Here is a 114,117-nt window from a genome sequence, read left to right on the forward strand (position 1 = left end):
AATGAGCCTTCTAAGCTGTGGGTCGCAGGTTCGATTCCTGCCGGGCGCGCCAGTTATCAATGGCTTATAGCTTAAGACTGCAGTGAAGAATTGCAATGTAGAGCTGATGTAGAACGCGGCTTGCGTAGCTATTTCTCTCGTCGATCTGACAGCTTGCCCCAGTTCTGTGCAGCAATGCCAAACAAACGGAACCCATTTCACGAGGCGGGAGCTCGTATATGTGAAGTGTGGGCCATGAAGTTGGAAGATTTGGATCTTCACCGGGTGGTGTGTGGCGGTTTGCCGGAAACGAAGCCCGAGCGGTCCGACTACACCCCGCTACCAAGAGGGCTGCGCCACCGCTGGTCCCCCCGGCGTGCCGGGTGTCGGTAAGGCAGCTTCGCCCTCACGCACGAGGCGCTTGGCCAGCCGTCGACGAATGGCGATGCCATTCATGACGGGATTGGCGGAGCCGCACGTCGGCAGAACTGACGCATTCCCCGCAAACAGATTGGTGACAGAGTGGAACTGACTGTCACTTGTCACGACTGCGCGGCTCGGGTCATCACCCATGCGCAACTTCCCGGATTCATGAAACATCGTCCCCAACCATCCGCGGCAAAGCCGCCTGCGAGAGGGGAGGTCCCGAAAATCTTCGTCGGCACTTCATCAATGGCCGTATCCATTGCCTGCATAAGCAGCAGATCGGTTGGGCTACGCTGGACCGCGACATGGGCGCGCGGCAATGCGCCGACGTCCCATTGATCGTCGTGTAACAGCGGACCAGCAGCGCGAAGGGTTGTTGATCCGTCATTGTCAGTCCGCTGGGAAGGGGGACTTGAAAGGGCACGTTCTTCCGCAGATGCACCATGAGATTTGCGCCGATCACGCCGGTGTTCGGAATGCCAGTGTTGCTGTTGAGGGCCAAGCGCGCACTTTCAATGGCTCTCAATGCACGATCACAGCCGGCCGGCGATCGGCGTTTTCAGCGATCGGTTGACTGAGGTCGATCGGCCCATCACCCGTTTCGATGCTTGTGACTTCTTGAATAATGTCGCCGGTGGCCAGGGTATAGCTATAGAAGTCATGGAGTGAGCCATTGATGAAAGCATTCGAGCTGGAGACGCCGCATTGCTCGGCGGCTTCCACAAGGTAGCGTGCTTTCAGATCATCGACCACTGTCCGGGGCCACAAGGTGTCGAGGCTTATGGAGTCGACGGGCGTGGTATGCATTTCTGAATCAAAATATTGTGGCGACCAGCCACCCAATAGAGCGAGCGGCCGCCGAGAGTATAGGCCAACCCTCCGAAGGCGAGCTCGTGCGCCATGGGAGTCCCCAGGTCTCATACAGCGCCTCACAATCGAGGCCTTGTTGGCTCAAGAGGTCGAGCGTACTCGGGAGGGGCCGCCTAGCGTCGGGATCGGGCCAGGGCCATCGCCGGTGAGTCCGCCTGGGCTGCTAATTCCGCGCGCGGCTCTAAAGCTCTAAGGGCATTCGGCCTTAGTGAGACGATGAGGAGGAAAGGAGAAGACGGACCATTATGGTTGTGACCATGCAATCGGGTTTGCTTTTCGTGCTGGCTGGACTATGCGAAATAGGAGGTGGGTATCTAGTATGGCAGTGGTGGCGGCACGGCAGTCATTGGACATCGGGGCTGTTGGGCGGGCTGATCCTGTTTGTATTTTGTATATGGCATCGTCCCGACCTATCAGCCCGGCCACTTCGGTCGAGTATACGCGGCATACGGCGGTTGCTTTATTGTCCTCTCGATGATGTGGGGCTGGGGTGTCGACCGTATCTCGCCGGACCGCTACGACCTGCTCGGTGCCGTGATGTGCCTTGTTGGAGTCGGCATCATTATGTACTCGCCCCGATAAACGCTTTGCTCGGGGGAAGGGCGCTGTGTTAGCCTTATGTGTCATATGAAATGTTTGATGCTGACGTGGTTAATACTTTGGATGGTGGCGTTGCCACTCGTCCATGTGCATCTCTTACCCCATAGTGGGGGCGACGACACCGTTGGAGCCACTGCCTTGGCGCACACCGTCTTTTCCAGCGATGTGCCAGGCGAGTATCAAAGCACTCAGTGGAGATATGGACTTATAGCGTCGATTGAAAAGCAGGAACACACAACCCGTTGGTCGGAGGCCGGTGTACCTCAGACCGAATTCGGCTTTTTGACCCTGTCTGGTACTCGCAAGCTCCTTATCGGGGTCACCGTCAATGCCATCCCCAGCCTCACGTCGCCCACGGTGCCTCACGGGGTCATGGCTTGTGCCCTCGTGCCTTCGCGTGCCTCGCCGCATGTGCCCTTTGCGACCCACGTACCTTCCCGGGCTCCGCCCTGCTCTCTTCTCTAAATTTTCTCCACACTCGCGTTTATTGTTACCCGTGATCGTTCTAGGGATTCGCTGACACGCGTCTGCAGCTGATCAGCGTGATCCTCTAACGGATTGCCACTGTTGGGAAGGGGTTGAAGACAGGTTGGAGAAGTCTCCATGTCGCCGGATATGGTATCGGCAAGCCGTGGCAACTTTCCTGGAGGTCCTCAATCACAGCCGGGTTACAGCAGGTACATCCGATATGCGTCGTCCATCGAGAAGTTCCGGCGTATTGAGTCGATGAGAACGGGCGCGGAGAGTTTTGTTGCCATGGCGAGGAGAGCGAGGAGCGTGGTGACAGGGAGAGGGTTCGCGTCGATCTCTGCCGGCCTGAGCCTTGTCCTGCTCGTCGCGTGCCAGGAACAGTCTCCGGCGTCATCGGGGGCACCGGCGGTGCTGGAGCCGAGCAAGGCCGGCCCTGATCTGTCCCGTCTCATTCAGCCGCCGGCGAGCGCACGGGATCGTGTGAGTACTGAGGTGGCGATCATACGGCCGTTGGAGCAGGTCGTGACGGTACCCGGCGAAGTCATGCCCGACCTTCGGCGTATGGCCAAGGTGACGTCTCGAATCGAAGGCGCGGTCGCGCGCCTCCATGTGAAGCTGGGGGACCGTGTTCGGACCGGTCAGCCGCTCGTGGCCATTGAAAGCCTGCGGCTTGATGAATTGGTCCAAGAGTATCTGGTCACCAAGGCTCAACGGGACGTGGCCGAGAATAGTTTGCATCGCACCGAAAAGCTGCGGGCGGAGGAGATCGTCCCTGACCGTCGCCTCATTGAAGAGCGGGGCCGCTATTTAGAGAGCAAGGCACGCTTTCAACACGTCCGTGAAAAGCTCCTCCATATGGGCCTCACCGAAGGGGAGTTGCGAGCGCTCGAGCACGGCAGTCACTTGGACGGTCACCTCGCGACCCTGCGTGCGCCACTGGACGGGATCATCGTCGCGCAGCACATTGTGCTCGGCCAAGGCGTGGCCGCGGGAGAAACCTTGCTGGAAATCATGGACACCAGCCGTCTGTGGATCATGGCCAACGTGCCGATTGAGGCGGCGCGAGCCTTTCCGGAGCGCCTGATCGGCAGGATCGTGCCCAAGAGTGGCCGGGCCGTGGAAGCCCCGCTCACCTATCTTGCTCCTGACGCCGACGAGAAAACCCGCACCGTGCGGGTCCGGTTTGAAGCAGAGAATCTTACCGGGGAACTCAAGCCCCATGAGTATGTGGATGTGCAGGTGCGTCTGCCGGACAAGCCGGCACTCGCGATCCCGAGTTCCGCCATCACGTTTGTCGAGCAGCAGCGCGGTGTCTTTGTCGAGCAGGAGCACGGGTACGGGTTTGTGCCGGTGCAGATCGGCCGCGAGGCGAACGGCTGGAGCGAGATCGTGCACGGTCTCGCACCCGGCGACCGAGTGGTCACGCACGGCGTTTTCGATTTGAAGAACGTGCTGCTCAGGGACGCGGTGACGGGGCAGGGCGAGGGCTAAGATGAGCACGCTGCTCGCTGTGGCGCTTCGCTATCGGGCGCTGACCCTAGCTGCGCTGCTCGTGATCGTCGTGGGGGGCCTCTTGTCCTGGCAACGCTTGCCGATGGATGCGACCCCGGACCTCACGCCGGTGCAAGTGCAGGTGCTGACCCGGTCGCCCGCGTTGGGGCCGCTCGAGGTGGAGCAATTCATCACCTTTCCGATTGAGGCCTCCCTGGCTGGGCTTCCGGGTCTCACGGAACTCCGGTCCGTCTCTCGCTATGGGTTGTCGGTGGTCACCGCCATCTTTCGTGACGACGTCGATGTGTATCGGGCGCGACAGCTTGTGAACGAGCGCCTCACGCAGGTGGCGGAAGGGATTCCCGCGAAGTATGGCCATCCGGCCATGGGACCGCTGACCACGGGGCTGGGAGAGGTCTATCAGTTTACCGTCACCGGTGAGGGCTACAGTCCAATGGCCGTCCGCACCTTATTGCAATGGGACATTGCCAGGCGACTGCGCGCCGTGCCGGGCGTGGTGGAGGTGAATATCTGGGGCGGCGATGTGCAACAGTACCAAGTGATCGTCGATCCCGCGAAATTGCTCGCCTACCACGTGACGTTGCGCCAGGTCTTCGAGGCGCTGGAACAAAACAACGCCCTCATGGGAGGCGGTTATATCGAACATGAGCGTGAGCAGATGTTGCTGCGGGGCGAAGCCCTGGCGACCACCGAGGCGGACCTGCGGCACATTGTCATTGATCATGGGCCTGGCGGGGTGCCGATCCTCGTGGGAGATGTCGGGGAGGTGAAGGTCCGCCCCGGGCTGCGGCTCAGCGCGGCCACGGCGAACGGGACAGGGGAAACCGTCATAGGCATGGTGCAGATGCTCGCCGGCGCCAATGCCGACGAGGTGGTCGCCAAGGTGAAAGCCCGGATGCAAGAGATTCAACGCACGCTGCCATCCGGGGTGCACATTGAGCCCTACTACGATCGAAGTCTATTTGTGTCGAGAGTGCTCGACACGGTGAGACGCAATCTACTCGAAGGGGCGCTGCTCGTGATTGCCGTCCTCTTTGTGTTTCTCGGCGACGTACGCATGGGGTTGATCGTCGCGGCAGCGATCCCCCTCTCCATGCTGATGGCCGTGACCGGCATGCTCTACGCAGGACTTTCAGGGAACTTGATGAGTTTGGGCGCCATCGATTTTGGGTTGTTGGTGGACGGCTCTGTGGTGGTGCTCGACAACATCCTTCGGCGGGTGGCGCGGCAGCCGGTTGACGATCCGGATGAGCGCCTCCGCCTCGTCCAGCAGGCGACGCAGGCTGTTCTGCGACCGGTCCTCTTTGCCGTCGGCATCATTATCGTCGTCTACCTTCCGATCCTGATGCTGACGGGCCTCGAGGGGAAGTTGTTTCGGCCCATGGCACTCACCGTGATCCTGACCCTCGCGGGCTCGCTCGTCGTGGCCATCGCCATCACGCCGGTTCTCGCCTTTTGGTTTGCCGATGCGCGTCGTGAGACGGACGGCACCTGGCTCACCCGACACGTGCAGCAATGGTATGCCGCCTGCTTGGCAGGCGTGATGCGGCAACCACGGATCATCGTCGCGGCGGCGACGGGTCTGTTTCTGGTGAGTCTTGGCCTCGGAGCGCGGCTGGGCGTGGAATTCGTTCCGCGCCTGGATGAAGGTGACCTGGCCGTTAACGTGTGGCGCCTCCCGAGTGCGTCCCTGAGTGAATCCGTCGCCACCTCGCTTGATATTGAACGAGTGCTCCGGCGCTTCCCCGAAGTGGTTCAGGTCGTCACGCGGACCGGCAGTCCCGATGTGGCGACGGACGTCATGGGCGTCGACATGTCCGATGTCTTTGTCATCCTCAAGCCCCGTGCGCAATGGACGACGGCCCGATCGCGCGAGGAGTTAATCGGCGCGATGAAGCAGGCGGTCCTCGACGCCGTCCCTGGCGTGACGCTGGGCTTCACGCAGCCCATCGAGATGCGCTTCAATGAATTGATCGGCGGCACGCGCTCGGACCTCGCCATCAAGGTGTTTGGTGAGGACTTGGAGGTGTTGCGGCGGACGGCTGACACGATCGGGCGGATACTGGAGCGCGTGCCGGGAGCCGCCGACGTCAAAGTCGAGCAAGTGGCGGGCTTGCCCCTGATTCGTGTGATCGTAGAGCGCGCTCAAATTGCCCGGTATGGGTTGACGGCGGATGATGTCCTGACGCTAATCGAGACGACGCGCGTGGGCCATCTCGTGGGGACGATTATTCATCAGAGCCGGCGCTTCGATCTCATGGTGCGCCTCAACGACCAGGCGTCCACGGATCCCACACAGCTAGGCGCCCTGCTGCTCCCCGCGCCGCATGGCGAATTGGTCCCGCTGTCTCGTGTCGCGACCATACAGCGTGACAGCGGGCCCGCGCAAATCAGCCGTCAGGATGTGCAGCGTCGCATCGTGGTGGAGGCGAACATCCGCGGACGAGATCTGGGCGGCTTTATCACCGAGGCGCGCCAGGCTATTGCGCAGCATGTGGCGCTTCCGTCCGGATATTCGATTCACTGGGGAGGACAATACGAGCATCTCCATGAGGCGTCCGTCCGTCTGGCCATCGTCGTGCCGGTCACGCTGGTCTTGGTCTTCAGCATGCTCACGGTGACTTTTGGCTCCATGCGCCCGGCGCTCCTGATCTTTCTGAACGTCCCGTTGGCCCTCTCTGGCGGCATCCTGGCGCTCTGGGTGCGGGGGTTACCATTGAGTGTGTCCGCCGTCATCGGATTCATCGCGCTCTTCGGGATCGCCGTCCTGAACGGAGTTGTGTTGGTCAGCCACATCCGCGATCTCGAAGGGCACGGGATGGAGACCGAGACCGCGGTGCGGCAAGGCGCCCTGGATCGGCTCCGGCCCGTGCTCATGACCGCGCTTGTCGCCAGCCTGGGCTTTGTCCCCATGGCGGTCGCGACCAGTATGGGGGCCGAGGTGCAACGCCCGCTTGCGACTGTCGTGATCGGCGGACTGATCACATCGACTTCATTGACGCTGCTCGTCATTCCGGCCGTCTACGGATGGATGTGCCGCCATATGGCATCGTCCCTCCTCGCACCGCAACTCGGTGCTCCGTTGGACGGGGCATCAGTTGAAGGTCGAAGTCACAGGTGATTCGCTGTTTCCTGGCGTCGTGTAGAATTAGGTCTTGGATTCTTCTAAGCCTGTGCGTTGCAGGTTCGATTCCTGCCCGGCCCGCCAAGTGTCGATCCCGGTCATGGTTCCCTGCTAATGAAGAGTGGATTCCAAAGTATTTCCCCGGTCGCAGTCTGCGTCCACCGTTCATGCCGAACTGATTGATTTTTCGCTCGGGGTTAATTTCTCCTGGATTCCCCCGCCCCCTTCCGAGGATGGAGGCGAGGGTCGCCATGATCGTGTACAGTTGTTCCAACAGAAGCGATCATGGACGCGAAGGAGAAGCAACAAGACCATCCGGACCAGGCACCACAACAGGATTCGTTCAGCATCCAGGAATTGCTGGATGCCAGTCCCGCGAAAATCTCGTTGATCGATACTCAGAAGTGGGAAGTCCGGTTTCAAAACTCGTCCAGCCGCGAGATGTGTGGCAACATCGTCGGGAAGACATGTTATGAGACCATTGCACAAAGCCCGGTGCGGTGCACATTTTGTCGGGCGCCGGAAGCCCTTGAAACCGGCAAGACGACGAGCAGCGAAGTCGAGCATCCGGACGGCCCGTGGTTTTTGATCCAGTGGGCGCCAATTCGGAGCGGTCAAAAGGTGCTGGCCGTCGAGACGATTACGGACATTACCGAGAGCAAGCGCCGAGAGGAAGAGTCTCGTCGTCTCAAAGAGCTGTTCGAGCAACAGGCGACGATCGATCCGCTCACACAGCTCTTGAACCGACGGGGTTGGACGGAGTTGGCGGAACGCGTCTGGTGGCGTGCCGTTCAAAACCATGAGGTCGTCGAGGTGCTGCTGCTGGACTTGGACCATTTCAAGGACGTGAATGATCGATGGGGGCACGCGGTTGGCGATCAGGTGCTGCGCCATGTCGCGGGCGTCTTGAGGCAGCAGACTCGCCCAGGCGATCTCTTGGGGCGCTGGGGAGGTGAAGAATTCATCCTGCTCCTGCATCCGCCGCTCAAAGACATCCTCTCGATCGCAGAGCGTATCCGCGAGGCGGTGGAGTCATCCCCGATTGCCATCAACGGCCTCCGTACATCGATTCGTGTGACGACGAGTATCGGGGGAACGACGTTTGATCCGGCTCAGGATCCGGGTGGGCTCGATATCGCGATGGCCGGCGCCGACCGCAATCTCTACACAGCCAAGAAGGCCGGCCGTAACCGAGTCTGCATCGCGGGTTGAAACCCGACTCCGCTCTCTCTGCTCATTAACGGCCCGCCGTCAATCTCGTCATCAACATTTCCGTCGACTGTTCCGACGCCTGCCGCTTCAGTTGGTCGAAGGTGCACTGCCGCGGCGGCTTATCGGGTCGCCATCGAAGAAACTTCATGCCATGGCGAAACCGGCCTTGGGAGAAGTAGTCGTATTCGACTTCGCATACGAGCACGGGGTCGAGCCGCTCCCATTCCCGGCTTTCACCCACCGTCCACCGGCTTGGGCCACCGGGCGCGCGACCGGTGAATCCGCTTCCGCCACGCAATGGCTCGATGACCTTATTGAGAGCTGCCCGAGCGTCGCGAGTGAACGATGAGGTAAAGCCGACGAAATGAAGCAGCCCGTCTTCATCATACAATCCGAGGAGCAAGGATCCGATCGAACGGGCGGCCGTCCGTCTGTTCTTCTCCCTTTGCGCATCCTTGGCCGCATAGCGGAATCCACCGACGACACAATCGGCCGTCCGTAGATGTTTGACCTTGACCATCGCATCTCTCGTGCCCGACCGGTACGGCGTCTGGCGATTCTTTGCCATGATGCCGTCCAGGCCGAGCGGCCCGAACTCTTGAAACCAACGCTCTGCTAACGCGCGTTCATTCGTGTATGGCGACAAAGACATTCTCGGTGTCCGGGGCAGGGAGGCGAAGAACTGTTCGAGTTGCGACCGACGTTCCTCGAGCGGGCAATTCAGCAGGGACCCGGCTGTCGTAGAGTAGAGAAGATCGAATGCCATGAATGTAGCCGGTGTTTCGTGCGCGAGTTTCGCGACACGGGACGCGGCCGGATGGATCCGGAGCAGCAGGTCATCGAAGGACGCGACCCCATTTCGAAAGACCACGATCTCGCCGTCCAACACGAAGGAGTGCTCAGGCAACGACATGAAGGCGTCGACCAGCTCCGGGAAGTAGCGCGACAACGGCTGGCCCGCCTTCGATTGCAGCACGATCTCCTTTTCAGAACGAAACACGAGGCAGCGGAAGCCGTCCCATTTCGGCTCGAATTGCCACCCTTCTCCCAGCGGGAGGCGGTCCGCGCGCGTCGCTTCCATCGGCGGCAACGGCATGGGGATAGGAAGCGGCAGACGGCGAAGGGGCGCTTCGTCCAGCCGGCCCGCTGTGTTCGCCGTCTTGGTCTCTGACGCGCGTTTCATACCCGGTTCACCAGGCTGAACAAATCGAAGCGCTTCTTGCCCAGCAAGGGCTTCCAACGATCGCCGAACTGATCGAGCAGACGCGGCACATTATCCAGCCGGTAGTCACTGATGCGGAGACCCTTCTCGACTTCATTCCACTCGACGGGCATCGAGACGGTCGCGAGCGGTTTTGGTCGGACGGAATAGACGCACGCCAGCGTGCGACCCCACGCGTTCTGGTTGTAATCGACGAGGACGCGGCCGTATGGTCGGTTCGCAATCCGATATTCTGCCGTGATCAATTTTGGATGTCGCCGCTCCATGTCGAACGCGATTGTCTTCGCCACCGTCCACACTTCCTTCTGCATCGGCCCGCGCACGATTGGGACGTAGACGTGGAGTCCCTTGGATCCGGTGGTCTTGGGATACGACGTGATGCCGAGTCCCTCCAGTACGTCGCGCAAGCGCAGCGCGACGTCACAGACCCGTTGAAAATCAGCACCAGGCCCGGGATCGAGATCGAAATGGAGAAAGTCCGGGCGGTCGTAATCGTCGCAGCGCCCGTACCAGGGATTGAGGTCAATGCAGCCCAGATTAATGATCCACAGCAAGCTCGGCAGATCCTGGACGAGGACGAAGTCGATGACGTTCCCGCGTCGATGCGGAATCGAACAGATGCGCACCCAATCGGGGCGTGGGGTGGGCGCACGCTTCATGAAGAAGAAGTCGCCGTCGGCGCCGTTGGGATAGCGCTTCATCACCATCGGGCGATCGACGATATGCGGCAGCAGGAACGTCGAGACGTCCGCGTAGTACTGAAGGAGATCGGCTTTGGTGATCCTATGCTGCGTCCAAAATGTCTTCCGCAGATTGGTGAGGTGAATCTCTCTTGCCGACCGTGAAGGTCGCTCGCTCGGCATCATGGGGAATGACGAATCTCGCAGGCATCGCTTTTCGATCCTAGCGGTCGGGCTTCGTCCACGCCATCGGAGAACGGATTGCTTTTCGATTCCCTCCTACCTACAATTCCGACCGTCGTCATGCCTCGTTCAATGCGCCGGACTCCACCATCACGGGCCAAACGTACCGTTAAGCGGGCGGGTCAAAAGGCATCGATCGTGGATGCCGGCCTCAAGCGGCGCTTCCAACATCGGCTACTGAAGTGGTATCGGGAGCATGGTCGTGATCTACCCTGGCGGAAGACCACCGACCCATATAGGATTCTGGTCTCGGAGGTGATGCTCCAACAGACACAGGTGGAGCGGGTCATTCCCAAGTACCACGAGTTCCTGGAACGCTATCCGAGTTTTCAGCACCTGGCGCAGGCGCCGGCCGAGGAGGTCAAGCGCACCTGGTACCCGCTGGGGTACAACATTCGGCCGCTCCGGCTGCACAGCATTGCGTGTGAAACCGTCGCGCGCTACGGGGGAACGCTTCCGCGAGATGCGGATGAGTTGCTCTCGTTCAAAGGTATCGGCCGCTACACCGCCGGCGCCATCCGGTCGTTTGCGTTCAATCAAGACGCGCCGATCCTCGATACGAACGTGATGCGGGTCCTTCACCGGGTCTTCATCGGCTCCGGGGATGCAAAGGCGCACAAGACGAAATTATGGCGACTGTCGGAAGCCTTGATTCCCAAAGGCAAGTGCTACGATTTCAATCAGGCGCTCATGGACTTTGGCGCCATGGTCTGTAACGCGCGCGATCCGTACTGCCTGCTGTGCCCGATGAAGTCACTGTGCAAGACCTATCCGTTCGACGGCAAGCGCACCAACGGTTCGTGAGTGTCGCGAAATCCGAAGTGATCCAGGTGGCGGCCGGCATCATTGAGCGCAATGGCCGATATCTCATCACGCGGCGCAAGTCCGGTGTGCATCTCGCAGGTCTGTGGGAGTTTCCCGGCGGGAAACGCGAGGCCGGCGAGTCGTTGGAATGCTGTCTTCGTCGCGAGCTGCGAGAGGAATTGGGAATCGAGATCGAACACGTGACACGATTGTCCTCGGTCGAACACGAGTATCCGGAGAAGCGGGTCGAATTGCACTTTTTCACGTGTTCGATCCGAAGCGGCGAGCCACGAGCGCTGGGCTGTGACGACTATCGGTGGGTTGCACCTTACGAATTCGATCAGTATGAGTTTCCGCCGGCCGATCGGCCGATCCTGGATTTGCTCAAGAGATCGCCCGAGTGAACCCGCATGCTGCGCTTCCCCATCGACGCGAGATTGAAAGACGGATCCGCCGTGCAATTAGTGCTGGCGGGCCGGCAGGATGTCGAGGGGCTGCGGGCGCTGTATCGGATCATCGTCGAGGAAGGTACGTCCTATCCTCACGACCGCTTTCCGACCGACGATGAGTTCGAGGAGTATTGGTTCCGTGGAAAGACGACGGTCGCGGCGTACGGCGGGACGACCCCTGACCGCCGCATGATCGGCGCATTTTATCTCAAGGCCAATTGGCCGGGACGCGCGCGGCATGTCGCCAATGCCGGCTTCATCGTCGCGCCCGACTCGCGCAATAAAGGACTGGGGTGGCTGCTCGGCGCGACGATGTTGGAATACGCCAAGCAACTCGGCTATCGCAGCGTGCTGTTCAATCTCGTCTTCTCGGAGAATCGCGCCGCCAGGCATCTTTGGAACGCACTCGGCTTTCAGGAATTGGCGGCGATTCCCGGTGCCGTTCGAAAGAATGACGGCTCCTATCAGGATGCCATCATCATGTGGCGGTTGCTGATGGAGAAGTGATAGAGGGTTAAAGTGGTAAAGCGGTAAAGTTAAGTTAAGATCGGAGCACGGCTCTACCACTCTACGGTACTATGAAAGTCGTTCTCGACATTGAAACCGTCCAAGCGCCCCGTGAAGAATGGGCGCGGATCGCGGGCTGTCTCCCGCTCGTCGATCCGAGCTGTTTTGAAAATGCCGAAGATCTTTTTACGGTCTCCGAGGCCGAGCAGCGTCGAAAGACGGAAGATGAGTTGTACGAGAAATCCTCGTTCGATGGGACATTCAGCCGGATCATCTGTATCGGCGTGATCATCTTTAGCGATACGATGGAGCCGCAAGGGGCGGTGTCGTGGTACGGCGCGAACGAGAAGGAGTTGTTACGCCAGTTTTGGACGCGGATGGCGCAGCTACGCCCCACGCTCCTCATCACGCACAATGGGTTGGGGTTCGATCTGCCGTTCATCAAGAAGCGCTCGGTCGTCCATCAGGTCAAACCCACGATCGATATTCCGCTGGCGAAATTCAGGACCGAGCCGGTCTACGATACGATGGCGATCTGGAGCAACTGGGAAACGCGGGGCTGGGTCAAGCTTGATGTGCTGGCGCGGGCGCTGAATGTCGAGACGAAGTCAGGAAGCGGAAAGCAGGTCGCCGAGATGTGGGCCAAGGGACAGGGGAAGGACATCGCCGAATACTGCCTGCAAGACACGTATGTCACTTATGCATGCTACTGCCGCATGACGTTTCGTGAGCCGCTCTCCAGCCATATCGTCTTGCTCAACCGAGAGCTGATCGAGACTCCCTAGTCTTCCTCGACGAACTTACCCCTATACCCCATACCCCGTCTTTCACCACGCGCCTCACGGTCCGAAGTCCGGCGACTTGTTGGTGGGCTTGATTTTCTTCCGTAGCGAGTCGATTTGCACGTCCCGCTCGTCGAGTTGCCGCTTCAGCGCGCGCAGTTCTTTCTTCAGCGCTTCCACTTCCATGTCCTTCTTCACGATCAGGTCCTTGAGCGCCTGAACGTCTTCGGCGGCCGGAGCGGCGGCTTTTCTCCCGTTGTTTGATTCTCGTGGGATCAAGGGGGGAGCCGGCGAAGCCCGCTCGTCGCCGTTGGTCTTGCTCGATAGTGTGGCGGTTGGTGACGGCATCGGCATGGGAACCGCGCTGGAAGCCGGCGGGCTCGGCGCGGAGGCGGCAGGGGCTTCCGCCATCGCCGCCGCGGTCGTTTTGCCAGCCTGGATATAATCCACAACGACAGTATGCTCGGCCGAATCCCACGGCTGCTTGAAGTTCGCGGACCGCATCGCCGATGCCGGCACGAAGCGCAGCTCTCGCTGATCACGGTCCGTCTGCTCTGGATAGAATCGGTTTGGCCCGCCGATCGTATCGGGGCGCACGTCCCGGTGCCGATATTCACTGACGGTGATGTGCAGCGAGAGACCGTGCGCATATAAAGTTCCCGTCGTCGTCTCGCGCTGTGGGCCAGTCTTGGTCGGTGCGGATGATCCGACGGCCGCGCCGCCGCCCTCGGGCCGCCATAACGGCGAGACGAGGTGGATCACCTTGAAGCGAACCTGTTGGTCAGGACGTGCACGCGACAGAGCATCGGTGATGAGCGGGGTCAGAAACGCGATGTCTTCGTCGGAAAAGACAGGATCCCCCTTTTCAGGTGTCGTGAAGAGCGTCTGCATCACCGTCGGCGATTCCATCATCTGTAATCCGGCCAGGACTCGTGTGATCGCGGTCCGCTCGATTGTCACAGGGTGCGTGGCTTGGAACTCGCGGTTGCTCACACGCTCCAGATACACGCCGCCGTTTGGGCCTTCGTGAACGATCACGTCAGGCCGTGGCGTCGAGACGCATCCGGCGACGAGCAGAGCCAGCAGGACCGGGAAACATCGATCGATCATGGTTGATCCCATAAAAAGAATGGCGCGCAGTGTAACACAATAGAGCAGACGCCGGGAGGAAAAACGCGCGGTTGACAGCGTTCCCGACTCTCTGTTAGACAGTGAAGGTAATGAAGCCGCGGAACGAGGATGTTCTGCGGGTTCGAGTTTCCAGGACAATGACGTCCTTTTGGTGGGGTTTCAACCAGGAGGGCGTTTTTTTATGCCTGGAACAGGGCGACTATCCTTCTATCTCCTCATTGCTCCAGCCTTCGCGTTGGTTTCAGCGTGTACGGACGGACCACGTTCAATCGCCCAGGACGATTCAGCGTTGACCGCTGCGATCGCAGAGCGCGATGCCGCTGCGACGAGCGCTGTCGCCGCCATTGAACGGTATTGCACGTTGCGGGAGCCGACCGATCGCGTCGCTGTATGCATGGCGGCCAAACGGCGGGAGCTGAAGATCGACGAACGGCTCGCCCAGTCTAAGGGCGATGAGGCGCGGACGATGGGCCAGCCATGGAACAAGACGAGCTGGCTGGATTGCGACATCAGCCCGCGGGGCGCGAACTGCCGGCGCAGCGATGTCGCACTCGCTCAGCTCTGGGAGATGGAGTTGCGCACGGACGGCGGCACGGCTCGACGTCAGTAAATCTGACCGTGCGGAAGCTGGCGCCGGTAGTCGCGGGCACGCTGATCAGCCGTGTCGGCCGCGCTCAGCGCCTCTTGCGCCAATTCGCGTTTGCGCTTCGCCTGCTCTTGGTCCTGCTGCTGCGCATAGAACGCTGACTCGACTTCGAGCTGCCTCGCCAGCTCGCGCAAGTCGGCCGCCTGTTGCCGATATTGAAAGACCAGATCGCTGGTCTTGTACATCCCGGGCCCAGGCACGGTTGCCGTAGCGGCGGCATCCGTCATGACTGGATTGTCCTCTCTGGTGAGCGCGCACCCGGCCAGCGTAATCAGTGAGAAGCAGACACCGACGGCGAGCAACCCCACCGATTTCGTATTCATCGTCGACCTCCTTGTCTGGATCGCTCTTTCCGCTTTCATCTTATCACCGCCCGGTTCTCAAGGGGAGGCATCATCCGGGACGCCGAATGCGAGTGCAGGAAGCGCGGCTCGGCCCTTGACATTTCTCCTCGTAACCGACTACAAGCGAGCGACCTGCGCAATGGAAAAGAGTAGGACAAGGGCGTCCGGCTCTTTACGCGTGGGGCTGACAAAGAAGAGAGGACAAAGACGTCCTTTTGGTTCACGGTGAACCGGAAGGGCGTTTTTTTTTGGTTGCGCAGCCCTCGGTTCATTGGCGTTTGCAATGAGTTCAGGCACACAGGAGGACGCTGAATGATCCGTCACAGGAGGAAGGAACGACGGCACACCTTGTTCTTAGTCACGCTTGTCACGTTCATGGGTATGGCGCTTTCTTTGTCGTCCGTGTTTGCTCAAGAGCCGGTCGGTGAACCGGCGGGTGAAGCGGCAGGAGCGGGTCGCCTCACACGCGAACAAGAGAAACCGGTGGCGCATCTCTGCGCCGGCTGTCTCGCTCCGATTTTTACGGATGGGAGTAAGGGCAGCATCACACCCTACGGGCGAATCGAACTCGATGCGATCTATAGCAATCGCATGACGAACCCGCTTGATCCCGGTCAGTTCAACGGGTACGCCACGGCTGCCGGGAGCTCGAACAACAGCTCGACGACGTTCAACCCACGATACAGCGTGTTCGGTCTGCGTGCTGAGCGCACCGACGGCTATCACACGCTGACGGGCGTCGTCGAAATCGACTTTTACGGACAGACGGACAACGCCGGCAACCTGCCGCCGCGTCTGCGTCTTGCCAATGTCCGGTATGCGTGGGGGAAGAGCAGTCTCACGGTCGGTCAGGACTGGACGCCGGTCATGGCGCTCCACCCCGACCTGATCGACTTCTCGATCATGGGCTACAACGGCAATCTCTGGCAACGTCTTCCGCAGATTACGTTGCGCCATGACTTTACCGACAACTTGCAAGGCTTGGTGACCGTGATGCGGTTCGAGCGTGCGCTCACGCAATGCTGCGGGCAAACGCAGGTGAGACCCGTCGTACCAGCCGGGGCCAACGTCATTGGCGGCAATCAGGCGACCATTAATGCCTTCAACGATCCGGACCAGCATCCATACTATGGCACGCGGTTGGCGTGGTCGGGTTCGGGTAGAGCTCAAGGGATGCTCGTGGCAGTCAACGCCGCCTATCGGTACTACCGATCCGCTCCGGCGCCCGGAAATCCGCTTTTCCAATCCGGGAAAGATATCAATTCCTATGTGGTCGGTGGCGAGTTAGTCGTGCCGATTACCAGGAATCTTAAATTCTCCGGCGAGATTGCCTATGGGCAAGCGCTCGGCGTGGAATGGTTCCGGTTCAATCAGGAGTTGAACCTGGTCAATGGCAACCCCATTCGAACCTTCGTCGGTTGGGCGCAGTTGAGTTGGGCCGCTTCGAAAGACTTCACGTTCTTGGGCGGGTACGGCTGGGACAATCCAATCAATTCAGATCTCAGCAACAGCCAAGCCATCAATGTTCCTGGATCGAACATCCAATATCTCTTGAATCATCGAACCTACGCCACGGTGATCCATCCCATCTGGGCCGATTTCTACACCGGGTTCGAATGGAATCACTTGATGACCGAATGGGCGTCGGGCGTACATAACCAAGGGGACAACTTTATGTTGTCGTACTGGTACAACTTCTAGGCATGAATGCTGAAAATGGCTTTTAGCTTCGTTCTCGGTTCGAAAAAATCCTCAACGTACCCCAGAGGGTACGCCTCCGGTTTTTTCTCGCCTGCGGCCTCGCTAAAAGACCATTTTGAGCATCATGCCCAATCTCCTTTCTAGAAAGGGCACGGACGATGAGCATTCCTGAAAGAAATGAGACGAAACCAGAAGAGAACAACGGCCAGTCCCGTCGCGAATTTTTGGCGAGCAGCGGGAAGGTGGCGTACGGCGTCGGTGTCGCGGCGCTGTTGGGCAATCTTGGCAATTGGGCGCTTTCGTACGCCGCGGACAAGGAGCCGATCAAGATCGGCGTGCTACATTCATTGAGCGGCACGATGGCGATCAGCGAGGTCTCGCTCCGCGATGTGGTGCTGATGGCGGTGGAGGAGATCAATGCGAAGGGCGGTGTGATGGGGCGGAAGATCCAGCCGGTCGTCGTCGATCCGGCCAGCAACTGGGACCTCTTCGCCGAAAAGGCCAAGCAGTTGCTGCTACAGGACAAGGTGGCGGTCGTGTTCGGGTGTTGGACCTCGGTCAGCCGGAAGTCGGTGCTGCCGGTGTTCGAGAAGAACAATGGGCTCCTCTTCTACCCGGTGCAATACGAGGGCGAGGAGTGCTCGCACAACGTCTTCTACACCGGCGCGGCGGTCAATCAGCAGGCGGTGCCGGCCGTGGAATATCTCATGAGCAAGGAAGGCGGCGGGTACAAGAAGTTCTATCTCTTAGGCACCGACTATGTGTACCCACGGACGACGAACAAGATTCTGCGCGCCATGTTGCTGGCCAAAAAGGTGCCGGAGGCCAACATCATGGAAGAGTACACGCCGTTCCACCATCAGGATTACCAAACGATCGTCGGCAAGATTAAAAAATTCTCTGCCGGCGGCGGCGCGTGCGTAATCAGCACGATCAACGGCGACAGCAATGTGCCGTTCTACAAGGAATTCGCGAATCAGGGTCTGCGGGCCGAAGACGCGCCGATCATGGCGTTCAGCGTGGCGGAAGATGAACTGCGTGGCATGGATACCGGTCCGCTGGTCGGACATTTGGCGGCATGGAACTATTATCAAAGCATCGACACGCCGGAGAACAAGAAGTTCGTGGCCGACTTCAAGGCGTACTGCAAGAAGAACAACTTGCCGGACGGAGAGAAGCGCGTCACCGACGATCCGATCGAGGCCGCTTATTACGGCGTCTATGTCTGGAAACAGGCGGTCGAGAAGGCGGGGAAAACCGATGTCGACGCGGTCCGCAAGGCGGTGTACGGGATGGAGTTCAACGCGCCCGGCGGCAAAAAGAAGATGGACGAAGCGAACCATCACACGTACAAGCCGGTGTTGATCGGCGAGATCCAAAAGGATGGGCAGTTCAAGATCGTCTGGAAGTCGAAAGGGCTGGTGAAACCGGAGCCCTGGAGCGAGTACACGAACCCGGACAAAGGATGTGATTGGGTGAAGCATCAGGGGACCTATCAGAAGAAGTAAGGAGTGCAGGCGGCCGACACTCTTCCGCGAACGCTGCTTTTGCGGCACCCCTCCACGGCAGTCCGGAACGGAAGCCTTCCGGTATTTCCGTCGCCGCGGTCTCTGACCGCGGTACGGTGGTCAGTACCGGCTTTCCTTTTCCGGCTGCCGGGCGGGGCCCCGCCGCATCCGCCTGATGTTCACTCCAGAGTGCCGGCCACCTGCAATCAATCTTGAATGAAATTGGTCATTGGTCTTTGCCTTTTCATTGTTGCTTCACTTGGTGAAGGAGAAGGGTGGGCGGCGGAGGCGCAGGTCGCGCCTCCGCCGCCGACTATCGAGCAGGCGCTCAAGGATCTGACGAGCGAGGATGCGGCAGTCCAAGAAGCGGCTGTCAACGTGTTGATCGCGGGCGGCGACGCCGGGCTTCTCCCGAAGTTAGAGGAGGTCCGTGAGAACGCTGATCGCAGCGTGCGGATGCTGATCAAGCCGGTCATCGATCTGCTCAAGAACAAGGTCAGGCTTTCCAGTGAAGTAGCGGATCAGCGCCGGTCGGCCGCGACTGATTTGGGGATGCTCGGCAAGCCGACGGCGATTCCCTGGCTCGAGGATCGGCTCAAGATCGAGCCGGATCGGTGGGTCCGCTACACGATCGAAGAGTCGATCGCATTGATCAACCTCGCGTCAGTCGATCCGGCGGTCCAGGTCAAGGCTGCGCTGAAACTCGGGGAGCTGAAGAGCGCGAACGCCGTGCCGATGTTGAAAGACTTGGCAGCCGGCCAAAGTCCCGACGTGGCTGCGGCCGCCGCCCAGGCGATCGAGCGTATCGAGACCTGGGGCAGTTGGGCGAGTGCGATTGAAACAATCTTCCGCGGGATCAGCTTGAGCTCGATCTTGCTGATCATGTCGCTCGGCTTGGCCATTGTGTTCGGCCTGATGGGCGTGATCAACATGGCACACGGCGAGCTGATGATGATCGGCGCCTACACGACGTTCGTCACGCAGCAGGCGTTCAAGGCGTCATTCTCGCCCGAGGTCTTCGATTATTATTTCTTGGCTTCCATGCCGTTGTCGTTCATCGTGGCGGCGGCCGTTGGCCTCCTGCTCGAAGCGACGGTGATTCGCTTCTTGTATGGGCGGCCGCTCGAGACGATGCTCGCCACGTGGGGCGTCAGCTTGATCTTCATTCAGGCGGCGCGCGTGTACTTTGGCGATCTCACCTCTGTCGCCGCTCCGAGCTGGCTTACCGGCGGGATGCAGGTAATGGTCGGCGTCTATTTTCCGTACAACCGGCTGTTCATCATCGCCCTGTCGATCCTCTGTGTCGTCGGCATTTATCTCTTGCTCTTCCGCTCCGGCCTGGGCTTGCGTGTACGCGCCGTCACACAGAATCGAAACATGAGCGCGTGCCTCGGCATCCCGACGCGAAAGGTCGATGCTTATACGTTCGCCTTCGGCTCGGGCCTTGCCGGTTTGGCCGGGTGCGCGCTGACGTTGATCGGGAACGTCGAACCGGGGCTGGGGCAGAATTACATCGTCGATTCCTTTATGGTGGTCGTGACGGGCGGCGTGGGGAAGCTCGCCGGGACCATCGTGGCCGCGCTCGGTATCGGCAGTCTCAATAAATTACTCGAGCCGAGCTTCGGCGCCGTGTATGGGAAAGTCCTGATTCTGGTCCTGGTGATTCTGTTCCTGCAACGCCGGCCGTCGGGGTTGTTTGCCGTGAAGGGCCGCTACGCGGACGCGTAGCGAGATGCTGAAACAGGTTCCCAACCGCGTTCTCGGGTCGAAAAAATCCTCAACGTACCCCAGAGGGTACGCCTCCGGTTTTTTCTTTCCTGCGGCCTTGTTGGATAACCTGTTTGAGCATCTCGCAGCATTACAGGTCCCACACTTCCTCGAAAGAATAAGACAATGATCGAATCAAGAGCAGAGACGAGTAGGCGGGTTGGCGAAAGCGTCGCCTTCTGGGCCGTCGGTATTCTACTGCTGATCGTGCTCCCGCTCTTGAACGTGTTGCCGCCGGAAGATTCCTGGCTGCACGTCTCGGATTTCAGCCTGAATCGGTTCGGGAAGTTCCTGGCGTTTGCGATCCTGGCGCTCGGCCTTGATTTGATTTGGGGCTATACCGGCATTTTGAGCTTGGGGCAGGGCGTGTTTTTCGGGCTGGGCGCCTATTGCATGGGCATGCATCTGATGCTTGCGATCGGGAGCGAGAGCGTGTATGGCAGCGACCTGCCCGATTTTATGGTGTGGAATCAGGTCAAGGAACTGCCGTGGTTTTGGAAGCCGTTTTACAGCTTTCCGGTAGCGCTGATCGGCGCCATCGCCGTGCCGGTCGCCTTCGCGCTCGTCTTCGGGTTCCTCGCCTTTCGCAGCCGCATCCGCGGCGTCTACTTCGCGATCATCACGCAAGCACTGGCGCTGTCCGCCTGGCTGGTCTTCAACCGAAACGAAACGAACCTCGGCGGCACGAATGGGCTCACTGATTTCAAAAAACTGCTTGGGTTTCGCCTGACCGACCCCTCAGCCCAGCGCGCGCTTTACATCGTGACCGTACTTTGTCTAGGCGGTGCTTACCTCCTGTGTCGCTGGATCATTCGATCGCGGGCTGGGCGCGTGCTCGTCGCCATTCGCGATAGCGAACAGCGCGTCTTGTTCTCGGGCTACTCGCCGGCGAACTATAAATTATTCGTGTTCGTGGTCTCCGCCGGCCTGGCCGGCCTCGCTGGGCTCTTGTACGTGCCGCAGGTCGGCATCATCACGCCGGCCCAGATCGGCGTCCTGCCGTCGCTCGAAATGGTGATCTGGGTGGCCGTAGGCGGTCGCGGCACGCTCGCGGGTGCGGTGATCGGCGCCATCGGCGTGAATTTGGGCCGCAGCATTTTGACGAATCACTTTCCCGAACTCTGGCCGTTCTTCCTCGGCGGACTCTTTGTCGCGGTCGTACTGCTCTTCCCCGACGGGATCGTCGGTCTCGGCCAGAAGCTGCGCCAAGGGTGGCGTGTGTTCGATAAGCCGGTGATTGCTCCCCAGCCGGCGGGCAAAACGTAAATGCTGCACCGTGAAAGATGAAAGCTGCTTACTGGCAACGCGCGTTTCTCATTGTTCCCTTACTCTGGTCTGGCTGCATCCCATATGCTACGGGACCTCAGTTCACGCCGGTTGAGGTCGCTGGAACAGAAATGACCGTCGTCTACCTGTACATGTCTGAGGCAGATAGTATCGGCTATCGCATCTGTGCTGACAATATGCTAGTCACTAGATTGATGTCTGGCGGTTATTATCCCTACGTGACTAAGCCCGGCACAATACGGTTCAGTATCGGAGGGACGGATGCAATCGGCATGTGGGCGATCATGACTCCAGAACCCGGACAGAGTAGATATCTTCAATTAAAAATCGTAGATGTCCCCAATCCCATTCACCGGACGACACGTCCCAATCTTCGCATTGTCAGCGAAGAGCAGGCACTTAAGGTCCTGCCAGCCCTTAGGCTAGTGCCAGGTGTCCCGACAGGGACCAAATGCAAGGAAGAATAAGGTGCTGTAACAGAGGATAAGACCAAGGAATTACAGGTGGCCAGGACCTTTGCGCATATTAATTTGATCACGATCTGACCGTTAAGTATTGAGAATCCACATTGAGGATTTGTGAATGACGGACCGGGGTTCCATCATTTATCTCGAAGGCGTGACCGTCGACTACGACGGCTTCAAGGCGCTGAACTGCCTCAATTTCATCGTGAACTACAATGAGCTTCGCGTCGTCATCGGCCCGAACGGGGCGGGGAAGACGACCCTGCTCGACGTGATCTCCGGCAAAACGAAGCCGGTGAGCGGGCGCGTGATCTTCGGGAAGGATACGGACCTGATCGGCTTACGGGAACATGAGATCGCCCAACTTGGCATCGGACGAAAATTTCAGGCCCCGTCCATCTACGGCAACCTGACGGTTTGGGAAAATCTCGATCTCTCGCTGCACCGGCCGAGCAAGGGCGTGTTTGCCACGCTGCTCGGGACCTCGACCGCCGAGGAACGGGAGCGCATCGGGGCGACGCTCGAAACAATCGGTCTCAAAGACAAGGCCCATGTCCGGGCGGGCTCGCTGTCGCATGGCGAGAAGCAGTGGCTGGAGATCGGGATGGTGATTCTACAAGATCCCCAACTGCTCCTCGTGGATGAGCCGGTGGCCGGCATGACGGACCGCGAGACCGAGCAGACGGGTCTCTTGTTGCAATCGCTGGCGGCGAAGCACGCAATTATCGTCATCGAGCACGACATGGAATTCGTCCGGCAGATCGCGCGAACCGTCACGGTGCTGCACGAAGGCACGGTGATCTGCGAAGGGCCGGTGGAGAAGATCCAGTCGGATCCCCGCGTCGTAGAAATTTATCTGGGCCATCACAAAGTCGCCGATGTTGCGTCTCGATAACATCAATACCTATTACGGCGAGAGCCACATCCTGCGGAACGTGTCGCTCGAACTGGAGCCGGGCCAGGTCTTGTGTCTGATGGGGCGAAACGGCGTCGGCAAGACGACGACGTTGAAGTCGATCATGGGTCTGCTGCGGCCAAAAAGCGGGCGAGTATTCCTCGACGGCACGGATATCACGCATGAGAGCCCCGATCGGCGCGTCAAGCGAGGGTTGGCCTATGTGCCGCAAGGCCGGGAGATTCTCCCGCATTTAACCGTGCGCGAGAATCTTCGGCTAGGCTTGTGGGCACGTGCGAAACGGCAAAGTCCGGCCGCCGAACAAGCAGCCTATGACGAGGTGTTCAAATTATTCCCGAAGCTCACCATGCTCTTGGATCGGGCCGGAGGCGTCTTGAGCGGCGGGGAGCAGCAGCAGTTGGCGATCGGGCGGGCGATTTTGTCGAGCCCGAAAGTCTTGTTGTTGGATGAGCCGACCGAGGGCATTCAGCCGTCGGTCATCGATCAGATCGAAGAGGTGATCCTCGGCTTCAAGGCGCAGCGGCGGTTCGCGATTCTGCTCGTCGAGCAAGGCATCCAGTTCGCGGCGCGGCTCGCGGACAGTTACGTGATCATGGCAAAAGGGGCGGTGGTGGCGACGGGCAAGACATCGGAATTGAGTACAGAGCAGGTGAAGCAGCATTTGGTGGTGTGAGGTGGCGCAGGGGTGGCAGGGAAGGCTCTGTGCTCGCAGAACGCGCACGATAAGAATGTGCTCGTTCGATGCGCGCAATGGAGCCTTCCCTCCCACCTCTGCGCGATTGTTCTCTTTGCCCGTCGGTGGAGGGGAGGAGAGGAAGAAAAAGAGAAGATGGCGGTGGTGGCGACGGGCAAGACGAGCGAGTTGAGCGGCGAACAAATTAAGCAGCATTTGGTGGTGTAGAAGAGGGCGGGGTGGCCGGGGGAGGCTCTGTGTTCGCGCAACGCGCGGCCTCGGAAGGCCCTCGAACGGGAAGGGGCCGGCTCCGGTGCTCGCAGAACGCGCACGCTAAGAAGGTGCTCGTTCGATGCGCGCAGTTGAGCCGGACCCGGCCATCCCATTGGCAGTTGCTTGACCGTCGTTGAGAGGAAAAGAGGGAAGAAAGAGGAGAGTGAGGGCGACGGGCATGACATCAGAATTGAGAGCCGAGCAGGTGAGGCAGCATTTGGTTGTGTGACTGGTGGTCCACATAGCGGCAATCTGATGTGCGGCTGGCGAGCTTCAATGCTTCTGTTCTCTCGGTCGTCATTGTCTCGATTGTCCTCTCTCTGATCGATCACGCCTTTCCGCAAAGCCCTCCTTCTTCGCTTGCTTTTGAGGAAGCGGAAGTCGCTCTTCGGCGTGCGCGTCTGTTCGAAACACGCGTGAGGCCGCTCATACTCGAGCCTCTCCGCTTGCAGATCTCTGGTTATCTCGACGCGTCGTATACGCAGAACTTCAACAACCCGTCCAACCGCATCAATCAACTCCGCATTTTCGACGTCAATTCGAATCAGGTTCGGCCCAATCTCGCGCAATTCGTCCTCGAACGGACCGCCGAGGCCGATGGTTGGAGAGATCGATTCGGCTTTCGCGTCAAGTTCAATGCCGGACGGGATTCGGACTTTATCGGCGGAGTCAACCTCAGCCCGTGGGCGGACTTCCAGGAATTCTACCTTCAATACCTGGCTCCCGTTGGGCACGGTCTCGATCTCAAACTCGGGCAGATCAACAGCGTCATTGGTTACGAGGTTCTCGAGAGCCCGCACAACGCGAATTACTCGAGGTCCTGGTTGTTCGGCTTGGGGCAACCCTTTACGACCCGTGGCGTACGGGGGTCGTATCACTTCGGAGACCACGTGTTGTTCTCTCTCGGCGTCATCTCCTACATTAACTCGGCGCGAGTCGACACGCGGAACGACCCTCTCGTGGAGTCGGCCGTTGCGGTCGATCCTTTTCGCTGGCTCACCGTGACCCTTTATGGACTCGGCGGACCAAGGCCTGGGTCGGTAGGCACGGAAGGAGGCAATCTTCTGTTGCTCGGCGGGATAATGAGCGTTCATCCGACGGATACCACCTCGGTCATCCTTGAAGCGTATTACGCCAATCAGGCGAACAGCAGCGCAATCAGCAGGGCCCACAATGCGCGGTGGAACGGCGTCGCCGGGTACTTCATCTATGATTTGACTCCGCAGTGGGGCATTCATCTGCGCGCCGAGCTGTACGAGGACGCGGGAGGCTTCACGACCTGCGACGGCACGACGGCCTACCAGCCTCGGGCCAATGTCTGCTTCGGCGCGACGTCTCAGTCTTCAGCTTCACCTGTGCCCCTGACACTGTGGGAATTTACGCCGACGCTTCAGTTCAAACCGACCGCCTCTTGGACGGCCCGATTGGAATATCGATACGACAAGGCAAACAAGGATGTGTTCCAAGTCGGCGGCCGCTCCATCAGTTACCAACCCACGGTATCTCTGGAGCTGCTCTATGTGTTTTGACCGACGCGATACCGGGCGAGGTTGGCCTCCGGCGTCACCGCGTCGGCTGGGGGAACGGGAACGACGGCTTTGAGATGGTATTGGCCGATTAGCGTGAGCCAGGTGATGATCACGAACGGCGCGGTAAAGACCGGCAGACCGCTGGGCTCGAAGTACGTCGCGATGCCGGCCCACGCCCAGGTCGTCACGACGATTCGGAACAGGGTGTAGAAAAATCCGGCGCGGGTCAGTACGAGAAAGAATCCGCCCAACGCCATCGCCGTCAGCGCGGCATTGTAGCCGAACAGGCCGTCCCTGATGGCCTCATCATGAGCACCGTACAGCGCGGCGATCGCCACGGCGAGCGTCGATCCCAACAGCGCCATGGCGGCGCTGATCCGAGAGTTGATCGCAATGCCGAGTAGGATGACAATTCCGGACATCAGGTTGTCCTGAAAAAATATCTCCGCGAGGCCGTTGATGGAGCCGTGATAAAACGTGCCGACAGTATAGGCAGGCCGGGGACCGGTAAAGTCGGACGGCGAAGTCGGTTTGATCGCCGGCCCGACCTCGAGCATGCTGAAGTGGAGCGCGCCGGCCAAGAACATCCACCCGACCAGAATGAACGGCATGGTGAGCCCCGTGACCTTGTGCGGGCCGAGCAGGGTCATGAAGACCGAGACCACTACCGACGTCAACGCGGCGACAACGACGAGGTAGAGCCACAGCAGGGCGGTCGGCGGCGTTCCGTGGACGAAGTCCGTGCTCGAGAAGGCGACCAATCCGATGGCGACGAGCGCGCCGTTGAACCCGAAGAGGCCGTTCTTGATCAACTCACGATCGGCCCTGAGCAAGAGTGCCGTGAGCGTGCCGACCGCGGTCCCAACGAGGCATACCGTCCCGTAAATCCAAGAATTGTAATAGAGGCCGCCGAGAATGACGGCGCCGGAGACCGGATTATTTTGAAAGACGACTTGGCCGACGCCCCGCAGGGTCCAGCCGATGAACGCCGGCACGCCATCCGAGTCTCCGCGATATTCGACGTCATCTGCCATCACGTCTAGGCCTCCCCATGTTTCGCACGACGTTGACTCTTGAACGCAGTCGATAAAGCTGACATGATACGCCCATGCCGGGTTCAATGGAACTTCGTAGATCAATTCGATAGGGACGGACCACAAGCGACGCGGTCCCGCGCCGTGCGATCGAAAGTTAACGATGCATTTAACGCCGAGGGAACAGGAAAAGCTTTTGATCTATGTCGCCGGTCAGCTCGCCCGGGACAGGAAGGCGCGTGGTTTGAAGCTCAATCATCCCGAAGCCGTCGCCTACCTCACGGCCGCGATCCTGGAAGGCATCCGCGACGGCCGGTCAGTCTCGGACCTCATGACCTATGGCACGACGCTGCTGCGGCGCGACGACGTGATGCCCGGCGTGCCGGAAATGATCGCTGAATTCCAGGTGGAAGGCACATTCCCGGACGGGACGAAACTCGTCACCGTCCATCAGCCGATTCGGTAGAGGTATGAAGTCTTGCTAAATGGAAATCGACGCCATCCGGCAGAAAGTGAAAGAAGGTCAATATGAGATTTCATTTACTCATACTGAAAAGCTGAGACGCCGGAAGATCGAAATCGAAGCGATAGAACAGGCGATTGAGAATGGTGAGGTTATTGAATCCTATCCGGATGATCCGAGAGGACCTTCTTGCCTTATACTAGGTTTTGTCGGGGGAAGGCGTCCGATACACATTGTTTGCGGGAATGTCGACGAGCCATTGATGTTGATAATTACCGCCTATGAACCTGATCCATCGGAGTGGGAAAGCAACTGGCGCACCCGGAAGGAGAGGCGATGAGTCGCACTTGCTATTTTTGTAAGGGAAACGTGGTCGATAAGGTCACGAGCGTGGACTTCTGGTGGGGAGAGGATCTGAAAATCATTGAAAACGTTCCGGCCGGTATATGTCAGCAGTGTGGCGAAAAGTACTTTAAGGGTGAAGTGTATCGGGAAATGGAAAGACTGGTTAAAGGTGCCGGGAATGCTGTACGACGGCTCACGGTCGACGTTTTACGATTTTCGGTTGCTTAGTTCCACAGATATTCTTATCGATCTGTGAACAGTGACAGCTATCATGTTCGGGCCTGCCCACAATGTCATTCCTACCTATACTGGAAGCCATATTCAGGCTATTGTGAGCGTTGTCGATACTCGTTATCCGAAAATCCGTTACCAGTTCCATCAACTCCGAGGTGGCTAAGGAAGACAATTGGTGTAATTGTCGGATTTGGGGTTTATTTCGTTGCAGCAATAACCTCTGTTCATCTTCTCAAAGACGTATTGGGTCATTCTTTCTTGCGAAATTGGCCGAGTAGTTTTCTGATTCTTGGCAATGGTCTCGGCATATTGATTCTCTTGATCGTAGCAACTCATCCGCTGCTGAGACGTCTATCAAGTTGGGTCGACGCACCGTGATTAAAAAAGCCAAGGGAAAGCGTGGCAAACCTGTCACGAGGGAAAAGAGAGACGAGCCTATTAAAGCCAAGGCGGTTATCCCCGGGGAGATCATTCTCGGTCGGGACGACATCGTGGCCTTGGAGGGCCGGCCTACCCTCGAACTCATTGTGGCAAATACCGCCGATCGGCCCATCCAGGTCGGGTCGCATTGTCATTTTTTTGAGGCGAACCACGCGCTCAAGTTCGATCGTGAGAGAGCCTTCGGCTTTCGTTTGGAGATTCCGGCGGGCACCGCTGTGCGCTTCGAGCCGGGAGAGGAGAAGCGGGTGAAGCTGGTTGCCATCGGCGGCAATCGTGTGGCGTATGGCGTCAACGGTCTGACCAACGGGAGGCTGGACGATCCGACGGTCAAGGCAGAAGCGTTACGCCGCGCCAAAGAGCTCGGATTCACCGCCAATCCGTAGCAGGATTTAATGAATTGCGAAGATGAAGATTCCGCGCCGCCAATACGCTGATCTCTACGGCCCGACTGCCGGCGATCGGGTTCGGCTGGCGGACACCGACCTGATCATCGAGATCGAGCGGGATTTGACGACTCCCGGCGAAGAGGCGAAGTTCGGCGGCGGGAAGGTGATTCGCGATGGGATGGGCCAATCTCCAGCGGCGACACACGCGCGCGGCGCCCTGGACCTTGTCATCACCAACGCCATCATCCTCGATCACTGGGGCATCGTGAAGGCGGACATTGGGATCCGCGACGGCCGGATCGTGGGTATCGGGAAGGCGGGGAATCCGGACATGATGGCGGGGGTGACGAACGGGATGGAAGTGGGGCCTGGGACGGAAGTCCTCTCCGCCGAAGGCAAGATCGTGACGGCGGGCGGGATCGACACCCACATCCATTTCATCTGCCCGCAGATCATCACCGAGGCGCTGTCGGCTGGACTCACGACGCTGATAGGCGGCGGCACCGGGCCCGCGACCGGCACGAATGCGACGACGTGCACCCCCGGTCCATGGAACATCCACCGGATGCTCGAAGCGGCCGATGGCTTTCCCATCAACCTTGGCTTTCTCGGAAAGGGCAATGCGTCGTTGCCGGAGGGACTGGCGGAGCAAATCGCGGCGGGTGCTATCGGATTGAAGTTGCATGAGGATTGGGGGACGACGCCGGCCGCAATTTCGACGTGCCTGGATGTCGCCGAACGGTACGACGTGCAAGTCGCGATTCATACCGACACCCTGAACGAGGCGGGGTTCGTCGAGGATACGATCAAGGCGTTCAAGGGGCGCACGATCCATTCCTTTCATACCGAAGGCGCGGGTGGCGGCCATGCGCCGGATATCATCAAGGTCTGCGGCGAAGCGAACGTGCTGCCGTCCTCAACCAACCCGACCATGCCGTTCACCGTGAACACGATGGATGAGCACTTGGACATGCTGATGGTGTGCCACCATTTGAATCCTCGCGTGCCGGAAGACATCGCGTTCGCCGAATCCCGCATTCGCCGCGAAACGATTGCCGCCGAGGACATCCTGCACGACTTGGGCGCGATCAGCACCATGTCGTCGGATTCTCAGGCCATGGGCCGCGTGGGGGAAGTCATCATTCGCACGTGGCAGACCGCTCACAAGATGAAGGTGCAGCGGGGCGTGCTCAGCGACGGCAGGCCGAAGACGGGACACGACACCGATAACTTCCGCGCCAGACGCTATGTGTCGAAGTACACGATCAATCCGGCCATTACCCACGGCATCGCGCATGAGGTGGGCTCAGTCGAAGTCGGGAAGCTGGCTGATTTGGTCGTTTGGAAGCCGGCATTCTTCGGCGTCAAGCCGGAGATCGTCATCAAGGGCGGCTTTCCCATGGCGGCCGCGATGGGTGATCCGAATGCCTCCATTCCCACGCCGCAGCCCGTCTATACACGGCCGATGTTTGGCAGCTTCGGCCGCGCGCCGTTCAGTACGAGCCTGACGTTCGTTTCCCAGACGGCATTGGAGCGTGACGTTCCGCAATCGTTGCATTTACAGAAGCGCACAACTGCGGTGAAAGGGTGCCGGGGCATTGGGAAGCGGGACTTGAAGCTCAACGACGCGCTACCGCGTATCGACGTCGATGCCGAGACGTACGAGGTCCGTGCCGACGGTCAGTTGCTCAAATGCGACCCCATGGCCGTGCTACCGATGGCGCAACGCTACTTCTTGTTCTGATCGCTCTCGCGACTGCTATGGATCCCTCTACCCTGCTGGTCGGCATTCGCTTCATCGATAGCTTCTTTCCCTCGGGCGGCTACGCCTTTTCATCGGGGCTCGAAGCGGCTGTTCACGACGGCGCAGTTCGAAACCAAGAAGACCTCGCCCTCTATGTTGAAGATATCCTGCGGCACGGCATTGGTCGTTGTGAAGCGGTGGCGGCTGCGGCAGGATGCCGGGCGGCTCTGAAAGACTGTCATGCGATCGCGGCGGAGGCGGATCGAAGCGTGGAAGCGATGAAATTTAGCCGGGAAGCTCGCGCGGCCAGTCGACAGATGGGACGGCAGGTTCTGCGGGTTGCGGTCGATGATCGGGATGCCAATCGGCTGCTCATCGGCTATTTGGTGGAGGTCGAAGCGGGTGCGTTGCCTGGTCACCATGCTGTCGCTACAGGTCTCGTGTTAGGGACGGTTGGCTGGACGGCGGAGTCTGCGGCTGCGGCTTTCCTTTATCAAACGGCGGTCGGCTATGTTTCCGCCGCTTTGAAATTGCTGCCCATCGGCCAGCGGGCAGGGCAGCGGCTTCTTGCGCGATGGGCGCCGCTCATCGGCGAGGTCACTCGCGAGGCTGTATTGCGGCAACAATTATCCTGTTGGACGCCGGTGCACGACATCTATTCCATGCGGCACGCGCGGCTTCCCGTTCGGTTGTTCCGGTCATGAGCGGCGATCATCATATGCACAGTGACCGGCCCACCGTCGCCCGGCATCGTGGGATCCCGGTGATCGGCATCGGGGGCCCCGTTGGATCGGGTAAAACGGCGCTCGTCGAATCGCTTTGCCGGCGGCTCCGCGACCGATACAGTATCGCGGTGGTGACGAACGACATCTTTACAAAGGAGGACGCGGAGTTTTTGACGCGGCGCGGCGCCCTGCCCACCGACCGGATCATCGGGGTCGAAACGGGTGGGTGTCCGCACACGGCGATCCGCGAGGACGCTTCGCACAATCAGGAGGCGTTGGACGAGCTGGTGAAGCGGGTTCCCGATGTGGAGTTGTTGTTCGTGGAAAGCGGCGGAGATAATCTGGCTGCCACCTTCTCGCCCGAACTGGTCGATGCCGTCATTTATGTCATCGATGTCGCTGCCGGAGACAAGATTCCGCGCAAAGGCGGTCCGGGAATTACTCGCTCAGACCTTCTCGTCATCAATAAGATCGATCTTGCTCCCCACGTCGGCGCCGATCTCGACGTGATGGAGCGTGATGCTCGACGCATGAGAGGGGATCGGCATTTTGTCTTTACGAATCTTCTCACGGGGCAGGGCCTCAGCGGGGTTACAGAATGGATCGATCGGTTCGTCGCGTCGCTCGGCGATCGCCGGCAGGCACGAGTCCATGATGCACCGGTCGGCCACTCATGACGCTGATGTCGCTGCCGTTGGTCGTCACGGTACACTCGAACTGACGTTCGCGAGCCGCGACGGACGGACCTATCTCTCGCATCACGCCGCCTTCAGTCCCTGGCATTTCTTACCCGCGACGTCACTTGATGGAGACGTTGCCTACATTAATCTCGTAAACCCTTCCGGTGGATTGGTCGGTGGTGATCGTGTGACTGTTGAAGTGATCACCGGTCCAGAAACCCGGGTCCTTTGTTCCACGCCATCGGCAAATCGGGTGTATCGATCGCTCTCGGAGCGAGCAGAGCAGATCATCCGGGTTCATGTCGGCCGAGACGCCGTTCTGGAATGGGTTCCGGAGTTGACGATTCCCTATGCAGGCGCCCGGTTCTCGCAACGGGTCCACGTCACGCTAGAACAATTAGCCGGTCTCGTCTTGTGGGATGCCATAGCCGCGGGCCGTGTGGCGAGGGGTGAGCGATGGGCGTTTACGGAATTCGAAAATGAGATTCTCGTCCAGACGGTAGCTGGATCGCTTTGCGAGCGGTACATCATCAAGTCACGACCAGAGCCGCACCGCGGGATAGGGATCATCGGAGACTGGAACTATGTTGGAACCTTGTATCTCGTGAGCGACGGGATCGGTGAGGAGACGTGGAAACGGCTGGAAGAGTCGATTGGGGAAGTGCTGGAAAATCGGCAGGGCCGGGTCTTAGGAGGGGTGTCGGAGCCAGCCGTGCGAGGCCTGATCGTCAAATTGTTGGCGAAATCAGCCCCGGATTTGAACAGTGTGTTCGAAACGGTTTGGGCGGCTGCTCGGGCACAACTATGGGGTCTCCCGTTCCCGGCCCTGCGACGCTATTAGGTCCCTACCAAATCCCGAGTCCCATCATCACCATCCCGACAACCAACCATCCGAACACGCCGGCGGCGATCAGCGTTTCAAGGGACATGATGTACTCCGTGGTACGGGGATTTGAGAAGTAATTCGCTAGAGCGTCGCTGCAAAGGGAGTGCCGTAATTTCAGCCGAACCACGAAAGTAAAGAACGATCAATACTGGAGCGGGGACGATAAAATCCTCGATTTGACTAAGGAAAGACGAAGTGCGTACAAAACTGAACAGTCGGTGACAAATTTTCGTCATAGTTGGATGGCAGAGAAGAGGCTACATCAACAATCCCACCTGTTAGGAGCCTTACCCTCCTCATTGCCGACCTAGCGATCCAGGCGGGGCAAAAGTTTCGTTAGTTCGTCTGCCTGGCACTTTCTGAGCAGCATTGTCCATGCTTGTAGTGCTGCAACATGAACGGTTTTTCATCTCGGATTCATCCCGAGTTCATCCCGCCGCGATATTGTGAGGTCGAAAGGAGGACGGCCATGGGGAAGGATATCAGCTCACTGGTCGATGCCATGCTCGCGCTTCTCGGTGCGGTCGGCATCGTCATGTTCGGAATCGTAAGCGTGCTCAATTCGCCGCCGCGGCGCCCTGTGAATGAAAGCCGCACTGCAGGTCGAAGCGCGGGAGACTCTTTCGCACGGGCCGCCTAGCACCAGACAGGACAAGGGATGAACGAAAGAGAGGGAAGAGTCAGAAATGCCCGTTCGCAAGGCGTTGCTTGTGCTGCTGGTCACCGTCATTGCGCTGTTCGTGATGATTGTGTGGGGCCTCTCCGCGTTATTACGCCACGCAGACGGCCTAAGCCTTCGGTGAGCCGAGCACCAGGAACCACTGGAGATGAGGAACGACAGAGCACCGGAAGAGAAAGGAGGAATACATGTATCCAACTATCGCTTTACTGTCACTGATGCTGTTCATGTGGGGCGCCGCAATCTGGGCGACCTATCGAGACGACCACACGCCCGCGGCCAATGACACCTGGGACCGGTATTCTAAAGCCGCGTAGGTCTTCAAGGCACGTCGCCCCGCGGGGGCTGGAATAGGCAGAGCGGATACAGGAAAATAAAGCCCGGTGGCCCGGTGCGGGGCTGGTTTCCTCGAGCTACGGGCGGAGAAAAGACTCATCACTGATGCGGATCTTACTAGTAGAAGACGACGCTGACCTGGCCCAGTTCATGCGCAAGGGGCTCAAGGAGGAGCGGTACGCGGTCGATGTGGCCTTGGACGGAGAAGCCGGGCTCGAGCTGGCGCATCAAAACCCGTACGATCTGTTCATCCTTGATATCATGCTGCCCAAACTGGACGGGCTGACCCTGTGCCGGCGGCTCCGTGCCTCCGGCATCAGGGCGTCCGTCCTCCTCTTGACGGCGCGCGATACGGTCCAAGACAAAGTCTCGGGTCTCGATACGGGCGCGGACGATTATCTGACGAAGCCCTTCGCCTTCGCAGAGCTGTTGGCCCGTGTGCGGGCGCTCTTGCGTCGAGGCGGCCCGCAGCATTTGACGAAGCTCACAGCGGCCGATCTTGAGCTCGACCCCGCCTCCCGGCGTGTCTGGCGGGCCGGAAAAGAGATTGGACTCACGAACAAAGAGTACCTATTGCTCGAATTCCTCCTCCGCAATAAGAATCGTGTCCTCACGCGAACCGCAATTATCGATCACGTGTGGGACATCAGTTACGATCCCATGACCAACATCGTGGATGCCCACATCCGCGCCCTTCGGGCCAAGATCGACCGTGAATTTTCTCCCGCGCTGATCACGACCGTCCGGGGGGCCGGCTACATGCTGGAGGACCCCGCCGTTACCGCATGAAATCGCTCCACACGCTGATCCGCGTGTCGGCCCTGACGTTGATGGCGGGCCTCGTAGCTACCTTCTCCGTGCTTGTCTACATCGGCGGCGACAGCTTACTGCGACAATACGTGGACGGCCGACTGCTGGGCTTGGCCGAAACGCTCGCGCAGCTGATCGAACGACGCCCCGATCTCATTGAATCGGGCGCTGAGGAACTTGTGCCGGCGCAGGAGCCCGGCCAGACACCCGAGGAGCGCCACGAGCTCCGGGAAGTTGCGCACTCGGTGCTGATCTTTGCTACGGATGGCCATCTCGTGTGGAAAGGCTCCGATGTTGGTCCTCGCGGAAGGTTGCCGGAGACGTTCGTCGATCAGGTGCAACGCAAGCCGGCCGTGTTTGAAACCGTCCGGCATCCCGACGGAGCCTCCGTGCGCCGGGTCTCGATTCAAATTCCTCGGCATGGTGAAATGCGCTATATCCTTCAAGCCGAAGCCTCGCTCCTGTTTTCTCAGAAGACGCTCCAGGGCCTGATCGTGCTGCTGACCGTTGGATCGATCGCAATCCTGCTCATGGCCTGGCTGAGCAGCCGATGGTTAGCGGGGAAGATTCTGACGCCGCTTCGCCTGCTCGGCGCCAGCGCCGAGACGATTTCTGAAGCCGATCTGAGCGCTCGGTTGACGCTCGACTCACCGTTTGTGGAGTTCCAACGCCTGACGACGGCGTTTAACGCCGTCATGGATCGCTTCCAACGCGCGTGCAACAGTCAGCGTCAGTTCGTGGACTACGCCGCGCATGAGATGCAGACGCCGCTCACCGTGCTGCAAGGGAATTTGGAAGTGACGTTGCAGAAAGCGCGGACGCCGGAAGAATACCGAGAAGCGTTGCTGAGCAACTTAGAACAGGTCGAACGGCTGATCACGCTCACCCGGTCGCTGCTGGTGCTGACGAAGTTTGCGGGAGAGCGCCCCCCGGTCAGGCTTGCGCCGGTGGCCTTGGGGCCGTTGGTGCAGAACTTGGTAAGCGAGCTTAGGGTCCTCGCCGACGATCGCGGCATTGCACTGAGATTTGAAGGACAGCTTGTCCCGGAGATACGCGGAGACCCCCAATGGCTGCAACAAGCCCTCGTCAACCTGCTCGATAACGCGCTTCGATACACGGCATCCGGCGGGACCGTCACCGTGCGTCTCGAGCGCGTGGCGAACCAGGTCGCGATCCGGGTCGAGGATACGGGTCAAGGCATTGAGGCCGAACATCTGCCGCATCTCTTTGAGCGGTTCTATCGCACCGATTGGGCACGCGCGAGGGACTCCGGGGGGACGGGGCTCGGTCTGCCGATCGTCAAAGAAATTGTCGAGGCCCACCATGGTTCCGTGACTGTTCAGAGCCATGTGGGCAGCGGGTCGATCTTCACGCTCTGGTTACCAATTCCCGCCGGTCCTTTGGCCTAGGGACAATTCTTTCTCTCCAACTTCTCGGACCATCCCCCGGAAGCAGGGGCCTGTTCTACAAGCTGCGATCTCCGTCTCTACCGGCGCGGTTTCGAACCGGCATAGGGATGATCCTTCTGCCACTTTTCACGGTCGGTTCATCCGCTCTTCATCCTCGCGGACTATCATCTGAGTCAGGAACAGAGAGACACAAGAACGATGATGACGATGTTTCCAACGCTCATGGGAGGGGATGATGACAGATACCTTAGCCTATATTTTTCTCACCTTGGTGCTGCTGGGTTTCATTGTCTTAGTGGTCTGGGGCGTCTCGATCATGGATGTGACGAGCTAATGTTCCGGCCTCAGGAGACAGAGGGAAAGGGAATGACATGGCACATTCGACGCTGATCCGGACCAGACGGCCACGCAAGCAGTGGCGTCACGAGTACGCTGAGACACGGGAGGAGCAACTCCGAGAGGCGCTCAACCTGCTGCACGTTCAGAAACGGACCAACTACTGGTTGTACCGCTGTGCCGCTGAGCATTCCGCCAATGACCGATTACGCGCTCAATATGCCGCGTTTCGAGACGAGATCGAGCGCCAACTCGCCATCCTGGACGCCATGCAGCTCGAGCTGGGCTATGATCCGACAGGGACAAGCTTGCGAGCCATCCGCGAACAAGTTCCTGGTCAGCGTCTGCTCGAAACGCTCTTTGACAGTGACAGCTTGGACGCCAAGAGCAAGGAGTACGCATGCCTCGCGGCAGTCCTGCTCGCCGAGATCAAAGACCAAGAGAATTGGCAGGCCTTGAAACGGGTCGCCGCGCAACTGCCAGTCGGCGAGACCAAGCGGCTCCTTTCGACGATGCTTGAATCGATCGATCTCTACAACGAGGCACAATTGCGATGGGCCGATGCGACCTGGCAGCGAGCGATTATCAGAGGGCTGTAAGCCCGTTCTTCTTTCACTGTCGCTCTTCATGAGTCGTCCGGGACGATCTGGGTCAGATGGCTGAGACGCCGCCTATGCGTTGGATGCTCCAAACTGGCTCGCAGTGGACGGGCGTTCTTTTGCGGCTGACGATGGCGGGGATGGTGGTGTTGAAGACCGTCGACTATCTCCATGCGTCGATGCTGGCGAGTCGCATGGACCTGTCCGGGCCAAGTACGCTGAGTGAGCTGATGTGGATGGTCGAGAGCGCCACGGTCGTCGCCCTCTTCATTGGCGCGCTCCTGCTCACGCTCGGGATCGCGACGAGATGCGCCGCCGGCGTGCTCACAGTGATGCTGCTGAACGGAGTGGGTCTTCCCTACGGCTCAGCGCTGCAGTCCGAGATGCCGACTGAGCCGGCCTCGGTCCTCATTGTGCTCGAATTTCTCCTTGTCGTCATGGGCATCGCCTTGGTGTTGGATGGAGGAGGAAAGTGGTCGCTGGATCGGTGGGTTGTCCGCCGTTGGCGTGATCCCTCAGAGAGGATGTGGCCGCGACGAATCGTGCTGACGAAGATCGGATGAGCCGCGGCCGTAGAGGCATTTCATCATTTCTTCATCATGTCTTCATGTGCGCTCGGTATGGTGGCCGCGACGATAGGTGCCGGACGGAAGGTCTCTTCTCCGCAAGGGCGCGGAGAAGCGGATAGGTGTGGTCCTTCCCTCCTGATGGACGACACTGATAGGTGGAGCTGGTGACGCTTCACACCAGCTCCACCGCTCCGCCGTCGCCTCGGACGCCAGGAAGGCCTCTGGATGTCGCGTCGACTCTGATCTCTCAGTCCAGCGAGGAGAGGGAGGCCCGTTCGTGCTGCAATCGCAGCCGCTCTTCCCGTCGGGCAAGTTCTTCGTTTCCTAACGCACGGACGTGTCGGGCACGTTGGAGGTAATGGCTGGGGGTGCGGCGGTAGCATTCGTCCCACAGCCGGTCCGCGAAGTCCGCGTCCACTCCGCCGACCCGGTTTTCCAGCATGGCCATGACGGCGTTGATTGCATGCGCGGTTCCGACATGGTCGCCGCGGCGGTACGCGTCTCGGACCTTGATGAACTGATCGAGGTAGAGATCGAAATCGCCTGCCGCACGACCCTCGCGTGCCAAGAGGCGAAACTCGGCGGCCTGCGCGAGAAGCTGTTCCGGCCAGAGCGCGTGGCTATTGATCGGGTGGTCGCGAGGGAACAGGGGCGACACGCGCTCCGCGGATTGCGTACACGAGACAAGCAGGATTGCTGCGCAGACGGCACCGGCAGCGCGGATTGAGAAGGGCACCATCGCCATACACCTCCCTTTCGTAAAAGGACGGTGACGCTTCGAGCAACAGGCATGCCGCGCTGCTTTCAGGAGAGGGGACCGAATGTCATGAGCTTCCGCAAATCTCTGTCGATCGACGTTCGGTCGGTGAGCCGTTCACCGTGGCATGTCACGGTGAACCGTTTGGTATCACGATCGAGAATGACAGAGGTCAACCTCTGGCCGGGTGCGCGGAGCCGCACTGACCATCGTGGGTCGCCACGCTTCACCGTGATTCGTCACGGTACTCTCGACGACACGGCGCCGGAAGCGCTCGATCCCGTTGATACTCGATGCGTCAAATTGCACTCCTCTGCGGTATGGAGATTGCTGTGCACGTGTCACGCATGCAGCACGTCTCACAACCAAAAGGAGGAAGTATGACTCGCACCTTTCGTACACTCGGTCAGGCGGCTCTCTTCAGCGCCATGCTTGTCGCGTTCCACGGCCACGATTATGATGCGAATGCGACGAGCGGCAATGAGTACGGCATCGACGGGCGCGCCGTGATCGGACAGACGGCGTGGACCGATCAGTTGCTGGGAGAGGTCGTGAAGTACAAGAGCCTGGCCGAGTACGGAGCGATTTCAGGGAACTTCGAGCCGTACATCGATCAGTTGCTGAAAGTCCGGAGCAGCCACCAACAGGGACAGCATCGCCAAACGTTCGACACGCTCAACACGTTCATGGTGATGCTCGAGTCGCGTGTCGGGCAAATCGATCCGTACGCCGCAGACGCACTGTGGGACCTGTGCTATCGGATTACGCCGGATCAATTTCACGCCCGTGATCGGCACGTGCGCGCCAAGGGACACGAGGAGCTTCAGAAGTGGGAAGAGTTCCTGCGGACCATGGACGAGAAGGCGTCTCTGTCTTTTTAGTCCACGGTAAGGGGAGAGGCGGCTTCAGTGATGAGAGAGACGGTCAATTAAGGCGATGCACCGCCAGCAGCTCAATTATCAGGTGCTTCTCGAAGTCACGAATGCGCTTAACTCCGAGCGTGACTTCGAGGGGCTCTGGCGCGTCATCGCGCGCCGTCTGCACGACGTGGTGCCGTGGGCGCGGGCCGGCCTGACGTTGCACGACCCGGAGACCAACACGTTTCGGTTTTATGCGCTCGTGACGAACCTCGACACGCCGCTGCTCGGCATGGACGCCGTCATTCCGGCCGAGGGGAGCGCGGTCGGCTGGGTGCGCACGCACAAGCAGATACACGTCCGTCCCAACCTTCAACGCGAACGGGTGTTTCTGGAGGATGAATACTATGCGCAGGAGGGCTTGGGCCGCATGATCAATCTGCCCTTGCTCGTGAAGGGCCGTTGTCTGGGCACGCTGAATCTCGGCAGCTTGGAAACCGGACAGCCGGATGACGAAGACCTTCGATTCCTGCAGCAAGTTGCCACGCAGATCGCCTACGCCATCGACCACGTCCGGGCGTACGAGCAGATCACGCGCCTCACGGAGCAGCTCCGATTGGAAAACGAATACCTGACCGAGGAGGTGAAGACCAGCCGCCATGTCGGAGATCTGATCGGAGAGTCGCCGGCTTTTCGCGACGTCCTCGCGTTGGTGCGCGCCGTCGCGCCGACCCAGACGAGCGTGCTGCTGCTGGGCGAAACCGGCACGGGCAAGGAACTGTTGGCCCGCGAGATTCATGAGGTCAGTCCTCGTCACGCCGAGCCGTTCATCCGAGTCAATTGCGCCGCCCTGCCGCCGGGGCTCATCGAAAGCGAATTGTTTGGGCACGAGCGGGGGGCGTTTACGGGTGCGGACCGGCGGCGCGCCGGCCGGTTCGAGCTCGCGCACACCGGGTCCATCTTTCTCGACGAGATCGGCGAGATGCCGCTGGAGGCCCAAGCGAAACTGCTCCGCGTGCTGCAGGACGGCGTGGTCGATCGGGTGGGGGGCAGCCAGTCGGTCCCCGTCGATGTGCGGATCATCGCGGCGACGAATGCGGACCTCAACAGTGCCATGACTCGTGGCACGTTTCGGCCGGACCTGTACTATCGGCTGAACGTCTTTCCGATCGAGGTGCCGCCGCTCCGGTCGCGGCGTCAGGACATCCCGATCTTGGCCGAGCACTTCCTCCGCGAAATCGGGTCGACCCTGAAGCGGCCGGGCCTTCGCCTCGACGCGGCGTCCGTGCAGCGATTGATGGACTATCGCTGGCCGGGAAACGTGCGCGAATTACGGAACGTGATCGAACGGGCCGTGATCCTCTCGCACTCCTCCCAGGTTCACATCGCGGAGCACCTGTTACCCCACGAGCAGAGCGCGGCGCCGCAACCGTTGGAGCTGCAGAGTCTCGAACGCAACCATATTGTGGACGTACTCAAGCAGACCGGCTGGCGGATTTATGGCAAACACGGCGCGGCCGAACTGTTGGGCCTCAATCCGGAGACCCTGCGGAGCCGTCTACGCAAGCTCGGCATCCACAAATCCAAGGTCCACTACGATGGAGGTCTGTAGCCGGCCCTGACCTCTCCTTCATCCGGAAAGGCCGGTTGACGGCAGCCTGCGGAGCAGTAGCTTGACAGTCGGGCCACCGGCCATGGCGGCACCTCACAGGGCGGCTATCGGTGCTCCGCGCTTCCCTCTCGATGTTCTCTTCCTACGAAGAGGCTGGACCCGCCTGTCTCGCCTCCGCCGGACAGCCAGTTCCAGCACAGACCCCCGGAGCAGGCCGACCCACTGGCCTGCTCACTCCCTTCGACCCTTCCTGAGGGAAGTCTCAATACCCTCCCGACCAAGCGGAGGTGGCGTCGCTGTCCATGCTCCAGGGTCATGTCCCTGCCATCGGGCGGTCTGCCCACCGCTGCTGTGGCGTAACGGCGTAGCAGACGTGGACCGACGAGAGCTCAGAGCTCAATGCCACTCGTGTTGGTTCACGGTACGTTTCGTTGTCCTTCACGGTCGGACGAGCCATCTTCCCCTCGCTGCTGATGAGTGCCCTGCCAGCGCCGCGACTTACGCGCGTCCTGAATACGCGAGCCATGGTACGCGCCTTGTAACGGGTGTGCATGAAGACCATCACGAATGAAGATCGAGGAGGCACTATGACCACGCTGACCACGCTGCTTGTCGCCATCGGCACGTTGGGTTCCATCCTGCTGGCCATCGGCAATATCTGGTTGCTTCGCCCGCCGATCGCCTATCACACACGTCCCTACGGGCGTGAAGGAGGGAAGCGATGAGACTGTCTCATCCCAATCGAGCGCTCGTGATCGTCCTGTTGGGGCTGTGTCTGCTACTGCCGCTGAGTGGAGCGAGTGGCTCGGCGCAGGAGACGGCGTCGGGAACGAAGGCAGGCGCTGGTGCCGGTAGTTCTGACGGTCACGTGGAGTACTCGCGTGACGTCTATTATAAGGTGGAGGGCCCGGTCTCAGGGCCCCCGGCTCCGACCACCGCGGACACGACCGAGCACTATCCCCGGTACAATTTCGAAAGTCGTGTGCTGATCTGGTTCGCGAACCAACAACATCTGTATTACGGCAGCTTCGTCCTCGCCGTCCCGATCTTCTGCATGATCATCGAATTCATCGGGATGGTCGCGAAAGACCGAGCGTTGGGCAAGAAATACGATCAGCTTGCGCACGACTTCATCAAGATCAGTCTCACCGCCTATTCCTTGACGGCGATCCTCGGCGGCATTCTCCTCTTCACCTTCCTGACGCTGTATCCGACCTTCTTCGGGTATCTCTCCAGTATTTTCCGACCCGTCATGCACATCTACGCGCTCCTCTTCGTCGCCGAGAGCGGCACCCTGTACATCTACTACTATGGTTGGGACAAGATGAAGGAGGGGCTGCTCAAATGGATCCATCTGAGCATGTCGGTGATCCTCAATGTCATCGGCACGGCCTTGATGTTTCTGGCCAACTCCTGGATCGCCTTCATGATGTCGCCGGCGGGCGTCGATGATCAGGGGCAGTATCTGGGGAACATCTGGCACGCGATCCATACGGCGCTGTGGAACCCGCTCAACGTGCATCGGATCCTCGGCAACATGGCCTTCGGCGGCAGCGCGGTCGCCGCATACGCCGCCTATCGGTTCCTCTCGGCCAAAACCGATGAAGAGCGGGCCCATTACGATTGGATGGGCTACGTCGCCATGTTCATCGCGGTCCTGTTCTTGATCCCGCTCCCATTTGCGGGGTACTGGCTGATGCGCGAGGTCTATGCCTATCGGCAACAAATGGGGATCACGCTGATGGGCGGCCTGCTCGCCTGGCTCTTCATCATTCAGGCGACAATGATCGGCGCACTCTTCCTGACGACGAGCTACTACCTATGGCAGTGCATGGAGCGCATGCGGGGCGCCGAACGCTACCTACGCTACGTGAAGTATCTGGTGTTCGTCATGATCTGCAGTTTCCTGATTTTCATTACCCCGCACACCATGGTCATGACGCCGGCGGAGCTCAAGGCGATGGGCGGCCAGCAGCACCCCGTGTTGGGGAACTACGGGGTCATGTCGGCCAAGAACGGCGGCATCAACGTCATGATCGTGACGACGATCCTGAGTTTCATCTGGTATCAGCGCGGCAATAAGATCCCGACCGTCTCGTGGGCCAAGTTCGGCAACATCTTCATGGGGTGTTTCTTCGCGGTCGCCTATCTCAACATTATTTGGCTTGCGATCTACGGCTACTACATTCCCGCGAATGTGCGCGTGGGGCTCTCGGTCCCGCAGGTCGCCACGACCCTGTCCTGTCTCTTCTTCATGACGGCGCTGAACCTGGTCATGTTGAAAGGGGCCAAGCAGGGCGGGCCGGTCGAATGGGGCCGGATGACGGCGCGGTCGCAATATGCCCTCATCATGCTCGCCACCGAATTCACCTGGATGATGGCGCTCATGGGGTATATTCGCTCCTCGGTCCGACTGTTCTGGCATGTCAGCGAAATCATGCGCGACAACTCGCCGTGGGCCTACACGCACACGGTCGGATTCGCGGCTAACATGATCTCGTTCAACGTGCTGTTCTTCTGGATCAGTATCTTGTTCGTCTTCTGGCTCGCCTCGTTGGGGACCAAGCCGGTGAAAGTCCCGGCCGCGGTCGTGAGCCCGGTCCCGGAGCGGCATCCGGCCTTTCAATAAGGGAGAACCGCCATGGAGAAGCACATGAGCAAGGTTTCATGTTCGATTCACAGACAGTTCATCGAGAGGCGATACAGTGAGAACGAGCGGGCAGGGAGCGAGGACGGCCGCTCCCGAAACGCGAACAAGGTATATGGTACGTGGGCGCTCGGCCGATGAGGATTCCCAATTCGTTGTGCGGTTGCTCCGTGCTGCTTCTTGCGACGAGGAAGATAAGTTGCTGTCACCATTGTTATGACACTCTCGAGCTTACTACTCAAAGAGTTGAGCGATGGCCAGACGGAGGCCGGTCTGGCGAGTGCGATCGGCATTGCTGAAGCGCAAGTCAAAGCGATTCTCGACGGGATGGTGCCGACCGATCTTTCAACCTGGAAGCGATTCGCCGCCTATTTCCGCATGGATGTCGACATGCTTCGATTCGGTGATCTGCACGCCACAAGTGCTTCAGACCTGCTCCGCGCCGATCCTCCTGTTGACCTGGGGCAGTATCGCACGGTGCCACTGCTCTCGTGGTCGGATCTCGCGGATCAGCTCGGCGATCGAGCCGTCGCCATGTCGACCCGCACGATCGAAACCGACGTGGCAGGAGAGCGGGTCTTCGCCGTACGGCTCGAAGATGATTCGATGCAGCCGCTTTTCCGGAGCGGCGAAATCATCTTCGTGAATCCGGACATGGCCTGGCAGGCCGATGACTATGTCGTGGTCAGGACGGCGGAAGAGGTACGCCGTCCGATCCTCCGCCAAGTCAAGAAAGTCGGGCGGCAATACGTGCTCCATGCCTTCAATCGTCGCTATCCGGATGCCCCGCTGATGGAACAGGATGTCATCGTGGGAAGGGTGGTGCGCCTTCGCCTGAATTTGTGATGGCTCTATGGGTGCGTTCCGAGTCGAGGGGCACCTTTCGGGGCCGGGCAGCACCGATGAGACGAGAGATAAGGGCGTTATCAATGTCCGTCTACTCAAGGAAGGAGTAATCATGGCACGATGGATGAAATGGCGACCTACGATGGTTCTCATGGCCTTGCTCATCTCGGCAACGGGCGCGGATGCCGCTTCGCTAGCGTCGGGAGGTGAGCCGCAGCTCCTGCCGGGCGATCGAGTGCTGCTCGGGACGGTCGAGGCGGTTGCAAGCGATCAGGCCAGAATCGATACCGGCGAAATGCAGCCGCGCTTCATTCCGATGAACGTGCGAAAAGAAAAGGGCCTTCCCGACCTCAAGAAAGGCGATCGGGTGGAGATTACCGTCAACGATCAAAATCTACTCGTCGATGTGCACCTGATAGGCGAGGCAGGGCAGCATCGGGTCGTGCAAGGGCAACTCGCGCAATCCCTCGTGACCGGGCACGACCGGGCCGTGATTCGCACGACGGGAGGCCAGGAGGAATCTCACGGAGTGCGGCCGGTCGCGCGGAGTAAGGTGGCCTCCATTCCGGTCGGCGTCGATGCCGTGTTCCTGATCGACGAACTGAACCGCATCGTCGATGTCACCTTCGGGAGTAGAGAAGCGGTTGAGCGCGCCGGGGAACTTTGGAAAAAGAAAACGCCGCTGAAGGGAAACTTCACACGAGTGGTGGGCATCGTCCGGGAGCCGTTCAAAGAGAACAGAATTGCGATCCAAACCGAGGAGGGGGCTGAACAGGCGTATGACGTCCGTCCCGTCATGCATACGGCCGTCTCCACGTTGTCTGCCAACGACCCCGTGGTGCTTCTGATCGATGAAGAGAACAAGGTCATCGACGTGGCGATCCCGCCACATGTCGAGCGGAAGCCATAATATGACTGGATGGCGATTGGTAGACCGGTGACCTAAGAAAGGGTGATGAGTTGGTATGACGACGAATGGAGATACTGCTCTCAGCTCGTACCGGACATGGCTGCGCCCGTTCAAGTTGCCGCGGGAACCGACGGACGGCGATCTCGCGGCCGGACAGGAAGCAAACGAGGCCCTGCCTCCTCTTCATGACGGGAGCCTCGTCTCAATCATCTCGGGCGAAGGTCAGCCACCAACAGGTGGATCCCCGCACCGGCGAGCGCTTTCTCCGTGCCAACACCCCATCGCATGATGGAAGCGGCGTTCTCATTAAGAGGCCGCGATGTCGCCTTTCTTCACTATATGATGAATTGATCACCGGGTGTTGATCTCTGTGGCGGCCTTCCGCCGGCACCGCGGCTCGGGATAGTCATCTTGAGGACGGCGTGGCACGGAGAGGCGACACGGCGTATATCATCCTGGGGTTTCTAGAGCTTTCAGGAACACAGCTCCCTTTGTAACGATCTGTTCTCCGTCCGCCAGGCCTTCCAAGACAAGAGCCAAGCCGTCAACAGCAGGGGCGGCAACTTGTACGGCACGTCTCGCATACCGACCTTCCCCGTCCATCACATACACATACTCGTTCCCCTCGATGACGAGGATCGCCTCTCTTGGGACGGTGAGAAAGGACTCCTGAGTGAGATCGACCTGGACTCGGGCGAACATGCCCGGCTTCAACTTACGGTCATGATTCTGTACCGAGACTCGAATTTTGATCGTCCTCGTGGTGGGGTCCACGACATGGCCCATGCCCGTGATGACGGCCGGGAACGTGACCTCTGGATAGGCTTCGGCGACGACGGCAGCCTCTTGTCCGTGCTGCAGCATCGCGATATCTCGTTCATACACATCAGCGATGACCTGCAGTGTGTCAAGATCCGCGACCGTGAACAACGGCTCGTTCGGCGGCCGCCCCACGGATTGACCTGGCACGGCGGTTCGAGCCACAACGGTTCCGGACAGTGGGCTTCTCAGTTCAAAACGAGCCGTAATTTTGTCGTCAGATACGAGTGTCTCGACCTCGAGTGAGGAAACGCCGAGTGCCAGGAGGCGCTCTTTTGCACGGTGGAATTCCGCCTCCGCTTTCACGAGGTCGCGTTCTGCGTGTTTGAGATCCTTTAACGAAAGGGCGTTGACGGCATACAAGTCACGAGCAAGCTGATAGAACACCTTGGCATGCCTCCGTTCGGCCTGCTCGCGGATGAAATCCGCATAGGCCTGTGCGATCTCGGCACTGTCCATCACCAGCAACACATCGCCTGCTCGAACTCGATCGCCCACCCGCGCGAGGACCTCCACAATCCGTCCTTCTAACGGTGTCGAAACCCTGGCATAGCCGTCCTCCCCGTAGGCAACTTTTCCGGTTAACGTCAGAATCCTCTTCGCCGGTCCGCGAGTGACGACACTCGTCTCAATATGCCGCTGGGCCGGGAGAGTAAGCCGTTCAGGCATAGTCAATGAGGCCGCGGTCGAGACCACGCCCTTGTCCTCGCTGCAGGCGGCAGCCACGAGCAGCAGGATCATTAGCAACGCGTGCATCAAACGTCGAGGGGTGTGGCAGCGAGCCGTAGCTGCGCCAAGGCCGGAAAAACATCCCTCGTACAAGTGTGTTGCGTGCAGCAATGGCCTTTCTTTTTCTCTCAGCATGACTAGTGCAAGGACGTGAAACAGCGGGCTGTGCACCCACTGACGACAAGCCGCATGACTTCATCCTGAGATCGTGACATGGGGAAATCATGAACGGTGGATGAAGATTTGATGAAGAACCGGCCTGAACGCTTCTTCATCATTCGTTCATCCCCAGTTCATCCCGTCCTGTTAGGGTGAGATCACCTAGCGGGCCGAACATTGACAACGAGAGAAGGCCGACGAGGATGATGATCCAGATCCACGACGAAGCGCGAAAGGGATTATGGGCACGGCTCATCGCCGGGATCATGACGGTCGCGGTGATGATGCTTGCTGTGGTGATCGCCATCTGGCTGATGGTCGTCGTGGGCCTCTCCGTCATGGATGTATCCACGCCGGGCTTTTGCCCACCGGTATAACGACGAGTAGCGGATTTGCGAGTAGCGGATTTGATCGATCTGTAACCTGGGAGGTGTGTGATGAAACCAGTCGCGAGAAGGAGCGTTTGGCCGGTCGTTGTGTCATGCATGGTCTTGACCCTTGTGCCGGTCTTCTCGCAGGTGGAGGGGGCCGAATGGCTGCCTGGCGTCGATGCACGTGGGGCCGCGTGGGTCAAGGAACTCGAGGAGAAGCTTAACGAGAATGCGTACCGAGACGTGTTCGCCAGTGGTCCACGTACACCGCAGGAATCCGTCATCAGATTGCTGAATCAAGCCGCCGTCGCATCTGCGCAAAACAACCGGCCGTTGGCCGACAGCTTCGTGCAGCGTGCCATTGCCGTGTTGGAAGACGGCGTCCGCAAACACTATTACACCAAGTCGGACATCGAGCCGATTCTGACGTTCATTCAAGAGCGCGCTGGAATGGCAGATACGACGGCTCTGAACGACGCTTCTTAGCACATCAGGAGGGCGGGACAGCGCTCCTGCCCTCCGCCTGTGCAGTCCGCGGAGGTGACCTGATGCACGTGAGAGTCTACGAGCGTTTTTGGGGGAACCGTATCGGTGCCACGGGGTATGACTTCGGCGCGGCCCCGATCGGAAACCTGCCACCGCCAGGGATTGTGTTGCCGAAACCGCTCCGCTGGTGGTCCTGGGATCACTCACAGCGCCTTCGGACGATCATGGCTGCGCGCGATGCCCGGCTGAGCGAGATTGTGACCTTAGGGGACATTGTATCCGGAACCCGGCCGCTGACCCAGCATGAGGTGGTGGCGCAGCAGCCGTTGGACGAGCGATCGCAGCGGTGGGCTGCTCCAATGGCATGGACGGAATCTGCCCGTCCCGACGGGCCTGAGGTTCTGGCTGCAGCCTGAACCCGATCGGGTCTGCCGGACCGGCGGAGACCCGTATGAGGCGACAAGAGTTTTATCTTCAACAACAGGAGAGACAGTCATGAGACGCGCCGTGAACAATCATCCGTGGTCCGAACCACCATCCGAACGCATGGGTCGTGGTGAGGCAGGCAAAGTCGACGAACGGTTCACCGATGTTTGTGCCCGTTGTGCCGGGTTCCTCGTCGTGGAATGGTGTCAGGATGTCTTGGCGAATACCAGCGAGCTCTTCATCCCCATGCTCCGCTGTGTCCAATGTGGACACCGTACCGATGCAGTCAGCGCGCGAAATCGAATGGGACCGCTCCGCACTCGTCGTCGGACGCGCCGTCGGTGGGCGAGAACGGCGCCCACGGCGGTCTGTCTGCAGAAAGCGCGTGCGTAGCGGCTGCGACACAGCGTTCCGGGACAGTATTGAGACGTGAGGAAAGGAGAGCATCGGATGCAGGATCGAGAAGGAGCGACGGGTCTCTGGGGCATCATCCTCGCCGGCGGCGAGGGCCGCCGGATGCAACGTTTTATTCGTGAGCAACTTGGGCAGGAGGTCCCCAAACAGTACTGCACGTTTGTCGGCAGCCGCTCGATGTTGCAGCACACCATTGATCGGATGGCGCGGCTCATCCCACTCGACCGTCTCGTCGTGGTGGCGTCGCAGCAGCATCAGGCGCTCCTGTGGAATCAGCTGGAGGGCCGAACACCGGGCACGATCTTGTTGCAGCCGAGCAACGCCGATACCGGCGCCGGCATTTTCTTGCCGCTCACGTATGTGCTTGCGCGTGATCCGGCCGCGACGGTGGTCCTCGTGCCGACGGATCATTTTGTGTATCCCGAAGAGGCGTTGATCGAGACGATTCGGCACGCGGTCTTTGCCAGTCAGTGTACGGTCAACCAGCCGATCTTGGTCGGCGTTCGCCCAGATGCCCCGGAAGTCGACTATGGGTGGATTCGGCCGGGACGCTTCCTCAGCTGGACGGGCAAGTACCCCCTGTGTGCTGTGGATTGCTTTGTGGAGAAGCCGAGCCAAGCGGAGGCGCACCGGCTCCAGCACAGTGGGGCGCTGTGGAACACGATGATCACGATCGCCAAGGGTCGACGGCTCTGGCAACTCGGGTGGGCCGTGTTGCCGGAGCTCATGGCGCTGTTCAACCGCCTGCAGGTCGCGATTGATACGAGGGAGGAGCGGCAAGTCCTCGAGCGAATCTACGCGGCGATGCCGACACGGAACTTCTCGTCCCACCTGCTCCAGGTCGCGCCACGCGAACTGGCGGTCATTGAGGCGCGCGACATGTCCTGGAGCGATTGGGGGCATTCGGATCGCATCAAGCGGAGTTTGGACGCGATTGGCAGGCACCCCGCCTGGGCGGAGGACGGCCTGGTCGCAACATAACCGCTGAGGATGGATCGACCGGGCCGCGTTATGCGTGGGTCGACGGGAGTCATTATGAAGAACTGTGGAGAGGAGGCAAACGCGGGGCCGCACTCGGCACCGACGATTACTCGGTGATCTCCCGGATTACCCGGCACGGGTTGCCCGCGGCGAACACGCTATCCGGCACATCGCGGGTGACGACGCTCCCGGCGCCGATCACCGCGCGCGCCCCAACCCTCACGCCGGGCAGGATCGGGTCGTACAGCTCTCCCGCGAGCATCTTCTGACGTTCGGTCTTCATTGGGTACTCCCCGGTTAAGGGTGCCTCTGGAGCCGGCAACTTCGACGGAGAGGGGCGACCACGCCAAGAACCTACAAAAGCGGCTACCGCGGAAGAGAGTGCTTTACTCGCAGAGTCAGGCCAGGGAGAAGATGATGCCTCGCAAATATGGATCAGTATTTTTAGACCTGTATTTGTCGCTCCTCCTGCTCGGGATGGGTGTGCTGTTTCTTCTCGCGGCAATCCAGGTGCTGTCACTCGGACCGACCTGATCAAGGCGACGCTGCATTGCGCCCGTTCATCCAGGCCGGTACAGCATGCATGAGAAAGGCGTTCAGCAAAATCGTCAACAGCGACGCCGCCAACGTAGCACCATACACGTCGGCTCCCACGAGCCCCGCATCCCGAGCGACTTTGACGAGCACATAGGAAAATTCGCCGATCTGCGTCAATCCGACGCCAACGAGCACGGCGGTGGCGAGCGAATAGCGAAACAGGCGGACCACTGCCGTCCAGACGAGAAATTTGCCGAGCACGACCAATCCCACGATGGTCCCGAGCAACGACAAGTTGGACACCAACGCGCGTGGATTGATCAGTGCGCCGATCGTGACGAAGAATAGAGCGGCGAAGGCGTCTCGAAACGGCAGGACATAGGTCAAGGTCTCATGCCCGTGCTCGGAGTCACTCACGATGAGCCCCGCGAGGAATGCACCCAACGCGAGCGATAATCCGAGCGATTGCGTGATGGCGGCCGTGGCGAATCCCAGCGCGAGGGCGACCAGCACATGCAATTCTTGGCTCCGCGTTTTGGCGACCCGGGCCATCAGCGGCGGCACGAGCTTCGCGGCAATCACGATCACTGGAACGAGGATGAGCAGCGCTTTGCCGAATGCCGCCACAATGCTGAAGATTCGACTCTGGCTCAAGTCGGCAAGCGTGGGGAGCAGCACCACCATGATGACGAAGACCAGATCGTCGACCAGCGTGATGCCGATCATCGCGCGTCCGTGGGGGGAATGAAGCTCGTCGCGGCGCAGCAGCAGATGGGACAGCACCATCGTACTGGCGAGCGACACCACCGCCCCGATGCTGATGCTTTGGGCGGCAGGCCATCCCATCAGTAGGCCGGTGACCACGGCCAATCCGATGATGATGAAAATTCCGAGCGGCCCGCCGAGCAGCGAGACCCACTTCACTCCAGAAGATCCTTGATCGAAAACTCCATGCCGATTGAGTACATCAGGAGGATGACGCCGATTTCGGCGAACAATTCCAGGCCATGAACTTCTGACAGCGTTGGGCCCGGTGTAAACGGACCAATGACGATGCCGCCCAGCACGTAGCCGAGAATCAGCGGCTGGCGAAATCTCCAGGCCACCACGCCGCCGAACAATGCGGCGGTAAAGACATAGGCCAAATCACGAAACAGGATTGAATCTGCCATTGCCTCTCCGGTCTCGAACTTTGAATGAAGGCGCTCGGCTCGATCTTCGTTCTCGACTTCGCGCTGTCCACGTACGGCGGCTTTCCGTGCGACGCATGATGCTTCATCAAGGCGTGCACTCCTCCGCCGTGACGCTTCTGAAACTTGCTACTTATAGCACACCATGTTCGCGCGCAAGCGCCGGTTCCGTCTCTCACACTGATCAGTTGTGCAAGGCGTACAGAAACTCTATAAAAGGTGAGCGATCGGAGCCTTGGGGGGATCATGCAGATTCTTGCCGCCACTGACTTCTCGACGCGATCACAGCGAGCCGTCCGACGCGCAGGCCTCCTCGCGCGAGAGCTGACTTGTACACTCACGCTTCTCCATGTCGTGGATGACGATCAGCCGAGAGAACTGGTCGAACTCGAAAGACGTGAAGCCGAACGATTGCTGAGCGAGCAGATCGCGACTATGGCGGAATTGAGTGGTGTCCGCGCGCGTCCAGTCGTTCTGGCTGCCGACCCATTCGAAGGCATACTCCAGGCGGCGGCGACAAGCAGCGCAGATCTCATCGTCATGGGTTCCCCGCGCAGGCAGCTCTTGCGGGACGTGTTCATCGGAACGACGGTGGAGCGCGTGATTCGCCTCGGGGTCTCATCCGTCCTCATGGTGAACACGCCCGCCGACCAGCGGTACCAGACCGTCGCCGTTGCCGTCGATGTGTCCGAGCCGACCATCAACGCCCTCAGGACAGCCGAAACGTTCCGGTTCGTCGATGAAGCGCGCTGTATGCTCATCCACGCCTTCATCGCGTTGGGCAAAGCACAAATGATGTCGGTTGGCGTCGCGGACGACCAGATAGAACAGTACATTGCCAGTCAGCAGGCGCGTGCAAGGGACGAACTCTTAGCCTTCTTGGCCGACAATGGGTTTCACAATGGCCAGTGGTCGGTGCGCGTCGACGAGGGCAAACCCTTTGATGTGATCTCCCGTGCGGTGCGCGAGCTCCGCGCCGATCTATTGCTTATTGGAACTCGCGGCCGGTCTGGAATCAGCCGTGTCCTTTTAGGGAGTGTGACAGAAGAGGCGTTGCGATGCCTCGACATTGATGTGCTGGCTGTTCCTCCGAGCCGGTAATACCGCGACGGTCATCTCCGGCTCGGCTTCCCTCCTGCATCGTGTCCATCAACACTTGTGGGAAAGCCCGGCACCTGACGCAGATCTAATGAACACGTCATGCCGTCGCCGGACTCAACCGACGCGAATTGAGCCATATCCAGATTGTTTCAGGCGGATGAAGGACTCTTCATCGTTCCTTCGTGTTCCGATCATGGCTCACCGTTAAGATGAGGGTTGAACCAAATCAATGAGGTCGGGAACTGAGCCGTAGCAGGGGAAAGGAGGCAGGAACGATGACCACGATGGGTGAAAAGGTTCACATCCGCATCACGCTGAAGGATCGCAATCAGGGGCGGGCGTGGGTTCCCTATGAGACGCTGATCGGTCACACCATTCGCAACCGACCGATCATCGGACGCCTCTGGCAACACGTGGCCTGCACCGAAGAATTCGCAAGCAAGGGAGAGGCCATTGCCGAGGCGACGCGACGAGCCCGGATGAGAATCTTGGAGCTGTTCGGCCATGTCGAGGAATCGGACATGGAATGGGAAGTGATTCACGATCGGCGGTTATGCCCTGAGACGTGGTCACAGAACGACCGCTCAAACACGAGAGTGACAGAGCCAATTCCGTCCGGCACGGCGAGGTCAGACGATTAACCACGGGGTCCATAGAAACAGCCGACTACCGGTCGTCGGTACGCTGGAGTATGGAAGAACACCGCAAGCCCGCATGTCGATGTCTGCTGGCGTATGAATCCGTGTTGCGATCCTAAGGAGGTCTCATGAGCAGGCAGTTGATGAGCCATATTGTCTTCGCGACGGACTTCTCGGACGCCGCACGGCACGCACAGGAGTCTGCCGTCATGTTGGCGAAGGCGTATGAGGCCACCCTTCATGTCGTGCATGTGCCGGAAAGCCCGTTGTGGCTCGGCTCGAATGCGGCGACGATCGTGTATCTCGAGCAGGCCCAAAAAGACGGCGAGCGACAACTGGCGGACCTCGAGCAGCAATTGGCGCGGCGCGGTCTGACCCGCGTCGACGTTCGCCAGCCGATCGGCATGCCGAGTGAGCAGATCACCAAAGCGGCCCAAGAAATTGGCGCGGAGCTGGTCGTCGTGGGGACACGCGGGCGAACCGACTTGGAAACGATCCTGCTCGGCAGTACCGCAGAACGAGTGATCAAGGCAGCTCCGTGCCCGGTGTTAGCGGTTCCCGCAATCGCTGATCGTACTCAGGATGAGACCGGGGACCGAGCCATCCGGCATATTCTGGCCCCGTTGGATTTTTCGAGCCCCTCGCTGGATGCCGCGGAGTATGCGTTGCAACTGGCCAACGATTTCGGCGCCAAGACCACGCTGCTTCATGTCCTGGAGCCTCTGTACTACGGCGCCGAACTCGGGCTGGTCGAAGCCAAGTGGGAGACGTGGGTGCACTGGCGGACACAACTCGAGGAACTGGCCTCACTCGTCAAATCTTTTGGCTTGTCGGCTACGACGCTGCTTCGTGGGGGCGTTCCGGCTGATTCGATCGTGGCGTCAGCCACGGAGCAGCGCTGCGATCTCATCGTGATGGGCACGCACGGGCGGCGAGGCTGGTCGCGTCTGCGCGTCGGGAGTGTCGCCGAAGCCGTGCTTCGACAGGCGCCCTGTCCCGTGCTCACGGTGAAGAGTCCGAAGTTTGAGCCCGGCCATCGGCGCCTGTTACCGCTGGCTGTGGAATCAAGGGAAACCGAACAGAGCCTTCAACAGAAAGGACACCCATGAACCGGCGCGTGACTTCGATGATCACGAAATGGAACCGGCACTATCTGGTTGCCGTGCTTGTTGCGGTGGCGCTGGTCACGCAGGTCGAGGCGCAGACCGAGCAACGGGTCGACGTGACGATTCGCAACTTTACCTTCATTGCGACCCAGGCTCCGTTGCTCCTGAACATGCCGGCCGTGATAGCCATCCGGAATGAAGACGGCGAACGGCACAATTTCGACTCGGCGGTCTTTCAAGGGATCTTGACGGAGGTCGAAACCGGCGGAGTGACGACCTACGGCCGCGGGATCGGCGGGCTCTTCATCGACCCGCAGGGCCAGGCGGTGATGCGGTTCACGGTGAAGCGCCCGGGTCGCTACGAATTTCGGTGCACGATTCATCCGAACATGTCCGGTGAGTTGCTGCTGCTGAATATCCAAGCGGTCTAACGCCGGCTCGTCGCCCGCTTTCGGGTCTTTCAAGGATAGTGGCATGGCTCAGAGAGGCGCGGCTGTATCCAGCGTTCCCTTCATATCGCCTGCTGACGACAAAACTCAGTAAGAACCAACGAATCGACATCAGGCGAAAGTTGGGGAGGACGCTGGGAAACTTTGGACCGTCCATCCTTACATCCGATTCCGTCGGCGTCGGCTGTTATCATGTCGACCTTCATCGGCGGGCGGGGTACCTGGACCTGGGCTGCTGGCCGTTTCAAATCCCGCTCGGAGCGTTGATACGATTCGCGTTGACAATCTCTTGCCGGCAAGAACCTTCGCGTGGCGCACACCACGAACGACGCGTTTAGCTGCATCCGGTCGAATGGAATGTGGGCGAGGCGGCGGGCGGCTTGTCGGTGTGTTGTCTCGATCGGGACGTGCTTCCGTGGACCGTACGAACTTGCCTCACACTACTCAGCGAGTTTCAAACGCGGCTCTGAGGACACGGAGTGATCGGGGCTGCCCCTCGCTGACTCCTCTGTAAGAGAAGGAGACCCAGATCGGGCTGCACTCATGCGTGACGATTCCGACTGTTAGGGCTGGTTTCCGCGGCGGTATAGCGGAACGGCCTCATGAAGGAAGTTTCATCATTTATTCACGGCCCATTCATGTGACACGGCTACCCTCAGTGTGAGGCCAACAACGCGATACGGAGGAGCCGTGATGGATGGTCTAGTGGGTCTGATCTTGTGGATTACTTATGTTCTGATGACCGTGTTCATGATGTACCGTGATGGCAGATCTTCTGTCATCCCGCCTTTGCGGGACTCCATGAGGAACGCTTCATGATTCCTGTGCCGCTGCTTCATCCTGCGGTTCGCGCGGCACCAGACTGTATATGGACGTCGCGTATGCGAGCCTGGAGGAAGCGGTCAACGCCGCCACGGACCGGGCACGTGCGATCATCACTGCGCATGGGATGAAGGGCGGACCTCGTGCCGATCGAGTGATCGTGGATCCGCAAGTCGCGATGATCGAGGCATCGCTGGTCAACTAACGCCGCGGTCGGGGGACGATGGGCTCGCGATTAGGAAAGGAGGCGCATCGTGTACGTGATGCTAGGCTTAGCAGGGTTGACGGCGGTTCTCTGGGCGTTCGTGTTGTGGATCGCCTTTAGCGACGATGGGCTCGCACCGTGAGGGGTCGGCGCACGGACGACACCCCAAACCGTCCGAAGCATGACCAGGAATGAATGGAGAGGGAGGACGTCTGAAATGAATTGGGTGGTCGCAATTCTGGTATCGGCCATCGTCACAGCGGTTCCGGCGGCGGCGTCTGTGGCGCCGTTCGCCATTATCTTGGACAGTTGGTCTCCCTATTATCAGCCCGCGATTGCCATTGTCGCAGCCGGGACACCGATTGAGTGGATGAATCCAACTGCATCACCGCACACGATTCGGCATGATGGCGCGTGACCGGTGAAGAGTGCGCGTTCGACTCAGGGCCGGTGGCGCCGGACCAGGTCTATCGGCTGCCGGATGTTCCACCCGGGCGGTATGCCTATCACTGCGAGCTGCACCCGCTCATGCGCGGGGTGCTGTTGATTATCGAGTGAGAGAGAGCTGAAGGCGCAGAGGACAAGGAATGAAAACTCGAACGATCATCAGTAAACCGGCAGGTGGACGCTCCGAGGCGCGGGTTGCCGCATCGGCCTTCTCCCACCGGCGCTCGCATGTCAGTGCGATGCCCCGCGAGGTCGCTGCATCGCACGTGCCCGCATGTGACGACGAGTTCACAATCGTACGGCCGAGGGAGCCGATTCCGATCGAACGCACGCTCAATGGCCGTCATCTCATGCTGCATGTCGGCAGAACGGCGGTCGTGCTCATACCTTCGCAAGCCCGCCGGCTGGCGTACTCGCTTTTGCTTGAGGCTGAAACGGACCGCCACCGGGTCTCACGGTAGGCCTAAGACTGCCTAGCGTCATAGCGTGAGACAGGAGGCAGCGCCGGTGTGCCCGTAGGTGAGGACTTCCGCCGCGCTGCCCAGGACGCCATACAAACAAGTGACGGGATGCCGCGCCTTCTTGCGAGAGTCAAGAGGCAGCCGAGTTGCGTTGTACAGGCAAGCTGCTCGCTCACAGCCGGCTTATCGATCGGGCAACTGAAAAACACGGAGGATACCAATGACTCTACTAAACAGAACAGCCAGCCTCTGGCCGCTTGGCCTCGTCGCGCTCAGCCTGATGTTCGTCCATCCGGCATTGTCCGACCAAGGACATTCGAAAGCGGGCACGCACATGAAGGTGAGCGGCGTCGTGTCTCAAATCAGGTCCGACTTGATGATCATTAAGACGCCGTGGGGCCAGATCACGGTCAAATCCGCCGACGGCCTGAAAGACGTGCAGGTGGGCGAAGAAGTCGAAATGTGGGTCAATGAGAATAACAGCGTGATCGACGTGCATCGAAAGGGCGACCCGCACGCGATCCATCGCTACATCACCGGCACGCTGACGTATAGCTCGAAAGATCGGAGTAGCATTCGGCTGCACACGCCGGACGGTGAGCGAGATTTCCCGGTCGAACGCGGGAAGTCACGCCTGTCCACCATCGAGGAAGGGACGCCGATCACCGTAGAAGTCAATGAGGCGGGAAAGGTCATCGACATTCACCGCATGACCGTGGAGTTCGTACTGGATCACGCGCCGACGACCAAACCCGGGTACCACATCACGATGAACGGGGTGGTGACGGACATTCAATCGGGCGTCGTCTTCGTCAAGACACCGGCTGCCCGGTACACGATCAGCCAGAAGAGCGTCCCATCCGATCTCAAAATCGGTGACGAACTTACGCTTTGGGTGAATCCGAACAACATCGTGGTCGATCATCATCGAAAGGGCCATGAGGTCGCCCACCGGCTCATCACCGGGAAGCTGATCTACACCGGCAAGACGAAGAACGAGATCAAACTGTGGACGCCGGAGGGCGAGCAGACCTTTCCGTTGGAGCGGCTGGAGATCAAGACCAAACCGATCGAGGAGGGCGCGACGGTGACGGTCGAGCTGAATGAAGAGGGTGCGGTGATCGCCTTGCGGAAGGCCGAAGGGTAACCTGCGGAGGCAGAGGGCTGTCCCTCTGCCTCCCATTATCGTCGTGTGGCGAGTTGGAACGCCGACGGTTAGTCTCGGGCTCCGAGGTAACCGGTCGACGAACAGGTGGAGAAGGTATGGAACTGCGTGACATTTATATTACCGACTATGATCTGGCGCGCTTGAAGGAGTTGGTCCAAGTGCGGATGGACGCGAGCGAACGGGACCGTGAGTCGCTCGACCTGCTCCAGCACGAATTGGACCGGGCGCATATTGTCGAGCCGACCGCGGTTCCGTGTGATGTGGTGACGATGAACTCGCACGTTCGACTCACGGATATCGAGACGAGCGAAACGCTCGAGTACAGCGTCGTCTTTCCGTCCGATGCGAACGTGCAGCAACGAAAAATTTCCGTCTTGGCGCCGATCGGGACGGCGTTGCTCGGCTACCGCGTCGGCGATACGGTCGAATGGCCGGTGCCGGGAGGCACGAGACGGCTCCGAATCGAGGAGGTTCTGTACCAACCCGAAGCGGCCGGCGATTACTGGCGGTAAGGACGATTGTCCAGGTGCAAGGGACGCCTAGGATCCCGGCGGGGAATCGACAGGTCCTCTCCGCGACGACTGAAGTGTGCCCTTCAGCTTATCGAACAGGAGATGTCGCTTTTTGCGACAGGCGTCGATTCGTCGGACAGAGCTGACCAGGACCTTCAAGTCTATAGAGCAATCATGCCGACGCTTCATCCTCTCGATACGAGTACTATCGGAACCGGGCTAGCGCGGCGCTCCAGAAAATAGGACTGCCTTAGATGGCACGGCAGCCGAATTTCCCGCGTGAACGGGGTATGATGAAACATGACTGACATCTGGCAGGGTCTGAGCGACGGGATCGCGATTGCGATGCTTCTTATCGTTGTGGCGGTCTTCGTACGAATGTTCATCGACGGGCGTGTCAGGCCACGATAATCCCTCTCCGGGCCGGTTGGCTTCATCCATTTTGTAAATCCAGGCCCGTTCATTGAAGTAAACGGGGACGATTCGTCCGTATAGCAGAATCCAGTGAATCGTCGCACCCGCTATTCGATCGCGGTGTTCCTGAAGTGGACCGCGTATCGCGCTGAACGCAGACGAAATAACCGTTCACCTGGCTGTTGTAGCGATGCCGATGTACCGGAGCATGCGTCCCACTTGCCGGTGTCGTTCCATCCGACGCCACGGTGAATGCGGAAGGACCGCCCCGTCCCATTTTCGGATGCAGTCTCTGAAGGGGGAGTGTGGTTACCGGTTTGGAGGAAGGAGGGCGCGACGCCCTTCGCGATACCCCTTGCGGATTAATTGAACAAGGACCGTCGCCTCATTTTTGGCCACATACGCCCAGGCGCCCGCCTCGGCCATCGCTCGAGCGATATGCGCCTCTTCATGCATCGACAACCCGATGACGACGGTGTCGGGATACTCTACGCGAATGGCTCGCGTCGCCTCCACACCGTTAAGTTTTGGCATATTGACATCCATGATGACGACATCGGGACGGGCCAGACGGGTGGCTTGGACCGCCGCTTCGCCATCTGCGGCCTCGGCCACAACCATCATGTCGTCGTGCTCTTCAATGATCCGACGGAGCCCTTCGCGCAAGATGGCATGATCGTCGGCGAGTAAAATACGAATGGTGTAGGAGGACGGCTCTTCTCGCCTCGTGAGGGCTTGTGCCGACATTGTGGCGGCTGACGGCAGCGTGGTTAGCGGGAAACCGTGGAGGGGGATGGTCACCTTGGCCAGAGTGCCTTCACCAACGACGGAGGTCAGTTCGAGTCGGCCGCCGAGGAGGGTCAGGCGTTCACGGATACTGAACAGGCCGAAGCCACCTTGTTCAGAAGGAGGGCGGACGGTCGAGACGTCGAACTCACGGCCAAAATCTTGGACGCACACCTCAAGAAAGCCGTTGGTCCGGCGGAGCGACACGGCGGCATCTACAGACCGGCTGTGTTTGAGCACGTTGACGAGGAGTTCTTGGACCGTTTGGTAGAGCACGCGCAGTCGCTCCTCTTCGAGCGGCTTGGGCCGCCCATCATCCTGAATCTGAACCTTAAGGCCCAGCCGTTCCATCTTTTTAGCCACCCACTCGATCGCCACGAGCAGATCATCCTCACCGCCCAGGAGCGGGGGGCGCAAATCTGTGACGAACGTCCGCGTGAAGCGGAGTGCTTCATCGATCAACTCTTTCACTTGCGCTAACCCAGGCGCCCAGGCACCGGGGAGCATGGAGAATTTCAGATTGGCCAGCGCGAGGATCTGTCCCAGCCCATCATGGAGTTCAGTCGCCAGGCGTTGTCGCTCGCGGCTCTCGGTCCGGCTAAGCTCGGCGGTGAGCGCTTGTAATTGTTCTCGAGAGGCAGCGAGCATATGCGCCCGTTGCTCCAGCTCGTAATGGGCCGTGCGAAGCGCCCGTTGGCTGCGGCGAAGATGTGTGGTGGTCCACGCGAGAAGCCCCAGGAGGGGCAGCATGATCCCAACGCCGGCGAAGCCGACGAGCCGGGTGACTCGGGTAATGGGAGCCAGTACCGCGTCGCGGGGGGAACTGACGAGGATGGTCCAATCAAGACCACGAAATCCCTGATAGCCATGGGTGTGGGCATAGCCGGTAATGACCGATCCTCTGGGTGCCGCTGAATGCTCTTCCACATAACCCGGGTTCCAGGACGAGTGAAGTGCCTGAATGGAGGGGCGATCGGTCAACCTCACCAGGCTCGGTTGCCCTAACAAGGAATCCATGAGCACATCCCCGTGTTCGTTCACGACCGTGTACTGCAGGTCGCCACTCAGGGCCGGCTGCAAGTGCTGACTCGCCCCTTCGATGAGAGCTTGAATATCTTCCCGTCCGACCAGGGCGACCACCACCCCGCGGAATCGGCCGTCGGCATCATGAATCGGGGAGGCAAACGTGATCGCCGCCCCGCCATTGAGTTCGTCATGCGGCCGCATGTCCTCTACGGTGAGCCGCCGTCTCTGCGCGGCGTGAAACCAGCTTTCATTGGAGCGGTCTTGGTGTAAGGTGGCCGGATCAGTGGACGCAATCACCCGTCCACGTTCGTCTGCGACTCCGATCCAGAGATAGGCGGGATGACTTTGCTGGATGGACGTGACGTAGGCAGAGAAAAAGGGACGCTGCTCCCATTGATGGCGGATGACCCGCGTGATGAGCCGGAGGTCGGCATACCGCTCGAAGAGCAAGCGATCGAGTTTGTCCGCGGTATGGCTGGCTTCGAGAGCCAGGCTTTGCCCGGAGCGTTCAATGAGATCATGTTTGAGATACTCGAGGACGACGAGACCGGTGAGAGCCGCGATGGTGACGAGGGCCGTGAGCAGCAGCAGAAGGCGGCGATGAGGGTCGCTGAACAATCCCATAATCGAGCCTTTCACCTTAGCATCTGGGGAAGAAAAAAGACCAGGGGCGCTGCATTGCGTAAGCGGGCAGAGAAGAGAAGGGGAAGGTGTTGAACTTATCCGCCGGATGCTAAAAAAAGGGAACTAGCGACTGGGGGGCGCGGGAGGAATTTTCTGGCCGACGCGCCTCACATACGTCGACATGAAATGCTCCGGCAAGTCCTGGATGCTCACGTTTTTCAAGTTATTCCAGAACGACAGGACCGAGAGCCGTTGGGCCTGATGCGCGGCGTAATAATGGTAGTTGGGACCCTCCTCAAGCACAACCTCCGGCCCGATGTGCACATACGGACCTTCATCCAGCACGGCAAAGACCTCTAATGGAGGCAGCAACGGGACTAGATCCTTGTCGTTAATGAATCGCAGCAACGGAAGGCTCTGATATTTTCGAGCGCCATCACGGTTCGTGACTTTCGGTTGTCCAAAGGTCATCGCCGGCCCGAGCTTGAAACCATCCTCCTTCAGCAACATCAGAACGATGACGGCTGCACCACCGCCAAGGCTGTGTCCGGAAATTCGCGTTTCGTAATCAGTTTTCAATAAGGGCTTGGCAAACTGGTACACCTCCAAGGCCGAATCTGCGAAACCCTTGTGGAGGGGAATCTGCAGGCGACTCTCCACAACCTTGTTGTAATCGACATCCAACCGCATATTCACGAGGTTCGACGTGCCGCGCACCACAATCCATTGCACTTTCCTGGTCTCATCCTGCTCCACGTATGCCTTGATGCCGGAAGAAAGAGGAGGGCTGACACTGACGCGGACACTAGTCCCGCTCTGCTGACCGATGATGGAATCCGGCTCGTACGCCAGATTGGCTCGTTGCGCGTACTGCAGTGCCTGGGCAAAGTCGACTGGCGTTGAAGGGACTGAGGGGATCGGTGTCTTCCCGCAAGAGGAAAGGCCGATGATCAGTGCGAATACACCGAACACGACCGCAGAGTCAATTGTCGGCACATGATTGCTCGACCTCAACGGATTCGCTCCTTGAGCAAAGATGATATAGACCGTAACGCTCTTCTATCTTGGTGCACCAGACAAGTCAATTCCTATGTGAGGCGCCGGTGTGCGGGACGGGATGCCGCGTTCCTCTTGCCCCATCGACGTCTACGTCCCGGCATGTCGCTCTTGGACTGCGACTCGATCCGATCGCGGGGATGGATACCGATTCGGGGTTCGTTATCTCTGTGCAAAATTTCAAAACCTACTCGATCCATGAGGATCCGCCTGATAGTCCCTCGCCCCCTCTTAATTGGTTGCTTCCCGGCTAAGCGACCGTGCCCTAGTATGTCTCCGTAGGATTGGCCTGGCTTGCGCGGCTGCACATGAGGGAGTACAGGACCACAATCATCACCGCTAAAGGTTTGAAAATGCCAAGCGGGTTCAGAAGGCGAGGGCCGTCTCATCGCATGAGAAAGGTGGTTGATGGCCTGTTCTTTTAGAGTTAAGCCGAAAACACGGCGAGGGTACGAATGTGGTCGCACGTCTAGACCGAAAGGGGGTTGGAGGTGAAGAAGAACTTCAGCGATGTATGCGTTTCTGGGGCAATTGGTTTGATCGTCTGTGTCAGTATCAGCCTCGCGTCCGTCTCCTTTGCTGAAGCGAAGAAGGCCGCGCCAGTGGATAAAACCGGCTTGGACGTTCTCTGCAAAGCCGACGGCGGAGTGTATTTTCCGCCCAGTAAGAGCGGCATTTCGGTGTGCGCGTTTAAAGATGGACAGGTGCTGGTATGCGACAGCAAAAAGGATAAATGCTCTGCCTCTATCAAAAAAGCGGATTCAAAAGATGATGAAAAGGTCACGATCGCTGAAGGGGCCATGACGTTGAGAATGCTCAAGACCCTGGATGATAAGGTCAACACGCTCACCGCACAGATTCAGTTTCTCACGGAGACATTGAAGGCTCAAGAGCGAGAGGGCAGGAAAGAGCCGTTCTCTTCCCCTTAGTTGGTTGGGTAAGCTGCCGCGCCGACCATCGATAGCCCCGAACACGTACAAATCCAATGGTATCAATCCCGTCGTAGTTTCATCATGGAACGGTGCACACTGGTGGTATCAGTCGCTTCTTCCATTGCAGAAGGAGATCGTCTATGCCACCCATCATTTCACGACGATGGCAGTCGGCGGTACTGCTCTTTGGAGGCATCGTGCTCCTATGCGCTTGCACCAATCGGGAGTTCACGCGGACTCCGCGTACGGGCACGGAGCAACTCCTGTTGAGCCACGCCATTCGGCAGAGCGTCGTACGTCTGGAGCCGCCTTCGACGCTCCCACTGCGAGTGGCCGTTGATGTGGTGGGCTACATCGGAGAGCGGCAATGGCTCCAGCCGGCATTCTTCAACGATCCCATGATCGAGACCAATACGACGACCAGCGGGCCGCCGGCAGGGACCGGCTCGAATGTATCGGCCATTCGACCGGCCGGGGCGGATCTCGCGATGCTGCGCGCTTTTGTAGAAGGGCGGTTAGGCGAGTTGGGCTATACGGTCGTGGAGCGGCGGGAAGATGCCGATCTGTGGATTCGTGTGATCGCACTGGCGCTGGGCACCGATCAAGGTCAGAACTTCTTTGGCCTCCCGGCGATTCAAAGTAGCGTCATTCCGTTTGCTACTCCAGCCTTAGTCCTCTACGAGGCGCAACGCCAAATTGCCTCGGTGCGGTACTTGCTGCACGTGTATGAGGCGCGGACTGGAAAATGGGTCAAGGCGAGCGGCTGGTATGAGGGCTCGGCCTATTACAATCAATACACCCTGTTCTTCTTCATCAACTTTCATGGCACGGATATAGCGGACCTGCCGAAACTTCGATAAGGGGATCGAAAGACAGTCCGCCCGCCGGTACCCCAGCCTTCCAGATCACGATTAGGAGGGGAATAAACGATCGGCTCAGCGAGGCCTGCCAGGGGCTCTGATGACCACGATTCCGTGGTGGCAAAGGCATTATTTACGAGTTCTATCCTTCCCGACCTCTCTTGCACCCGTAGTAATACGGTAACGTCCACGATATCTCCCGTGATGGCGCTCCGTCTGTCGTGCTTTTTATGATAGTGCACGGACGTGCGCGCGTGCTCATCTTTAGCCATTGGCCGCAAAGAACATCGCACCCTCCGTGCAACTCTCGGACGGCATCCGGCTTGCTGAGAGATAGCAGGTGATACGGACAATAGGACGGTGATTTCTTGAGACGCCAGGAGGTCGTGCGCGCGTGAGCTTGAGCCCAGGGGGGCGAAGCACTATGCAACTACTCCTGATCATATGCCGCAATTCGCTTGAGAATAAGGTGCTCGAGTTACTCAAGGGAGTAGGCGTGGGGTGCCAGCACTATACGATTATCGAAAAAGTGCACGGGGCGGGACACAGCGGCGTCGTGCCCTGCGAATGGATAGGACCGAATACGGTGATCCTCGTGGCTCTGTGCGACCGGGACGCCCGGGCGGTGGCAGAGGTGATCAAGGATTTTGCCAGTATGTACACGATGAGGCTAGGCGGAGAAGACATTCCGCTCAAACTGTTCTCATGGCGCTGTGACGTTCTCATTTAAGGTGCTGCTCCCATTCTCATAGGCTCTCGAAATGCCACCATCTCGCCTTGCGTCGCGATCGAATTCGAGCACGAGGGAGTATTGCGATCGGTTGACGTACCACGATCTCCGGGACGAGGACGAAACGAATTACGTGTGACCGTAGCGGCAAGGTTGGTCAGCAGGTCTTGGAACTCGAGCACCATGAGAGCCACATTGGATTCTCCGGTCTCTGCCGCCCCTATCGATTCTCCTCGCACTCAGCGGGGCAGCGGGGTGATTCGTCGGAGGCTGAGAGCGTCATCGCCATTTGATAGAATTTGAACGTGTTGGCTTCGTGATTGTTAGTTGCGGCGACCAATCGGTACCTGTCTAACACACCATTGATAAAGCTGTCCCGTTGGTCTTCTGGCAGCTCGTGCGTCCAGGCGTCAAGCGGCGCACGACAAAAGGCGATAAACGCTTCGCGGGTCTTAAAGTCCCACGCCTGATCTTCTACTTCCAGGCGACGCACTTCGAACCCACAAGACTCGGCCAGGGTCCGGTAGTGCTCGGGAGTAACGTGCCAGTACGGCGGCGCGTGAGCCGGAAAGTAGCGCGCCCATGGCGGGGACTGGCAGGTCTCCTCAATGACCTCTTCGAGGCTTTTCCGCGGCCCCTTCGAAACGAGGCGAAGGATCGCTTTGCCGTCCCGCTTGAGCGCGGAGTGGATGGAGCGAAGCGCGAGCGTCTGCTCAGACATCCAATGCAGCGCATTGAAAGAGACGATGAGATCGAACGCCTGTCGGTACGGCAGGCTCCTGGCATCCCCAACCGCGAAGCGAAGGTTTGCCACGCTGGAAGGAGAAAAGTGCCTCGCAGCGAATGCGACCATCTTGCGAGAAGCATCTACCCCAACGGCCAATCCATTCGGCAAGCGGGCCGCCAAGGCTGCCGTAATTTTTCCGTCGCCACATCCCACGTCGAGCACTTTCTCCGTCCCTCGGAGATCAAGGAGCGCGACGTTCTCCTCGGCCATGGCCTCCTGGAGGCTTGAATGCCGGGCATATTCCACTGCGTCCCAGTCCGTGATCATCGCGTTGCTCGTTGCGTCTACGACTGACGACGATCCTTTGATGCGGCTATGTCGTCCCGCCCACGGTGGGTCAGCCTGCTGCACGGTTGCGATGACGTTAGGTGCATCCCACGCGCCGGCCCGACCGGATCGTCCCATCTGGGTCAGCGAGAAAGATCAGCTGACAGGTTTGCGACTGTGTGAGCGGCAATAAGTTGTACTCGTCGGCCTGTCCCGGCATCCGATCGACAGTCATGTCCCAAATCAGTTGATGGTCCTTGCTGGGGACCATCTCCCCCGAATGGACGTTGGGCGGCCCCAGCTCATAGAACAGGTCCTTCTCAGATTTCCCGATCCACCGATGAATGACCTCGTCCCAACTGCGGTAGGGACCGCCGACGCCGGGGTCCGGCCATGGCGTACAGCCGATCACGGCTACAACCACGGCTAACAGCACGACCTGTGTTACCTTCATCATGGCTTTCTGACCCCCACGTGGCGCTCCAGTTGCCCGCCCGTTACCGGCCCGTGGACACCCGCCTTGCCCTCTCAAGCCCGGGCGGTTATGACATCAGTGCGAACCACAGTCAGGGGGCGTCGGGGGTGTCGCCGTGTCACGCTTCATGTCGTGAAGCTTGGCATCCGTGTCCTCCAATCGCCGTTTCAGGTCTTCTCGCGCACGGACGAGAAAAATCAAATGCTCCTGCTCGTCAGGCACGATCCTCGTCGGGGTCGCGTCTCCCGTCCCCCTAAGCAGTGACAACTCCCTTTCAAGTTCTTCGCGCTGATGTTCCAGTCCGTGCACCTGAATGGCCTTCGCGATCATCGCGGTGAATTGATCTCGCTCGATCGGTTTATCGAAAAACGCGAACGCTCCTTCTTCTCTCGCTGCTCGCAACAGGATATTGTCGCCGTATCCCGTGATGACGACGACCGGAGTATGCGGCCATCGACGACGCACCGTCCGAAGCAGCGCGAGGCCGTCACCGGGCATTCGCACATCGGTGATCACGACATCGTACTCGGAAGCTTCGAGGTAGGAGACTGCCGCCTCAGCAGACGGGCATGTCTCAACGAGAATGCCGGGCAAGTGGCGTTGAAGAGTGTCTGGGAGTGCTTGTCGGAGCGCGGGATCATCATCGGCGATCAACACGAGGGGAGTGTGCATGTCGTTCTCCTGAACGATCGGGTTGGTGTGCCGGAGGAGAATATTCGGCTTGGATGTCGTTCGAGGAAAGCCACCTTACGGCCAGGTCTGAGCCAAGGGTATCGTCGAGCTTGTGAATCTCGTGTAGATGAAACAACGGTAGGCCCGATGTGCTGCCAAAACATGACACAGAATCGGGCACAGCGCGTACAGTGTCACGCGCAGTTGCGAACAGACCTTGCCTCCCACCCTCGATGTTGGTGGCGAAGGGAGGGAACGGACCTCAATCGCTGGTCGCGGTTTGCAAGCCGACATCACGATTCGTGAGCAGCGGAGGACCAATGAGCATTCGGGCCGCCAACGCCTTCTCCCATTGCACCTGTATCTCTTCCTCCAAGCCATGGCGTGTCTCTTCGTCGTAGCGGGCGTTCAGAGCGGTGGCCTTGTGCTGAGCGAAGGTAAATGTTTCTGCCAAGTCGGCCCCGGCTGCAAGCGCGTCGTTCGCTTCGTCGGCGATCAGACAACTGATCGTCCAATGGAGTTGTTCATGACGGAGCAGTTGATCGGCGTCCTGCGCGAACGTTGGCCGTTGAAGCAGCCCGGGCCGGATCCATGATAAGGATGGCTCGAAGAGGGCGATGAGATGGGGGTGGGGACTCTGGACAATGGCGAAGCGGATGGCTGTTTCTGCGGCCCATGGTGCAGCTCGGTCAACACCTTGAAAATCGTTCCACGTTAACGGACGATGAGGCTCACAGGAGAAGGTGTGCGGACGATGAGACGTGCCAGGGCCTAAGGCATGACAGGCAGCCAAACAGCAGACGAGCCCGCATGTCAGGAGCGCCTTCAACGGTGTCACTGGGCCGACTCTCATTGGTACGCGCTGTTATTGTGGCATGAGACGGAGGGAAGAATTGCTAGATCACGCTGAGCGTGCATGTCAGAAAAAATCGGGATGCGCGGCGTGTGCGCGGATGCTCATCAATCGGCGGAGAAGCGTGGCGTGGCAGCCGGAGAGGAATGCCGTTTGACTCTACCCTTGATCATGATCGTCGGCGTCCTCTTCTTTCAAGGGTGCGCTTCTTTACTGGACCAGCAAGCGAGATATTTGCGCACGGCACAGGGTTCGGCGCATGAGGAGGAAGTCCGCTCGCAGCTGGGAAAGCCCGTGTCGGTGACGCGGACGAATACGGGTGACACGGTGTGGGTGTATCAGTTCTGGGACACTGAAAAGGGCGGCAACAATATCTGGACCATCACGGGATATTGGTGTGATGAATACGTGCTCACGTTCGATAAGCAGAAGATTCTCCGTGCGTGGACACACAAATCAGAGAAGCACAGAGACGAGCGCTCCATGGATTACTGCGTCAAGGGCGGCGTGGGCGGCTGAGTCTCGCGATGATCGGCCGGGGATGGTGCGAGATACAGTAAGATCGTTTCCTAGACACCTTGGCGCAGTGCAGGTGTCAACAAGACAACCGTCTAGGCGAGAGAAATTTTGCGCGCGCTGCTTGAACGACTGCACGGTCATGACTACGATGTCGGCATCGCTCTTGACCTCTCTCAGTTCTCCGTAAACTTCGGGCCGGCTGCATAGTTTCAGTGAGGCCGGCAAGGACGGTATGGCGAACAGCGGACGATTCGGCACTGACACAGAAGGCTCTCGTCGTTCCTTTGCTGTGATCACCGGGGCGTCGCGCGGGATCGGGGAGCAGTATGCCTACGCACTGGCTGACCTCAATCACGACGTCCTTCTTGTCGCGCGTGACAAAGTCAATTTGGAACGCGTGGCCAGAGAGATCACCCGCCTCAAGCCTGTCGACGTTATGCTCGAGGTGCTTGATCTCGCCGAGCCCGATGCGGCGGTTCGTCTCTTTGCGGCCGCACGGCGCTATCGCGGTCGGATCGATCTTCTCGTTCACAATGCAGGCATTGGCTATTACGGCTCCTTTGCCGACATGCCGATGGCCGAGGTCCAGCGGATGCTCCGTCTCCATATCAATACAATCGCCGAGAGTACCCGGCTCTTCCTGCCGGACATGGTGGCACGCGGCTCGGGCACCATCATTACTGTTGCGTCGGTGTCGGGACTGTCGGCCAACACTTGGGCAGCGGAATACAGTGCGACGAAGGCGTTTCTGATCGCATTCTTCGAGGCCCTCGCGATGGAAGTCCGAAGCCAGGGCGTCTATGTTCAAGTCTGTTGTCCGGGTCCAACGGATACCGATCACCATGGACCAGCTGACAATCCCGTACGCCGACGTGGGCAAAGCCCCAAACAGGTCGTCCAGAAATCGCTGGCCGCGCTCGCGGATCGTCGAATTCTCATGGCAACGGACTGGAAAAGTTCTCTTCAGCTCATCATCTTCCGCACCATCCCGCAGCGGCTCTGGCAAGTCGTTCAAGCCCTCTATCATGTGTTGAAAAGGGCGTTCTAACCAGAAAAAGGGTCTGGGTGCGCGTGCCACATCGACACGGCCGACAGCAAGCCGGGGCGTCAGGCTGGCCCAAGTCCCGAGTTGCCGCCCAGGTGAAGTACGGTGCTGCGCACGGTCGATGTCACTACCTTCCATTCGCCTGCGGCCTGTTCCCTCTTGCCTCTTCACCGAAGCGACGAATTGGCAATAGAGTCACCAAGCTCATGCCGGTCGATTGCGCCGATAAGGTGTCAGTGCGGTTCGGATAGCACCTGTCCCGCGGCCTGGCTTACAGTGTGACAAAGATCTCCTTACCCCTCGATGTTCGTCCGAACGGTGGTCCTGCCTGAGAAGACTACCGGATATGGAAGCGTGCACGGCCGTGCATTCAATGGCCTACCACATTGAGAAGGATAGAAAGGGGCAGGCCGGTCCAGAGCATGCCGGTTAAGCAAATGAAAGCGACACCGAGCCACGAAGGTCATCATTACGCTTGCTATTCGCAAACAGTCGACTCGTGTTCGTGCTGAACCTGAAAGAACTTCCAGTCATGGAGGAGACTATGCACCGCTATGTTGTTCTCGTCAGCTTGGTTACAGTGCTCGGTGTCGCACCCGGTGTGACGGCCCTCGGGCAGGGTCTAGTGTCCTCTCCCTCGCAGACCGTGCGCGGTGAAGTGCTTCGCTTGGATGGCTCATACGTATATCTGAAAGACTCAACGGGCAAGGAAGTGAAACTCCATATGGACAGGAACACGATGATGACGGACGGGACTGCGTTACAAGCAGGCGATCAGGTGACGGCCGATGTGACGGCAAATGGCCACGCGACGTTCATCATCAAGCAAAGCGGTCCAGCGGGCAATCCCCCGGGGCAGGAGCCATCACGTTGATCGCATACGGATTTCGCGGTGACGCTCCGAGCGTTGTTATGCGTCGCCACGATGGATCATTCGTGCTCAAATGTCAGCCTTTGCCCGTAAGCTGCGGCCGTAAACGTTTCGATGCCCTCACGCAGGCTCAAGGCGGGAAATTCCATTCGCTCGAAATTGTCTTCACCGATCCCGAGGCGGGCCGCTTCCCAGAGATGCCGAACGGCCTGCGGCATGAAGCCGAGGATCCTTGCGCCTACGATATCGGCGGCAAGGGCATCCGTACTGACGATGACGAGACCCGTCTCCACGGTATGGCCTCCCAACGGCCCCGTTCCAATCATGGCGGGATGGCCGACCGTCACGGTCAGATGAATGGGAAAGCGTTTGGCCATCGCGGCGATGAAGGAATGCATGTCCTCGAAGAAGTGATGGCTATGGCGCTGCCGGCTGCGAGGGTGGCCGTAATAATCGGCCGCCGGAAACGACATGGCAATGTTCTTGAGGCCCAACGTGACGGTGGCGGTCTCGTGCAATTTGAGTTGGTTGACCGCAATCAAGGTTTGATAGTCGAGCACTCGCGGATTCACCATGACGGAGGCTTGCCGACCTTGCACCTCCGGATCGCGGGCATACTCCAATTCCACTGAAGTGAACGGAGGTCGATTGTGATCGAAGAAGCGCGCCCCTTCCTGCTGCACGATGTCCATCAGCCCCGCGTACCGGAAAACATCTTCTGTCTCCGCCGCACCTGATCCGCCGGTCACAATGAGTTCGCGCGGGGCGTAGCGCTTGACGCTCCGTAAGACGCCTCGCAGGGTATCGGGCTGTGTGACACCGCTCGTGTCGGTCGGCGACGCCCAGGTCTCATTGGGTTTCACCGCGACGGTCTTGCCCCGAATGAGGGCGTCGAGTTCGAAGTGCCCGAGCGCTTCCTGCACCGCGATCTCGATGGTGTCGTTGTGCGTAATCGCCACGCGTGCAGTTGTCGTCATCAGGATCTCCTCCGTGTATCGAGCATGGCTGCTCGGGTGGAGCTTGTCTGAGCCTCTTAACAATCCAGTTGGGTAGCCGCTATAGGACCGACACCGCTCTTCTCTGTCCCGTTTCGTCTCCAAAGACGGTCAGCGTCGCCGCACGGCCGAACAACCCCGTGATTCTTCGCGGCTGTCTTCAGGGCTCCATAGAGGCGTCGCGGCGGTCAGGCCCGTAGATGAAAACCCTTTTCGTGGACGAATCCTTCCGCTAACATGGATCGCGACAAGGGTGAAGGAGTCGTGGAGAACGGTGTGATTCGACGTGACGAGACGAGCGGAGGAAGGAGAACCAATCACGGCGCGTTCGGGTTCAATGTAGATGTCGTCGGCGTCGTGCCGGCAGCGGGACGCGCTCGACGCATCGCACCGTTGCCGTGCAGCAAGGAACTCTACCCCGTCGGATTTCATGCTGATGGGAGCAACAAGCCGAGGCCGAAAGTGGTGAGCCAGTACCTCCTCGAGAAGTACCGGCTCGCGGGCGTACGACACACGTACATTGTGCTGCGGGAAGGGAAGTGGGATATCGCCCAATACTTTGGTGTCGGCGACTCCGTCGGCCAACATCTCGCCTATCTCGTCATCACGGGATCCGGCGGCCCGCCGGAGACAATCGACCACGCGTACCCATTTCTTGAAAACAAGATCGTCGTGTTTGGATTTCCCGACATGCTCTTCACTCCCGACGACGTCTTCGCCGTGCTACTCGAGCGGTTGGCTGCCCGCTCCACGGACGCGGTCCTGGGCCTCTTTCGGGCACAGAATCCGAGAGCGATGGATATGGTTGATCTAGACCGGGAAGGTCGGGTGCGTTCGCTCGTACTGAAGCCGCTCCGGACGAAGCTCGCCTACGCCTGGGTGTGTGCCGTCTGGACGCCGAGATTCACCGGCTTTCTGCACCGGTTCATTTCTTCTTGGAAAGCAGCAGGTGGAGCCGTGCGCGGCAATAGGAGGATCGATGCCCAGGGAGATGTGCGGATGGGCGCGGTCTTCCAGGCTGCGGTTCGGGAGGGGCTTCGGATCGACGGGGTGCGTTTTCCCTCAGGCCGGTACATCGATATCGGCACACCGAAGGATCTCGCGAAAGCGGTGCGGCTGTATCACGCCGAGCCGCAGTAGCACGGCTTCGCACTCTTCCGATCAACAACAACGAGATCAGGTTCGGGCGCTCGCCAGCCGGGATTGCCGGCTATACGAAATGATCAGGGCTGCGGTGAGCACCAAGATCATACCGAGAGCCACGAGGCTGGTGCTTGGCCCGGCCGTTTCCGTCATCCACCCGAAACTCGCCATACCGGCCATTGCGGAGGCCATCGCACCGGTGCTGAACGTCGTCAGCACCCGACCGATCAGGGGGGCGGGGGTCAATTCTTGGAGCAGCGCCGAGGCAATCGGATTGAAGACCGCGGTGCTCGAGCCGATTACGATCACCAGTGTCACGGCAATGAGGGTCATCTGCAGGACGGTCAGTGTGCAGATGGCAATTCCGCCGATTGCCATGGCATTGCCGATCGTCTTGAGCCGGTCATCGATACCGCGAGGCGGCGTCGCAGCCAGCCACACGGAGGTCAGCAGCATGCCGATCCCGAGCGCCGACCACAGCCATCCGAGTTGGACGGGACCGACCTGCAAGTGCTCTTTGGTGTAGACCGGCAGCAGGAAAATAAAAGCACTGACGCCCAAGTGATAGAGCGCCGAAATGACGACCAGGACGAGCAACGTCCGGTGCTCCAAGAAAATGAACCGAAACCCTGCCATGATATCTTCGACCAGATTCGTCTGAGCGACCGACCCGGCCTCGCTCTGTGTGCAACGCGCCTTGATTCCCATCAGGCACACCGCGGAGACAAAGAAGGTCGCCGCGTCGACGTACAGCACATTTTGGGCGCCGATGAGCGCAATGCCAAGACCGCCGAGGGCCGGTCCGACAATGAAGCCGATATTATTTGTGGCTTGCAGCAGCGCATTGGCGGGTAGCAAGTGCTCGCGGTTCACCAGCATGGGTGTCGTGGCGATCAGCGCCGGGCCGAAGATCGTGGAGACGACGGAAATGACGAAGACCAACACATAGAGTCGTTCGAGCGTGAGCGCGTCAGACGCAAACAGGATCGGAATCAGAGCCACCAGGAAGGTCCGCGCGAGATCGATGGCGATCATCAGCGTCTTCTTGGGGAGCCGGTCGAGGTAGACGCCGAAGACCGGACCGAGCACCAGCGGCGGAATGGTCTGCAGAAGGCCGATGAGCGTCATCTTGACCGGCGAGCCGGTCAGTTCATACACGAACCACAGAAGTGCGACCTTGTTCAGGGCGTCGCCCATCTGGGAGGTGACCTGTCCCCACCATAGGAGACCGAAATCTCGCCGTCTTAGCAGGTGCAGCAGTTGTAATCCCCGGAGCGTCGTGCCCGCGTCCACGTGTTCGGCCACTTCATCCTCCTGTTACTGGCGCCCTTCATCCATACAAGTTCCAGGCCTCTTAGCACGCGGTGCGTATGACATTCGATGCATTGAATATCAGGCACTTCCCGACAGACATCCGGCAGGTGGATGGACGGCATGTCCTCTCTGCGCGCGCCGTCATTCACCGCGGCGTCAGGTTTTTTCAATTACACCCCAAAACGCCAGTTAATTGACGCACTTTCCATTGGAGACCTCTTGTCCTCGGTGTGGAGCAAAATGTCGGACGGGGACCGATGTTCGGCGCGATACTTCCCCGGCCCGCAGGGGAGAACGAACGCGGACGGCTCAAGATCCGGCCGTCCCGTTGCCGATATGAGTCTGTCCGCTTTGTCTTCATCACGCTCTTGGAGGACCATGGACCAGACGGAACTGATACAAGACCTCGATCGGTTGGTTCGAAACATGCAGCAAGCGCTCCACACACTGAATGAAGCGAAAGAGCCGCTGAACGCGACCGCAGCCCAAGTGTCGTTGACGAAGGAGCACTTGAACGACCTGCGCCGCATGACGGAGGACGGCACGAATTCGGTCTTGACCACGGTGGAATCGCTTCAAGCAACCGAGCAAGCGATCCAGAAGCAGATCAGGAGTTGGTCAGGCGCGCCGGAGCAACAGGCGGAGATTCAACGCTTGTTTGCCGAGAACGACCAACGCTTTTTGGAGGCGTTCACGGCCCTGTCATTCCAGGATCTCGTGGCGCAGCGGCTGCTCAAGGTCCTATCGGTGCTCAACGACTTTGAGCAAAAACTCCTTCAACTCATCGGTCTGTTTGGACTGGACCGGCAAGAAGGGTTGAGTGCCGCGCTGGACAACAGTACGGCAGGCCGTCTGCTGAAGCAGATGGATGCGAGCAAGAAGACGGCCTTGGAGCAAGCCGCCGTCAACGACATGCTCGCCGAGTATCGGTTTTCAAGTGAGACCGGCCTGTAAGGACGATGAGCGGTGATCGGCTCAGGTCGGTGTCCCGATAAGCGTCGTGGCCGTCGCGTCCGTGATGCGAATCGGGATCAGATCGCCGGGTCGTACCGCTCGCGCCTCTTTTTGCCACACGACCGTAATGCCGCCGTCGGTGCGCCCCATCCATTGAGACGCGGATTTCTTCGCGTCGCCTTCGACGAGCACGGGGAAGGTCCGACCGACCACGTCCCGGTTCTTCTGAAGCGAGATCCGCTTTTGTAGCTCGACCAGACGGCTCACCCGTTCTGACTTGACCGTCTCGGGCACGTCGTCAGGATACTTCCTCGCGGCGATCGTGTGCTTGCGCTCCGAATATTTGAAGATGAACGCCGAGTGATAACTCACTTCTTCCACGAGCCGGTACGTATCGAGGAACTCCTCTTCGGTTTCGCTCGAGAACCCGCAAATGATATCGGTCGACAGGACGATCTCCGATGAGCGCCGTCGGATCGCCTCGACGAGGTCCAGGTATTCTTTGCGCGTGTACGTCCGGTTCATCAACTCCAAAATGCGGTCATTGCCAGACTGCGCGGGGAGGTGGATCTGTTTGCAAATTTTCGGGTGGCCGGCAATGGCGTCCAGCAGGGCAGGTGGAAAATCTTTGGGATGCGGGGAGGTGAACCGCACGCGCTCGATGCCAGGGACGTCGGCGACGGCGAGCATCAGTTTCGCAAAATCCCAGCCGTCGTATCGATAGGAATTGACGTTCTGGCCCAAGAGCGTCACCTGTTTGTACCCCAGGCCGACGAGCTGTTCGGCCTCTCTGAGAATGCCCCGTGGATCGCGCGCGCGCTCCCGACCTCGCGTGTACGGCACGACGCAGAACGTGCAGAAGTTGTCACACCCGCGCATCACGGCGATCCAGGCGTTCACGCCTTCGCTACGCTCCGGCAAAATGTCCTCGTACGTCTCGTACTCCGAGAGGTCCACTGCGACGCCCGTCCGCGTCCGTCCACGTTCCTGGTCTTCGATCGCGCGTGAAAGCAGCTCAGGAAGCTGACGGTAGCCGTCGGGACCGACCAGAACGTCGACGACGGAGCGGCTCTCCAAAAGCTCCTCCTTCAGGTTCTGCGCCATGCATCCGAGGATCCCGACGACCAGGCTCCGCTGCTTCTTCATCGACGTCAACTCGGCAAGATGCCCATACACCTTGTTGTGCGCGTTCTCGCGAATGGCGCATGTGTTCATCAGGACGACATCGGCGCGCTCTTTGTCCTCGGTGAAAGAAAAACCCTTCGTCGTTAGCAGCGTGCGCACCAGCTCGGTGTCATATTCATTCATCTGACAGCCAAACGTTTCGATGTGCACGCGATAGCCGTCCTGTCGACGCTCCTCGTCTTGCCTCTTGGGGGATGTCGGCCGGGCCGTTCGCCGCGGCTTCTCGATGGAAATCAGCTCCATGTCGCTCATGAGACCAATTGCCCGATGGCTAGGCCGTCCATCACACCCGTAATCAAGACGCGGCGCGTGTGATTCGCGAGCCGCGTATCCGATCGGACCGCGACGCGCACATAATTTCCGGTCCAGCCCGTCCACAGTCCCGATGGATCCTGCTCCTCGAACAGCACCGTGACGATCTGCCCGACGCCACGCTGGTAGAACGCGAGGCGCTTCGCGCGCGATCGTGCTGCCAACAGGCGGCTGCGCTGAGCGATCGTCGACGAAGGAACGCGGTCGTGCAGCCGTGTGGCCGCCGTGCCGGGACGCGGGGAGAAACTGAAGACGTGAAAGTAGGCAAACGGCAACTCGGTGGCCAATGCCAGCGTGTTGGCAAATTCTTCATCGCCTTCGCCGGGGAATCCCACCATCAGGTCGGTTCCGAGCCCGATGTCCGGGATGCCACGGACGATGCGCTCGATCAGGACGCGATATTCTTGTGTGTCGTACCGGCGGTTCATCGCCGCCAGAATACGGTTGTCGCCGCTCTGCAATGGAATGTGAAGGTAGCGGCAGAGCTTTGGTGAGACCGCCATATACGCCAGCAGGTCGTCGTCGATTGTGGTGGGCTCGATCGAGGAGATGCGAATTCGTTCGATCCCGGCAATCGCCTCGAGACGGCGAATCAGCTGCGTCAGGCGCACACCGTGCGACTCATAGCGTCCGATGTTCACGCCGGTCAGGATCAATTCTCGATGGCCGTGTGCCGCGAGCGCCTCGGCCTCGCGCATGACATCTTGCAGCGCCCGGCTCCGCTCGTGTCCGCGGGCAAACGGAATGATGCAGAACGAGCACATGACGTTGCAGCCGTCCTGAATCTTCACGTTGGCCCGCGTCGAGGCATAGCGACCCACGCCGTCGATCGCAAACTCCTCACGCTCGATGCTTCGCGTATGAAGCAACTCAGGGCTGGACCGCTTCTTGAGCAGTTCGGGAATAGGAAGGTAATCGGGCAGCGACGCCTTGTATTGCGTGCCGACAATCAAATCGATGCCCGGGATATTGGAGAGGCTGCGCCCACCGGTTTGCGCATAGCAGCCGGCCACGGCGACGAACGCGTTCGGCGAGTGGCGGAGCGCGCGCCGCACCTCGTAGCGGCACTCACGCTCGGCGTTCTCCGTCACCGAACACGTATTGAGGACGAACAGGTCCGTCGGCTGACCGTGCTCGACGAGTTCATAGCCTTGCCGCTGAAGCTGATCCGCGAGATGCGCGGTTTCGGCCTGATTCAATCGGCAACCGATGGTATGCAGCGAGGCGCGCATGGCGGCCATTATAGGAAACCGTGCGCTGGGCTCGCAACACAGCGAGTCGCCGGGACCCGATTGACAGGATAAAAGGCTGTCGATATGATCCAATTTAACCAACCGTTTCCCGGGGTGCGGAATGACACGATTCTCGTTCCTGCTCTTGGTGATAGCCCTCGGCCTCGTCGCTCCCGATGTCAGCGTGTCCCGCGAATCCCTGCCGCTTGAACCTGATGAAAACAGCCGTGTCGATGAGCAATACGATCACGAGGCCCGGATGTTTTTCATGCTGTATTCGCTCAAAGGCGACGGGGTGGTGGATTACGTCACGGCCCGCATGGTGCAAGATTATTCGCGCAGCGTCTACGGCAACCCCGTCTACTACACCGAGCGCTATCCATTGTTCTACTGGTGGAACCATACCATGTGGAACGATCCCGAGATGGACGGCGTGAACGGCAACGAGTTGGTGTATCAAGAAGACATCGAGTTCGACGTGACGCGATTCAAGCCGTGCATCTTTAACGGTCAACACTGTTGATCGTCCCACGTCCCCCCGCCGGTCGCGCTCCATTCCATCTCATCACGTTCGTGTCTTTACGAGCCGGACCTTCCCTCGCCGGCTGCCTAGCCCCTGAGGGCCGGTGCCCCTGACGGAATCGCTCAGAGCCCTCGGCAACCGCCGAATCGCGGTGATGCTCCCGCTCGGTTTCGCCTCCGGTCTCCCGCTCGCGCTCACCGCCGGGACGCTCCAAGCCTGGCTCACGGTCGCTGAAGTGGATTTGAAGACCATCGGCCTCTTTACCCTCGTCGGCCTGCCGTACACACTCAAGTTTCTCTGGGCGCCGTTGATGGATCGGTTCGTCCCACCCTGGTTGGGACGTCGCCGCGGCTGGATGCTCGCCACGCAGGTCGCTCTTTTCCTCGGGATTGCGGCGATGGCGTCGCTCGATCCCCGTCAGGCGCCGATGGTGCTGGCCGCCTTGGCGATCATCGTGGCCGCGATGTCGGCCTCACAGGACATCGTGTTCGATGCGTACCGCACGGACGTGCTCAAGCCCGCCGAGCGGGGGTTCGGCGCGGGTGTCTCGGTGACCGGCTACCGGATCGCCATGCTGGTCTCCGGCGCGGGCGCCTTGATCGTGTCGACGTATCTCGGTTGGCAGCAGACGTACTGGCTCGTCGGATCATTGATGCTGATCGGTGTAGGCGCCACGCTGCTGAGCCCCGAGCCGGATGCCCCGCTGAACGCCCCGCGCACGCTTTCTGACGCACTGTGGGGACCGATCCGGGAATTTTTCTCCCGCTCGCCGGCCGTCGTGCTTTTGCTGCTCATCGTGCTCTACAAGCTCGGCGATGCCTTCGCCGGGTCGCTCACGACGGCGTTCTTGATTCGGGCGATGGGGTTCGATGCCGCGGAGGTCGGGCTGGTCAATAAAGGCATGGGCATGGGCGCCACGATCGTCGGCGCGTTGATCGGAGGCGCGCTGATGGCGCAACTCGGCCTGTTTCGGTCGCTGTTGATGTTCGGAGTGCTGCAGGCCTTCTCGAACTTGTCCTTCATGGTCTTGGCCTGGTTCGGCAAGAGCTATCCGCTCATGATCGGCGCCGTGGCGTTTGAAAACCTCTCCGGCGGGATGGGCACCGCCGCGTTCGTCGCGCTGATGATGTCGCTGTGCGATCACCGGTACACGGCCACGCAGTACGCGCTGCTGTCCGCGATGGCGTCGATCGGCCGCGTCTTCGTCGGGCCGCCGTCCGGGTACGTGGTTGAGGCAGTGGGCTGGGTGGCGTTCTTCTTCATCACGTTCCTGGCCGCGCTGCCGGGGTTGGGTCTGCTGTGGTTCCTCCGCGATCAGGTGGACAGTCCGAGAACGAACGAAACGACCGAGCGAGGTCGACTCCAAGGAGAGCCCGCGTAGCGGCAGGATGTTCAAACAGCGTGTCTTTTACACCCGCCTGCCTCAAGCACGCCAAGGCGCGCTTCTTCCCTGCAAGGGCGCAGCGAGGCGCACGGCGTCACGGATAAGTGGCGCCACGTTTGTGCGCGCCGGCGAGATGGTGAGCCGGCCGTGTCTTGAGCCGAGGCGTACTGGTGCGTACGTTGAGGCATTGAGCGATGCGAGGTGCGCGAGGCGACGAATAAGTCGCCTCAAGCCTGCGCGCGGGCGCGAGATGGTGAGCGCCCCGTGTCTCGGAAGCTGGCGGGCTTGTTCCACATCCTGCTACTTCAGCCGCCGTTGCATCGCCAGCACGAACGCCATGAGCGTCGGGAGCGGGGCGAACAGGAACGGGACGATCCAGAGGGCGAGATTTTTCCCGCGGACCCGCGCTTGATCGAACATCCATACCGCGATCCAGATCATCAGTCCGACGTAATTGAGGAGAATCCAGCGCGTGGTGTGTATTTTCAATCCGCTGGCCTCGGTCGTGGGCGCAGCCAAGAAGAAGCTGCCGAGCAAGACGGTAAAGCCGACCAGCAATCCGATCACCAGCTTTTTACTCCAGACGTACATAACACCTCCTTTGATTTTGATATGGAATAAAATCTGAGCGACGCGGAAGATAGGCTGGCGGTTTGGCGCTTGTCAACGAAAGAGACGAAGCGACGATGAGCACGCGCGCGCTCCTCATTCTCGTGCTGATCCTCATGGTGCTGGTCGCGCTTGCCGCCACGAATCCCAGCACCGCCTCGTATAGCGCCTTCCTCGAAATCGCCTTCGAACGGGCGCTCGAACGGATGCACGAACCGGAGGCACGAGACCGAAAAATCATGCAGGAGCTGCTCGCGTCGCAAGGCAAGAAAATCCTCCCGACGCTGATCAGGTCGCACACCGTGCGGCACAATTATGGCCTCTTCAGCTTGTTCGAAACACGGGTCTTGCAAGTCGATGTGACGGTCGTCGGTGTCGCCGGTCAGTTCATCCCCCTCGACGATGAAGCAGAGCTGAGAAAGAAGCTCGGCCAGCTTGCGCTCTAGACCGGAAAATGTGCCAACTCCCTAAGGTGAACCTGTTGATAACTTCGCTGAAACTACGCCACTCGCCGCCTCAGATGCGGTGATTTCACTATCCACAGCCTTTCCCTCGTTATCCCCAGCAAACCACAAGATTTTGTGTTGACAAGGAGTCATCTTCTCCATATATTGCGCTTCACCTGGTCGCATCCACGGTTTCAACCTCTGGGTTCGACGGCGTACAGGTGCTGACACGTTCCTTATCTCCTTACAACCGTTTGCATATACAGCACAGCGTGTTTTCTCGACTCGGGCAGTTGACGCGCCGGAGGCGGCACGGTTTCCGGCGTGCAAGGTGGCATGTCATCTCATTCACTTACTTGAGGGAGGAATGTCGTGAGGATTGAACGCCGGTTCACGCGGAAAGGTCAGAGTCCTTATGAAGGGATCACGTTCGTGAAGCGGTCCTCGGAGATTAAAAATCCGGACGGCTCGACCGTCTTCAAGCTCGACAACATTGATGTGCCGGAACAGTGGTCCCAGCTTGCCATCGACATTCTGGCCCAAAAATATTTTCGAAAAGCCGGCATCCCTCAGACCGGGCCCGACGGGACACCACTCACGACCGCTGACGGCAAGCCCGTGCTCGGCGGCGAGCGCGATGCGCGTCAAGTCTTCCATCGCTTGGCGGGGTGCTGGACCCACTGGGGGAGGACGCACGGGTACTTCAATACCGAGGAGGACGCCCAGGCGTTTTACGACGAGCTGTGCCACATGCTCGCCCGCCAGATGGCGGCGCCGAACTCACCGCAGTGGTTCAATACGGGCCTGCACTTCGCCTACCACCTCTCGGGCCCGGCGCAAGGCCACTACTACGTCGATCCGAATACGCACGAGATGGTGAAAGCGACGAACGCCTTCGAGCACCCGCAACCCCACGCGTGTTTCATTCAGGCCGTCGACGACGACCTCGTGAACGAGGGCGGCATCATGGATCTGTGGACCCGGGAGGCGCGTTTGTTCAAGTACGGCTCCGGCACCGGCACGAATTTCTCGAAGCTGCGCGGCGAGCATGAGCCGCTCTCGGGCGGCGGGAAGTCATCGGGCTTGATGTCATTCTTGCGGATCGGGGATCGCGCGGCCGGCGCCATCAAATCGGGTGGGACGACGCGGCGCGCGGCGAAAATGGTCTGTCTCGATCTCGATCATCCCGACATCGAAGAGTTCATCGAGTGGAAGGTGATCGAGGAGCAGAAGGTGGCCGCGATGGTCACCGGCTCGAAGATGTGCGGGCAGCGGCTCAACGCGATTCTGAAGGCGTGCCACGTGCCGGACGGGAACGGGAACACCAAGCTCGACCTCGATCCGCAGAGCAATCCGGCGCTCAAGAAAGCGATCCGGGAGGCGAGGCAGTCGGCCGTGCCCGAAGCGTACATCCAACGCATGTTTTCGTATGCGCGCGAAGGCTTCACCCATTTCGTCTTCCATGAATACGACACGAATTGGGACGGCAAGGCGTATCAGACCGTGTCGGGCCAAAACTCTAACAACAGCGTGCGGATTCCCAACGCGTTCTTTGAGGCATTGGAGAAGGACGGCGACTGGCCGTTGACGCGCCGCGTGGACGGCAAGGTCGTCAAAACGGTCAAGGCGCGCGAGCTGTGGGACAAGATCGCCTGGGCGGCGTGGATTTGCGCCGATCCGGGCACGCAGTATGACACGACGATCAATGAGTGGCACACGTGTCCGGAGGACGGCCGCATCAACGCGTCGAATCCCTGCGTCACGGGCGAGACGCTGATCGCGACGGCACACGGCTGGCAGCGCATCGACGAGTTGGTCGGCAAAACGGCTCGCGTGATCGGCGCCGACGGCCAGCCGCATCTCGTCACGAAGATATTTCCGACCGGCCGCAAACAGGTGTTCGTGCTCACCACGCAAGCCGGGTACCGGCTTCGTCTGACCGCCGATCACAAGGTGCTGACGGTGGACCGCGGTGACGTGCCGGCCGAGCAGCTCACGACTGAGGATCACGTCTATCTGGAAGGCGCACGCTTCGGCCGTGCTGCAATTCCGGCGCAGGCCGCGCTCGCCATCGGCATCGCGATGGGTGACCGCTGCTTTACGCGCACGATCCATCGAGAAGGTCAGGACGACATCGTGATGCTCGTCATGCCGGTGAAGGAAGCGAACGTGCTGTCGTTGGTGGCCGAAGCGGTGAACGCCGAGCGCGGCGCCTTGATGGCGGTGGGCGCGGGCGGCTCCGTCGCAGTGAGCGAGGGCCATCGCGTGACGCGCGGCGTAACGACGGCGCGCTTGTCGATCGAGGCGCGGCCGGTCATCGACCTGTTCCATCGGCTGATGGTGTTCGACGAAGGGTTGGAGCACAAGCGCTTCGCATCGATCGTCTATGAACTCGACCGACCGACCATGGCCGCGCTGCTGCGCGGGCTTTTCACCGCCGACGGCAAGGTCGTCAATGACGAGATCGTGCTCACCTCCTGCTCGCGCGAGCTGCTGCACCAGGTGCAGCTCCTGCTTCTCTCGTTCGGGATCAAGAGCAGCCTGATCAAGGATCGGCACGGTGAAGGCTCGATCCTCATCGAAGAAGGCGTCGCGCAGGCCGTCTCAACAGATGACATCTATACGTTGCGGATCGGCCGCACCTCCCGCGTCCGCTTCGAACGCGAAATCGGCTTCCATGCGGACAGCCACCAGGCGGCCGACCTCGCGCAGCTTAATGCGGAGATCGGCTGTCAGCAGGACGACCTCACGGATACAGTCGCCTCGATCGAAGCCGACGGCGAAGAGGCCGTGTACGACCTGACGGAGCATGTGACGCATCACTTCGTCGCCGGCGGCCTCGTCGTCCACAACTGCTCGGAATACATGTTTCTGGATGATACCGCGTGCAACCTCGCCTCGCTCAATCTCGGGCAGTTCTATACGCCGGACGGGCAATTTGCACTGGAAGACTTCCGGCATGCGGTTCGGCTGTGGACGATCGTGCTCGAGATCAGCGTGCTCATGGCTTCGTTCCCCAGCCGCGCGATCGCGCAGAAGAGCTTTATCTTCCGCACGCTCGGCCTTGGTTATGCGAATCTCGGCACGATCTTGATGCGCCTCGGCATTCCATACGATTCACCGAAGGCGTTAGCGATCTGTGGCGCGCTGACGGCGATCATGACCGGGGAGTCGTACGCGACGTCAGCCGAAATGTCGGCCGAGCTCGGACCGTTCGAAGGGTATCTCCGGAATCGCGATCACATGCTGCGAGTCATCCGCAATCACCGACGAGCAGCCTACAACTCTGCGGCGAATGAATATGAAGGCCTTACGATCAAGCCCAAAGGCATTCAAGCCGAGCATTGCCCGCCTGACCTGCTGCTGGCGGCCCGGCGCGCGTGGGACCGCGCGCTCGAACTGGGGATGGCCTACGGCTACCGGAACGCGCAGGTGACGGTCATCGCGCCGACCGGCACGATCGGGCTCGTGATGGATTGCGACACCACCGGCATCGAGCCGGACTTCGCGCTGGTGAAGTTTAAGAAGCTCGCCGGCGGCGGCTACTTCAAGATCATCAATCAAAGCCTGCCGCCGGCGCTCCGGACCTTGGGCTATACCGAGAGCCAGATTCACGACATCGTGCTCTACTGCACGGGGCGCCGGACGCTGAAAGGCGCGCCGTTCATTAATCACGAAAGTTTGCAGGCGAAAGGGTTTGATGCGGCGGCGTTGGAGCGGCTGGAAGCGGCGCTCGGGCAGGCGTTCGAGGTGCCGTTCGCGTTCAACAAGTGGACGCTCGGGGAGGAGTTCTGCCGCGAGAAGCTCGGGTTTACCGACGTGCAGTTAAATGATCCGACGTTCAGTGTGCTGAAGGCCCTCGGGTTCACGCAAGAAGAAATCGTTGCCGCCAACGATTACTGCTGCGGGACCATGACGGTGGAAGGCGCGCCGCATCTGAAGGCCGAGCATCTGCCCGTGTTCGATTGCGCGAACCGCTGCGGCCGGACGGGTAAACGGTTCATCCCGGTCGACGCGCACATCCATATGATGGCGGCGGCCCAGCCGTTCATCAGCGGCGCGATCAGTAAGACCATCAACATGCCGGCCGATGCAACCGTGGAAGACGTGAAGGCCGCCTATCTCTTGTCGTGGCACAGCATGGTGAAGGCGGTCGCGCTGTATCGTGACGGCTCGAAGCTCAGCCAACCGCTCAATGCGGCCAGCGACACCGGCGAGCTGGTGGAGGCGATTGAAAATCATGACGTCGCGCAGGCGGCCGAGAAGATCACCGAGCGGATCATGGTGCGCTACCTCGGCAAGCGGCGATCGCTTCCCACGCGGCGGGCCGGGTACACGCAGAAGGCGATTATCGGGGGACACAAGATTTACATCCGCACCGGGGAATATTCCGACGGCACGCTCGGCGAAATCTTCCTCGACATGCACAAGGAGGGTGCGGCGTTCCGGAGCTTGATGAACTGCTTCGCGATCGCCATCTCCCTCGGCTTGCAGCACGGGGTGCCGTTGGAAGAATTCGTCGATGCCTTCGTGTTTACGCGCTTCGAGCCGAACGGGCCTGTAAAGATGAATGATCGGATCAAGATGTCCACGTCGATCATCGACTACATCTTTCGGGAATTGGCGATCACCTATCTCGGCCGGCACGACCTGGCGCAGGTACAGGAAGAAGACCTGCGGATGGATTCGGTCAAGAAGGACGATCAGGACCCCGAGTGCATCGACAGCGAGCCGGCCGATCCGCAAGCCCTCGCCACGCAGTCGATCAGCACCGAGCTGTTTCCCGCCCGCCGGTCCCACGGCCTGAAGAACGGCAACGGCAGCGTCCACAAGGTCGAGGTCAAGCGCGAGACGCTGACGTATACGGCGACGGCGATCCAGGCCGCGCGGCTCAAAGGGTACGAAGGCGATCCCTGCACCGAGTGCAAGCAGTTCACCCTCGTCAGAAACGGCACGTGCCTGAAATGCGAGACGTGTGGCGCAACGAGCGGGTGCTCGTAAACAGTACGACGGCAACGAGACGTAGAAAGCCGGCGAGAACTTTCATACAGAGAGACGCCATGCTGAAGACCGCTACGGTGATTCTCGACCACGTCCAGACGATGCGGCAGATCGGGAAGCAACCGATTCACGATCTCGTCGTGCGGTCGGTCCCGCGTCTCTGGCAGCCTCATCTCAAGTGCAGCATCGCGATCAATCCAGGTTCGGAGCAGAACATGTGGGCCGGCAGGCCGGACGTCTATCCCGATGTCATCGGATGGATATGGCGAAACGGCCGAAGGGAATTGCTCTGGATCGCGGCCGTCGAAACGGAAGACACGATCACGCTCGCCAAGGCACGATCACAATGGAAACGGTACGCCGCCCTCGGCGTACCGTTCTACCTCATCGTCCCTCTCGGCTTCCGCGACCTCACCGCGATGGTAGCGGCGCGAGAGGGGGTGAAGGTGAATCGGATATACAAATATTCGCTCTGTGAAGGAAGAATATTGTTAGTTTGATGTGGACGACTCTCTCATCATCATCATGTTAAATAGGATAATTATGTTTATTCTCCTCACAATGAATCGTCACCACCATTCCAGGTTCGGACGAGTTTGTTTCACTTTCTAATTATCTGACTTTACAGGCCTTCAATAGGACAGGTTTAGCCGTACTCCGCCGAGCTTGAAAAATGTACAGGGTAATGTCTTTTCTTGAATCTCAAATGCTGTGGGGGTTCATAAGCTTGGTACTGGCTCCCATTGCATTTAGCGATAATTTAATTGCTTCGTGGATATGTCTAGTGTTGGCCTGGGGAGTTGGCGTTGTTGGTGTTTATCGGGTAACTCTTCACCGCCCTCACCGGTTGATTTATACGGCAGTTGGTGCAGTTGTAATCGGCGCGGCATTGCACTTTGTGGCTGGATGGTTTGATGTCCCAAAAGCTACGACACAAACATCAGCGGCAAATCAACGTCCCGATGTTCTTCTCTTAGCAATCGATGATCAGTTACGCCTCCACAATAGAGGAATTTCTGATTTGTATTTGTGGGGAAATAAGGTTGACGGCAGCGTTTCGATAGAATCAGTGGCTCGCGGAATTCCGGTGGGCGCGTACTATTACTTTTTAACGGACAGACTGAAAGCGTTCATGCTTAAGGAGCTCGGAAACGATGGGGAAAAACTGATTCCGTTTTCAATCTACTTAGCGGACGCGCAAGGAAAACGATACACAGCTGAGTTCTTTCTTCTCGTAAAGATGCAGCGAGGACAAATGGAGATCCACACACAACAATTGGGAGTGAAGAATGAGGGATGGGTCGGGGACGTTGTCCTCCGTGCCTCGAGATAAGCGCGATGCGGCGGGTCGCTCGATCCTCCTTTTATACGACAGAAGATTCCCGGAATATAGACCATTTCTCAGCCGAGATATTGCTCGTCGCTGACCTTTTCTATCCACTCTACCACCTTGCCGTGGACCTGTTCCTGAATAGCGATGTGAGTCATACTCCTCGGTGTCGTGGCGCCGTACCAGTGCTTCTCACGTGGCGGACACCAGAGGACATCATCCAGCCGAATTTCATGTGTGAGGCTGCCCTCGCTTTGTACCCACCCACAGCCTGCCGTGGTGATTAACCGAGTAGCGAGTGAGGGGCTGTCTCGGTTAACCCATCTGACCTGTTTCCGTTGTGTAACGTAAGTAGAGCGCTCAGGGCCGACGACTACATGCGGCGGTCGCGCCGCTGATAGCACTTCTCCGCAATCTCGATTATCAGCAACACGCATACGATCGAACCGGAATTCGGTTTACTTCACCAAAGACCAATGTGCGAGCAGAAAGGCTGGCTGCTGAAGGCCCACCGTAGTCTCTCCGTCGTGGCGGCTCTCGTCGTCCTCTTTGTATGCGGTGAACGAGGCGACGCTCAAGACGACACATTTCAGGCCGGATTGTCCCTCTTCGAGCAGCACTATCGGTCTCTTCTTCAATCTGGGACGCTGAAGGAAGGAAACGAACCGCGGCTGCTCCATCACGACCGGCGAACCAAGGACGTCGTTGTCCTGATCCATGGGATTGCTGATTCTCCGCACTACATGCTCGCCGTCGGCCAGTATTTCCACCGGGCCGGCGCCACAGTGGTCTTACCGCTGTTGCCGGGCCACGGGCTGAAAGAACCAGGCAACGCCTTTCAAAATCAACAGTTGGCCGATGCCTGGGCCCGAGAGGTCGATAAGGCGGTGGAGGTGGCCGCCTTGCTCGGTGACCGTGTGTCGATCGGCGGTCTCTCAACCGGCGCCACGCTCAGTCTCTATACTATAAGGCCATGAAGGATCCTGGCAGCATTCGCGGCGCCTTGTTTCTGTTTTCCGCCTCCTTGGCGCTCGAGCCAAAGGCAGAGGCGCTGGTCCGAACACGACTCGTGGGCAATAAGATCACCTCATGGCTGGACGAAGCTGAACTGGCCAGGCTCGGCTGCCGCGAGTATCCGGGAATCGGCCCCGATCCGTACAGCTATCCGATCTTTCCCAAATCGGGGGCGGCGCAACTCGGGACAATTTTAAATGAGCTCGATCGACTCCCGAAGGAAGGTCTCGAGATCCCGATGTGGGTCGCGCATGCGCAGCATGATGACGTGGTGAAGTTGGAGGGCGTGCTGCGGTTGTTTCAGCAAGGACGAGGGAATCGAGAGCTGCTCGTGGTGGCGAGTCCAGAAGTGGGACATTTCAATCTCGTGTTCGAGGACGACGTTCGTCCGGATCCCGACGCCCCGATTCCCGCATGCGTCAGCGGTGCGGAGTCCGCCATGCTTGTCCGAAATCCGATGTTTGCCGGCATGATGACGAGCGCGCTCCACTTCTTTCTGACCACGCTTCCTTAGCGGGGCCGCTCGTGGACAGTCGGGTGTAGGTCTACTTCTACGAAAGGCACGATGATGATCCATCTACGTCGACTTGTGGTGGGGATTGTGTCGCTAATGTGTCTGTGCATGACCGTCGTGTTCGCGGCCGATCATAACGATCCGAACGCAGTGAACTCCATATTTAGTGACATCGAAGTCAGTGCGGCGGATTTGTATGACATGTTTGGCTGGCCCGGCGATGACACCGTGGGAGGGGAGCGGGTCGTCATCGCCCTGACCTTTGCCTCTGTGCCCCGGACCGGCGTCTTTGATTCCGATGTGCTGTACCGGATCAATGTTCGTCCGGCGCCACGGCCGGGACCCAGTCATGAAGGGGAAGGCTCCTTACAGACGATCCTCGATTACGCGGACGGGATTAAAGAGAAATATTTCAAGCACGGCGCGTCCGAAGTGAAGGTGGCCTTCAATAAGCAGAATGAGGCGCGACTCGAGTTCAGCGGGTTTGCCGGGTCCGACTTTGCAGAAGTCGTCAAGACGAACACCGTGGCGACCATCCGCTCGCCGCAGGGACACGCGATCAAGGTATTTATCGGGGGACGGGACGACGCCTTCTTTAACGACTTGCCGGGCTTCTTTCGCTCAATCAATTACGCACCGCAGTTTTATCATGTGCCCCATACGATGACCGATACGCGGGAATTGCCGATTCCAAAGACGCTCTTGGAGTTGGAAGGCAACACGCTGTTTAATTTTAATCCGCAAAATCCCAAGCACGGCTATGGCGTGAAGATGGATCTGCCTGCCGGCCCGTTAGGCTGGCAAGGGAATCGGTTTCTGCGGGATGCGGACGGGAATTTTCGGTTCGTCTATAGCGGCCGTGACGCGCAGGCCGGCAAGAACGTCAACGCGATTGTGTTGGAAGTCCCCATGGAGTTTCTGACGAAGGTTCCCACCAAGGACAGGATTATCAACGTGTGGGGGGAGAGTTGGGTCTTAAAGGCCGCTAGAAAGGTAGAAACGATACCCGACCGTCGGTTCCGCTCGTTCATCGGTACGGTCGTGGAGCATGTGGGCCTCGTTCTCTCTTCCGTGCTTCCGGTGGGATGTGCGCCTCAGAAAGGCGCGGCGGGGGATTCGAAGTCCGGCTTTGCCATGAACCTCGACGACTATAAACATGTCGACACGTCCGGTGTGCCGTTTCTGGACGCCGCGTTAAGCGAACGCGAGGATGCTCGACAAGTCTCCAACAATCTCAAGCTGGTTCCGCACTTTGTCGCACGGTTCGGTCACCTCGGCTGGGGCTTCGGACCATCGATTACGGCGCTCGGGCTCGAAACCTGCTTCGATCACGATCATTCGCCGGTCTCCGTCCACAAGACGTATACGCTCGCCGCGGAAGCGTTCCCACGGGTGAAGAAGTGTCTGTTCCAGCGTGTCCATATGCCGGACGAGAGCTGGAAAAAGAATCGATCCGACCTCAAGGAGAAAAAGACGTTCGAAATTTTCATCCCCAACGTCAATGCGATCGACATGGACACCACGGGGACGTGGCCGTTCGGGCGGCGATTGGAAGATCAGGTGGCGACACGGTTCCTGTCGATCTTCCTTGATATGGAAGAGGGCTGCGGGGGCAAGCGGTGCCACGCCGAAACTCTTCAGGACCAATCCCTCTGGGACCATGCCCCGATCACACCGAAGACCCCGCCGAATCCGATTAAGAACGATAAACCGTTTCTGGACGAATTCCCGTACCTGGCCGAACCGTGGCCGTTGTAGACGGTAAGAGCCATGCGGCGAGCGGGAGCGGCACTTTTCGTTGTGGGCCAAACACTCGGCGCGACACAAGCAGACAGTCGACTGAGAGTACGGGCCTCACTGATGACGGTCGCCGTGCTCGGCTTCCTTGTACTCGCTGCCATCACGGGAGTGGGTCTGCGTGGTGCGTTTGAGGTAAAACCGAGCGACTATGACGCTGAGCGGCAGCAGGTTCAGGCAAAACTTACGAGGTTAGAACAAGCGGGCGAAGGGGCACGTTTTCGGGATCTCCGCTCCGCCATCGAATACCTCGCGCTCCGTGAGCGGCACGCGATGCTCACCGGCACCGATGACGACGTGACGCGGCTGCAAGAAGCAATCGCACGCGCGTTGGCTGAATTTGGACCAGCGGACGGCCTTCTACTGTTCCGCGCGTCGCTCGAATGCAAGCTGCATCGGGTCGACGCCGCGCGGGACAGCCTTGAGTCTATCACCGAACCGGGATACCGAGATGCGGTTCACACATTAGCAGCGGACATTGCGGTTCAGGAGGGCCGTTACGATGACGCGGCGCGGGCCTATCAATCGCTCCTCGCCTCGACGCCGACGTGGGATCGAGAAGCGCGCCTCGCGCATCTGCGCCTTCTCGCGGGCGACGTGAACGCCGCAGAACGCTTGTATCACTCGGCACAAGAGAAGCTGACGGCGAAAGAGATGCGGCAGTATGCGTGGCTGGAGCTGCAGCTTGGGCTTCTGCACCTCAATCATGGACGCCTTCAAGAGGCCCAGCAGCATTATGAGAAGGCCGACCGAGCCTATTCGGGCTTCTGGCTGATTCATGAACATATGGCGGAACTGCTCGGCGTCCAGGGTCGGTTTGATGACGCGAGCGCGCTCTTCCGGCGCGTGGTCGATCGAGTGCCGAAGCCGGAGTTGTATCACGAGCTCGGCGATCTCTATCTATTTCGCGGCAAGGTATCGGAGGCGTCCTTCTGGCATGCCAAGGCGCTGGCCGGCTATGTGGATGCTGTGCGGCGAGGGCAGGTGCATTACTATCACCATCTGGCGACCTTCTACGCCGATGTGCGGCAGGACGGCCGGGAAGCGCTGAAATGGGCGCAAAAAGATATGGCGCTTCGGCCCAATGTCAGCGCCCGTGATGCCCTCGCCTGGGCCTTGTATCGCGACGGGCAATTCGATCGGGCGGTGAAGGAAATGGAAGCGGCGCTCGGCACGGGAATACAGGACGCGCATCTCTTCTTTCACGCCGGCATGATCTACTTGGCGGCTCAGCATCCCGAGAAGGGGAAGCACTGGTTGAAGCGTGCGGCCGAACTCAACCCGTATGTTGGCTCGTTTCATGTCCATCGCAGCTGAATATCCCAAGGGTAGGGTCTCCTCCGGCTCGACTGTATCCCGGGTCTATGGGGGAACGTGTCGTTCTTTGTGGCTGTTCGTCCTGCTCGCGGCGTGCTTGTCCGGCCCGCTCTCGACCTCTGATCTGTACGCTCATCCGGTCGCACAAGGTCGATTGGAAATCGTGATGGCGCATGATCGCATCATCCTGCATGCCACCGTGACGCATGAGGAACTCCTCGTCACTGCAGCCACACTTCCCGCTCTCAGCTCGCCTGACGTGCGACTGAAAAGGCACGGGGAGTATTTACTCGAACACATTCGGCTCATCGGGAATGGACAGCGTCTGGAGGGAAAGATCATCCAGACCCCGGCCGCGTACTCGCCCTGGCTGCCATATACGTTCGAATACCGAGTCTCACCAGATCGAGTCGCCTCGCTGAAGATCGAAGAAGACGTCCTGCGTGAGTTCGAGTTTGCCCCCGGAAATCCATGGGAAGCCTCCTATATCGTTCGGATCACCCAGGACGGCCGGGAACCAGTCGACGGCGTCCTGCTGTCGTTCCGCGAGCCTGTTGAAGTCACAGGCATCGCCAGTGGCGCCCGGTCCTTTCGTGATACAGCGACTGAGGGAAAGGCGTTTCTGCAGCATGGCATCATGCACATCCTATCCGGCTATGATCATCTCTTGTTCGTGGGTGCCCTCTTGCTTGGAGCCCGCACGCTGATGAGTGTGGTGACAATCATCACGATCTTCACGGTAGCCCACACGCTGACGCTGATTGTAGCGACCTTCAATATCTTCTCTCTGCCTCCGCGAATTGTAGAACCGGTGATCGCAGGCAGCATCATCGTCATGGCGATCAAGAATCTCTTTGATCCCGCGGCGGAGGACAACTGGCTTCATTGGCTCATCACGTTTGTCTTCGGACTCTTTCACGGGTTGGGGTTTGCCGGAGGGCTCGTGGAGGCGATGGCCAGTCTGCCGACATCGCACACGCTTCTCGCGCTCGCCGCGTTCAGCGTCGGCGTCGAGCTCGCGCATCAAATGGTGATCCTGCCTTCCTATTCGGCGCTCACGCTGACCCGGTATGTGTTGCCCCGCCGTCAGCAGGACCAGCCGATTGTCCGGAGCTGTGCCTCCATCGTGATTGCGGTCCTCGGGGCTTTCTATCTCGTGAGTGCGGTGAGGCAGGGATAAATTCAGAATCGTGCATCATGCGTGATCGCCGATTCTGGCACGTGGCTTCATAGAGGCACGCAGGACGGCGCGGCCGAAGGCCATTGTGCAAGTCCGCGAAGCCCACAGGAGTTCCTCATCTCATTTTTAGAAATGCCTCCTGATCTTGAACAGTAGGTCGCCATAAGACACGGTTTGGTGACCACGTCGGCCGCACCCACCTTCATGACGGCCTGTAACTTTTCTTTCTCCATACTTGCCGTGACGACGATGACCGGGATATTGGCGTGCCGCTGCCGCATGTGCGTCAATACCGCCACGCCGTCCATACCAGGCATCCGAATATCGAGCAACACACCGTCGATCGAACCTCTGTCAATGTGCTGAAGGGCTTCGGCCCCGCTTCTCGCCGTCAGCACGCGGTAGTGTGCATCTGCCAGCCTGTCCGCTAATACTTCCCGGATGTCCGGATCGTCATCGACCAAGAGGATCACCTTCTGTTCCATGGCGAAGCCCGCACCTGCCGCTCAGGCATCGTTAGCTCAGCGCGCTTCTCACAGACTCCCTCAACTGCTCCGGAACGAACGGCTTCTTCAAACACGCCACCGCACCGAAATCGATCGCCGTCTGCAGCGGATCAAACCCGAGATAGTGGCCGCCACCAGACATCGCAATGATCTTCGCGGCTGGATCGCGCCGCCGCAGCTCACGAATGACCTCGAGCCCGTCCCGTTCCGGCATGAAAATATCCGTAATAATGAGATTCACGGCGACACCGAGTGAGAGTTCCAACGCCTCTCGGCCATTCCGAGCCTCGATCACGTCGTATCGCGCTTCCTTCAGGAGATGCACCAGCATCTCACGTGTGCCTGTGTTGTCCTCTATGACGAGAATCGTCGGCACCTGACTACTCCGTATTGAATGTGAGGTGATGTATGGCGGTCTCGGCTCTGCGCTCATGCCATGACGCCAATGGTGAGGGGCAATCAGTGTGCCAGCGGAAGGACCGGTGTAGAGAGAAAGCGATAAGTCGCTGATCGATCGGGGGAGTGGGCGTAACGAGATACGGTCAATCCCGAAAGGGTTAAATCAGAGTGAGAAGGATCACCACAGTATCCATTTCCATTGCACTCATTATCGAATGGGATATGCACGGCATATCCGGGCTCTGCATTCGAGCATGCGGGCATGGCGTCGATTCTCGCTGACTGACGAGTATGAGCGGGTATTTCGTTCTGCCGTTCTTTGTGCCGCTCTCCATTTTTAGATGGTCCCCCTAGGGCCGTTTTCCTCCAGATCACTTCCGCCTCCCTGACATCACTCGCCCCGGGTTCGGGGTATGAGTGCGTCCAGCCCGGAAGTGCCCCGGCACGCCGTCGCGGACCACCATGAAGGAGAGTGGATTACGCCGCGTCTCATCATTGCGACGACGATTTCGATTCTGCTGATCGTGCTCGCACTTCTCCCCTCGGGGCCTGCCGTTCTCTCTGTCGTGCCGGATCGGGATGGCGACGGATTGGACGATCACGTCGAAGCACGCCTGGGCACCGATCCGCTCAAGAAGGACACCGATGGTGACGGACTCGAGGATGGCTGGGAAGTGTTCGGCAGCGTGCCGGCCTTTGCCGGGCCGGGTGGCAATTCGACGGCGGTCGCGATTCCCGGGGCCAATCCATTGCGCAAGGACATCTACGTCGAAGTGGATTGGATGCGTGATGCCACCCACACTCATGCGTTTCGGCGTGCCGGGCGTGATCGCGTCGAAGACGCGTTTACGCGTGCACCCGTCAACAATCCGAGTGGGGAGGTCGGCGTTAACATCCATATCGATGCCGGGCAGCTCGGCGGCGGCGGCGATGAGATCGAGCATCAGCAAATTCTTGCGGTGGGGACCGGATATATTTCCACGCCCGGCCTTGGCGATCTGGGGCAGGGGGCGGGCATCGCGATTGGCAACATCGACAATAATCCCGCTCCGGACATTGTCCTCCTCGCGTATGATAACCCCGCCGGCCCCAACAGCTTTCGCTATCGGATCGGCTGGAACGTGAATCGCGACGGCATTCCGTCAACGTGGAGCGAAGCCGCCAACACGCCGTGGAGCGCCGACATCCAGGTGGGCGGGGTTGGCAATGAAGGGCAAGGGGCCGGCGTTCGGTTGATCGATCTCGACAACAACGGGCGCCCCGAGTTGGTCCTGATGGCGTACGACAACCCAGGCGGGCCGAACTCGTTTCGCTACAAGATCGGGCGAGACTTGACCGTCGGCGGCATTGCGAGCAGTTGGAGCGCCACGATCGAAGTGGCCGGCGTCGGCGATGAAGGCCAAGGGGCCGGCCTCACGTTCACGAATCTGGACGGCAACGCGCGGCCCGAGTTGATCCTCATGGCATACGACAATCCCGGTGGCCCCAACACGTTTCGCTATCGTGTCGGGTGGAACGTCGATACGAACGGGCACGCCACGGGATGGACCGGAATCATCCAAGTCGACGGCGTCGGGAATGAGGGACAAGGGGCGGACGTCGACGTCGCGGATCTCGACCTCAATGGCAGACCCGATCTGATCGTGATGGCGTACGACAACCCCGCCGGGCCGAACTCCTATCGCTACCGGATCGGGTGGAACCTTGATGCGGCGGGCAACGCGGCGGAGTGGCAATCCGGCTATGTGACCTATCCGGGTGCCGGCAACGAGGGGGACGGGGGCGGCCTCGCCGTGGCGAACCTCGATGGCGGGCGTACGGATCTCCTGCTGCTCGCGGACGACGCCCCATCGGGCGCCAACAACTTTCGCATGAATATCGCGTACGACCTCGACGCGGCGGGTGAGGCGGTGCATTACGATTATTACAAGGCGCGCTTTTTCAATCCGGCCCGCGCGGGGATCTATCACTATTGCATCTTTGCCCACGATTACTGGCAAGGCGGCAGCTCGTCCGGCTTGTCGTTCTCGAACCGTGATTACATTGTGACGCTTGGCAGTTGGTTCGCGCAGACGGGCGACGACAACGATCAATCGGGCGCGTTCATGCATGAATTGGGACACAACTTGGGGCTCGGCCACGGTGGGGATTCGGGCGTGAACAACAAGCCGAATTATCCGAGCATCATGAATTACAACAACACCTATACCGTGGACATCGATTATGACGGCAGCTTGGACGGCCCGCTCGATTACTCCCATGGCTTTCTCCCGGCGCTCAACGAAAACGCCTTGAACGAGAATCTCGGCGTGGCGCAATACGTGACGACCGAAGGCGTGGGCAACGAGGGCGACGGGGCGGATCTCGCCGTGTGGGATCTCGATGGGAACGGAATTGAAGATCTCGTTTTGCTGGCCTACGACGCGCCGAGCGGCCCGAACAACATTCGCTATAAGATCGGCTACGACGTGACCGGACGCGCCGTTCCGCGAGGGTGGACCAACGGCTATGTGCTCCAGCCGGGGTTCGGCGATCTCGGACAAGGTGCCGGGGTGGAGTTGGTCGATCTCAACAATAACGGCCGCCCGGAGATGATCGTCCTCGTCTACGACAATCCCGCCGGTCAGAACAATTTGCGGTATCGGATCGGTTGGGACGTCAATGCGCAAGGGAAGACCAGCAATTGGAGCCGCACCTACATGGTGGACGGTATGGGATGGGAGGGCCAAGGTGCCGGGATCGCGGCCACGAACCTCGATGCTGATCCACGTCCCGATCTCCTCGTCGTCGTGTATGACAATCCACCAGGCCCCAATAATTTCCGCTACAAGATCGCCTGGAACATCGGACCGGGCGGTGCGGTGACGTCGTGGAGCGGCGTGACGCAAGTCGACGGCGTCGGCGATGAAGGGCAGGGAGCGGGCGCGGCGTTCTTCAATTTGGACGGGAATCCGCGGCCGGAATTGTTCCTCATGGCGTACGACAATCCAGCAGGGCCGAACACGTTTCGCGTGAAGGTCGGCTGGAACGTGAATACGGGCGGCATCGCGTCGAGCTGGTCCAACTATACGGCCTACGCGGGCGTGGGGAACGAGGGACAGGGAGCCGGCATCCGCGTGTTCGATGCGAGCGGAAACGGCCGGCCCGAATTCATCTTGATGGCGTATGATAATCCTGCCGGTCCGAACACCTTCCGCTACCGCGTTGGGCGTGATCTCGGCCGGGATGGCGGTCTGGGACAGCCGTTCGGATTCCCGCGCGACTGGAACGGAAACGGCGTCTTCGATTCGTCCGTGAGCGTCAACATCAACGGAGATCGCGACGGCAATGGCAATCCGATCTTGGGCATCCTTACGGACTGGAACGATTGGGCGCATCTGAGCTACTGATCATGCATTTATTTTCTCGCTCACAGGTGGCGCCACGGGCGCAGGCGTTGTTGCTCGGCATGGTGCTCCTTGGCCCGTCATTCGTCTTGGGACAGGGGCCGCCGGTCGAACAAAAGCGAGAGCCGATTGCCCCACCGCTGCTCCACCAGGCGCCGGTGCTCAAACCACCGCTCGTCGAGCGTCCGTTTCGTGGGGAAATCCGGCGTCTGCTTCCGCGGCACGTGGAAGTCGACGTCAAGGATCAAGCCGAGACGGTCACGTTGCCCGTGCAGGAGGAGTGGGCTCGGCAGCTCAAGTTGAATCCCGGCGCCGTCTACCAGATTCTCGCCCATCAGCGTCATACGCCCGGTGGTGTCACAACGGCCATCAAGTTCCACGACGATCGAGGCCTCTATGCGCTCGCGGAATCGATCCATGACGTGCAGCTCTTCACGCCCGGAGAGCGTGAAGGCCTCGAGGTGGAGCAACAGCCGCAGCGGGCAAGGACGTTCGTGTACGAAGACGCCTGCAAGAGCGTCTACAACGTACCGACCGAATTCATGCTCGGGCGGGAACGCATCCTGATGCAGCCCTACGAGACCAAACAGGTCGAGTTGCAGGGACAGTCGTATACGCTCACGCTAAACCACAGCCAATTCATTGTGCTGAAGGAGTGCCCGATCCCGTTTGAGGGCGGTCACTCTCAAGTCGACTACAGCCTGGTGCGGACGGCTGCGGCCGAACGATAGCTCCGGCGGCGATCCTCGTCTCCGCTTCATGCCGACCTAGCTGAATAATTCACGACTGTGGCAATAAAAAAAGCTATCGAGGCTCGAAACTGTGCTATAGGAGCGGCGACCAAGCAGCTACTCCGTACAGGTGAGAGGAGCCCCGATGGCAACAGACTGTATATCGCACCTCACGTTTGAATTCTATGACAAACTGAAGCCGGTAGTGGCCCGCTTTGATCAGGCGCACGCCAGTACGGATGGCGGCGTCGTGTTGCTCAAGGCGCTGGATGACCGCCTCCACCTGACCGATCAGTTGGCCGGCGGTCTGTCGGACCGCCGGGATCCAGACAAGATCCGGCACACGGTCCGCGACCTGCTGCGGCAACGGATCTTTGGCTTGGCCTGTGGGTACGAGGACGCGAACGACGCCGCCCGGCTGGCGGATGATCCGCTGCACAAGCTGGCCGTGGGCCGGGATCCGCTCACCGGGGCGGCCCTCGCCTCGCAGCCGACCCTGTCCCGGTTTGAAAATGCCGTGGAGCCGCGGGTGCTGTATCGGATGGGGCGAACCGTCGTGGACACGGTCATTGCGCACCATCGGCGGCGGCTGAAGGGCCGGGCCCAGCGCATCACGATTGATCTGGACCCGACCGACGACCCGACGCATGGGCAGCAAGAGTTCACCTTCTTCAATGGCCACTACGACACCTGGTGCTATCTGCCGTTGGTGGCCACGCTGACGTTCAATGACGAAGCCGAGCAGTATCTGGTGGCCATCGTCCTGCGCCCAGGCAACAGTCCGGCCACGCGGGGGGCCGGTGGGCTGCTGCGGACCCTGGGGCGCCGTCTGCGCCGAGCGTTCCCCGGCGCCGCCCTCCGAGTCCGTGTCGATGGCGGCTTCGCCGGGAACGACTGGCTGGACTGCCTGGAGACGCAGGGGGTCGAGTATGTGGTGGGCATGGCGAGCAACGCGCGACTGGTGCAGCGCGCCGGGCGGTTGCTGGGGGAAGCCTACGGCCTGTCCAAGTACAGTGGCCGCACCAAGCACGTGTTCGGGGAGACGCGCTATGCCGCCCGGAGTTGGTCCCATCGGCGGCGGGTGATCATCAAGGCGGAGGTCGTCCGGCTGCCGGGGCGGGATCCCAAATGCAATCCCCGCTTTGTCGTGACCAATCTCTGTGAGACGCCCGCCACGGTGTATGCGATTTACTGTCAGCGGGGCGACATGGAGAACCGGCTCAAGGAGTTGCACGAGGGCCTCGCCTTGGGCCGGACGAGTTGCACACGGTTCTGGGCCAATCAATTCCGCGTGCTGCTGACTGCGGCGGCCTACGTGTTGCTCCAGGAATTGCGCCGCCAGGCCCAGGGCACCACCTGTGCCACGGCGCAGGTCTCCACCTTGCGGGAGCGGCTGCTGAAGCTGGCCGTGTGGGTGGAACGGTCGGTGCGCCGGCTCGTCTTGCATCTGCCTCGGGCCGCGCCCTGGGGCACGACGTGGCAGTGACTGGCGGTGGCAGTGGGCGCGGTACCCGGCTAACCGCACGACGGACTTCGTGCAGGAAGGTGGCACCGGGTACACAGACAGGAGACGTGTGTCATGATGCCCTCGCGCCGCACATCCCCCGGCGGCCAGGCCCTCGCTCACAGCGCCGAATCTGTGGCATCCACCGCCGTCAGCCCCCGTCACAGGGATCAGATGAGCGGCTTGGTCATTCAGATGGGCTTCCATTTGTCTTCTGACCATCGGTCATGAATAATGCGGGATAGGAGACGAGACTCAGCTCATGGCCTCTGCTGGAGCACCCCCACCTGAGGGCGATCCCCAGTATGACCGGGGCTGCCCACCCCCGTAGAATCCCCACATCCATGCGATCGCCTCGCAGTTCCGCATTCGTGCAAGACCTGATCCGTGAAGGAGAACGGACAAGCGCAGCCTAGGCCGTCCTTCGGTCAAACGGCGGCGAGCAGGAGCGGATTTTCGCACGGTGCGATTCGTGCGGATCCGCTCGGCTGGCAGGACGGAAGCCGAAGCAATGAGACGTTCCCGGCGGGGTTCCGAACGACCATTTCGAAGAATGCCGCCGAAACCGTCGGCGACGCCCAGCGGAGTTGCCGCAGTCGCCATGTCCAACAGCGTGGAGAAGGACTTCGAGCAAAAAAAGACGATCCGGCGGCTCTGAGCGAAGGACCTAGCATGATCACGACTTTACCAAGAGCATCTTGAGAGCGACTGCCAGCATGGCCGCTTCAAAAATCCGCTCCAGCGCGACGTTCGAGATCCCGATCGCCAGCTTGGCTCCGATGTACCCTCCGAATAAGAAGCCGATGCAGACGAACAGCACGATTTCGAGATTGACGTTCCCCTCTTTATAGTAGGTCCATACGGCGGGGAGCCCGATGGGCGGCACCATGAGCGCGAGCGTCGTTCCTTGTGCCTGGTGCTGAGAGAGCCCAACGAGAAAGAGCAGGACGGGCACGATGATCACGCCTCCGCCGATGCCGATCAATCCGCTGAGGACCCCGGCCGCCACGCCGAGCACGATGTACAGCACGTCGTCCGCCATGTTGGATTCCCTTTCTTTGAATAGGTTCAAGCACGTTGCCGTGCGCCCGGCATCGAAGAACGGATCGATGCATGGCCACGCAGATTCTACTGATGCCTGAGCGTCTCGGCACTCAGCATGATCACCTCGATTTCTTCCGTGATCTCCTCTTGGCGCGACATGTTGCGCCTGAGGAGCAGTTCCCCCATGTCTCGTTCCAAGCGCCGGATCGCCTGATCCATATGCTGGAATCGGCGTTGATTTTCCGCCATCAAGGAACTGTAGAAAACTTCGTGCAAGAGACTGAACAGATGCTCATCGAGGAGATGAGTGGCAAAAGCCAAGGGATCGAAAACCAGGCGTTTGCCTTCCTCGTCATGAGGGTGGGCCTTGCCTGCCACGATGAGCTGGACCGGACGATCCTGGCGACACAGCATTTTCGCGAGCCGGTCTGGATCGTGCAACAACAAATTCGGGCGCTTGTACTCGGCGAATCGACGGGCAAATCCAAGAGTGAGCGAGTTCGTGTCGAGCACATGTCCAGCCTGTTGAATATGATCAGCCGCCGCGCCGCGCTCTTGCATTTGGCGAACCAGGCGGCGACGGGCGTACCGAATGAGCACGAGGCGCTGAGCGGTGCGGAACGACCACAGATCTTCGTCCTTTATCTGCTCAATGAACGCACATAACTCATCGAGATCGCCCAACCAACGCGATTTGCCGCAAGCCCGCGTCCAAAGCGCATCCGCTTCCTGAGAATCCCAGGTAGGGACGTGCACGCCGTTCGTCACATGTCCAATCGGAACTTCATGGGGGGGGCCAGTTCGGAAAGAGCGGCTGAAAAATGCTTCGGCTGACCGTTCCATGAAGAGCGCTGACACCGTTCACCGCGCCGCTTCCGCGCATCGCGAGGAAGGCCATGTTGAACGGCTCATCCCGGTTGCCTGCATCCTTGCGTCCCAGGGCTAACAGATTGTCTATCGGCACATGGATCAAGTCAGCGAGTGCAGCCGCATAAGGATGAATCAACTGCGGTGAAAACCGGTCGAACGCCGCTTCGACCGCGGTATGGGTGGTGAACACGTTGCCGGCTCTCGTAGCCTGTAGTGCGACAGAAAACGGATGCCCAGTCTGGCGCATGAAGCTCAACGCGCGCGCGAGCACCGCAAACGCGGCGTGTCCCTCGTTGAGATGGCAGATCTCGGCAGTGATGCCGAGTGCTTCGAGTGTGCGCCACCCTCCGATACCTAGTATGATCTCCTGAATAAGGCGCGATCGCTCGTCCGTGGGATAGAGATGAGCGGTGGCTCCGCGGTCGGGAGGGGTATTGAGGGGGTCGTTGCTGTCCAGTAAATACAGCGTCACCTTCCCCACACGGGCTTGCCACACCCGGAGGACCATCGGTCTGCCAGGCAGGTCCAGGTGGATTCTCAGCCAGCCGCCTTCGTTATTGGACGCGGGCGTGATCGGCAGACTCATGGGATCGTTATAAGGAAAGGCTTCGCCTTGGCGGCCATCGGGATCCAGCATTTGTCGAAAGTATCCCTGTTGGTAGAGGAGTCCGATTCCGACCACCGGGACGCCTAAGTCGCTTGCCGTTTTCAGGAAATCGCCCGCCAAAATGCCCAGACCACCTGAATAGATCGGGAGAGCCTCCCCGAGTCCGAATTCCATGCTGAAATATGCGATGCCTTTCAGGGCTTGCCCGGCGTGCTCGCGTCCAAACCAGCCCGGGTCCCGAAGATAGCGCTGGCGCTGATGCAGCCATCTTCGGAGTTCCTCTTTAAAGTCGAAGTCCGCGGCGGCCTCTTCAAGACGGGCTTGCGAGACACTTTGCAAAATAAAGTACGGATTGCCGGTACGCTCCCAGGCCTCGGGATCCAGCATCTCCCAGAGTTGGTCGGTGGTATGGCTCCAGGTCCAGCGGAGATCGAGCGCGAGGTCGGCCAATCCCTCGATCTCCGGCGGGAGGGGACGGTTAAAAAAATACGCTAACATGCTTCGCCGCTCCTTGGTTTAGATCCTGATCCAATTTACTAGAACACGGCTGGCGGTCGCTTGTCATCGACGATGAGCATAGACTTAGCCTCCTGGAACCTCCGATTGATGATCATCCTTCCCATCACCTCATGCACACTTCCCGCCACCAGGTGCTGAACCAAGTTGTAGAAAATGATCGGCACCATGACTCTTGGATAGGAAGCGAGTGCCAGGGATGCCAAGACCAACCCAGACCCGTTGTTGTTCATCCCCAAACCGTACACGAGTGAGACCTGAGCCGCCTGCTCTACCTTGAGCAGGCGGCTCAGCCCATACCCCGAGGCGAACGCTGTGAAACACAGCCCTATAGTAATCGCCAACGTCACGGCCAGGAAGTCAAGGTCACCGTCGGCCATGGCGTCGGGGAGAGACACTGAGGCATTCGAGTAATTCAAAAGCAATAGATCGACGGAATTGATGAGTTTCAGGTACGGCATGGCTGAAGTCAGCCACGTATCCCGCACCATGAACCGCACGGCAAGGCCGAGCACTGACGGCAGCACAACCCAGAGGCCAAGAAAGGTTCCTGCCCCATATGCGGCAAGACCGTCTAGAACCGTCTCATACTCGTCCGCGGCCATTTCGCCGAACACCTGAAACGCCACTGGTGTGATGAGGGGACTTAGAATGGTTGAAAAGAGGACCAATCCCAAGCTTAAAGCCAAATTACCATTGGAATTCTGCGCCCAGGCCGTTGAAGACCCTGCGATCGGCATGGCGGCGACCAAAGCCAAGCCCACGAGAATGTGTTGAGCTTCGCTTGGGTCATACCAGAGCCGCATCACCAAGGTGACGCCAAAGATATACGCCATGGGAATCACCAGATTGGCAGCTAGGCCGACAAACAACACGAACTTTTTTTGCATGACGGTCTGCAAGTCCGACGTCTTAAGGCCAAGCCCCGCGTTGAACATCAGTGAAGCGAGCATGATCATCAGTAACGAGATGTGCGTCTTTTCTTGAAACATCGTGGGGTCGCCGAAAGACACACTCCTGAGCCATAAACCAGCAGTCGGGGCAACCGCGGCAATGGCGTACGCAGCGAGCAAGAACCAGAGCAAGTGATGATGGAAAAACTGGGCCAGCGCGAGAAACGTCACTTTACGCTTAGCCATGAAAGAGGTGGGTTCTATGGATCCGAACCCTAACGTTGATTGATTTATGAGGCACGAGGGCCAGCATCCGACCCTCGCGGGTTTGTAGCTTTCTTACACCGGGTCGTAACACGACAATGCGACCCGCTGCCTGCCATCACACTGTTCGCCATTAAGCTGCAGCTGCTTAAAATCGCCTGTTCAGAGTCCAGCTTTATCTCAAAGATTTGAGGGATGATGTAGGGCTTCTTCGCTGGATTGCAGTCGTTCATGCGAAGTCCCTTTAATAATGTTTCCTGATGGGGAAGGAGCCCGTGGCATAACAAGGCGGCAACCGTACGCTCGCTCACCGATCAGCCTTCGGATTTCGTATAGGTCCCACGACTACACGATGCTCCCACCACTCATCCAGGAGTTGGAGAGGGGTTTCTGACCCTGGAGCCAGCATGCGGGGGGTCCCCCCCACGCTGGCTCCACGACCGTGCACTCTACTTCTTTCCATGATGCTCTGTGTGACTCTTGGCTGCCTCTTCTGCATGATGCATGGCATGCAGATGGTGGCCATGCGCAACATGGGCATGGTGGGCTGCCTTTTCGTGATTACCAGCTTCATGATGTTTGGCCGCTTCCTTATGATGACGGGACGCATGATCATGATGGTCGGCAGCTTTCTGATGATGGTCTCTGGCGTGTTTGGACATGGAACCTCCTTTAACTGGTATTGGTATGGATTGAGCGAACCCGACTCGTCGCCGGCACACATATTAGAGCTCGTAAGACAGATGACTTCTTTCACTAGACCCGTAGTTGCTCGCCAGCTGTCCTCTGTCAGGGCTGTGCAGCAACCGTGCCTGGAGGCTGCGCGTATGTGCAGTACCAGCTTCACGCCTCTATCGTTCGATGCACAGCTGTCTCCTTCCGTCCCATCCCGTAGCAAGTGGTGAGCCCATGACCTTTTTCTTGGTCAAGGGCAACGGATGATCGCCTCAATCGTGAATGAAGGCGGCGACTTTTTTTACAGAGGGTAGCAGAACTTCTCAGCGCATGTGCCAAGAAAGTGCTCCTTATAGAGGTTTCTTCTCAGCCCTCTTGATGACATGTGTTAGGACACTCAACCTGCGTCATTCTGACACGGGTGCGTCAACCTGACAGGGAGAATGGTTATTTCTTTTCCGCCAGCTCCAACAGCCTCTCCGTTGCAGTGCGAAAGAGGCTGAGAAACACCGCGACGAACAGCAGAATGATGGATTAACGGGTGCATGAGACATGGGCCGTCCCGACAATTTCCGGAGTCGAACGGCTTCAGGGGTCCCCTTGCTGTACACCGGCAACAGGGACAATTCCTTGGACAGCGGGAAAAACAATTCTCCATTGGCAGCCCTGGCCTATCGATCGCCGGCTACTGGTGGCGGTGCGGCATTTGCACGTTTCACTCGCTGCGGGAATGAAAGCTTTTTGATTGCCTCCGCGTGGACACCTGCCGCTCTTGTTCCGTATGTGGGTGAATCCACTCTCGTGTATCCGCTCGTTCATCGGCTTTTCAGCAACACCATAAAGGAGCGGCCATGGAAAGGAGCGGCGATGGCTGAACGCGACACATCGATGATGGAAAAAGGACGGGCGGCACCCATGGAAGCCGTCCTGGAACCGCTGACCGGGGCGGACACTTCCTGGTTGCACCGGTACGGCCTGGCGGTCCTGTGTGCGGCCGGCGCGGTGGCGGCGCGCTGGATGCTCGATCCGGTCCTCGGGAACCGCCTGTTCCTGACCCCGATTTACGGTTTTGTCGCGCTGACGGTGTGGCGCGCCGGCTGGGGCCCTGCGTTGTTCACCGCTTTCCTCGGTTACGTCGCAGTCAACTGGTTGTTTCTCGAACCCCGCCGCGTATTCGGCCCAGGCATCCCGCATCTCTGGAGTCTGATCGCCTACCTGTTCAGCATCCTCGCGATCGTGGGTTTCGGGGAAGCCATGCGGCGCGCCCGTCACCAAGCTCGATGCAGCGCCGCTCTCGCCTTGGAACAGCGGCGCAACTTGGAGGTCGAGGTGGAGGAGCGCAGGCAGGCGGAAGAGGCCTTGCGTGAAAGCGAGAATCGGCTTCGTCTGGCATTGGCGGCGGGACGAATGGGTGCGTGGGAGGTGGATCTGGAAACAGGGCGGATGAACGGGGATGCCAGAGAGTACGCGCTCCTCGACTGGCCCGAGGGCGAGGGCGTTCCTTCACTCCAACAGTTTTACTCACAGCTGCATCCCGACGATCAGCCTCGCGTGCAAGAGGCGGTCGATGACGCCCTGGTGGGCGCCGGCGAGTTGGAACAGGAATTCCGGATCGTCAAACAGGACGGGACGATCCGTTGGCTTGCCGAGAGAGGGCTGACGCTCAACGACGACCACGGCACTCCTCGGCGCAGAGTCGGAATCCACTACGACATGACCGACCGGAAGGCGATGGAAGAACAGCTCCGCTGGTCCGCGCAGGAGCTGGAGGCGCGCGTCCATGCCGACCTAGCTGATCTTCACCCCTCTTACCGCACGCGCAGACTACCGCACCCAACAAAGCCTGAGCAGTACTGCGCAGAACTCTGCCTGACTTTTTAACTCATGTATGCCTCATTGCGCTTATCCGCCGCCGCGTTCTATAGGGAAACGTTCGATAACCCAGATAGCGAGCCTGGGTAGACCCATGAGTTGGTTCGACCTATTGGTGGTGAAGGCGCACCTGATGCGAGAATGGCTGTTGACTTTGTTGATTCCCGCCTTTTTTCTCTGCCTCGGGATCGCAATTTATGTGACGTGGAAGGCTCGCCGGGGTGTTGCGCGCCACCGCTAGGGTCTGCGCTGTTGTGTCCGCGCACGGACTGAGCTCATCCGAACGCCGAGAGGCTCGGTGGCGCTCCCCTCTGGTCCAAGGTCGCGAGTCAGGAGTCTCATGCGTTTGATGGAACGATCGGCGTCTTGTTCGTGTGACGCCTGCCTGCTCGCTGCTGGACACGTCCATGAAGAGTGGTCAACGGTGGCTCGAAGAGGTCTCTGAGCAAAGGCCTAGGCCGACTGCCGTCTCACCAGGAAAGACAGGAAGGAGGGACGCGGTGACGATGAAACGTTTCATTGGGCACTTTTTCAAGCAGAGGGCCACGGAAGTGACCCAACATGCCAAATATGGACTCGAAGGTCTCGAGGCGCGTGTCTTGTTCAGCGCCGATCTCGCGAGCGCCGCGGCGGCTTTGCAGACGCCACAGACTTCGACCGCCGCTCCTCCCGCTGCCGCGATCATCGAAGCGGTCACGGCCAATAGTCCCAACAGTACCGGCATGGCGATGCACAGTCAGACCGACTTTTCGCCCTCGCTCGCTCCACGGTCGTCGCCGTCGACACCGACCGCGGTCTTTTACGTCTCGCCCGGCGGCTCGGACTCGAATGCCGGCACCGCCGCGGCCCCGTGGCGGACGATCCAGCATGCGGCGGAAAGCCTCCAGGCGGGACAAACCGCTATCGTTCGCGATGGTGTGTATGAAGAGGGCCAGATCAGCTTCAAGCACTCGGGCACGGCGACGAATCCGATTACCATTCAAGCGGAGCACAAGTGGGGCGCCGTCTTGAGCTCGGTCTCCGGCAACTCCGAGGCCATCAGCATCACGCAGAGCTACATTACGATCCAAGATCTTCGGATCTCGGTCTCCCCGCATAATGAGGGCGGAGCCGCGAGCAGCTCGAACGCGGCGATTCGCATCTGGGGAACCAACGTGCCTGATGCCTCGAACCCGACGACCGGGACACAGGGCGCAACCATTCGAGGGGTGTTGGTCGATGCCAGCCCGCAACGCGCGGTCGGCATCAAGACGAATCAGGATTACACCGTGGTGGAAAACTGCGAAGTCCATTCGTCAATCGAGGCGTTTAACAATTACGGCACGATCTTTCGGAACAACACCGTTTATACGGGTGATGTGTGGGGCAGCTATGTGTACGGCAAGGGCGGCGTGCGGAACTTGCAGATTTATGGGAACGTCGTCCACATGAACAACTCGAATGGATGGGGTGTGTTCCTCGGAGGAAACTCCGGTGGCTGGTGGTACGATTCCTCCACGCATTACGAAGCGTACGATTCATCGGCGTACAACAACACCATCTACAATGAATCTGGGAATCCGTCAGCCGGTGTGCTGGGGTTTGCCGGCAGCTATAACTGCACCATCCATGACAATACCGTGATAGGCGGGGGCCAGACGTTCATGGCCAGAGGGGCATTTGCCGGAGAGGATCCACGGACTATGCCCGTGAACTCCAACTTCTTCAATAACACCTCTCGATAGCACACCTCCGCACTCACTACCGGGAAGCGGCATCCATACCAAGGGGCGTCGCTTCCCACCGTGAATTCTTCCTCGGATCTCTGGGCGTCGTCCATCGAGTTCCTAACGCCTGGGCGGCTGCCGATGGCATGCCCTTAATCGTCTTCCCTATCGTATAACTGAGAACAGTGAATCATGAAATGCGCGATGCCCCCCACATCGCGGCAGGCATACATCGGCTTCCGTCCTTTTTCTGGCAACTGGCATGGTCCTCACACTGCTGTGCCCCCGCCGCCTGTTCAACAGCAAGAACGGCCTATTCTCAATTCGACGCCTTGTGGCGTCCCCCGGCATTCCTCTAAGACGACACGGAGCGCAGCGGCGCTGCCGCACGCGTAGGCGGCACATTCAGGCGGACGCCAAAGCAAGCCAAACCGAAGCCAACTCGCCGCCTGATAAGAGAGTCAGACTCCCGGATAAGACAGGCGGCGTTCATGCCGCTATGCTGGCGTCATGCCGAGCCAGCGCCGAGCGATCGTGCCGACGAATAGGCTTCGGCGATTGTCGCAATCAGTCGATTGAACTTGGTGATGAACTCTGGCCTCGCACGTGGTAGAGAAGAAGCGATCGACGTTCTCTTCCACGGAGTCGCAGCATACAGGAGGGCACGATGAAGCCATTACGTCTCACTGCATTGACGATGTTGTTCCTGCTCTCGTCGATCTCGCTTGCGTCGTCCGAGATCCTTGCGCTCCTGAATTATGAGAGCAAACCGGGCCAGCCGGTGAGAAAAGAAGGCATCGCGATCATGGAGGTCGATCCTGCGTCTCCGGACTTCGGCAAGATCCTCATGGAGATACCGCTGCCGTCCGACCTGGTCGCGCATCACATCTTTTTCAACCGAGATAAGACGAAGGCGTACATCACGGCGCTCGGGAAAAGCGTGCTCCATGTCATCGACCTGACCCGCTTCCCGTATCGCCTGCAGGCCATCGCGGTGCCCGACTGTCAGGTATTGGAAGACCTCGTCGTGTCCGAGGACAACCGAACCTGGTATCTCACCTGTATGGGATCCAGTAACGTCATTATAGGTGATGCGGTGACGGACCGACCGCTCAAAGCCCTGAGCCCGCCTGCGCCGGCGGCCGCATTTATTAGCTATCCGCACGGCATTGCGATCCACAATGGGATCGACCGAGTGCTCATCACCAGTACCGTGAAGCCGGACGATATGGCGGAGGCCGGTGAAACGGTCACGGTGCTCGAAGCCACGACCGGGAAGGTGCTGTCCACGCACAAGCTGTCGTCGAAGCCTTCGCCGTCGAAGGCCGCGCCGGTGGAAATCATGTTCTCGCCTCAGACCGAGCCGCCGGTCGTCCACGTCACCAATATGCTGGAGGGAACGATGTGGGCGGGTACGTGGGAGCCGACGAGCAAGACATTTTCATTCCATCAGGTCGACGATTTCGGCGCGCGGCAACAAGGCGTGCCGTTGGAGATGCTGTACAACGCGAACGGTGATCGCTTGTATGTCACGACGGCCAAGCCGGGGCATGTCAACGTGTACGACAACACCGACCCGCGACACCCGAAGTTTCTCCACGCGATCGCCGCAGCGCCTGGCGCGCATCATACGATCCTGTCCCCGGATGAACGATATCTGTTCGTGCAAAACAGCTTCCTCAATTTGGAGGGGATGAGTGACGGCTCGGTGACGGCGATTGATCTACGGACTGGCGAGAGACTGCGGGACATCGACACGCTCAAAGCACAAGGGTTCAACCCGAACTGCATTATGCTTCTGCCGAATCATTTCCGAACCAGCTCTCGATGAGAGGTCAAACGCGAGATGGCGGCTGAGTGAGATACCCAGTCGCCGAACGAAACTTTGTGCCGTGCAACGGCGAGCGGCGCTCTCCAAGCAGGACGTGCGGATTCGGATGAAGGGAGGCAGGGAGTCGAACCGTCATAGGGGACGACGGCGATGTCAGCGAGGACGGGTCATTGTTCTGTTGCCCCGTGTGCGGGATCGCTGCCAACGCGACAAGACGAACGCGATCAGCACCATGCCGCCGAGGACCGTCCACGGCCGTTGCGCGAGTTGTGCCTCGAGATTCCGTTCGACCCGCCGCCAGCCACGGGCGAGATCCTGAAGTAAGCGGCCCACGGCCTGCTCGGACTCGGCCCGCAGTTGGTGGACGGCCTTCTTGGCGCCTTCCGCCGCCGCGTCGACTCGGACCTCGACATCCTCCAACTTCTGATCGATGACCTGCTTGACCTCACTCACGGTCTCTCCCGTTCCTTCGGTCCGCGGTTCCATGTCTTCTGCTCCTTGCTGTTTGGGGATCGACGGCGGCAAAGCCGCCGTCGATCCCGCGCGGGACTATTCCACGGTCAGCACAGCCTTCGTCGCGGGACGGACCGGGCGCTCGAAGCGTGGCACGATGAGCTGAAAGAAGGCGTTCTGGATGAGGCGCATCGCGGCCTGCCACGCATCGAGTTGCGTGTTCTTTAACGTCCCACTGACCTCCACCTGCGTGCCCGCTTCTTCAGATTCTCGGTTCTGCAGCAGCTCCGTCGTGCCACCCACCACGCCTTCATAGACTTTCTGCACCACGCCCTTGCCCCGCTCCTGGCCTGGATCGTACACATCGAGGTTCCGGATGATCGGCTTCACATATCCCTTGATCTGCCCGTGCTGAACGTTGAACTGCGAGTAGACGAAAAATTCTCCGCCGGCCACGTCGATGTGCCCGTGTGCCTGCAGCAGGTCATTCAGCATCTTCACCTGCGCGTGTTCCAATTTAATACTCACATCGAAGTCCGGAGCACGCGGATCGGGTCGAAACAGCCCGCGCGCGTCGAGCGCGCCGGAGGCCATAAAGCGGCCCTTCACCGTCAATTCCGCTGCCTTCTCTCGTAAGTCCGTGCTGAAGTTCTTGAGATCGGCAAAGGCCTGATCGACAAACACGCGGTACGGGGGATCAACCCCGACATGCACCACTCCGAACTCACTGTCGGCAATCTTCACGTGCTCGGCGCGAATGACCGTTTCCGGTTCCTCCGCCGCTTCCTTCGTCTTCTGTGCGCCTTTCTTCGCCGCGTGCTGTTCCGGTTTGTGTGCCTCGGGCTGGTAGATATAATTCGTCCTGACCTGCTCAAGCGTGACGTCGTGCAAGGTGTACTCTTTGCGCCATGGCGCGTATTCGACGTCCCCGTCGAAACTCACCTGCCCTTGATAGAACTTCACATGATAATGATCGGCGAGCGGCTGCAGGGGGGCCAGGGCCAGGTGATGCAGGGCTACATGTGCTTTCCCTGCCGGGTGTGGTTTGGCAAACGCATTGAGGCCGCCCTGAAGCTCAATGTCGGCGCTCTCGTTGATCCGGCCGCTGAGACGAATCGATGCCGGATAGCGGCCCTGCTCGACTGCTTCATTGCGAATTGGTCCCGCGAGAACCGAGAGATGACTCAGCGTGGCGACAGGCCGTCCCTGTTCTCGATACGTCACGGTCCCATCGCGCAGCGCAATGGACACCGCGACCGGCATGAGGCCGAGAATTTTGTCCTGCCACGCCTGTTGCTCCTCCATGCTTGGCGCGTGCTTCTTGACATCCCGACCCACCTGGGCGCGCTGGGGCTGATCCAATACGGCTCGTGGCCCGTCGAGCACCACCTCGCCCATCACTCGGCCACGTAGGAGCCCGCTCCACCAGACTCCAATTGTGCCCTGGGGTAGTTCGAGAAGCGCAGGATCAGGATGGCGCTTGTCTCTGACGAGCACGTCGTGCAGCTCTACGGCGAGTCTCAGTGGATGAAGGCTGAGCTTGGCAATGCGTACCTCATAGTTGCCCGCGCGGCGATTGATTTCCTGCTCCGTCAACGCCCGCACGCGGTCTTGAAGAAGAGCGGCGGCGATCACAACGATGAGCAGAAGAGTCAGGACAATCCCCGCGATTCCAACCCCGATTTTCCCCAGCTTTCCCATCCTTGGCATGACACCCTGCAATCAGAGCCACCGCGGCTCCGAACGATGAGCGCGGTCCGGTCCGTGAGTCTTCACTCGGCTCAACAAAGAGTGGGCGCACGTTGTCGCCCCAGATGTTACTCCTAACATGAGGACGCCTGTTCCGAGCATCAGACACCGCGCCCGAGCGCCGCCTGCTCGCGATGACGGCTTTTAGAAAGAGATGGACAGTGTGACGGTGAGAGCTTAGCGCGAAAGAGTGTGACGCGGCTTACGTAACGCTTCCGCCGCGGGGCGCGTCTCGACGAAGTGACGGCGGAAGCGCCACCGGTTCGTGAATGAACTCAGGGATGGGCCTTGAACAAGGCAGGACGTTACCGATGCGACTTGCCGGGAAGCCGATACGATTTCACTAGACCGCCGTTCCTACTTTCGTGATCGTGCTGCTCCGGACGTCGTCCCACCTCCTGATTGATCCATCGTCCTGCCGGCATCCTGATTTCGTGTCGAACCGTGACTTGCGCCTGATTCCATCCCGGTCTTCGACTTGTCGCGAACGGCGCCGGTGGCCGAACCGCTGTCTTCATTTTTCCCGGACTTCGAATCCACCGGCGCCCGATCCGATGTGCCGGTCTCTCCTCCTGCACCTTGGGTGGTCCCCGACCCGGTCGACTGGCTGGGATCGTACGCCAACACGAGGGCCAATATGGCTACAGCTCCATATCCCGCCGATTCAATTTTCATGGCTCTCCTTTTTGCAAGATTCGGATGCGCCGCAACGAGCAGAAGCGGCGAATCCCGACCATTAGAGTGACCGTCGACAGACATAGGGAGAGTAGCATGGTGGATGATGGAAGAAGGATCAGCGGGCCAGAATATCGCGCTTCGTCGTCCACTCACGAATCGTTTCACCGGGAAGGACAGGCTCCTCCACGCAAACCAGTGCGGAGACGGCCGCTGATCGTACGTAGAGAGGGCAACGCGGGGGTTGGACCGTTCTTGATATCATCAACAGGAATCTGGTGAACCGTGCAAGCCGCGGCTCGGGCCTCCCGTCGGGCGCGTGTTCATGGCCCACGCACGCCTGCGTGACGCCGTGTCAGTCAAAGCGGCACCATCGGTTCAGCCTCTTCTTCTCAGTCTGTTGCCATTGTCGATAAGACCAGTCTCGCGGCTTCCGCGGCACCTCTACCGGCACGACGGTCAGCACGAGCTCGCGCATCGTAATCCAATATCCGGACAACGCAAAGGCGCGCAGCCAGCCATTCGCCAGAATGGCTTCACTCATCGCAACCCGCTTGATCGCGAACGGATCGTCATCGGCGACGCGGCGACCCGGGGCAGTGGCATAGGCACGCTGGTAGCCGCACTCTTGCACGGTTCTCAGCACCCGAGCATCAAACGCACCGTACGGATAGGCGAGCAGAGTCACCGGTTTTTGAAGTTGCGCTTCCAACACCGCTTTCGACGTGCACACTTCGCACCGGAGTTCGTCGTCGGACAAGTCGGGCAACCATGGATGGGTCATGGTATGCGACCCAATGGCCAGTCCGTCCCGATCGAGTTCCCGCACCTGATCCCAGGTGAGCATTCCTGCGCGATCGATGACCGGCGGCATGAGAAACAAGATGGCAGGCAGTCCTTCTGCGCGCGCATCGGGAACGAAGCTGTGGTACACGGTCTCATCTGAGCTATCGGTCGTCAGCACCGGCCGCTCGCGCGCGTCGCGGAGTGAAGCAAGCAAGCCGTTGAAGCGCGCAGGTGACACATCTTGTCCCTGAGCGTCCTGACGCACCGAGTGAAACATGAGGACGACCGGGACAGGATGAGCCAGAATATAACCGGAGGCGGCGATACAAGCGGTCAAAGCCACGGTTCCGGCGAGCCTGATGATCGTCCGAACGCCCATCGGACGACATGCTTATCACAGTTTCGGCCTTCTCGGCACGGCTTCCGACTCCCCGAGGGCTGACTCGATCGTCCAATTGTGCCGTCCTGCTGAGGCGCAAGAACGAACGTCCGCGACCCTTGCCCTGGCGCCACGCAGGCACTCAGCCCATGCCTTGACCGACGATCGACTCGCGGACGAGCGGCTCAGATTTAAGAGACGCCATGTCGATGGAAAAGCGGTACTTTACATCGGCCTTGACCAGTCTGTCGTACGCTTCGTTGACCTTCTGGATCGGTACGACTTCGACATCGGCGACGATGTTGTGTGCTCCGCAGAAGTCCAGCATCTCCTGGGTTTCGGCGAGGCCGCCAATGTTGGAGCCCGAGAGATTGCGTCGCCCGAAGATCAAGGAAAACGCCGAAACGCTCAACAACTTTTCAGGCGCGCCGACCACGGTGAGGGTGCCGTCGATGCGGAGCAAGGCGAGGTATGCGTTGATATCGTGAACGGCCGACACGGTGTCGAGGATGAAATCGAAGCTTCCCGTATGCTTTCGCATCTCGTCCGTATCGCGGGAGACGACGACCTGATCGGCACCGAGACGGAGGGCATCTTGCATTTTACCCGGTGAGGTGGTGAAGACCGCGACATGCGCGCCCAGCGCACGGCCAAACTTGACGGCCATGTGGCCCAGCCCACCGAGACCGACCACGCCGACCTTCTTACCGTTCGTCACTCCCCAATGCCGCATCGGTGAATACGTCGTGATCCCGGCACAGAGCAGCGGCGCGGCTCCGGCGGGATCGAGCTTGGGTGGCACGCGGAGGACGAAGCGTTCATCGACGACGATGGTCTCGGAATAGCCGCCGTACGTCACGCCGCCGAGGTGCGTGTCCGGGGAGTTATAGGTGAGGGTCAGGTTCGGGCAGAACTGCTCAAGCCCGGCGTTGCACTGGGGGCAGGTGCCGTCCGAGTCGACCATGCACCCGACGCCGACGAGGTCACCGCGCTTGTACTTCGTGACGGCCGGGCCGACCTTGGTCACCCGGCCGACGATTTCATGGCCGGGGACAATCGGGTAAGTCGTCGCGATGGTTCCACTCCACTCGCTGCGGACTTGATGATAATCGGAGTGGCAGATGCCGCAAAACAGAATCTCGATGTGCACGTCGCGTTCGCCCGGATCACGCCGCGGAATCATCGTGGGCGCGAGCGGCGCTGTGGCGCTAACGGCAGCGTAGGCTTTTGCGTGGTGCATGATCGTGCTCCTCAATGTCTCTTTATGGGTCGATCTGATTGGTGCTCTTGGTCTCTCGCCTGCATGAGTCGGCTTCTCATCCTCTATGCATTGTGCGTTCCCGACGGCGGCGGGCGGTATGAGGATGGTGCGCATTTGTTGTACGATTCTGCAGCGTCGATCGTCGGCGAGGCGCGCTCGGTCAGGGAAGGTCGATTGCAGTAAAGAGTATCGATGATCGTATCAGCATCGGTATGATGCGCTGTGCTTGGGCCAAAACGGACCTTGATATCGCTTACCATGATCTGGAGTGGGGCGTGCCGGTGCATCATGATCGGCGGCTGTTCGAGTTTCTCGTCTTAGAAGGGGCACAGGCGGGGTTGAGTTGGTCGACGATTCTCAAAAAGCGGGACCGCTATCGAGTCCCCGGCATCGTTCG

Annotated in this window: 112 protein-coding genes and 3 pseudogenes (1 of these 115 only partly in view); 79 read left to right on the forward strand and 36 right to left on the reverse strand. The window is 59.5% G+C overall.

Annotated elements, in window-relative coordinates:
* Window positions 1-318: 318 nt before the first annotated feature.
* Together AC1U7K_RS09510 and AC1U7K_RS09515 are read right to left on the reverse strand one after the other, a co-directional pair.
* Window positions 319-579 (reverse strand): GMC oxidoreductase, encoded by a 261-nt coding sequence (locus AC1U7K_RS09510; RefSeq protein ID WP_480250950.1) that lies wholly within the window; start codon window positions 577-579, stop codon window positions 319-321.
* Window positions 580-927: 348 nt separating this feature from the next.
* On the reverse strand, window positions 928-1,158 hold the full coding sequence (locus AC1U7K_RS09515; protein ID WP_480250952.1) for a hypothetical protein: 231 nt from the start codon (window positions 1,156-1,158) through the stop codon (window positions 928-930).
* Window positions 1,159-1,520: 362 nt separating this feature from the next.
* Between AC1U7K_RS09515 and AC1U7K_RS09520 the strand changes: the two are divergent.
* The 4 genes and pseudogenes from AC1U7K_RS09520 (at window position 1,521) to AC1U7K_RS09535 (ending at window position 8,194) form a co-directional block, all read left to right on the forward strand.
* Window positions 1,521-1,857: pseudogene (locus AC1U7K_RS09520) on the forward strand (YnfA family protein).
* 795 nt (window positions 1,858-2,652) lie between these two features.
* Window positions 2,653-3,837 carry an efflux RND transporter periplasmic adaptor subunit gene (locus AC1U7K_RS09525; protein ID WP_480250953.1) on the forward strand — a complete coding sequence of 395 codons (1,185 nt, stop codon included), beginning with the start codon at window positions 2,653-2,655 and terminating at the stop codon, window positions 3,835-3,837.
* 1 nt (window position 3,838) lies between these two features.
* A complete protein-coding gene (locus tag AC1U7K_RS09530; protein WP_480250954.1) occupies window positions 3,839-6,979 on the forward strand; it encodes an efflux RND transporter permease subunit in 3,141 nt (1,046 codons plus the stop codon).
* A gap of 288 nt (window positions 6,980-7,267) precedes the next feature.
* The gene (locus tag AC1U7K_RS09535) at window positions 7,268-8,194 is read left to right on the forward strand and encodes a GGDEF domain-containing protein (RefSeq protein WP_480250956.1); all 927 of its coding nucleotides are present in this window, start codon (window positions 7,268-7,270) and stop codon (window positions 8,192-8,194) included.
* 25 nt (window positions 8,195-8,219) lie between these two features.
* Here the strand turns inward: AC1U7K_RS09535 and AC1U7K_RS09540 are convergent, their stop codons facing one another.
* Both AC1U7K_RS09540 and ligD read right to left on the reverse strand, forming a co-directional pair.
* Window positions 8,220-9,377 carry an ATP-dependent DNA ligase gene (locus AC1U7K_RS09540; protein WP_480250957.1) on the reverse strand — a complete coding sequence of 386 codons (1,158 nt, stop codon included), beginning with the start codon at window positions 9,375-9,377 and terminating at the stop codon, window positions 8,220-8,222.
* The gene (gene ligD / locus AC1U7K_RS09545; protein ID WP_480250958.1) at window positions 9,374-10,282 is read right to left on the reverse strand and encodes a non-homologous end-joining DNA ligase; all 909 of its coding nucleotides are present in this window, start codon (window positions 10,280-10,282) and stop codon (window positions 9,374-9,376) included. Before ligD ends, AC1U7K_RS09540 begins: the two co-directional genes overlap by 4 nt.
* Before the next feature lie 195 nt (window positions 10,283-10,477).
* Between ligD and AC1U7K_RS09550 the strand changes: the two genes are divergently transcribed.
* The 4 genes from AC1U7K_RS09550 to AC1U7K_RS09565 all read left to right on the forward strand — a co-directional run bounded on the left by AC1U7K_RS09550 (window position 10,478) and on the right by AC1U7K_RS09565 (window position 12,884).
* Window positions 10,478-11,143: an A/G-specific adenine glycosylase gene (locus AC1U7K_RS09550; RefSeq protein WP_480250959.1), complete on the forward strand. Its 666-nt coding sequence runs from the start codon at window positions 10,478-10,480 to the stop codon at window positions 11,141-11,143.
* On the forward strand, window positions 11,140-11,547 hold the full coding sequence (gene mutT, locus AC1U7K_RS09555; protein WP_480250960.1) for an 8-oxo-dGTP diphosphatase MutT: 408 nt from the start codon (window positions 11,140-11,142) through the stop codon (window positions 11,545-11,547). The genes AC1U7K_RS09550 and mutT overlap by 4 nt, the downstream gene beginning before the upstream one ends.
* Window positions 11,548-11,553: 6 nt before the next feature.
* Window positions 11,554-12,099 (forward strand): N-acetyltransferase family protein, encoded by a 546-nt coding sequence (locus AC1U7K_RS09560; protein ID WP_480250962.1) that lies wholly within the window; start codon window positions 11,554-11,556, stop codon window positions 12,097-12,099.
* Window positions 12,100-12,170: 71 nt separating this feature from the next.
* Window positions 12,171-12,884: a 3'-5' exonuclease gene (locus AC1U7K_RS09565; protein ID WP_480250964.1), complete on the forward strand. Its 714-nt coding sequence runs from the start codon at window positions 12,171-12,173 to the stop codon at window positions 12,882-12,884.
* Window positions 12,885-12,938: 54 nt separating this feature from the next.
* Here AC1U7K_RS09565 and AC1U7K_RS09570 read toward each other — a convergent pair whose 3' ends face one another.
* On the reverse strand, window positions 12,939-13,991 hold the full coding sequence (locus AC1U7K_RS09570) for a hypothetical protein (RefSeq protein WP_480250965.1): 1,053 nt from the start codon (window positions 13,989-13,991) through the stop codon (window positions 12,939-12,941).
* 310 nt (window positions 13,992-14,301) lie between these two features.
* On the opposite strand from AC1U7K_RS09570, the gene AC1U7K_RS09575 reads away from it, so the two are divergent.
* Window positions 14,302-14,622, forward strand: coding sequence for a hypothetical protein (locus AC1U7K_RS09575; protein ID WP_480250967.1), 321 nt, complete (start codon window positions 14,302-14,304; stop codon window positions 14,620-14,622).
* Here the strand turns inward: AC1U7K_RS09575 and AC1U7K_RS09580 are convergent.
* On the reverse strand, window positions 14,616-14,981 hold the full coding sequence (locus AC1U7K_RS09580; RefSeq protein ID WP_480250968.1) for a hypothetical protein: 366 nt from the start codon (window positions 14,979-14,981) through the stop codon (window positions 14,616-14,618). The genes AC1U7K_RS09575 and AC1U7K_RS09580 overlap by 7 nt on opposite strands.
* Window positions 14,982-15,314: 333 nt before the next feature.
* Between AC1U7K_RS09580 and AC1U7K_RS09585 the strand changes: the two genes are divergently transcribed.
* From AC1U7K_RS09585 to AC1U7K_RS09620, 8 genes are all read left to right on the forward strand, one after another.
* On the forward strand, window positions 15,315-16,703 hold the full coding sequence (locus AC1U7K_RS09585) for a hypothetical protein (protein WP_480250970.1): 1,389 nt from the start codon (window positions 15,315-15,317) through the stop codon (window positions 16,701-16,703).
* A 158-nt stretch (window positions 16,704-16,861) separates the two neighbouring features.
* Window positions 16,862-18,211, forward strand: coding sequence for an urea ABC transporter substrate-binding protein (urtA, locus tag AC1U7K_RS09590; protein ID WP_480250972.1), 1,350 nt, complete (start codon window positions 16,862-16,864; stop codon window positions 18,209-18,211).
* Window positions 18,212-18,427: 216 nt separating this feature from the next.
* Entirely contained in the window at window positions 18,428-19,939 is a 1,512-nt protein-coding gene (gene urtB / locus AC1U7K_RS09595) for an urea ABC transporter permease subunit UrtB (protein WP_480250974.1), read from the forward strand.
* 165 nt (window positions 19,940-20,104) lie between these two features.
* Window positions 20,105-21,244, forward strand: coding sequence for an urea ABC transporter permease subunit UrtC (gene urtC / locus AC1U7K_RS09600; RefSeq protein WP_480250975.1), 1,140 nt, complete (start codon window positions 20,105-20,107; stop codon window positions 21,242-21,244).
* Window positions 21,245-21,847: 603 nt separating this feature from the next.
* The gene (gene urtD / locus AC1U7K_RS09605) at window positions 21,848-22,624 is read left to right on the forward strand and encodes an urea ABC transporter ATP-binding protein UrtD (RefSeq protein ID WP_480250976.1); all 777 of its coding nucleotides are present in this window, start codon (window positions 21,848-21,850) and stop codon (window positions 22,622-22,624) included.
* Window positions 22,608-23,318 (forward strand): urea ABC transporter ATP-binding subunit UrtE, encoded by a 711-nt coding sequence (gene urtE / locus AC1U7K_RS09610; protein WP_480250977.1) that lies wholly within the window; start codon window positions 22,608-22,610, stop codon window positions 23,316-23,318. The genes urtD and urtE overlap by 17 nt, the downstream gene beginning before the upstream one ends.
* Before the next feature lie 12 nt (window positions 23,319-23,330).
* The gene (locus tag AC1U7K_RS09615) at window positions 23,331-23,546 is read left to right on the forward strand and encodes a hypothetical protein (RefSeq protein WP_480250978.1); all 216 of its coding nucleotides are present in this window, start codon (window positions 23,331-23,333) and stop codon (window positions 23,544-23,546) included.
* Between the two features lie 491 nt (window positions 23,547-24,037).
* Window positions 24,038-25,120, forward strand: coding sequence for an outer membrane beta-barrel protein (locus tag AC1U7K_RS09620; RefSeq protein WP_480250980.1), 1,083 nt, complete (start codon window positions 24,038-24,040; stop codon window positions 25,118-25,120).
* Here the strand turns inward: AC1U7K_RS09620 and AC1U7K_RS09625 are convergent.
* Entirely contained in the window at window positions 25,108-26,154 is a 1,047-nt protein-coding gene (locus AC1U7K_RS09625; protein ID WP_480251293.1) for an urea transporter, read from the reverse strand. The two genes, AC1U7K_RS09620 and AC1U7K_RS09625, sit on opposite strands and share 13 nt — an antisense overlap.
* Window positions 26,155-26,317: 163 nt before the next feature.
* Between AC1U7K_RS09625 and AC1U7K_RS09630 the strand changes: the two genes are divergently transcribed.
* The 14 genes from AC1U7K_RS09630 to AC1U7K_RS09695 all read left to right on the forward strand — a co-directional run bounded on the left by AC1U7K_RS09630 (window position 26,318) and on the right by AC1U7K_RS09695 (window position 36,790).
* Window positions 26,318-26,620, forward strand: coding sequence for an urease subunit gamma (locus AC1U7K_RS09630; RefSeq protein ID WP_480250981.1), 303 nt, complete (start codon window positions 26,318-26,320; stop codon window positions 26,618-26,620).
* Between the two features lie 19 nt (window positions 26,621-26,639).
* A complete protein-coding gene (locus AC1U7K_RS09635) occupies window positions 26,640-26,957 on the forward strand; it encodes a DUF4258 domain-containing protein (RefSeq protein ID WP_480250983.1) in 318 nt (105 codons plus the stop codon).
* On the forward strand, window positions 26,954-27,190 hold the full coding sequence (locus AC1U7K_RS09640; RefSeq protein ID WP_480250984.1) for a type II toxin-antitoxin system MqsA family antitoxin: 237 nt from the start codon (window positions 26,954-26,956) through the stop codon (window positions 27,188-27,190). The genes AC1U7K_RS09635 and AC1U7K_RS09640 overlap by 4 nt, the downstream gene beginning before the upstream one ends.
* Window positions 27,191-27,570: 380 nt before the next feature.
* A complete protein-coding gene (locus AC1U7K_RS09645) occupies window positions 27,571-28,020 on the forward strand; it encodes an urease subunit beta (RefSeq protein ID WP_480250986.1) in 450 nt (149 codons plus the stop codon).
* 22 nt (window positions 28,021-28,042) lie between these two features.
* Window positions 28,043-29,767, forward strand: coding sequence for an urease subunit alpha (gene ureC, locus AC1U7K_RS09650; RefSeq protein ID WP_480250987.1), 1,725 nt, complete (start codon window positions 28,043-28,045; stop codon window positions 29,765-29,767).
* 17 nt (window positions 29,768-29,784) lie between these two features.
* On the forward strand, window positions 29,785-30,471 hold the full coding sequence (locus AC1U7K_RS09655; RefSeq protein ID WP_480250988.1) for an urease accessory protein UreF: 687 nt from the start codon (window positions 29,785-29,787) through the stop codon (window positions 30,469-30,471).
* A 14-nt stretch (window positions 30,472-30,485) separates the two neighbouring features.
* Window positions 30,486-31,169 carry an urease accessory protein UreG gene (gene ureG, locus AC1U7K_RS09660; RefSeq protein ID WP_480250989.1) on the forward strand — a complete coding sequence of 228 codons (684 nt, stop codon included), beginning with the start codon at window positions 30,486-30,488 and terminating at the stop codon, window positions 31,167-31,169.
* A complete protein-coding gene (locus AC1U7K_RS09665; protein ID WP_480250990.1) occupies window positions 31,144-32,013 on the forward strand; it encodes an urease accessory protein UreD in 870 nt (289 codons plus the stop codon). The genes ureG and AC1U7K_RS09665 overlap by 26 nt, the downstream gene beginning before the upstream one ends.
* A gap of 514 nt (window positions 32,014-32,527) precedes the next feature.
* Complete coding sequence (locus AC1U7K_RS09670) at window positions 32,528-32,698, forward strand: hypothetical protein (RefSeq protein ID WP_480250992.1); 171 nt, start codon at window positions 32,528-32,530, stop codon at window positions 32,696-32,698.
* A gap of 227 nt (window positions 32,699-32,925) precedes the next feature.
* Window positions 32,926-33,054, forward strand: coding sequence for a hypothetical protein (locus AC1U7K_RS09675; RefSeq protein ID WP_480250993.1), 129 nt, complete (start codon window positions 32,926-32,928; stop codon window positions 33,052-33,054).
* A 124-nt stretch (window positions 33,055-33,178) separates the two neighbouring features.
* Window positions 33,179-33,862, forward strand: coding sequence for a response regulator (locus AC1U7K_RS09680; protein ID WP_480250994.1), 684 nt, complete (start codon window positions 33,179-33,181; stop codon window positions 33,860-33,862).
* Window positions 33,859-35,292 (forward strand): sensor histidine kinase, encoded by a 1,434-nt coding sequence (locus AC1U7K_RS09685; protein WP_480250996.1) that lies wholly within the window; start codon window positions 33,859-33,861, stop codon window positions 35,290-35,292. Before AC1U7K_RS09680 ends, AC1U7K_RS09685 begins: the two co-directional genes overlap by 4 nt.
* 371 nt (window positions 35,293-35,663) lie before the next feature.
* Entirely contained in the window at window positions 35,664-36,227 is a 564-nt protein-coding gene (locus AC1U7K_RS09690; protein WP_480250997.1) for a hypothetical protein, read from the forward strand.
* Between the two features lie 74 nt (window positions 36,228-36,301).
* A complete protein-coding gene (locus AC1U7K_RS09695) occupies window positions 36,302-36,790 on the forward strand; it encodes a DoxX family protein (RefSeq protein WP_480250998.1) in 489 nt (162 codons plus the stop codon).
* Between the two features lie 253 nt (window positions 36,791-37,043).
* On the opposite strand, the gene AC1U7K_RS09700 is transcribed toward AC1U7K_RS09695, so the two are convergent.
* Entirely contained in the window at window positions 37,044-37,535 is a 492-nt protein-coding gene (locus tag AC1U7K_RS09700; protein WP_480250999.1) for a hypothetical protein, read from the reverse strand.
* Window positions 37,536-37,933: 398 nt separating this feature from the next.
* Between AC1U7K_RS09700 and AC1U7K_RS09705 the strand changes: the two genes are divergently transcribed.
* From AC1U7K_RS09705 to AC1U7K_RS09730, 6 genes are all read left to right on the forward strand, one after another.
* On the forward strand, window positions 37,934-38,434 hold the full coding sequence (locus AC1U7K_RS09705) for a hypothetical protein (protein WP_480251001.1): 501 nt from the start codon (window positions 37,934-37,936) through the stop codon (window positions 38,432-38,434).
* 55 nt (window positions 38,435-38,489) lie between these two features.
* On the forward strand, window positions 38,490-40,022 hold the full coding sequence (locus AC1U7K_RS09710) for a sigma-54-dependent Fis family transcriptional regulator (protein WP_480251002.1): 1,533 nt from the start codon (window positions 38,490-38,492) through the stop codon (window positions 40,020-40,022).
* A 587-nt stretch (window positions 40,023-40,609) separates the two neighbouring features.
* Window positions 40,610-40,747 (forward strand): hypothetical protein, encoded by a 138-nt coding sequence (locus tag AC1U7K_RS09715; protein ID WP_480251003.1) that lies wholly within the window; start codon window positions 40,610-40,612, stop codon window positions 40,745-40,747.
* A complete protein-coding gene (locus AC1U7K_RS09720) occupies window positions 40,744-42,651 on the forward strand; it encodes a cytochrome ubiquinol oxidase subunit I (protein ID WP_480251004.1) in 1,908 nt (635 codons plus the stop codon). The genes AC1U7K_RS09715 and AC1U7K_RS09720 overlap by 4 nt, the downstream gene beginning before the upstream one ends.
* Before the next feature lie 234 nt (window positions 42,652-42,885).
* Window positions 42,886-43,515 carry a S24 family peptidase gene (locus AC1U7K_RS09725; RefSeq protein WP_480251005.1) on the forward strand — a complete coding sequence of 210 codons (630 nt, stop codon included), beginning with the start codon at window positions 42,886-42,888 and terminating at the stop codon, window positions 43,513-43,515.
* Window positions 43,516-43,627: 112 nt separating this feature from the next.
* Entirely contained in the window at window positions 43,628-44,425 is a 798-nt protein-coding gene (locus tag AC1U7K_RS09730) for a hypothetical protein (protein WP_480251006.1), read from the forward strand.
* 450 nt (window positions 44,426-44,875) lie between these two features.
* Here AC1U7K_RS09730 and AC1U7K_RS09735 read toward each other — a convergent pair whose 3' ends face one another.
* Window positions 44,876-46,000, reverse strand: coding sequence for an efflux RND transporter periplasmic adaptor subunit (locus AC1U7K_RS09735; RefSeq protein ID WP_480251007.1), 1,125 nt, complete (start codon window positions 45,998-46,000; stop codon window positions 44,876-44,878).
* A gap of 335 nt (window positions 46,001-46,335) precedes the next feature.
* Between AC1U7K_RS09735 and AC1U7K_RS09740 the strand changes: the two genes are divergently transcribed.
* From AC1U7K_RS09740 to AC1U7K_RS09760, 5 genes are all read left to right on the forward strand, one after another.
* Window positions 46,336-46,509: a hypothetical protein gene (locus tag AC1U7K_RS09740; RefSeq protein ID WP_480251008.1), complete on the forward strand. Its 174-nt coding sequence runs from the start codon at window positions 46,336-46,338 to the stop codon at window positions 46,507-46,509.
* Window positions 46,510-46,617: 108 nt separating this feature from the next.
* Window positions 46,618-46,989 carry a hypothetical protein gene (locus tag AC1U7K_RS09745; protein ID WP_480251009.1) on the forward strand — a complete coding sequence of 124 codons (372 nt, stop codon included), beginning with the start codon at window positions 46,618-46,620 and terminating at the stop codon, window positions 46,987-46,989.
* A 62-nt stretch (window positions 46,990-47,051) separates the two neighbouring features.
* Window positions 47,052-47,405, forward strand: coding sequence for a hypothetical protein (locus tag AC1U7K_RS09750; RefSeq protein WP_480251010.1), 354 nt, complete (start codon window positions 47,052-47,054; stop codon window positions 47,403-47,405).
* Between the two features lie 79 nt (window positions 47,406-47,484).
* On the forward strand, window positions 47,485-47,808 hold the full coding sequence (locus AC1U7K_RS09755; RefSeq protein ID WP_480251012.1) for a hypothetical protein: 324 nt from the start codon (window positions 47,485-47,487) through the stop codon (window positions 47,806-47,808).
* 57 nt (window positions 47,809-47,865) lie between these two features.
* A complete protein-coding gene (locus tag AC1U7K_RS09760) occupies window positions 47,866-48,810 on the forward strand; it encodes a sugar phosphate nucleotidyltransferase (RefSeq protein WP_480251013.1) in 945 nt (314 codons plus the stop codon).
* Window positions 48,811-48,916: 106 nt separating this feature from the next.
* Here the strand turns inward: AC1U7K_RS09760 and AC1U7K_RS09765 are convergent.
* The 3 genes and pseudogenes from AC1U7K_RS09765 to AC1U7K_RS09775 form a co-directional block, all read right to left on the reverse strand.
* Window positions 48,917-49,045, reverse strand: a pseudogene (locus AC1U7K_RS09765) (sugar O-acetyltransferase); the annotation flags it as partial.
* Window positions 49,046-49,344: 299 nt separating this feature from the next.
* Window positions 49,345-50,271: a cation:proton antiporter domain-containing protein gene (locus AC1U7K_RS09770; RefSeq protein WP_480251014.1), complete on the reverse strand. Its 927-nt coding sequence runs from the start codon at window positions 50,269-50,271 to the stop codon at window positions 49,345-49,347.
* On the reverse strand, window positions 50,268-50,519 hold the full coding sequence (locus AC1U7K_RS09775) for a cation:proton antiporter domain-containing protein (RefSeq protein WP_480251015.1): 252 nt from the start codon (window positions 50,517-50,519) through the stop codon (window positions 50,268-50,270). The genes AC1U7K_RS09770 and AC1U7K_RS09775 overlap by 4 nt, the downstream gene beginning before the upstream one ends.
* Before the next feature lie 264 nt (window positions 50,520-50,783).
* Here AC1U7K_RS09775 and AC1U7K_RS09780 point away from each other — a divergent pair, with 264 nt between their 5' ends.
* From AC1U7K_RS09780 to rnk, 10 genes are all read left to right on the forward strand, one after another.
* Window positions 50,784-51,638 (forward strand): universal stress protein, encoded by an 855-nt coding sequence (locus AC1U7K_RS09780; protein WP_480251016.1) that lies wholly within the window; start codon window positions 50,784-50,786, stop codon window positions 51,636-51,638.
* 275 nt (window positions 51,639-51,913) lie between these two features.
* Complete coding sequence (locus AC1U7K_RS09785) at window positions 51,914-52,279, forward strand: hypothetical protein (protein WP_480251018.1); 366 nt, start codon at window positions 51,914-51,916, stop codon at window positions 52,277-52,279.
* Between the two features lie 125 nt (window positions 52,280-52,404).
* Window positions 52,405-53,385 carry a universal stress protein gene (locus AC1U7K_RS09790; RefSeq protein ID WP_480251020.1) on the forward strand — a complete coding sequence of 327 codons (981 nt, stop codon included), beginning with the start codon at window positions 52,405-52,407 and terminating at the stop codon, window positions 53,383-53,385.
* Entirely contained in the window at window positions 53,382-53,813 is a 432-nt protein-coding gene (locus AC1U7K_RS09795; protein ID WP_480251021.1) for a cupredoxin domain-containing protein, read from the forward strand. Before AC1U7K_RS09790 ends, AC1U7K_RS09795 begins: the two co-directional genes overlap by 4 nt.
* Before the next feature lie 886 nt (window positions 53,814-54,699).
* Window positions 54,700-54,858: a hypothetical protein gene (locus AC1U7K_RS09800; protein ID WP_480251022.1), complete on the forward strand. Its 159-nt coding sequence runs from the start codon at window positions 54,700-54,702 to the stop codon at window positions 54,856-54,858.
* Window positions 54,859-55,075: 217 nt separating this feature from the next.
* Complete coding sequence (locus AC1U7K_RS09805) at window positions 55,076-55,276, forward strand: hypothetical protein (protein ID WP_480251023.1); 201 nt, start codon at window positions 55,076-55,078, stop codon at window positions 55,274-55,276.
* On the forward strand, window positions 55,273-55,416 hold the full coding sequence (locus AC1U7K_RS09810) for a cupredoxin domain-containing protein (protein WP_480251024.1): 144 nt from the start codon (window positions 55,273-55,275) through the stop codon (window positions 55,414-55,416). The genes AC1U7K_RS09805 and AC1U7K_RS09810 overlap by 4 nt, the downstream gene beginning before the upstream one ends.
* A 29-nt stretch (window positions 55,417-55,445) precedes the next feature.
* Window positions 55,446-55,766: a hypothetical protein gene (locus AC1U7K_RS09815; protein ID WP_480251026.1), complete on the forward strand. Its 321-nt coding sequence runs from the start codon at window positions 55,446-55,448 to the stop codon at window positions 55,764-55,766.
* A gap of 220 nt (window positions 55,767-55,986) precedes the next feature.
* Window positions 55,987-56,913, forward strand: a complete 927-nt coding sequence (locus AC1U7K_RS09820; RefSeq protein WP_480251028.1) for a hypothetical protein — start codon at window positions 55,987-55,989, stop codon at window positions 56,911-56,913.
* A gap of 116 nt (window positions 56,914-57,029) precedes the next feature.
* Window positions 57,030-57,446 (forward strand): nucleoside diphosphate kinase regulator, encoded by a 417-nt coding sequence (rnk, locus tag AC1U7K_RS09825; RefSeq protein ID WP_480251029.1) that lies wholly within the window; start codon window positions 57,030-57,032, stop codon window positions 57,444-57,446.
* A 723-nt stretch (window positions 57,447-58,169) separates the two neighbouring features.
* On the opposite strand, the gene AC1U7K_RS09830 is transcribed toward rnk, so the two are convergent.
* Both AC1U7K_RS09830 and AC1U7K_RS09835 read right to left on the reverse strand, forming a co-directional pair.
* Window positions 58,170-60,296 carry a response regulator gene (locus tag AC1U7K_RS09830; protein WP_480251030.1) on the reverse strand — a complete coding sequence of 709 codons (2,127 nt, stop codon included), beginning with the start codon at window positions 60,294-60,296 and terminating at the stop codon, window positions 58,170-58,172.
* A gap of 123 nt (window positions 60,297-60,419) precedes the next feature.
* Window positions 60,420-61,292 carry a lipase family protein gene (locus AC1U7K_RS09835; protein ID WP_480251031.1) on the reverse strand — a complete coding sequence of 291 codons (873 nt, stop codon included), beginning with the start codon at window positions 61,290-61,292 and terminating at the stop codon, window positions 60,420-60,422.
* 551 nt (window positions 61,293-61,843) lie between these two features.
* On the opposite strand from AC1U7K_RS09835, the gene AC1U7K_RS09840 reads away from it, so the two are divergent.
* The 3 genes from AC1U7K_RS09840 to AC1U7K_RS09850 all read left to right on the forward strand — a co-directional run bounded on the left by AC1U7K_RS09840 (window position 61,844) and on the right by AC1U7K_RS09850 (window position 63,874).
* Window positions 61,844-62,281: a hypothetical protein gene (locus tag AC1U7K_RS09840; protein ID WP_480251033.1), complete on the forward strand. Its 438-nt coding sequence runs from the start codon at window positions 61,844-61,846 to the stop codon at window positions 62,279-62,281.
* A 143-nt stretch (window positions 62,282-62,424) separates the two neighbouring features.
* Window positions 62,425-63,144, forward strand: a complete 720-nt coding sequence (locus AC1U7K_RS09845) for a hypothetical protein (protein WP_480251034.1) — start codon at window positions 62,425-62,427, stop codon at window positions 63,142-63,144.
* A gap of 424 nt (window positions 63,145-63,568) precedes the next feature.
* The gene (locus AC1U7K_RS09850; RefSeq protein WP_480251036.1) at window positions 63,569-63,874 is read left to right on the forward strand and encodes a P-II family nitrogen regulator; all 306 of its coding nucleotides are present in this window, start codon (window positions 63,569-63,571) and stop codon (window positions 63,872-63,874) included.
* 220 nt (window positions 63,875-64,094) lie between these two features.
* Here the strand turns inward: AC1U7K_RS09850 and AC1U7K_RS09855 are convergent, their stop codons facing one another.
* From AC1U7K_RS09855 to AC1U7K_RS09870, 4 genes are all read right to left on the reverse strand, one after another.
* Window positions 64,095-64,928 (reverse strand): methyltransferase domain-containing protein, encoded by an 834-nt coding sequence (locus tag AC1U7K_RS09855; protein ID WP_480251038.1) that lies wholly within the window; start codon window positions 64,926-64,928, stop codon window positions 64,095-64,097.
* Window positions 64,929-65,025: 97 nt separating this feature from the next.
* Complete coding sequence (locus AC1U7K_RS09860; protein ID WP_480251039.1) at window positions 65,026-65,385, reverse strand: hypothetical protein; 360 nt, start codon at window positions 65,383-65,385, stop codon at window positions 65,026-65,028.
* 93 nt (window positions 65,386-65,478) lie between these two features.
* Window positions 65,479-66,075 (reverse strand): response regulator, encoded by a 597-nt coding sequence (locus AC1U7K_RS09865; RefSeq protein WP_480251040.1) that lies wholly within the window; start codon window positions 66,073-66,075, stop codon window positions 65,479-65,481.
* Window positions 66,076-66,337: 262 nt separating this feature from the next.
* Window positions 66,338-66,928 carry a hypothetical protein gene (locus AC1U7K_RS09870; protein WP_480251041.1) on the reverse strand — a complete coding sequence of 197 codons (591 nt, stop codon included), beginning with the start codon at window positions 66,926-66,928 and terminating at the stop codon, window positions 66,338-66,340.
* 153 nt (window positions 66,929-67,081) lie between these two features.
* Between AC1U7K_RS09870 and AC1U7K_RS09875 the strand changes: the two genes are divergently transcribed.
* From AC1U7K_RS09875 to AC1U7K_RS09885, 3 genes are all read left to right on the forward strand, one after another.
* Window positions 67,082-67,447, forward strand: coding sequence for a hypothetical protein (locus AC1U7K_RS09875; protein ID WP_480251042.1), 366 nt, complete (start codon window positions 67,082-67,084; stop codon window positions 67,445-67,447).
* Window positions 67,448-67,679: 232 nt separating this feature from the next.
* Window positions 67,680-68,495 carry an SDR family NAD(P)-dependent oxidoreductase gene (locus tag AC1U7K_RS09880; protein WP_480251044.1) on the forward strand — a complete coding sequence of 272 codons (816 nt, stop codon included), beginning with the start codon at window positions 67,680-67,682 and terminating at the stop codon, window positions 68,493-68,495.
* 541 nt (window positions 68,496-69,036) lie between these two features.
* Entirely contained in the window at window positions 69,037-69,366 is a 330-nt protein-coding gene (locus AC1U7K_RS09885) for a hypothetical protein (RefSeq protein WP_480251045.1), read from the forward strand.
* Window positions 69,367-69,422: 56 nt separating this feature from the next.
* Here the strand turns inward: AC1U7K_RS09885 and AC1U7K_RS09890 are convergent, their stop codons facing one another.
* Window positions 69,423-70,340 carry a DUF362 domain-containing protein gene (locus AC1U7K_RS09890; RefSeq protein ID WP_480251046.1) on the reverse strand — a complete coding sequence of 306 codons (918 nt, stop codon included), beginning with the start codon at window positions 70,338-70,340 and terminating at the stop codon, window positions 69,423-69,425.
* Between the two features lie 294 nt (window positions 70,341-70,634).
* Here AC1U7K_RS09890 and AC1U7K_RS09895 point away from each other — a divergent pair, with 294 nt between their 5' ends.
* Window positions 70,635-71,498 carry a nucleotidyltransferase family protein gene (locus AC1U7K_RS09895; RefSeq protein WP_480251048.1) on the forward strand — a complete coding sequence of 288 codons (864 nt, stop codon included), beginning with the start codon at window positions 70,635-70,637 and terminating at the stop codon, window positions 71,496-71,498.
* Window positions 71,499-71,534: 36 nt separating this feature from the next.
* Here the strand turns inward: AC1U7K_RS09895 and AC1U7K_RS09900 are convergent, their stop codons facing one another.
* Window positions 71,535-72,806, reverse strand: coding sequence for an MFS transporter (locus AC1U7K_RS09900; protein ID WP_480251049.1), 1,272 nt, complete (start codon window positions 72,804-72,806; stop codon window positions 71,535-71,537).
* A gap of 387 nt (window positions 72,807-73,193) precedes the next feature.
* Here AC1U7K_RS09900 and AC1U7K_RS09905 point away from each other — a divergent pair, with 387 nt between their 5' ends.
* Window positions 73,194-73,769 (forward strand): hypothetical protein, encoded by a 576-nt coding sequence (locus AC1U7K_RS09905; RefSeq protein WP_480251051.1) that lies wholly within the window; start codon window positions 73,194-73,196, stop codon window positions 73,767-73,769.
* Between the two features lie 21 nt (window positions 73,770-73,790).
* Here the strand turns inward: AC1U7K_RS09905 and miaB are convergent, their stop codons facing one another.
* Together miaB and mtaB are read right to left on the reverse strand one after the other, a co-directional pair.
* Window positions 73,791-75,197 (reverse strand): tRNA (N6-isopentenyl adenosine(37)-C2)-methylthiotransferase MiaB, encoded by a 1,407-nt coding sequence (gene miaB / locus AC1U7K_RS09910; protein ID WP_480251052.1) that lies wholly within the window; start codon window positions 75,195-75,197, stop codon window positions 73,791-73,793.
* A 5-nt stretch (window positions 75,198-75,202) separates the two neighbouring features.
* Window positions 75,203-76,507 carry a tRNA (N(6)-L-threonylcarbamoyladenosine(37)-C(2))-methylthiotransferase MtaB gene (gene mtaB, locus AC1U7K_RS09915; RefSeq protein ID WP_480251054.1) on the reverse strand — a complete coding sequence of 435 codons (1,305 nt, stop codon included), beginning with the start codon at window positions 76,505-76,507 and terminating at the stop codon, window positions 75,203-75,205.
* 112 nt (window positions 76,508-76,619) lie between these two features.
* Between mtaB and AC1U7K_RS09920 the strand changes: the two genes are divergently transcribed.
* Entirely contained in the window at window positions 76,620-77,021 is a 402-nt protein-coding gene (locus tag AC1U7K_RS09920) for a hypothetical protein (RefSeq protein WP_480251055.1), read from the forward strand.
* Between the two features lie 103 nt (window positions 77,022-77,124).
* Window positions 77,125-78,402, forward strand: coding sequence for an AmpG family muropeptide MFS transporter (locus AC1U7K_RS09925; protein WP_480251056.1), 1,278 nt, complete (start codon window positions 77,125-77,127; stop codon window positions 78,400-78,402).
* A gap of 303 nt (window positions 78,403-78,705) precedes the next feature.
* Here AC1U7K_RS09925 and AC1U7K_RS09930 read toward each other — a convergent pair whose 3' ends face one another.
* Window positions 78,706-78,996, reverse strand: coding sequence for a hypothetical protein (locus tag AC1U7K_RS09930; protein WP_480251057.1), 291 nt, complete (start codon window positions 78,994-78,996; stop codon window positions 78,706-78,708).
* 95 nt (window positions 78,997-79,091) lie between these two features.
* On the opposite strand from AC1U7K_RS09930, the gene AC1U7K_RS09935 reads away from it, so the two are divergent.
* From AC1U7K_RS09935 to AC1U7K_RS09950, 4 genes are all read left to right on the forward strand, one after another.
* The gene (locus AC1U7K_RS09935; protein ID WP_480251058.1) at window positions 79,092-79,460 is read left to right on the forward strand and encodes a DUF4359 domain-containing protein; all 369 of its coding nucleotides are present in this window, start codon (window positions 79,092-79,094) and stop codon (window positions 79,458-79,460) included.
* 372 nt (window positions 79,461-79,832) lie between these two features.
* On the forward strand, window positions 79,833-84,461 hold the full coding sequence (locus AC1U7K_RS09940; RefSeq protein WP_480251059.1) for an LAGLIDADG family homing endonuclease: 4,629 nt from the start codon (window positions 79,833-79,835) through the stop codon (window positions 84,459-84,461).
* A gap of 59 nt (window positions 84,462-84,520) precedes the next feature.
* Complete coding sequence (locus AC1U7K_RS09945) at window positions 84,521-84,961, forward strand: hypothetical protein (protein ID WP_480251060.1); 441 nt, start codon at window positions 84,521-84,523, stop codon at window positions 84,959-84,961.
* A 185-nt stretch (window positions 84,962-85,146) separates the two neighbouring features.
* The gene (locus AC1U7K_RS09950) at window positions 85,147-85,794 is read left to right on the forward strand and encodes a hypothetical protein (protein WP_480251061.1); all 648 of its coding nucleotides are present in this window, start codon (window positions 85,147-85,149) and stop codon (window positions 85,792-85,794) included.
* Between the two features lie 68 nt (window positions 85,795-85,862).
* Here AC1U7K_RS09950 and AC1U7K_RS09955 read toward each other — a convergent pair.
* Window positions 85,863-86,090 (reverse strand): annotated as a pseudogene (locus AC1U7K_RS09955) (cupin domain-containing protein); the annotation flags it as partial.
* Window positions 86,091-86,267: 177 nt separating this feature from the next.
* Between AC1U7K_RS09955 and AC1U7K_RS09960 the strand changes: the two are divergent.
* From AC1U7K_RS09960 to AC1U7K_RS09980, 5 genes are all read left to right on the forward strand, one after another.
* Window positions 86,268-86,768 carry an alpha/beta hydrolase gene (locus AC1U7K_RS09960; RefSeq protein WP_480251062.1) on the forward strand — a complete coding sequence of 167 codons (501 nt, stop codon included), beginning with the start codon at window positions 86,268-86,270 and terminating at the stop codon, window positions 86,766-86,768.
* Entirely contained in the window at window positions 86,765-87,319 is a 555-nt protein-coding gene (locus AC1U7K_RS09965; protein WP_480251064.1) for a hypothetical protein, read from the forward strand. Before AC1U7K_RS09960 ends, AC1U7K_RS09965 begins: the two co-directional genes overlap by 4 nt.
* Window positions 87,320-87,427: 108 nt before the next feature.
* On the forward strand, window positions 87,428-89,077 hold the full coding sequence (locus tag AC1U7K_RS09970; protein WP_480251066.1) for a DUF4331 family protein: 1,650 nt from the start codon (window positions 87,428-87,430) through the stop codon (window positions 89,075-89,077).
* Between the two features lie 102 nt (window positions 89,078-89,179).
* Complete coding sequence (locus AC1U7K_RS09975) at window positions 89,180-90,433, forward strand: tetratricopeptide repeat protein (protein ID WP_480251068.1); 1,254 nt, start codon at window positions 89,180-89,182, stop codon at window positions 90,431-90,433.
* 67 nt (window positions 90,434-90,500) lie between these two features.
* Window positions 90,501-91,613, forward strand: coding sequence for a HupE/UreJ family protein (locus AC1U7K_RS09980; RefSeq protein WP_480251069.1), 1,113 nt, complete (start codon window positions 90,501-90,503; stop codon window positions 91,611-91,613).
* A 47-nt stretch (window positions 91,614-91,660) separates the two neighbouring features.
* Here the strand turns inward: AC1U7K_RS09980 and AC1U7K_RS09985 are convergent, their stop codons facing one another.
* Together AC1U7K_RS09985 and AC1U7K_RS09990 are read right to left on the reverse strand one after the other, a co-directional pair.
* Window positions 91,661-92,086 (reverse strand): response regulator, encoded by a 426-nt coding sequence (locus tag AC1U7K_RS09985; RefSeq protein ID WP_480251070.1) that lies wholly within the window; start codon window positions 92,084-92,086, stop codon window positions 91,661-91,663.
* Window positions 92,087-92,129: 43 nt separating this feature from the next.
* Complete coding sequence (locus AC1U7K_RS09990) at window positions 92,130-92,495, reverse strand: response regulator (RefSeq protein WP_480251071.1); 366 nt, start codon at window positions 92,493-92,495, stop codon at window positions 92,130-92,132.
* A 436-nt stretch (window positions 92,496-92,931) separates the two neighbouring features.
* Between AC1U7K_RS09990 and AC1U7K_RS09995 the strand changes: the two genes are divergently transcribed.
* The 3 genes from AC1U7K_RS09995 to AC1U7K_RS10005 all read left to right on the forward strand — a co-directional run bounded on the left by AC1U7K_RS09995 (window position 92,932) and on the right by AC1U7K_RS10005 (window position 98,121).
* Entirely contained in the window at window positions 92,932-95,907 is a 2,976-nt protein-coding gene (locus tag AC1U7K_RS09995; protein WP_480251072.1) for a M66 family metalloprotease, read from the forward strand.
* Window positions 95,908-95,909: 2 nt separating this feature from the next.
* Window positions 95,910-96,635 (forward strand): hypothetical protein, encoded by a 726-nt coding sequence (locus tag AC1U7K_RS10000; RefSeq protein WP_480251073.1) that lies wholly within the window; start codon window positions 95,910-95,912, stop codon window positions 96,633-96,635.
* Window positions 96,636-96,780: 145 nt separating this feature from the next.
* Window positions 96,781-98,121, forward strand: a complete 1,341-nt coding sequence (locus AC1U7K_RS10005) for an IS1380 family transposase (protein ID WP_480251074.1) — start codon at window positions 96,781-96,783, stop codon at window positions 98,119-98,121.
* Window positions 98,122-98,815: 694 nt separating this feature from the next.
* Here the strand turns inward: AC1U7K_RS10005 and AC1U7K_RS10010 are convergent.
* The 5 genes from AC1U7K_RS10010 to AC1U7K_RS10030 all read right to left on the reverse strand — a co-directional run bounded on the left by AC1U7K_RS10010 (window position 98,816) and on the right by AC1U7K_RS10030 (window position 102,995).
* Window positions 98,816-99,181, reverse strand: a complete 366-nt coding sequence (locus tag AC1U7K_RS10010; RefSeq protein ID WP_480251076.1) for a TSUP family transporter — start codon at window positions 99,179-99,181, stop codon at window positions 98,816-98,818.
* 86 nt (window positions 99,182-99,267) lie between these two features.
* Complete coding sequence (locus tag AC1U7K_RS10015; RefSeq protein ID WP_480251077.1) at window positions 99,268-100,026, reverse strand: F0F1 ATP synthase subunit gamma; 759 nt, start codon at window positions 100,024-100,026, stop codon at window positions 99,268-99,270.
* The gene (gene glgP / locus AC1U7K_RS10020; RefSeq protein ID WP_480251078.1) at window positions 99,968-101,158 is read right to left on the reverse strand and encodes an alpha-glucan family phosphorylase; all 1,191 of its coding nucleotides are present in this window, start codon (window positions 101,156-101,158) and stop codon (window positions 99,968-99,970) included. Before glgP ends, AC1U7K_RS10015 begins: the two co-directional genes overlap by 59 nt.
* Before the next feature lie 38 nt (window positions 101,159-101,196).
* Entirely contained in the window at window positions 101,197-102,300 is a 1,104-nt protein-coding gene (locus AC1U7K_RS10025; protein WP_480251080.1) for a bile acid:sodium symporter family protein, read from the reverse strand.
* A gap of 482 nt (window positions 102,301-102,782) precedes the next feature.
* Window positions 102,783-102,995: a hypothetical protein gene (locus tag AC1U7K_RS10030; protein WP_480251081.1), complete on the reverse strand. Its 213-nt coding sequence runs from the start codon at window positions 102,993-102,995 to the stop codon at window positions 102,783-102,785.
* Between the two features lie 880 nt (window positions 102,996-103,875).
* On the opposite strand from AC1U7K_RS10030, the gene AC1U7K_RS10035 reads away from it, so the two are divergent.
* The 4 genes from AC1U7K_RS10035 to AC1U7K_RS10050 all read left to right on the forward strand — a co-directional run bounded on the left by AC1U7K_RS10035 (window position 103,876) and on the right by AC1U7K_RS10050 (window position 108,417).
* Window positions 103,876-104,889: a DUF4118 domain-containing protein gene (locus tag AC1U7K_RS10035; protein ID WP_480251082.1), complete on the forward strand. Its 1,014-nt coding sequence runs from the start codon at window positions 103,876-103,878 to the stop codon at window positions 104,887-104,889.
* Between the two features lie 85 nt (window positions 104,890-104,974).
* Window positions 104,975-105,121 (forward strand): hypothetical protein, encoded by a 147-nt coding sequence (locus AC1U7K_RS10040; protein WP_480251084.1) that lies wholly within the window; start codon window positions 104,975-104,977, stop codon window positions 105,119-105,121.
* Window positions 105,122-105,386: 265 nt separating this feature from the next.
* Complete coding sequence (locus AC1U7K_RS10045) at window positions 105,387-106,604, forward strand: chondroitinase-B domain-containing protein (protein ID WP_480251294.1); 1,218 nt, start codon at window positions 105,387-105,389, stop codon at window positions 106,602-106,604.
* A gap of 649 nt (window positions 106,605-107,253) precedes the next feature.
* On the forward strand, window positions 107,254-108,417 hold the full coding sequence (locus AC1U7K_RS10050) for a YncE family protein (protein ID WP_480251086.1): 1,164 nt from the start codon (window positions 107,254-107,256) through the stop codon (window positions 108,415-108,417).
* 153 nt (window positions 108,418-108,570) lie between these two features.
* Here the strand turns inward: AC1U7K_RS10050 and AC1U7K_RS10055 are convergent, their stop codons facing one another.
* The 5 genes from AC1U7K_RS10055 to AC1U7K_RS10075 form a co-directional block, all read right to left on the reverse strand.
* Window positions 108,571-108,903 (reverse strand): hypothetical protein, encoded by a 333-nt coding sequence (locus tag AC1U7K_RS10055; RefSeq protein WP_480251087.1) that lies wholly within the window; start codon window positions 108,901-108,903, stop codon window positions 108,571-108,573.
* 63 nt (window positions 108,904-108,966) lie between these two features.
* Complete coding sequence (locus tag AC1U7K_RS10060) at window positions 108,967-110,580, reverse strand: AsmA family protein (protein ID WP_480251088.1); 1,614 nt, start codon at window positions 110,578-110,580, stop codon at window positions 108,967-108,969.
* A 396-nt stretch (window positions 110,581-110,976) separates the two neighbouring features.
* Complete coding sequence (locus AC1U7K_RS10065) at window positions 110,977-111,294, reverse strand: hypothetical protein (protein WP_480251089.1); 318 nt, start codon at window positions 111,292-111,294, stop codon at window positions 110,977-110,979.
* Between the two features lie 355 nt (window positions 111,295-111,649).
* Window positions 111,650-112,459 (reverse strand): polysaccharide deacetylase family protein, encoded by an 810-nt coding sequence (locus AC1U7K_RS10070; protein WP_480251091.1) that lies wholly within the window; start codon window positions 112,457-112,459, stop codon window positions 111,650-111,652.
* A gap of 142 nt (window positions 112,460-112,601) precedes the next feature.
* Window positions 112,602-113,699, reverse strand: a complete 1,098-nt coding sequence (locus tag AC1U7K_RS10075; protein WP_480251092.1) for an NAD(P)-dependent alcohol dehydrogenase — start codon at window positions 113,697-113,699, stop codon at window positions 112,602-112,604.
* 233 nt (window positions 113,700-113,932) lie between these two features.
* Between AC1U7K_RS10075 and AC1U7K_RS10080 the strand changes: the two genes are divergently transcribed.
* A protein-coding gene (locus tag AC1U7K_RS10080) for a DNA-3-methyladenine glycosylase I (RefSeq protein ID WP_480251093.1) crosses the window boundary here: on the forward strand, window positions 113,933-114,117 show its 5' end (the start). 334 nt of this gene lie beyond the right edge of the window; the window shows 185 of its 519 coding nt (coding positions 1-185); the start codon lies at window positions 113,933-113,935; its stop codon lies off the right edge, out of view.

Source organism: Nitrospira sp. Vd2 (assembly GCF_979581665.1).

Coding starts and splice junctions, on each gene's coding strand:
- AC1U7K_RS09510 (WP_480250950.1), bottom strand. CDS start 579: ATGTTTCATGAATCCGGGAAGTTGCGCATGGGTGATGACCCGAGCCGC.
- AC1U7K_RS09530 (WP_480250954.1), top strand. CDS start 3,839: ATGAGCACGCTGCTCGCTGTGGCGCTTCGCTATCGGGCGCTGACCCTA.
- AC1U7K_RS09535 (WP_480250956.1), top strand. CDS start 7,268: ATGGACGCGAAGGAGAAGCAACAAGACCATCCGGACCAGGCACCACAA.
- AC1U7K_RS09540 (WP_480250957.1), bottom strand. CDS start 9,377: ATGAAACGCGCGTCAGAGACCAAGACGGCGAACACAGCGGGCCGGCTG.
- ligD (WP_480250958.1), bottom strand. CDS start 10,282: ATGATGCCGAGCGAGCGACCTTCACGGTCGGCAAGAGAGATTCACCTC.
- AC1U7K_RS09560 (WP_480250962.1), top strand. CDS start 11,554: ATGCTGCGCTTCCCCATCGACGCGAGATTGAAAGACGGATCCGCCGTG.
- AC1U7K_RS09565 (WP_480250964.1), top strand. CDS start 12,171: ATGAAAGTCGTTCTCGACATTGAAACCGTCCAAGCGCCCCGTGAAGAA.
- AC1U7K_RS09570 (WP_480250965.1), bottom strand. CDS start 13,991: ATGATCGATCGATGTTTCCCGGTCCTGCTGGCTCTGCTCGTCGCCGGA.
- AC1U7K_RS09580 (WP_480250968.1), bottom strand. CDS start 14,981: ATGAATACGAAATCGGTGGGGTTGCTCGCCGTCGGTGTCTGCTTCTCA.
- AC1U7K_RS09585 (WP_480250970.1), top strand. CDS start 15,315: ATGATCCGTCACAGGAGGAAGGAACGACGGCACACCTTGTTCTTAGTC.
- urtA (WP_480250972.1), top strand. CDS start 16,862: ATGAGCATTCCTGAAAGAAATGAGACGAAACCAGAAGAGAACAACGGC.
- urtB (WP_480250974.1), top strand. CDS start 18,428: ATGAAATTGGTCATTGGTCTTTGCCTTTTCATTGTTGCTTCACTTGGT.
- urtC (WP_480250975.1), top strand. CDS start 20,105: ATGATCGAATCAAGAGCAGAGACGAGTAGGCGGGTTGGCGAAAGCGTC.
- urtD (WP_480250976.1), top strand. CDS start 21,848: ATGACGGACCGGGGTTCCATCATTTATCTCGAAGGCGTGACCGTCGAC.
- urtE (WP_480250977.1), top strand. CDS start 22,608: ATGTTGCGTCTCGATAACATCAATACCTATTACGGCGAGAGCCACATC.
- AC1U7K_RS09625 (WP_480251293.1), bottom strand. CDS start 26,154: ATGGCAGATGACGTCGAATATCGCGGAGACTCGGATGGCGTGCCGGCG.
- AC1U7K_RS09630 (WP_480250981.1), top strand. CDS start 26,318: ATGCATTTAACGCCGAGGGAACAGGAAAAGCTTTTGATCTATGTCGCC.
- AC1U7K_RS09635 (WP_480250983.1), top strand. CDS start 26,640: ATGGAAATCGACGCCATCCGGCAGAAAGTGAAAGAAGGTCAATATGAG.
- AC1U7K_RS09640 (WP_480250984.1), top strand. CDS start 26,954: ATGAGTCGCACTTGCTATTTTTGTAAGGGAAACGTGGTCGATAAGGTC.
- ureC (WP_480250987.1), top strand. CDS start 28,043: ATGAAGATTCCGCGCCGCCAATACGCTGATCTCTACGGCCCGACTGCC.
- AC1U7K_RS09655 (WP_480250988.1), top strand. CDS start 29,785: ATGGATCCCTCTACCCTGCTGGTCGGCATTCGCTTCATCGATAGCTTC.
- ureG (WP_480250989.1), top strand. CDS start 30,486: ATGCACAGTGACCGGCCCACCGTCGCCCGGCATCGTGGGATCCCGGTG.
- AC1U7K_RS09665 (WP_480250990.1), top strand. CDS start 31,144: ATGATGCACCGGTCGGCCACTCATGACGCTGATGTCGCTGCCGTTGGT.
- AC1U7K_RS09670 (WP_480250992.1), top strand. CDS start 32,528: ATGGGGAAGGATATCAGCTCACTGGTCGATGCCATGCTCGCGCTTCTC.
- AC1U7K_RS09675 (WP_480250993.1), top strand. CDS start 32,926: ATGTATCCAACTATCGCTTTACTGTCACTGATGCTGTTCATGTGGGGC.
- AC1U7K_RS09680 (WP_480250994.1), top strand. CDS start 33,179: ATGCGGATCTTACTAGTAGAAGACGACGCTGACCTGGCCCAGTTCATG.
- AC1U7K_RS09685 (WP_480250996.1), top strand. CDS start 33,859: ATGAAATCGCTCCACACGCTGATCCGCGTGTCGGCCCTGACGTTGATG.
- AC1U7K_RS09690 (WP_480250997.1), top strand. CDS start 35,664: ATGGCACATTCGACGCTGATCCGGACCAGACGGCCACGCAAGCAGTGG.
- AC1U7K_RS09695 (WP_480250998.1), top strand. CDS start 36,302: ATGCGTTGGATGCTCCAAACTGGCTCGCAGTGGACGGGCGTTCTTTTG.
- AC1U7K_RS09700 (WP_480250999.1), bottom strand. CDS start 37,535: ATGGTGCCCTTCTCAATCCGCGCTGCCGGTGCCGTCTGCGCAGCAATC.
- AC1U7K_RS09705 (WP_480251001.1), top strand. CDS start 37,934: ATGACTCGCACCTTTCGTACACTCGGTCAGGCGGCTCTCTTCAGCGCC.
- AC1U7K_RS09710 (WP_480251002.1), top strand. CDS start 38,490: ATGCACCGCCAGCAGCTCAATTATCAGGTGCTTCTCGAAGTCACGAAT.
- AC1U7K_RS09715 (WP_480251003.1), top strand. CDS start 40,610: ATGACCACGCTGACCACGCTGCTTGTCGCCATCGGCACGTTGGGTTCC.
- AC1U7K_RS09720 (WP_480251004.1), top strand. CDS start 40,744: ATGAGACTGTCTCATCCCAATCGAGCGCTCGTGATCGTCCTGTTGGGG.
- AC1U7K_RS09725 (WP_480251005.1), top strand. CDS start 42,886: ATGACACTCTCGAGCTTACTACTCAAAGAGTTGAGCGATGGCCAGACG.
- AC1U7K_RS09730 (WP_480251006.1), top strand. CDS start 43,628: ATGGCACGATGGATGAAATGGCGACCTACGATGGTTCTCATGGCCTTG.
- AC1U7K_RS09735 (WP_480251007.1), bottom strand. CDS start 46,000: ATGCACGCGTTGCTAATGATCCTGCTGCTCGTGGCTGCCGCCTGCAGC.
- AC1U7K_RS09740 (WP_480251008.1), top strand. CDS start 46,336: ATGATGATCCAGATCCACGACGAAGCGCGAAAGGGATTATGGGCACGG.
- AC1U7K_RS09745 (WP_480251009.1), top strand. CDS start 46,618: ATGGTCTTGACCCTTGTGCCGGTCTTCTCGCAGGTGGAGGGGGCCGAA.
- AC1U7K_RS09750 (WP_480251010.1), top strand. CDS start 47,052: ATGCACGTGAGAGTCTACGAGCGTTTTTGGGGGAACCGTATCGGTGCC.
- AC1U7K_RS09755 (WP_480251012.1), top strand. CDS start 47,485: ATGAGACGCGCCGTGAACAATCATCCGTGGTCCGAACCACCATCCGAA.
- AC1U7K_RS09760 (WP_480251013.1), top strand. CDS start 47,866: ATGCAGGATCGAGAAGGAGCGACGGGTCTCTGGGGCATCATCCTCGCC.
- AC1U7K_RS09775 (WP_480251015.1), bottom strand. CDS start 50,519: ATGGCAGATTCAATCCTGTTTCGTGATTTGGCCTATGTCTTTACCGCC.
- AC1U7K_RS09780 (WP_480251016.1), top strand. CDS start 50,784: ATGCAGATTCTTGCCGCCACTGACTTCTCGACGCGATCACAGCGAGCC.
- AC1U7K_RS09785 (WP_480251018.1), top strand. CDS start 51,914: ATGACCACGATGGGTGAAAAGGTTCACATCCGCATCACGCTGAAGGAT.
- AC1U7K_RS09790 (WP_480251020.1), top strand. CDS start 52,405: ATGAGCAGGCAGTTGATGAGCCATATTGTCTTCGCGACGGACTTCTCG.
- AC1U7K_RS09795 (WP_480251021.1), top strand. CDS start 53,382: ATGAACCGGCGCGTGACTTCGATGATCACGAAATGGAACCGGCACTAT.
- AC1U7K_RS09800 (WP_480251022.1), top strand. CDS start 54,700: ATGGACGTCGCGTATGCGAGCCTGGAGGAAGCGGTCAACGCCGCCACG.
- AC1U7K_RS09805 (WP_480251023.1), top strand. CDS start 55,076: ATGAATTGGGTGGTCGCAATTCTGGTATCGGCCATCGTCACAGCGGTT.
- AC1U7K_RS09815 (WP_480251026.1), top strand. CDS start 55,446: ATGAAAACTCGAACGATCATCAGTAAACCGGCAGGTGGACGCTCCGAG.
- AC1U7K_RS09820 (WP_480251028.1), top strand. CDS start 55,987: ATGACTCTACTAAACAGAACAGCCAGCCTCTGGCCGCTTGGCCTCGTC.
- rnk (WP_480251029.1), top strand. CDS start 57,030: ATGGAACTGCGTGACATTTATATTACCGACTATGATCTGGCGCGCTTG.
- AC1U7K_RS09830 (WP_480251030.1), bottom strand. CDS start 60,296: ATGGGATTGTTCAGCGACCCTCATCGCCGCCTTCTGCTGCTGCTCACG.
- AC1U7K_RS09845 (WP_480251034.1), top strand. CDS start 62,425: ATGCCACCCATCATTTCACGACGATGGCAGTCGGCGGTACTGCTCTTT.
- AC1U7K_RS09850 (WP_480251036.1), top strand. CDS start 63,569: ATGCAACTACTCCTGATCATATGCCGCAATTCGCTTGAGAATAAGGTG.
- AC1U7K_RS09855 (WP_480251038.1), bottom strand. CDS start 64,928: ATGATCACGGACTGGGACGCAGTGGAATATGCCCGGCATTCAAGCCTC.
- AC1U7K_RS09860 (WP_480251039.1), bottom strand. CDS start 65,385: ATGATGAAGGTAACACAGGTCGTGCTGTTAGCCGTGGTTGTAGCCGTG.
- AC1U7K_RS09865 (WP_480251040.1), bottom strand. CDS start 66,075: ATGCACACTCCCCTCGTGTTGATCGCCGATGATGATCCCGCGCTCCGA.
- AC1U7K_RS09870 (WP_480251041.1), bottom strand. CDS start 66,928: ATGAGAGTCGGCCCAGTGACACCGTTGAAGGCGCTCCTGACATGCGGG.
- AC1U7K_RS09880 (WP_480251044.1), top strand. CDS start 67,680: ATGGCGAACAGCGGACGATTCGGCACTGACACAGAAGGCTCTCGTCGT.
- AC1U7K_RS09885 (WP_480251045.1), top strand. CDS start 69,037: ATGCACCGCTATGTTGTTCTCGTCAGCTTGGTTACAGTGCTCGGTGTC.
- AC1U7K_RS09890 (WP_480251046.1), bottom strand. CDS start 70,340: ATGACGACAACTGCACGCGTGGCGATTACGCACAACGACACCATCGAG.
- AC1U7K_RS09905 (WP_480251051.1), top strand. CDS start 73,194: ATGGACCAGACGGAACTGATACAAGACCTCGATCGGTTGGTTCGAAAC.
- miaB (WP_480251052.1), bottom strand. CDS start 75,197: ATGGAGCTGATTTCCATCGAGAAGCCGCGGCGAACGGCCCGGCCGACA.
- mtaB (WP_480251054.1), bottom strand. CDS start 76,507: ATGGCCGCCATGCGCGCCTCGCTGCATACCATCGGTTGCCGATTGAAT.
- AC1U7K_RS09920 (WP_480251055.1), top strand. CDS start 76,620: ATGACACGATTCTCGTTCCTGCTCTTGGTGATAGCCCTCGGCCTCGTC.
- AC1U7K_RS09930 (WP_480251057.1), bottom strand. CDS start 78,996: ATGTACGTCTGGAGTAAAAAGCTGGTGATCGGATTGCTGGTCGGCTTT.
- AC1U7K_RS09935 (WP_480251058.1), top strand. CDS start 79,092: ATGAGCACGCGCGCGCTCCTCATTCTCGTGCTGATCCTCATGGTGCTG.
- AC1U7K_RS09945 (WP_480251060.1), top strand. CDS start 84,521: ATGCTGAAGACCGCTACGGTGATTCTCGACCACGTCCAGACGATGCGG.
- AC1U7K_RS09950 (WP_480251061.1), top strand. CDS start 85,147: ATGTCTTTTCTTGAATCTCAAATGCTGTGGGGGTTCATAAGCTTGGTA.
- AC1U7K_RS09960 (WP_480251062.1), top strand. CDS start 86,268: ATGTGCGAGCAGAAAGGCTGGCTGCTGAAGGCCCACCGTAGTCTCTCC.
- AC1U7K_RS09965 (WP_480251064.1), top strand. CDS start 86,765: ATGAAGGATCCTGGCAGCATTCGCGGCGCCTTGTTTCTGTTTTCCGCC.
- AC1U7K_RS09970 (WP_480251066.1), top strand. CDS start 87,428: ATGACCGTCGTGTTCGCGGCCGATCATAACGATCCGAACGCAGTGAAC.
- AC1U7K_RS09975 (WP_480251068.1), top strand. CDS start 89,180: ATGACGGTCGCCGTGCTCGGCTTCCTTGTACTCGCTGCCATCACGGGA.
- AC1U7K_RS09995 (WP_480251072.1), top strand. CDS start 92,932: ATGAGTGCGTCCAGCCCGGAAGTGCCCCGGCACGCCGTCGCGGACCAC.
- AC1U7K_RS10000 (WP_480251073.1), top strand. CDS start 95,910: ATGCATTTATTTTCTCGCTCACAGGTGGCGCCACGGGCGCAGGCGTTG.
- AC1U7K_RS10005 (WP_480251074.1), top strand. CDS start 96,781: ATGGCAACAGACTGTATATCGCACCTCACGTTTGAATTCTATGACAAA.
- AC1U7K_RS10010 (WP_480251076.1), bottom strand. CDS start 99,181: ATGGCGGACGACGTGCTGTACATCGTGCTCGGCGTGGCGGCCGGGGTC.
- AC1U7K_RS10015 (WP_480251077.1), bottom strand. CDS start 100,026: ATGGAACGGTCAGCCGAAGCATTTTTCAGCCGCTCTTTCCGAACTGGC.
- glgP (WP_480251078.1), bottom strand. CDS start 101,158: ATGTTAGCGTATTTTTTTAACCGTCCCCTCCCGCCGGAGATCGAGGGA.
- AC1U7K_RS10030 (WP_480251081.1), bottom strand. CDS start 102,995: ATGTCCAAACACGCCAGAGACCATCATCAGAAAGCTGCCGACCATCAT.
- AC1U7K_RS10035 (WP_480251082.1), top strand. CDS start 103,876: ATGGCTGAACGCGACACATCGATGATGGAAAAAGGACGGGCGGCACCC.
- AC1U7K_RS10040 (WP_480251084.1), top strand. CDS start 104,975: ATGAGTTGGTTCGACCTATTGGTGGTGAAGGCGCACCTGATGCGAGAA.
- AC1U7K_RS10045 (WP_480251294.1), top strand. CDS start 105,387: ATGAAACGTTTCATTGGGCACTTTTTCAAGCAGAGGGCCACGGAAGTG.
- AC1U7K_RS10050 (WP_480251086.1), top strand. CDS start 107,254: ATGAAGCCATTACGTCTCACTGCATTGACGATGTTGTTCCTGCTCTCG.
- AC1U7K_RS10055 (WP_480251087.1), bottom strand. CDS start 108,903: ATGGAACCGCGGACCGAAGGAACGGGAGAGACCGTGAGTGAGGTCAAG.
- AC1U7K_RS10060 (WP_480251088.1), bottom strand. CDS start 110,580: ATGCCAAGGATGGGAAAGCTGGGGAAAATCGGGGTTGGAATCGCGGGG.
- AC1U7K_RS10065 (WP_480251089.1), bottom strand. CDS start 111,294: ATGAAAATTGAATCGGCGGGATATGGAGCTGTAGCCATATTGGCCCTC.
- AC1U7K_RS10070 (WP_480251091.1), bottom strand. CDS start 112,459: ATGGGCGTTCGGACGATCATCAGGCTCGCCGGAACCGTGGCTTTGACC.
- AC1U7K_RS10075 (WP_480251092.1), bottom strand. CDS start 113,699: ATGCACCACGCAAAAGCCTACGCTGCCGTTAGCGCCACAGCGCCGCTC.